Annotated in this window: 88 protein-coding genes and 1 pseudogene (2 of these 89 cut by a window edge); 44 read left to right on the top strand and 45 right to left on the bottom strand. The window is 67.8% G+C overall.

From position 1 onward, the window contains the following. On the bottom strand, window positions 1-558 hold the 5' portion of the coding sequence (locus tag MBR110_RS17860) for a Crp/Fnr family transcriptional regulator (protein WP_011882072.1). The gene continues 225 nt to the left of window position 1, outside the view; only the first 558 of its 783 coding nucleotides appear in the window; the start codon lies at window positions 556-558; the stop codon falls past the left edge of the window. A 957-nt stretch (window positions 559-1,515) separates the two neighbouring features. On the opposite strand from MBR110_RS17860, the gene MBR110_RS17855 reads away from it, so the two are divergent. The 6 genes from MBR110_RS17855 (at window position 1,516) to MBR110_RS17830 (ending at window position 8,369) form a co-directional block, all read left to right on the top strand. Next, window positions 1,516-2,256: a Crp/Fnr family transcriptional regulator gene (locus tag MBR110_RS17855; RefSeq protein WP_011882070.1), complete on the top strand. Its 741-nt coding sequence runs from the start codon at window positions 1,516-1,518 to the stop codon at window positions 2,254-2,256. 168 nt (window positions 2,257-2,424) lie between these two features. Continuing rightward, the gene (locus MBR110_RS17850) at window positions 2,425-2,676 is read left to right on the top strand and encodes an acyl carrier protein (protein WP_011882069.1); all 252 of its coding nucleotides are present in this window, start codon (window positions 2,425-2,427) and stop codon (window positions 2,674-2,676) included. After that, on the top strand, window positions 2,673-3,869 hold the full coding sequence (locus MBR110_RS17845) for an acyl-CoA dehydrogenase family protein (RefSeq protein WP_011882068.1): 1,197 nt from the start codon (window positions 2,673-2,675) through the stop codon (window positions 3,867-3,869). Before MBR110_RS17850 ends, MBR110_RS17845 begins: the two co-directional genes overlap by 4 nt. Next, on the top strand, window positions 3,866-4,846 hold the full coding sequence (locus tag MBR110_RS17840) for an amino acid--[acyl-carrier-protein] ligase (RefSeq protein ID WP_041494149.1): 981 nt from the start codon (window positions 3,866-3,868) through the stop codon (window positions 4,844-4,846). Before MBR110_RS17845 ends, MBR110_RS17840 begins: the two co-directional genes overlap by 4 nt. Then, window positions 4,843-5,898, top strand: coding sequence for a DUF1839 family protein (locus tag MBR110_RS17835; protein ID WP_181709453.1), 1,056 nt, complete (start codon window positions 4,843-4,845; stop codon window positions 5,896-5,898). The genes MBR110_RS17840 and MBR110_RS17835 overlap by 4 nt, the downstream gene beginning before the upstream one ends. Before the next feature lie 29 nt (window positions 5,899-5,927). Beyond that, a complete protein-coding gene (locus MBR110_RS17830; protein ID WP_226111571.1) occupies window positions 5,928-8,369 on the top strand; it encodes a glycosyl hydrolase 2 galactose-binding domain-containing protein in 2,442 nt (813 codons plus the stop codon). Window positions 8,370-8,414: 45 nt separating this feature from the next. Here the strand turns inward: MBR110_RS17830 and MBR110_RS17825 are convergent, their stop codons facing one another. Together MBR110_RS17825 and MBR110_RS17820 are read right to left on the bottom strand one after the other, a co-directional pair. Further along, the gene (locus tag MBR110_RS17825) at window positions 8,415-9,806 is read right to left on the bottom strand and encodes a sigma-54 dependent transcriptional regulator (protein ID WP_011882064.1); all 1,392 of its coding nucleotides are present in this window, start codon (window positions 9,804-9,806) and stop codon (window positions 8,415-8,417) included. A gap of 697 nt (window positions 9,807-10,503) precedes the next feature. Then, window positions 10,504-11,736, bottom strand: coding sequence for a glycosyltransferase family 4 protein (locus MBR110_RS17820; RefSeq protein WP_059668324.1), 1,233 nt, complete (start codon window positions 11,734-11,736; stop codon window positions 10,504-10,506). Window positions 11,737-12,014: 278 nt separating this feature from the next. Between MBR110_RS17820 and MBR110_RS17815 the strand changes: the two genes are divergently transcribed. Continuing rightward, window positions 12,015-12,599 carry a drug:proton antiporter gene (locus MBR110_RS17815; protein WP_224019719.1) on the top strand — a complete coding sequence of 195 codons (585 nt, stop codon included), beginning with the start codon at window positions 12,015-12,017 and terminating at the stop codon, window positions 12,597-12,599. Further along, entirely contained in the window at window positions 12,596-14,116 is a 1,521-nt protein-coding gene (locus tag MBR110_RS17810) for a mannose-1-phosphate guanylyltransferase/mannose-6-phosphate isomerase (RefSeq protein ID WP_011882060.1), read from the top strand. The genes MBR110_RS17815 and MBR110_RS17810 overlap by 4 nt, the downstream gene beginning before the upstream one ends. An 89-nt stretch (window positions 14,117-14,205) precedes the next feature. Here MBR110_RS17810 and MBR110_RS17805 read toward each other — a convergent pair whose 3' ends face one another. From MBR110_RS17805 to MBR110_RS17790, 4 genes are all read right to left on the bottom strand, one after another. Next, window positions 14,206-15,438: a right-handed parallel beta-helix repeat-containing protein gene (locus tag MBR110_RS17805; protein WP_181709451.1), complete on the bottom strand. Its 1,233-nt coding sequence runs from the start codon at window positions 15,436-15,438 to the stop codon at window positions 14,206-14,208. Window positions 15,439-15,534: 96 nt separating this feature from the next. After that, complete coding sequence (locus MBR110_RS17800) at window positions 15,535-16,680, bottom strand: acyltransferase family protein (protein ID WP_181709450.1); 1,146 nt, start codon at window positions 16,678-16,680, stop codon at window positions 15,535-15,537. A 220-nt stretch (window positions 16,681-16,900) separates the two neighbouring features. Continuing rightward, entirely contained in the window at window positions 16,901-18,325 is a 1,425-nt protein-coding gene (locus tag MBR110_RS17795) for a DUF6418 domain-containing protein (RefSeq protein ID WP_011882057.1), read from the bottom strand. A gap of 159 nt (window positions 18,326-18,484) precedes the next feature. Next, window positions 18,485-20,800: a GNVR domain-containing protein gene (locus MBR110_RS17790; protein ID WP_181709449.1), complete on the bottom strand. Its 2,316-nt coding sequence runs from the start codon at window positions 20,798-20,800 to the stop codon at window positions 18,485-18,487. Between the two features lie 590 nt (window positions 20,801-21,390). Between MBR110_RS17790 and MBR110_RS17785 the strand changes: the two genes are divergently transcribed. After that, complete coding sequence (locus MBR110_RS17785) at window positions 21,391-22,572, top strand: polysaccharide biosynthesis/export family protein (RefSeq protein WP_011882055.1); 1,182 nt, start codon at window positions 21,391-21,393, stop codon at window positions 22,570-22,572. A gap of 127 nt (window positions 22,573-22,699) precedes the next feature. Here MBR110_RS17785 and MBR110_RS17780 read toward each other — a convergent pair whose 3' ends face one another. The 3 genes from MBR110_RS17780 to MBR110_RS17770 all read right to left on the bottom strand — a co-directional run bounded on the left by MBR110_RS17780 (window position 22,700) and on the right by MBR110_RS17770 (window position 27,312). Beyond that, complete coding sequence (locus MBR110_RS17780; protein WP_059890591.1) at window positions 22,700-23,953, bottom strand: oligosaccharide flippase family protein; 1,254 nt, start codon at window positions 23,951-23,953, stop codon at window positions 22,700-22,702. 37 nt (window positions 23,954-23,990) lie between these two features. After that, window positions 23,991-25,181 (bottom strand): glycosyltransferase family 4 protein, encoded by a 1,191-nt coding sequence (locus MBR110_RS17775; RefSeq protein WP_181709505.1) that lies wholly within the window; start codon window positions 25,179-25,181, stop codon window positions 23,991-23,993. Between the two features lie 355 nt (window positions 25,182-25,536). Beyond that, complete coding sequence (locus MBR110_RS17770) at window positions 25,537-27,312, bottom strand: serine aminopeptidase domain-containing protein (protein WP_059463832.1); 1,776 nt, start codon at window positions 27,310-27,312, stop codon at window positions 25,537-25,539. A 1,016-nt stretch (window positions 27,313-28,328) separates the two neighbouring features. Here MBR110_RS17770 and MBR110_RS17765 point away from each other — a divergent pair. Continuing rightward, window positions 28,329-30,530, top strand: coding sequence for a glycoside hydrolase family 3 C-terminal domain-containing protein (locus MBR110_RS17765; RefSeq protein WP_045578439.1), 2,202 nt, complete (start codon window positions 28,329-28,331; stop codon window positions 30,528-30,530). Between the two features lie 195 nt (window positions 30,531-30,725). Here the strand turns inward: MBR110_RS17765 and MBR110_RS17760 are convergent, their stop codons facing one another. The 3 genes from MBR110_RS17760 to MBR110_RS17750 all read right to left on the bottom strand — a co-directional run bounded on the left by MBR110_RS17760 (window position 30,726) and on the right by MBR110_RS17750 (window position 34,640). After that, window positions 30,726-32,294 carry a methyl-accepting chemotaxis protein gene (locus MBR110_RS17760; RefSeq protein ID WP_014725018.1) on the bottom strand — a complete coding sequence of 523 codons (1,569 nt, stop codon included), beginning with the start codon at window positions 32,292-32,294 and terminating at the stop codon, window positions 30,726-30,728. A gap of 326 nt (window positions 32,295-32,620) precedes the next feature. Then, entirely contained in the window at window positions 32,621-33,898 is a 1,278-nt protein-coding gene (locus tag MBR110_RS17755) for an ATP-binding protein (RefSeq protein ID WP_059694356.1), read from the bottom strand. Next, the gene (locus tag MBR110_RS17750; protein WP_011882047.1) at window positions 33,882-34,640 is read right to left on the bottom strand and encodes a response regulator; all 759 of its coding nucleotides are present in this window, start codon (window positions 34,638-34,640) and stop codon (window positions 33,882-33,884) included. Before MBR110_RS17750 ends, MBR110_RS17755 begins: the two co-directional genes overlap by 17 nt. Before the next feature lie 327 nt (window positions 34,641-34,967). Here MBR110_RS17750 and MBR110_RS17745 point away from each other — a divergent pair, with 327 nt between their 5' ends. Genes MBR110_RS17745 through MBR110_RS17735 form a run of 3 tightly spaced genes read left to right on the top strand, consistent with a single transcriptional unit; the run spans window position 34,968 to window position 40,900 of the window. Further along, window positions 34,968-36,251: an efflux RND transporter periplasmic adaptor subunit gene (locus MBR110_RS17745; protein WP_059461097.1), complete on the top strand. Its 1,284-nt coding sequence runs from the start codon at window positions 34,968-34,970 to the stop codon at window positions 36,249-36,251. Window positions 36,252-36,263: 12 nt separating this feature from the next. Beyond that, entirely contained in the window at window positions 36,264-39,476 is a 3,213-nt protein-coding gene (locus tag MBR110_RS17740) for an efflux RND transporter permease subunit (RefSeq protein WP_059734625.1), read from the top strand. Further along, on the top strand, window positions 39,473-40,900 hold the full coding sequence (locus MBR110_RS17735; protein WP_181709448.1) for an efflux transporter outer membrane subunit: 1,428 nt from the start codon (window positions 39,473-39,475) through the stop codon (window positions 40,898-40,900). Before MBR110_RS17740 ends, MBR110_RS17735 begins: the two co-directional genes overlap by 4 nt. 70 nt (window positions 40,901-40,970) lie before the next feature. Here MBR110_RS17735 and MBR110_RS17730 read toward each other — a convergent pair whose 3' ends face one another. Next, window positions 40,971-41,876 (bottom strand): LysR family transcriptional regulator, encoded by a 906-nt coding sequence (locus MBR110_RS17730; protein WP_041494154.1) that lies wholly within the window; start codon window positions 41,874-41,876, stop codon window positions 40,971-40,973. 95 nt (window positions 41,877-41,971) lie between these two features. Here MBR110_RS17730 and MBR110_RS17725 point away from each other — a divergent pair, with 95 nt between their 5' ends. From MBR110_RS17725 to aroE, 5 genes are read left to right on the top strand one after another with little or no spacing between them, the layout of a single operon-like run. Next, a complete protein-coding gene (locus MBR110_RS17725; protein ID WP_014725025.1) occupies window positions 41,972-42,922 on the top strand; it encodes a ketopantoate reductase family protein in 951 nt (316 codons plus the stop codon). Next, window positions 42,919-43,311 carry a VOC family protein gene (locus MBR110_RS17720; RefSeq protein WP_011882041.1) on the top strand — a complete coding sequence of 131 codons (393 nt, stop codon included), beginning with the start codon at window positions 42,919-42,921 and terminating at the stop codon, window positions 43,309-43,311. Before MBR110_RS17725 ends, MBR110_RS17720 begins: the two co-directional genes overlap by 4 nt. 1 nt (window position 43,312) lies before the next feature. Beyond that, window positions 43,313-43,771: a MaoC family dehydratase gene (locus MBR110_RS17715; RefSeq protein ID WP_034193461.1), complete on the top strand. Its 459-nt coding sequence runs from the start codon at window positions 43,313-43,315 to the stop codon at window positions 43,769-43,771. Then, window positions 43,771-44,991: a CaiB/BaiF CoA transferase family protein gene (locus MBR110_RS17710; RefSeq protein ID WP_034193460.1), complete on the top strand. Its 1,221-nt coding sequence runs from the start codon at window positions 43,771-43,773 to the stop codon at window positions 44,989-44,991. The genes MBR110_RS17715 and MBR110_RS17710 overlap by 1 nt, the downstream gene beginning before the upstream one ends. Beyond that, a complete protein-coding gene (gene aroE / locus MBR110_RS17705) occupies window positions 44,991-45,824 on the top strand; it encodes a shikimate dehydrogenase (protein ID WP_034193459.1) in 834 nt (277 codons plus the stop codon). The genes MBR110_RS17710 and aroE overlap by 1 nt, the downstream gene beginning before the upstream one ends. A 189-nt stretch (window positions 45,825-46,013) precedes the next feature. On the opposite strand, the gene MBR110_RS17700 is transcribed toward aroE, so the two are convergent. Continuing rightward, a complete protein-coding gene (locus MBR110_RS17700; RefSeq protein ID WP_181709447.1) occupies window positions 46,014-47,654 on the bottom strand; it encodes a methyl-accepting chemotaxis protein in 1,641 nt (546 codons plus the stop codon). A 647-nt stretch (window positions 47,655-48,301) separates the two neighbouring features. Here MBR110_RS17700 and MBR110_RS17695 point away from each other — a divergent pair. After that, complete coding sequence (locus MBR110_RS17695) at window positions 48,302-48,889, top strand: IMPACT family protein (RefSeq protein WP_011882035.1); 588 nt, start codon at window positions 48,302-48,304, stop codon at window positions 48,887-48,889. Window positions 48,890-48,922: 33 nt separating this feature from the next. On the opposite strand, the gene ppk2 is transcribed toward MBR110_RS17695, so the two are convergent. Then, on the bottom strand, window positions 48,923-49,873 hold the full coding sequence (gene ppk2 / locus MBR110_RS17690) for a polyphosphate kinase 2 (protein ID WP_014725030.1): 951 nt from the start codon (window positions 49,871-49,873) through the stop codon (window positions 48,923-48,925). A gap of 107 nt (window positions 49,874-49,980) precedes the next feature. Next, window positions 49,981-51,702: a gamma-glutamyltransferase gene (gene ggt, locus MBR110_RS17685; protein ID WP_126220821.1), complete on the bottom strand. Its 1,722-nt coding sequence runs from the start codon at window positions 51,700-51,702 to the stop codon at window positions 49,981-49,983. Window positions 51,703-52,389: 687 nt separating this feature from the next. On the opposite strand from ggt, the gene MBR110_RS17680 reads away from it, so the two are divergent. After that, entirely contained in the window at window positions 52,390-52,914 is a 525-nt protein-coding gene (locus MBR110_RS17680; protein WP_011882032.1) for a metal-dependent hydrolase, read from the top strand. On the opposite strand, the gene MBR110_RS31985 is transcribed toward MBR110_RS17680, so the two are convergent. Beyond that, window positions 52,847-53,221 (bottom strand): hypothetical protein, encoded by a 375-nt coding sequence (locus MBR110_RS31985; RefSeq protein WP_220138107.1) that lies wholly within the window; start codon window positions 53,219-53,221, stop codon window positions 52,847-52,849. The two genes, MBR110_RS17680 and MBR110_RS31985, sit on opposite strands and share 68 nt — an antisense overlap. A 219-nt stretch (window positions 53,222-53,440) precedes the next feature. On the opposite strand from MBR110_RS31985, the gene MBR110_RS17670 reads away from it, so the two are divergent. Both MBR110_RS17670 and MBR110_RS17665 read left to right on the top strand, forming a co-directional pair. Continuing rightward, window positions 53,441-57,958, top strand: a complete 4,518-nt coding sequence (locus MBR110_RS17670) for a DEAD/DEAH box helicase (protein ID WP_181709446.1) — start codon at window positions 53,441-53,443, stop codon at window positions 57,956-57,958. 131 nt (window positions 57,959-58,089) lie between these two features. Beyond that, on the top strand, window positions 58,090-59,364 hold the full coding sequence (locus tag MBR110_RS17665; RefSeq protein ID WP_059604765.1) for an APC family permease: 1,275 nt from the start codon (window positions 58,090-58,092) through the stop codon (window positions 59,362-59,364). Between the two features lie 221 nt (window positions 59,365-59,585). Here the strand turns inward: MBR110_RS17665 and pcaQ are convergent, their stop codons facing one another. After that, the gene (pcaQ, locus tag MBR110_RS17660; RefSeq protein ID WP_011882029.1) at window positions 59,586-60,572 is read right to left on the bottom strand and encodes a pca operon transcription factor PcaQ; all 987 of its coding nucleotides are present in this window, start codon (window positions 60,570-60,572) and stop codon (window positions 59,586-59,588) included. A gap of 78 nt (window positions 60,573-60,650) precedes the next feature. Next, window positions 60,651-61,388 (bottom strand): helix-turn-helix domain-containing protein, encoded by a 738-nt coding sequence (locus MBR110_RS17655; RefSeq protein ID WP_011882028.1) that lies wholly within the window; start codon window positions 61,386-61,388, stop codon window positions 60,651-60,653. 120 nt (window positions 61,389-61,508) lie between these two features. On the opposite strand from MBR110_RS17655, the gene MBR110_RS17650 reads away from it, so the two are divergent. The 3 genes from MBR110_RS17650 to pcaG all read left to right on the top strand — a co-directional run bounded on the left by MBR110_RS17650 (window position 61,509) and on the right by pcaG (window position 63,664). Then, window positions 61,509-62,072, top strand: coding sequence for a YiiX/YebB-like N1pC/P60 family cysteine hydrolase (locus MBR110_RS17650; RefSeq protein ID WP_059735714.1), 564 nt, complete (start codon window positions 61,509-61,511; stop codon window positions 62,070-62,072). 287 nt (window positions 62,073-62,359) lie between these two features. Further along, the gene (gene pcaH / locus MBR110_RS17645; protein ID WP_014725036.1) at window positions 62,360-63,067 is read left to right on the top strand and encodes a protocatechuate 3,4-dioxygenase subunit beta; all 708 of its coding nucleotides are present in this window, start codon (window positions 62,360-62,362) and stop codon (window positions 63,065-63,067) included. 3 nt (window positions 63,068-63,070) lie between these two features. Beyond that, window positions 63,071-63,664, top strand: coding sequence for a protocatechuate 3,4-dioxygenase subunit alpha (gene pcaG, locus MBR110_RS17640; RefSeq protein WP_059735713.1), 594 nt, complete (start codon window positions 63,071-63,073; stop codon window positions 63,662-63,664). A 261-nt stretch (window positions 63,665-63,925) separates the two neighbouring features. Here the strand turns inward: pcaG and MBR110_RS17635 are convergent, their stop codons facing one another. After that, window positions 63,926-64,369 (bottom strand): hypothetical protein, encoded by a 444-nt coding sequence (locus tag MBR110_RS17635; RefSeq protein WP_162471375.1) that lies wholly within the window; start codon window positions 64,367-64,369, stop codon window positions 63,926-63,928. 4 nt (window positions 64,370-64,373) lie between these two features. Here MBR110_RS17635 and bla point away from each other — a divergent pair, with 4 nt between their 5' ends. From bla to MBR110_RS17615, 4 genes are all read left to right on the top strand, one after another. Further along, a complete protein-coding gene (gene bla, locus MBR110_RS17630) occupies window positions 64,374-65,186 on the top strand; it encodes a class A beta-lactamase (RefSeq protein ID WP_060121955.1) in 813 nt (270 codons plus the stop codon). Beyond that, the gene (locus MBR110_RS17625; RefSeq protein WP_043292448.1) at window positions 65,183-66,385 is read left to right on the top strand and encodes an acyltransferase family protein; all 1,203 of its coding nucleotides are present in this window, start codon (window positions 65,183-65,185) and stop codon (window positions 66,383-66,385) included. Before bla ends, MBR110_RS17625 begins: the two co-directional genes overlap by 4 nt. A gap of 427 nt (window positions 66,386-66,812) precedes the next feature. Next, complete coding sequence (locus tag MBR110_RS17620; RefSeq protein WP_059462557.1) at window positions 66,813-68,132, top strand: NAD(P)/FAD-dependent oxidoreductase; 1,320 nt, start codon at window positions 66,813-66,815, stop codon at window positions 68,130-68,132. 9 nt (window positions 68,133-68,141) lie between these two features. Next, the gene (locus MBR110_RS17615) at window positions 68,142-68,984 is read left to right on the top strand and encodes a VOC family protein (protein WP_014725041.1); all 843 of its coding nucleotides are present in this window, start codon (window positions 68,142-68,144) and stop codon (window positions 68,982-68,984) included. Between the two features lie 67 nt (window positions 68,985-69,051). Here the strand turns inward: MBR110_RS17615 and MBR110_RS17610 are convergent. Continuing rightward, window positions 69,052-70,012 (bottom strand): annotated as a pseudogene (locus MBR110_RS17610) (LysR substrate-binding domain-containing protein). Window positions 70,013-70,131: 119 nt separating this feature from the next. Here MBR110_RS17610 and MBR110_RS17605 point away from each other — a divergent pair. The 5 genes from MBR110_RS17605 to MBR110_RS17585 all read left to right on the top strand — a co-directional run bounded on the left by MBR110_RS17605 (window position 70,132) and on the right by MBR110_RS17585 (window position 75,433). Next, window positions 70,132-71,343 carry an MFS transporter gene (locus MBR110_RS17605; protein ID WP_034193881.1) on the top strand — a complete coding sequence of 404 codons (1,212 nt, stop codon included), beginning with the start codon at window positions 70,132-70,134 and terminating at the stop codon, window positions 71,341-71,343. Window positions 71,344-71,604: 261 nt separating this feature from the next. Next, complete coding sequence (locus MBR110_RS17600) at window positions 71,605-72,033, top strand: ester cyclase (protein WP_059735705.1); 429 nt, start codon at window positions 71,605-71,607, stop codon at window positions 72,031-72,033. Next, on the top strand, window positions 72,030-72,482 hold the full coding sequence (locus MBR110_RS17595; RefSeq protein ID WP_059474280.1) for a MarR family winged helix-turn-helix transcriptional regulator: 453 nt from the start codon (window positions 72,030-72,032) through the stop codon (window positions 72,480-72,482). The genes MBR110_RS17600 and MBR110_RS17595 overlap by 4 nt, the downstream gene beginning before the upstream one ends. Before the next feature lie 593 nt (window positions 72,483-73,075). After that, entirely contained in the window at window positions 73,076-74,230 is a 1,155-nt protein-coding gene (hpnI, locus tag MBR110_RS17590) for a bacteriohopanetetrol glucosamine biosynthesis glycosyltransferase HpnI (RefSeq protein WP_059462555.1), read from the top strand. A 228-nt stretch (window positions 74,231-74,458) separates the two neighbouring features. Next, window positions 74,459-75,433 (top strand): lysylphosphatidylglycerol synthase transmembrane domain-containing protein, encoded by a 975-nt coding sequence (locus MBR110_RS17585; protein ID WP_059559496.1) that lies wholly within the window; start codon window positions 74,459-74,461, stop codon window positions 75,431-75,433. Window positions 75,434-75,796: 363 nt separating this feature from the next. On the opposite strand, the gene MBR110_RS17580 is transcribed toward MBR110_RS17585, so the two are convergent. From MBR110_RS17580 to MBR110_RS17570, 3 genes are all read right to left on the bottom strand, one after another. Then, a complete protein-coding gene (locus MBR110_RS17580) occupies window positions 75,797-76,027 on the bottom strand; it encodes a hypothetical protein (protein WP_106919417.1) in 231 nt (76 codons plus the stop codon). 415 nt (window positions 76,028-76,442) lie between these two features. Further along, window positions 76,443-77,204: a hypothetical protein gene (locus MBR110_RS17575; RefSeq protein ID WP_059474279.1), complete on the bottom strand. Its 762-nt coding sequence runs from the start codon at window positions 77,202-77,204 to the stop codon at window positions 76,443-76,445. 153 nt (window positions 77,205-77,357) lie between these two features. Next, the gene (locus MBR110_RS17570; RefSeq protein WP_059461107.1) at window positions 77,358-78,137 is read right to left on the bottom strand and encodes an AraC family transcriptional regulator; all 780 of its coding nucleotides are present in this window, start codon (window positions 78,135-78,137) and stop codon (window positions 77,358-77,360) included. A gap of 142 nt (window positions 78,138-78,279) precedes the next feature. Here MBR110_RS17570 and MBR110_RS17565 point away from each other — a divergent pair, with 142 nt between their 5' ends. Then, window positions 78,280-79,050 carry an alpha/beta fold hydrolase gene (locus MBR110_RS17565; RefSeq protein WP_059567765.1) on the top strand — a complete coding sequence of 257 codons (771 nt, stop codon included), beginning with the start codon at window positions 78,280-78,282 and terminating at the stop codon, window positions 79,048-79,050. Window positions 79,051-79,085: 35 nt separating this feature from the next. Here MBR110_RS17565 and MBR110_RS17560 read toward each other — a convergent pair whose 3' ends face one another. The 9 genes from MBR110_RS17560 to MBR110_RS17520 form a co-directional block, all read right to left on the bottom strand. Then, entirely contained in the window at window positions 79,086-79,913 is an 828-nt protein-coding gene (locus tag MBR110_RS17560; RefSeq protein WP_059694390.1) for a M55 family metallopeptidase, read from the bottom strand. Next, window positions 79,910-81,010 (bottom strand): DmpA family aminopeptidase, encoded by a 1,101-nt coding sequence (locus MBR110_RS17555; protein ID WP_059888403.1) that lies wholly within the window; start codon window positions 81,008-81,010, stop codon window positions 79,910-79,912. The genes MBR110_RS17560 and MBR110_RS17555 overlap by 4 nt, the downstream gene beginning before the upstream one ends. Continuing rightward, window positions 81,010-81,903, bottom strand: coding sequence for a glutathione ABC transporter permease GsiD (gsiD, locus tag MBR110_RS17550; protein WP_011882008.1), 894 nt, complete (start codon window positions 81,901-81,903; stop codon window positions 81,010-81,012). Before gsiD ends, MBR110_RS17555 begins: the two co-directional genes overlap by 1 nt. Window positions 81,904-81,910: 7 nt before the next feature. Then, window positions 81,911-82,831 carry a glutathione ABC transporter permease GsiC gene (gsiC, locus tag MBR110_RS17545; RefSeq protein WP_011882007.1) on the bottom strand — a complete coding sequence of 307 codons (921 nt, stop codon included), beginning with the start codon at window positions 82,829-82,831 and terminating at the stop codon, window positions 81,911-81,913. A gap of 76 nt (window positions 82,832-82,907) precedes the next feature. After that, the gene (gene gsiB / locus MBR110_RS17540) at window positions 82,908-84,470 is read right to left on the bottom strand and encodes a glutathione ABC transporter substrate-binding protein GsiB (protein WP_011882006.1); all 1,563 of its coding nucleotides are present in this window, start codon (window positions 84,468-84,470) and stop codon (window positions 82,908-82,910) included. 165 nt (window positions 84,471-84,635) lie between these two features. Then, window positions 84,636-86,600, bottom strand: coding sequence for a dipeptide ABC transporter ATP-binding protein (locus MBR110_RS17535; RefSeq protein ID WP_059622786.1), 1,965 nt, complete (start codon window positions 86,598-86,600; stop codon window positions 84,636-84,638). Window positions 86,601-86,628: 28 nt separating this feature from the next. Further along, complete coding sequence (locus tag MBR110_RS17530; RefSeq protein WP_175994240.1) at window positions 86,629-87,615, bottom strand: isoaspartyl peptidase/L-asparaginase family protein; 987 nt, start codon at window positions 87,613-87,615, stop codon at window positions 86,629-86,631. Further along, window positions 87,612-88,556: a MurR/RpiR family transcriptional regulator gene (locus MBR110_RS17525; protein ID WP_011882003.1), complete on the bottom strand. Its 945-nt coding sequence runs from the start codon at window positions 88,554-88,556 to the stop codon at window positions 87,612-87,614. Before MBR110_RS17525 ends, MBR110_RS17530 begins: the two co-directional genes overlap by 4 nt. Window positions 88,557-89,012: 456 nt before the next feature. Continuing rightward, on the bottom strand, window positions 89,013-93,941 hold the full coding sequence (locus MBR110_RS17520) for an autotransporter-associated beta strand repeat-containing protein (RefSeq protein WP_181709445.1): 4,929 nt from the start codon (window positions 93,939-93,941) through the stop codon (window positions 89,013-89,015). A gap of 668 nt (window positions 93,942-94,609) precedes the next feature. Between MBR110_RS17520 and MBR110_RS17515 the strand changes: the two genes are divergently transcribed. Continuing rightward, window positions 94,610-94,921 carry a hypothetical protein gene (locus MBR110_RS17515; RefSeq protein ID WP_034193879.1) on the top strand — a complete coding sequence of 104 codons (312 nt, stop codon included), beginning with the start codon at window positions 94,610-94,612 and terminating at the stop codon, window positions 94,919-94,921. Window positions 94,922-95,005: 84 nt separating this feature from the next. Here MBR110_RS17515 and MBR110_RS17510 read toward each other — a convergent pair whose 3' ends face one another. Continuing rightward, window positions 95,006-95,854 (bottom strand): class I SAM-dependent methyltransferase, encoded by an 849-nt coding sequence (locus tag MBR110_RS17510; RefSeq protein ID WP_059559719.1) that lies wholly within the window; start codon window positions 95,852-95,854, stop codon window positions 95,006-95,008. A gap of 146 nt (window positions 95,855-96,000) precedes the next feature. Between MBR110_RS17510 and MBR110_RS17505 the strand changes: the two genes are divergently transcribed. From MBR110_RS17505 to MBR110_RS17495, 3 genes are all read left to right on the top strand, one after another. Beyond that, window positions 96,001-97,461, top strand: coding sequence for a metallophosphoesterase family protein (locus tag MBR110_RS17505; protein ID WP_045578092.1), 1,461 nt, complete (start codon window positions 96,001-96,003; stop codon window positions 97,459-97,461). A gap of 164 nt (window positions 97,462-97,625) precedes the next feature. Then, complete coding sequence (locus MBR110_RS17500) at window positions 97,626-98,963, top strand: cytochrome-c peroxidase (protein ID WP_046427253.1); 1,338 nt, start codon at window positions 97,626-97,628, stop codon at window positions 98,961-98,963. A gap of 469 nt (window positions 98,964-99,432) precedes the next feature. Next, the gene (locus MBR110_RS17495; protein ID WP_011881997.1) at window positions 99,433-99,732 is read left to right on the top strand and encodes a hypothetical protein; all 300 of its coding nucleotides are present in this window, start codon (window positions 99,433-99,435) and stop codon (window positions 99,730-99,732) included. Between the two features lie 141 nt (window positions 99,733-99,873). Here MBR110_RS17495 and MBR110_RS17490 read toward each other — a convergent pair whose 3' ends face one another. Continuing rightward, window positions 99,874-101,358: an aminotransferase-like domain-containing protein gene (locus MBR110_RS17490; RefSeq protein WP_175994246.1), complete on the bottom strand. Its 1,485-nt coding sequence runs from the start codon at window positions 101,356-101,358 to the stop codon at window positions 99,874-99,876. Between the two features lie 203 nt (window positions 101,359-101,561). On the opposite strand from MBR110_RS17490, the gene MBR110_RS17485 reads away from it, so the two are divergent. After that, on the top strand, window positions 101,562-101,912 hold the full coding sequence (locus MBR110_RS17485; RefSeq protein WP_045578096.1) for a hypothetical protein: 351 nt from the start codon (window positions 101,562-101,564) through the stop codon (window positions 101,910-101,912). 209 nt (window positions 101,913-102,121) lie between these two features. Here the strand turns inward: MBR110_RS17485 and MBR110_RS17480 are convergent, their stop codons facing one another. The 7 genes from MBR110_RS17480 to MBR110_RS17450 form a co-directional block, all read right to left on the bottom strand. Next, window positions 102,122-102,541, bottom strand: a complete 420-nt coding sequence (locus tag MBR110_RS17480; RefSeq protein WP_045578097.1) for a DUF6691 family protein — start codon at window positions 102,539-102,541, stop codon at window positions 102,122-102,124. A 1-nt stretch (window position 102,542) separates the two neighbouring features. Next, on the bottom strand, window positions 102,543-102,977 hold the full coding sequence (locus MBR110_RS17475) for a YeeE/YedE family protein (protein ID WP_014725065.1): 435 nt from the start codon (window positions 102,975-102,977) through the stop codon (window positions 102,543-102,545). Continuing rightward, window positions 102,967-103,317 (bottom strand): ArsR/SmtB family transcription factor, encoded by a 351-nt coding sequence (locus tag MBR110_RS17470; RefSeq protein ID WP_045578098.1) that lies wholly within the window; start codon window positions 103,315-103,317, stop codon window positions 102,967-102,969. Before MBR110_RS17470 ends, MBR110_RS17475 begins: the two co-directional genes overlap by 11 nt. Window positions 103,318-103,481: 164 nt before the next feature. After that, window positions 103,482-104,756: an NAD(P)/FAD-dependent oxidoreductase gene (locus MBR110_RS17465; protein WP_181709444.1), complete on the bottom strand. Its 1,275-nt coding sequence runs from the start codon at window positions 104,754-104,756 to the stop codon at window positions 103,482-103,484. Next, window positions 104,753-104,986, bottom strand: coding sequence for a 2Fe-2S iron-sulfur cluster-binding protein (locus MBR110_RS17460; protein WP_059734832.1), 234 nt, complete (start codon window positions 104,984-104,986; stop codon window positions 104,753-104,755). The genes MBR110_RS17465 and MBR110_RS17460 overlap by 4 nt, the downstream gene beginning before the upstream one ends. Further along, window positions 104,983-106,113 carry an NAD(P)/FAD-dependent oxidoreductase gene (locus MBR110_RS17455; RefSeq protein ID WP_014725067.1) on the bottom strand — a complete coding sequence of 377 codons (1,131 nt, stop codon included), beginning with the start codon at window positions 106,111-106,113 and terminating at the stop codon, window positions 104,983-104,985. The genes MBR110_RS17460 and MBR110_RS17455 overlap by 4 nt, the downstream gene beginning before the upstream one ends. Then, on the bottom strand, window positions 106,110-107,042 hold the full coding sequence (locus MBR110_RS17450; RefSeq protein ID WP_034193876.1) for a 4-hydroxyproline epimerase: 933 nt from the start codon (window positions 107,040-107,042) through the stop codon (window positions 106,110-106,112). Before MBR110_RS17450 ends, MBR110_RS17455 begins: the two co-directional genes overlap by 4 nt. A gap of 857 nt (window positions 107,043-107,899) precedes the next feature. On the opposite strand from MBR110_RS17450, the gene MBR110_RS17445 reads away from it, so the two are divergent. The 3 genes from MBR110_RS17445 to ilvD all read left to right on the top strand — a co-directional run bounded on the left by MBR110_RS17445 (window position 107,900) and on the right by ilvD (window position 112,616). Further along, on the top strand, window positions 107,900-109,492 hold the full coding sequence (locus MBR110_RS17445) for an aldehyde dehydrogenase (NADP(+)) (protein ID WP_181709443.1): 1,593 nt from the start codon (window positions 107,900-107,902) through the stop codon (window positions 109,490-109,492). Then, window positions 109,485-110,507 carry an Ldh family oxidoreductase gene (locus tag MBR110_RS17440; RefSeq protein WP_034193846.1) on the top strand — a complete coding sequence of 341 codons (1,023 nt, stop codon included), beginning with the start codon at window positions 109,485-109,487 and terminating at the stop codon, window positions 110,505-110,507. Before MBR110_RS17445 ends, MBR110_RS17440 begins: the two co-directional genes overlap by 8 nt. A gap of 249 nt (window positions 110,508-110,756) precedes the next feature. Next, complete coding sequence (gene ilvD, locus MBR110_RS17435) at window positions 110,757-112,616, top strand: dihydroxy-acid dehydratase (protein WP_181709442.1); 1,860 nt, start codon at window positions 110,757-110,759, stop codon at window positions 112,614-112,616. 153 nt (window positions 112,617-112,769) lie between these two features. Here the strand turns inward: ilvD and MBR110_RS17430 are convergent, their stop codons facing one another. After that, on the bottom strand, window positions 112,770-113,594 hold the full coding sequence (locus tag MBR110_RS17430; protein WP_181709441.1) for an SH3 domain-containing protein: 825 nt from the start codon (window positions 113,592-113,594) through the stop codon (window positions 112,770-112,772). A 33-nt stretch (window positions 113,595-113,627) separates the two neighbouring features. Beyond that, entirely contained in the window at window positions 113,628-114,083 is a 456-nt protein-coding gene (locus MBR110_RS17425) for a hypothetical protein (protein WP_011881984.1), read from the bottom strand. A gap of 311 nt (window positions 114,084-114,394) precedes the next feature. On the opposite strand from MBR110_RS17425, the gene MBR110_RS17420 reads away from it, so the two are divergent. Next, window positions 114,395-115,343, top strand: partial view of a sigma-70 family RNA polymerase sigma factor gene (locus tag MBR110_RS17420; RefSeq protein ID WP_181709440.1) — the 5' portion only. The gene runs 608 nt beyond the window's last position; 949 of the gene's 1,557 nt are visible here — the first part of the coding sequence; its start codon is at window positions 114,395-114,397; its stop codon lies beyond the right edge, outside the window.

Genomic DNA, 115,343 nt, shown 5'->3' with positions numbered 1-115,343 from the left:
CACGCCTTCGCGCCGCACGCCGAGCATGTTCGCGATCGTCTGCTGCGTGACGGCCAGCTCGTCGCCGTCGATGCGGTCGTGCGCGAGCAGCAGCCAGCGGCTCAATTGCTCGCTGACCGAGTGATGCCGGTTGCACAGCGCGCTGCGCGAGATCTGCGCCATCGTGGCCTGGCTGTAGTTCAGCATCAGGCGATAGGTCGCCGCGGAGCGCTCGAATTCCGCGCGCATCACGCAGGTCGGCACGCGATACGCCATGCCGGCGGCGCGCACTTCGACGCGGCTCGACACGGCCACGCCGCCGACGAGCGTCGCGAGACCGACCGCGCCTTCGCGGCCGACCACCGCCACCTCCACCATCGCACCGTCCTCCATCAGGTGCTGAACCGACATCATCGCCGTCGTCGGAAAGTGCAGATGACGCATCGGTTCGCCGACGCGATCGAGCATCCCGGCCTTGATCCTGACCAGTTCGAGGTGCGGTGCGATCGCATGAAGGGTGTCCTCCGGCAGCGCATCCAGAATGGCATTGGCGGAGTAACTCGAGTGAAGATGAAGCATGGCTGTATTCCTTTTATTGTCCGCGCCGCGCGCAGCCGCGGCAGCGAAGCTCGTTATCGCGATGCGCATCGACGGCGACGCAGGTTGAGGCCCACAACCCTCGCTCCGATCGACCCTCGGCTTTCCACCGCCTCCGGAAATCGGCAATCCCGTTTCGACACGCCCGCTCGAATAAGCGATTTACGTGCCAATACCCGTCCATCCTTAATATATGAATGACGACCGCATTAGAACGACGGATTAATCGCGCTGAAACTTCAAAAAATGTCTCATTTCCGGACACCCCCACGCGTCGCGGACGCGGCAGGTGATTCGACTGATCAATAAGCGCCGCGCGCGGCCGGGTGGCCGACGCGCTTCCGCGACGGCTTGCCGGTCAAATACTTACGACGCGTTTTCATTTGATTCCATGATGTCCGGGCGACCCGCAGGCGGCCATCACGCGACTCGAAAGGTCGTTTGAAACTGTCTCAAAATTGATTCGATCGCTTGATTTACGGGCTTGTAACCTAGCGCACATACATATCGCAAGACATTGATTCTATTGTTGAACTTCAAGTCAATATCTCAATTGTCAAACAATGTTCAACGCCTTTTATATTTTTTCCTGTAGCATGCGAAGCGACGCTCAATTGATTCACGATCGGTACTTCATTCCGGAGCGAGCATCCCAATTCGTGCGCGACGGGCAAATTATGGATAACCAAATCTTGGGCTCCATATGACAGTTCCTTACCGACGTCCGAAGCGTCAAACTTTGTGAAGTGACGTAATACGCAATTGAGGGAATTCAATTGCGTGCTAGCTTTTTTAGCCATAGACATTCCAATTCCGACGAACAGAAATCGAACGTTCGTGCCGAATCCGCGCGGATACACGGCACGAAGTCGATTGCCCACCCTATGAGGATGCGCCGTGACTCTTCAGGCCAATGACGCCGTCGCCGCCCCGAGCGGCATGATCGAGCTCTCCCACAGCTTCGACGCGAACCGGTTCATCGCGGCGCTCGACCGCGACGAACGCGCGGCGCTGGTCGCTCACCTGCAGCTGGTTCACCTGAGATCCGGTCAGGTGCTGTGCGAACCCGGCGAAATGCTGAGCGCCGTCTATCTACCCGTCACGACGGCCGTTTCGTTGCAGTACGTATCGTCGGGCGGCATGACGCTGGAAGTGGCCGAGATCGGCAGCGAGAGCATCGTGTGCGACGACGTGATCGGCGGCAGCGGCAGCATGCCGTGCCGCGCGGTCGCATGCCGCGACGGCTTCGTCTATCGGCTCGACCGGCGCGTGTTCGCGCGCGCGTTCGACGCGTCCCCGGTGATTCGCCATCTGGTGTTCGTGTGCGTGCGGCTGCTGATGGCGCAGGTGTCGCAGATCACGTTCTGCAGCCGCCACCATGTGCTCAAGCACCAGTTGTGCAGATGGTTCCTGCTCGCGTACGACCGCTCGCGCAGCATCGAGATCCAGGTGACCCACAGCATGCTCGCGCAGATGCTCGGCGTGCGGCGCGAGACGGTCACCGACGCGGCGGGCGAAGTCCAGAAGCTCGGCCTGATCCGCCAGTATCGAAGCTCGATCGTGCTCGCGAATCTCGGCGGCCTCGAGAAGATGTCGTGCGGCTGCCGCGCGATCGTGCGCGACGAGATCAACCGGATCCTGTCGGCCGACTCGGGCGTGACGACCGCCGCGCGCGCTTGACCGATTCGGCATTTCGGCGCGCCCGGTCGATCGCGTTCAGCCGACTGTAGGGTGGCGAACAGAACGTCGTGCATGCGGATGGTCTACTGATGCCGGACTGCCGGGGGGATGTCAGCGCGCTGCGCGCGTTCGCCCGAGCGGACGACACCACGCACGCCGGAGCAGCACGTGAAAAACGAAATCAGAACCATCCTGAAGCACGTCGCCAATCTCGAAGCCGCGATCGATTCGATCGGCGACGGGGACGACCTTTACGACGCGGGCCTCTCGTCGCTCGACACGATCCAGCTGATGCTCGCGATCGAGAAGCACTTCAACGTCGAGATCCCCGACGAGATGCTGAACCGCAACCTGTTCCGCAGCGTCGACGCGCTCGCGGACGCGGTCGCCAGCCTCCAACGCTCCGAGCATTCCGCATGAGCGCGCTCCTTCCCGAACTCGCGCCCCCCGACGAAGCGTATCGGCTCGACGAGGCCGCCCTCGCCGTCGCGCTGGTCGCCGCGCAACACGCGGATGCGGTCGATCGCGACGCCCGTTGTCCCGTCGAGGCCATCGAGGCGATGCGCGCCCGCCGCCTGCTCGGCGCGATGGTGCCGACCCATCTGGGCGGCGCCGGCGCATCGCTCGCCGACGTCGCATCGGCCTGCTCGATTCTCGGCCGCGCCTGTGCGTCGTCGGCGATGGTGTTCGCGATGCACCAGATCCAGGTTGCCTGCATCGTCGATCACGCGGCCGACCAGGGATGGCATCGGCTGTTCCTGCAGCAGCTCGTGCGCCATCAATGGCTGCTTGCATCGGCGACGTCCGAAGACGGCGTCGGCGGCAACCTGCGCACGAGCCAGTGCGCGCTCGAGACGAACGGCGGCGAGTTCAGGCTGCGCAAAGCGGCGCCGGCGATCTCGTACGGCGACTACGCGGACGGCATCCTCGCGACCGCACGCCGCGACGCCGACGCACCGGCGTCCGAACAGGTGCTCGTGACGCTGCTGCGCGACGGCTATACGCTCACGCGCCGCAACGAATGGGACACGCTCGGCTTGCGCGGCACCTGCAGCAACGGCTTCGTGCTGGAGGCGCAAGGCGCGACGGTCCAGTGCGCGCCGGTGCCGTTCGCGCAGATCGCCGAACAGACGATGGTGCCGGTGTCGCACATCCTGTGGGCCGCCGTGTGGATCGGCGTGGCCGGCGACGCGTTCCAGCGCGCGCATCAGTTCTTCCGCGCGCAGGCGCGTCAGTCCGACGGCGCGCCGTCGCCCGCGGCACGACGGATCGCCGAATCGCTGGACCTGATGCAGGCGATGCAGGCGCGCGTCGACAGCGTGCTGCGCCTCTACGGCTGCGCGTCGGCGCGTTCGTGGTCGGCCGGCATGGCGTGGGCCGCCGAGGTCAACACGCTGAAGACTTACGTATCGACGGCCGCGCTCGAAGTCGTGCAGCAGGCCATGATGATCTGCGGGATGGCCGGCTACAAGAACGGCACACCGTACAGCGTCGGCCGCCATCTGCGCGACCTGCAGGCCGCGCCGCTGATGATCAGCAACGACCGCATCGCCGCCAACACTTCGAACCTGCTGCTCGCCTTGCGTCCGTCGACGCTGGAGAAACTCTCGTGAACGATCGCCTCTCCGTGACTTCGGCCGGCTCCGCCGCCACGCCCGCCGACGCGCCGCTCGACCGCGCCGGCGTGAACCCGCTGCGCGACGAACTGGTGGACGCCGGCCTGCTGGTGTCGACCGGCATCCAGGGCCTGTTCGGCCGCAGCGAGCGGTTCGAGCGCGTCGTCGAAGCGCTCGACGCATTCGTCACGCGCCTCGGCGCCGACCAGCATGCGGAGGTCCTGCGCTTCCCGCCAGCGATGAGCCGCACCGAGTTCGAGCGCAGCGAATACATGAAGAGCTTCCCGCAACTCGCGGGCAGCGTTCACGCGTTCTGCGGCGACGAACAGCGGCACCAGCGCGTGCTGCAATGCCTCGATCGCGGCGAAGACTGGACCGAAAGCCAGAAGCCGACCTACGTCGTGATGACGCCGGCCGCCTGCTATCCCGTCTATCCGGTCGTCGCGCGCGCCGGGGCGCTGCCCGACGACGGACGCATCGTCGACGTGTTCTCGTACTGCTTCCGCCACGAACCGTCGCTCGACCCGACCCGCATGCAGTTGTTCCGGATGCGCGAGTACGTGCGAATCGGCACGCCCGAGCAGATCGTCGCGTTCCGCCGCACCTGGATGGAGCGCGGTACGCGGATGATCGACGCGCTGCGCCTGCCGAACGAAATCGATCTCGCGAACGACCCGTTCTTCGGACGCGGCGGCAAGATCGTCGCCGACAGCCAGCGCGAGCAGAACCTCAAGTTCGAGCTGCTGATCCCGATCGAGCACGACGGCCGTCAGACCGCCTGCCTGAGCTTCAATTACCACATGGACCACTTCGGGCTGCTGTGGGACATCCGCACCGCGAGCGGCGACGTCGCGCACACGGGCTGCGTCGGCTTCGGCCTCGAGCGCCTCACGCTCGCGCTGTTCCGCCATCACGGCTTCGACCTCGACGCGTGGCCGGCCGACGTGCGCGACGCGCTGTGGGGCACGCGATGAGCTTCGTGTCACGCGACGGCGAGGACGCGTCGTTCGACGACGTGCGTCATCGCGCGCGCCACTACCGGCCGCACCCGCTGCACAGTCAGGAGATGGTCTGGAAGCAGACCAACTGCTACGTCGACATGTGGCTCGAGGTGCTGCGCTGGTGGGGGCTCAATCCGTACGCGGCGCTGCCGTTTACGATCGCGATGGACTTCGAGGGCGACCAGTTCACGTTCTTCAAGTTTCCGCACGACGAGCTGGAACGACTGTACGGCATCGTCGTGCAGGAACACTCGATCTACGAGCCGCTCGCCCAGCACATCGAGACGCAGGTCGCGCGCGGCCATCTGATGATCGTCGAGGTCGACGCGTGGTTCCTGCCCGATACGCGCGGCAGCGCCTATCGCACGCAGCATACGAAGACGACGATCGGCATCGACGCGATCGACCGCGTGCGCCGCCAGCTCGGCTACTTCCACAACAGCGGCTATTACGTGGCCGAGGAGATCGACTACGACGGGCTCGTCGGCGGCAGCTCGCCGATGCCGTTGCCGCCGTACGTCGAGTGCGCGAAGCGGCGTTTCGCGCCGCTCGACGAGCGCGTGCTGTGCGACGTGTCGCTCGCCGCCTTGCAGCGGCATCTGCGGCGCCTGCCGCTGGTCAATCCGGTGGCGGCGTTCCGCCGCCAGTTGCAGGCCGATGCGAAGTCGCTCGCCGCGTCGCCGCTCGAGCGCTTCCACGGGTACTCGTTCAATTCGGTGCGGCAGCTCGGCGCGAACTTCGAGCTGTTCGGTCATTACGCGCGCTGGCTGCAGGCGAGCGGCTGCATCGGCCCGTTCGCCGACATACGCGCGGCGTGCGAGCGCATCGCGGCGGAGTCGATGGTGCTCGAATTCCGGCTTGCGCGTGCCTGCGCGCGCGGCAAGGAGGAGCGCGGCGATGCGCCGCTCGACGCGATCGAAGCGGCCTATACCGACCTGATCGCATGCGCGCAGCAGATCAGCCCGCCGCTGCGGCACCCGGCGCCCGTTCGCTGCGAAGCGGCCGCCGTGCCGGCGACGCGGTGACGCGCGCGTCGGCAATGCCGGCGTGGTCGATGCTCGCGACGCCGGCAGGCGCGGCGCCCGCGCCGTCCGATCTTCCGGCCGGCGCCGGGTGGATCGCGGCGCCGGTGCCGGGCACCGTCGCGCAGGCGCTCGCCGTCGCGGGCCGTCTCGACGAGGCCGCGTCGCTCGACGAGCGCGACCACTGGTATCGCGTCGAGCTGCGCGGGCACGGCGCGCGCCTGCTGCGCTTTCACGGTCTCGCGACGCTCGCGCAAGCGTGGCTCGACGACACGCCGATCCTGCACTCGGACAGCATGTTCGTCACGCACGACGTGCGCGTGACGCTCGCCGGCCAGCACACGTTGTTCGTCTGTTTTCGCGCGCTCGCGCCGCACCTGCGCACCGCACGCGCGGCGCGGCGCGCACGCTGGCGCACGCGGCTCGCGGAGCCGGCGACGCTGCGCACGGTACGCACGTCGCTGCTCGGACACATGCCCGGCTGGTTTCCGCATCACGTGCCGACCGGTCCGTGGCGGCCCGTCGACGTGCTCGACCCGGCCGAGGGCACCGTGCCCGCGCATTGCGACCTGCATGCGCGCGTCGACGGCGACACCGGCTGGCTCGACGCCGAGCTCACGTTCGCCGCACCGCTGCCCGACGCGTTCGCGGCCAGGCTGTCCTGCGGCGAGCACCACGCGACGCTCGAACGCGCCGGCGCCGACCGGCTGCTTGCGACCGTCGCCGTGCCGAACGTGCGGCTCTGGTGGCCGCACACGCACGGCGAACCGGTGCTGTACGACATCGCGCTGCATGTCGGCGCCGAGCGCATCGTGCTCGGTGCAACCGGGTTTCGCACGATCGAGCAGCACGCGGGCGACGACGGCAACGGCTTCGGGCTGCGCGTGAACGGCACGCCCGTGTTCGCGCGCGGCGCATGCTGGAGCAGCGCGGCGCCGCTCGCGCTGCATGCGGACGATGCGACCTACGCGCGCCTGCTCGGCCTCGCGCGCGACGCGGGCTTCAACATGATTCGGGTCGGCGGCACGATGACCTACGAAGCCGACGCCTTCCACGCCTGGTGCGACCGGCTCGGGCTGATGGTCTGGCAGGACTTCATGTTCGCGAACTTCGACTACGCGCTCGACGATCGCGCGTTCGCCGACGCCGTCGACGCGGAAGCCGACCAGTTCCTCGCGCGGCGCCGCGCATCGCCGTCGCTTGCGGTGCTGTGCGGCGGCAGCGAGATCGCGCAACAGGCGGCGATGTCGGGGCTCGGCCCGAAACAACGCGCCGTCGAATTGACGGCCGAGCGTCTCGCCGCCCGCGCCGCGGCATGGCGGCCCGACGTACCGTACGTCTCCGATTCGCCCGACGGCGGCGTGCTGCCGTTCGTGCCGCGCGAGCGCGTGTCGCACTACTACGGCGTCGGCGCATACCTGCGGCCGCTCGACGATGCGCGGCGCGCCGACGTGCGGTTCGCGAGCGAATGCCTCGCCTTCGCGAACGTGCCGTGCGATGCGACGCTGGAGCGCATCGGCCGGCCGCATCCGCACGAACCGCGATGGAAGGCGGCCGTCCCGCGCGATCCCGGCGCGTCGTGGGACTTCGACGACGTCCGCGACCACTATCTGCGCACGCTGTACGACGTGGCGCCCGAGCGCCTGCGGCGCGAAGACCCGGCGCGCTACTTCGAACTGTCGCGCGCGGTGATCGCCGACGTGATGCGCGAGACGTTCTCCGAGTGGCGCCGCACCGGCTCGCGCTGCGCGGGCGCGCTCGTGTGGCAGTTCCAGGACGTGATGCCGGGCGCCGGATGGGGCTTGCTCGATGCCGCGCATCTGCCGAAATCGGGATGGTATGCACTGCGCCAGGTGCTGCAGCCGGTGCAGATCGTCGTGGTCGACGAAGGACTGAACGGCCTCGACGTGCACGTGATCAACGAACGCCCGGCGCCGCTGACGGCGAGCGTCGAGCTGGTGGCGTTGCGCGACGGCCGCACGCCGGTCGCGCGCTGCGGCGGGCAGGTTCGACTCGCCGCGCACGATGCGGTGCGGCTCGGCTCGGCCGAATTGCTCGGGCGCTTCTTCGACTGGACCTACGCGTATCGCTTCGGACCGTGCGAGCACGACACCGTCGTCGCGTCGCTGCGCGGCGACGACGGCGCGCTGCTGTCGCAGGCGTTCCACTTTCCGTCGCGCACGCATCCGGCCGTGTTCGCGCGACGCGATCCGGGCATCGAAGCGCGCGTGTCGCGCGCCGGCGACGCGTGGCACGTCGACATCGACACGCGCCACGTCGCGCGTCACGTGCAGATCGATGCACCGGGCTTCATGCCGCTCGACGACTGGTTCCATCTCGCGCCCGGCGCGACCGCGCGCGTCGCGCTGATCCCGCAACCTATCGGCACGCCGCGCATCGACGACGCGCCGCCGAGCGTCGACATTCGCGCGGTCAACGCCGCGCGAACGGTACGCGCAGCGTTGGCCGTCTGACGCCGAGAGAAATGAACCGCCCGCTGCAGCGGCGGCCGTCGCGCGTCAGTCGGACGAGCCCGTGCCGCGCGGCCGCTCGATGCCGTACGCTTCCATCCAGCGATACAGCGTCGCGCGCGACACGCCGAGCTCGCGCGCGGACGCGGCGACGCGCCCGCGCGTGCGCAGCAGCGCGGTTTCGATCGCTTCGCGCTCGATCGACTTGCGGATGTCGGCCACGGACGGCGATGCCGCATCGAGGCAATATTCGAGCTCGAGATCGTGCGCGGTGATCAAACGTCCTTCCGTCATCACGACCGCGCGTCTCACGCGGTTGATCAGCTCGCGGACGTTGCCGGGCCAGTCATGCTTGTAGAGCGCGGTGATCGCATCGCTCGAGAAGCCGCGCACGCGATGGCGCGCGTCGCTGCGAAAGCGCTCGAGCATGTGATGCGCGAGCAGCTCGATGTCCTTGCCGCGCGCGCGCAGCGGCGGCTGGTCGATCCGCATCACGCAGAGGCGATGAAACAGATCCGCGCGGAACCGCCCTTCCTCCATCGCTTCGCGCAGGTCGACGTGCGTCGCGGACACGATGCGGACGTCGACCGGCACCGGATCGCTGCCGCCGAGCCGATGAATCGAGCGCTCCTGCAGGAATCGCAGCAGGCTGGCCTGGCTCTCGTGCGGCAGGTCGCCGATTTCGTCGAGCAGCAGCGTGCCGCCGTTCGCAGCTTCGACGTAGCCGACCTTGCGCGCGTTCGCGCCGGTAAACGCGCCGCGCTCGTAGCCGAACAGCTCCGACTGCAACAGGTGCGGCGGAATCGCGCCGCAATTGACCGCGACGAACGGGCCGTTGCGCCGTTCCGAATGACGATGGATCGCGACCGCCGTCAGCTCCTTGCCGGTGCCGGTCTCGCCGAACACGAACACCGGTGCGTCGGTGCGCGCGAAACGCCGCACCGTGTCGAACAGCCGCAGCATCGCGCTGCAGGTGCCGACGATCCCGTTTTCCTGCGATTCGAGCCGCTCGCGATCGCGCGCGAACAGACATTCCATGCCGTACGCATGGCCGACGGTATCCGCGATCCTTTGGTGCGACGCGGGCAACGTGATGTAGTCGAAGCAATAGTCGCGCAACAGCGCGCGCACGTTCGCCGACGCCGTCTGGCCGGTCTCGACGAGCGCGACCCACACGACGCCGCGCATCGACGCACAGGTGGACGCGATGCTGCCGATCGCGTCGGCATGGCCGCCGCTCAGGTCGAGGATGCCGCAGGTGATTTCGCCGGAGGTGTCGCGCAACTGGCTCGCGTTCGCGACTACCGTGACCTTCCAGTTGCGCCGCGTCAGTTCCTTGCGAAGCATGACGGACGGCGACTGGGTCCAGTAGATCAGCGGACGCTGCCCGTTGGCCCTCCCTTCGCCGGCACTTTTATCGCGCGTTATTGGGATATTCATAGCGCACCATCACTTTCTCCTCTCCGCGAATCGTTCGCGTGCGCTCCGGGCGGCGGCGCATAGCCACCGGTCCGCGCTGCGTTGCCGCAGCCTTGGCGAAGATCGAAACTGCACACGGCGAGAACCCCCGGAGGTCGAGCCGAATGTCATCCGGCCTCGTTTTCATCGAACTTGAAGAGGAACGTGCGGCCGCGAAGCCACGACGTCCCGGCTTACATGCGACGCGCCATTACGCCATTACCAATGGGCACGCCGGTAAACGGAATTTCCGCTTGCAGTCGCGTCGAGTCGTACACGACAGCCGTGCTCGATACCGAACCGCCGGCCGCCATATCGCTCCCGGAATAGCCGCCTCGTTGCATCCGCCCCGAATTTACACCCGGTCGCCGGACGGTCGTGTTACCAAAAGATAATGCTGAATCCGGCGGTAACCGCGCCGGCACGCCGCCTCCAGCCGACTTTCGATCACCAGTTTTGATTATCCATGAACAATCGAGAGGTTTAGTGGCGAATACCACATTTTCGCAACATACGCGCCGCGGATTATCCGCGATTTTTGTCGAAATACCCAAGAACGACCGCCACCATCGCCCTCACGTCACATAATTGCCGGCGTGGCCGGGCCGCCGCTTCGAGGCCAGGCGGCGCGCAGCGCGCACGACTGTTACACGTCGTATCGCCTCCGCCGCCCGGCCGCTCAGACCCTCCCCAGCGCCGCGGGCCGCCCGGCCTGCCCGTCGCGCGCGAGGCCGTCGACCGCCACGTCGTCGTGCTGGGCCAGATCGGCAAGGCCGGGAGCGCCGGCCATCTCGTCCAGCAACGCGGCATGGCCGTCCAGCACGAAGCGCGTCAGCTCGCGCCGGAAGCGCGCCGCGCCGAACAGCTCCGCATTCGCGCGACATGCGTGCGGGCTGATCGAGCCGCGCGGCAGCGCCTCGAAGCGCGCGAGCGCGTCGAGCAGCGCGTCGACCGACTGCGTGCGAAAGAACAGGCCGGTAGCGCCCGCGCCCGGCCACGCGCGCACCGACTCGCGCACGCCGCCCTTGCCGTATGCGATCACGGGCGTGCCGCAGGCCTGCGCCTCGACCGGCGAGATGCCGAAATCCTCTTCGGCCGCGAACACGAAGGCGCGCGCGCGCTGCAGGTGGTCGTGCAGCACGTCGAACGGCTGATAGCCGAGCAGCGTGACGTTCGGGCCGGCCAGTGCGCGGATCTTCGCCATCTCCGGCCCGTCGCCGATCACCACGAGACGCCGCTCCGGCGTCCGCGAAAACGCCTCGACGATCAGGTCGATCCGCTTGTACGGCACCAGCCGCGACGCGGTCAGGTAGAACGCCTCCTTGTCGGTGCACAACGCGAGATGCTCGACGTCGACCGGTGGATAGATCACCGTCGCGTCACGCCGATAGGTCTTGCGGATGCGCCGCGCGATGAAGCGCGAATTCGCGGCCACGCGATCGACGCCGTTCGCCGAGCGCGCATCCCAGTTGCGGATGTAGTGCAGCAACGCGCGCGCGAGCGCCGACTTCGCGCCGTGCGCGAGGCCGGCTTCGTTCAGATACTGATGCTGCAGATCCCACGCGTAGCGCACCGGCGAATGCACGTAGCTCGCATGGAACTGGTCGGGGCCGCTCAGCACGCCCTTCGCGACCGCATATGAACTCGACAGCACGACGTCGTAGTCAGACAGGTCGAACTGTTCGATCGCCAGCGGAAACAACGGCAGATAGCTGCGATAGCGCGTGCGCGCGAACGGCAGCTTCTGGATGAACGACGTGCATACCGCGCGGCCGCGCAGGCACTCGCGATCGTCGAGGAAGTCGACGAGGCTATAGAGGTCGGCCTGCGGAAAGCAGTCGATCATATGTGCCAGCACGCGCTCGGCGCCGCCGGGCGACACCAGCCAGTCGTGAACGATCGCTATCTTCAAGTGCGGCCCCTGGTTCTTCCTTCACGTTCGCAATGAGCCGGCCACACGGTTCGTGCGCCGGCCGTCTGCAGCAATTATCCGAAGGGAGCAGCGCGGCCGATGTGTGCTGCCGCACACTGCGCCGTTCGCGTTGTGCGCTCCAGCACGTATACGTAGCGTCAGTACGCTTTCGAACAGACCGGCATACGGCGCATCCGGATCATCGACGTTGCCGCACCGCACGCGCCGCACGGCCCGTGCGGCACTGCGTGTTGAATGCTTCACGCGAGGACCGCATCATGGAATGGCATTGTTGTGAATTCGAACATCTGAGCGCCGTCGATCTCTACGCAATCCTGCGCGCGCGCAACGCCGTGCTGGTGGTCGAGGATGCGCATACGCATCTGGACATCGACGGCAAGGACGCCAGCGCACTGCACGTCTACGCGACGCAGCGCCACGGCGACGCGGCCGAAGTCGCGGCCTACGCGCGCATCCTGCCCGGCGACGACATCGATCCCGACGTCGTGATCGACAAGGTGCTGACGAGCGAGGCGTGTCGCGACGACGATACGCTCGAGCATCTGCTCGAACGCGCGCTGACCGCCGCGCACGCCGCGTGGCCCGATGCCGCGCTGCGCACGCACGTGCCCGCCGCGCGGCAGGCGTTCTACAAGCAGTTCGGATTCCGCAAGGCTTACGGTCCGTTTCTCCATCAGGGCGCGCCGTTCGTCGGCATGATCCGCCCGGCGCAACGCGCTGCCGGCGCGCTGCGTCAGCTGCTGTCTCGCGCGGTGTCGGTGCAGCGCGACCGCAACGAAGAGGCGCGCGCCGACGGCCGCGCTCATGGCCGACTGGCCGCCGATTCCGGAGCCAACCGATGATCCGCACCCTTCGCCAAGTCCCCGATCCCGCGCTGCCGCGCATCCTTCCCGTGATCCTCGCCGGCGGCTCCGGCACGCGCCTCTGGCCGCTGTCGCGCGAGCAGTTTCCGAAGCAGCTGATCGAGCTGACGTCGAACGAATCGCCGCTGTCGGCGACCGCGCGTCGCCTGAACGGCATCGCGAACGCGTCGCTCGACGACACGCTGCTGCTCGTCTGTAGCGAACAGCATCGGACGCTCAGCGCTGCGCAGGTGACCGACCGTGCCGCGCCGGCGCGCATCCTGCTCGAGCCGGCGCCGCGCAACACGGCGCCCGCGCTCACGCTCGCCGCGCTCGACGCGAGCGCGTTCGCGGACGATCCGGTGCTCGCGGTGATGCCGGCCGATCACGTGATCGTCGACGTCGGCGCGTTCCAGGACGCGATCGCACGCGCGGCGCGTTACGCAGAGGAAGGCGCGATCGTCACGCTCGGCGTGTTGCCGCGCCGCGCGGAAACGGGCTACGGCTACATCCAGGTCGGCGCGCCGCGCAACGGCTGCCACGGTAGCCAGGGCGGCTATTCGATCGGGCGTTTCGTCGAGAAGCCCGACGAGGCGCTCGCCGAGCGCTATCTGCAATCGGGCGATTACTGGTGGAACAGCGGGATCTTCGTCACGCGCGCGTCGGTCTGGTTGAAGGCGATCCGCGCGCTCGCGCCCGCGATTCATGCGTCTTGCGAGGCGGCATGGCGCGCGGGTATCGCCGAAGATCCGTTCTTCCGGATCGATGCGGCCGCGTTCGACGCATGCCCGTCCGATTCGATCGACTATGCGGTCATGGAGCGCTTGCCCGAACACGGCGAGCTCGGCATCGAAGGGATCGTCGTGCCGCTCGCGGCCGGCTGGTCGGACGTCGGCACCTGGGACGCGATCTGGGAAATCATGCCGAAGGACGATCACGGCAACGTCGCGCGCGGCCCGATCGTGTTCGAGGACACGCAGGACAGTTTCGTGCGCTCCGAAGGGCGGCTCGTCGCGTGCGTCGGCATGAGGGACGTGGTCGTGATCGAAACGCCCGACGCCGTGCTGGTCGCGAACAAGCACGACGTGCAGCGCGTGAAGAACATCGTCGCGCGGCTGAAGAACGACCGGCGGCCGCAGGCGATCGAGCACCGCAAGGTGCAGCGGCCGTGGGGACACTACGATTCGATCGACCTCGGCGAGCGGTTCCAGGTGAAGCGGATCGTCGTCGAGCCGGGCAAGCGCCTGTCGCTGCAGATGCACTATCACCGCGCCGAACACTGGATCGTCGTGCGCGGCACCGCACGCGTCACGCGCGGCAGCGAGACGTTTCTGCTCAGCGAGAACGAATCGACGTACATCGCGGTCGGCGAAGTGCATCGCCTCGAGAATCCCGGCAGGATTCCGCTCGAGATCATCGAGGTGCAATCGGGCGACTATCTCGGCGAGGACGATATCGTGCGGTTCGACGATCAGTACGGCCGGCCGGTCGACGCGCTGCCTGCGGAGCAGGCATAGCGCGGCGGCGATACCGCGCGCCGTGAGCGGCGCGCGGTATCGCCGCTAACGCTGCTTACGCGCTGGCGCTCGACCCGTGCTTGCCGCCGTCATTCGCGCCTCGCGACTGCGCGCACATGCGGCAGCAGCGCGACGTTCGCGCCAACCACGTCAGGCGCGATCGCTCGTGATCGCAGTGCGCCCGCACACGGTGCGGCCGTCGCGTCGGCGGCCGTGCAATCGCGTCCCGGACCGACCCGCACCGGCATCCCGCCGATCTCCGACAAGCGGTTGTCGGCAAGCTGAACCCCCGACACGTTGCCCCACAACCGAATGCCGTCGAACCGCGCATGCGACACGCGGTTGCCGATCACGGCCACGCGCGTCACCGTGCCCGACCACGTGCTGACGTCGATCGCCGCCTGCTGCGTGAGCGGCCGCGGATCGCTGCGCCCGCTCGCGGTCTGGATGGATGCGATCACGTTGTGCTCGATGCGGACGTTGGACGCGCCATAGGTGTGGTAACTGTCCTCCTGCGCGACGAGGATGCCGGCGCTCACCTGCACGTCGTGCACGACGTTGTCCGAGATCGTCACGTCGGCGCCGCCGACCACCGTGATCCCGCGGCCCCATGCATTGCCTTCGAGCACGTTGCCGGTGATGAGCACGTTGCGGCTCAACGCGCCGTCGGCAACGTAGCTGACCACGGCGATCATGTCGTCGCCGGTGTCGCGCACGACGTTGTGCCGGACGAGCACGTTGCGCGCGCCGTGCGTGATGTGGATACCGTCCGCGAGCGTGGACAGCACGCGATTGTCGACGATCGCGACATCCGCGCCGCCGAACACGAAGATGCCGGCGCTGGCGCCGCCGTCGATCACGTTGTCGAGCACCTGCACGTCGCGCCCGGTGACCTCGACCTTGGTCGACGCCGGTGTATCGAGGCGCGTCGCGCCCGTTCCGCTCAGGCGGAAGCCGGCGAGCGTCGTGCCGTCGCCGCGCAGCTCGATCGTCTGATCGGCGGCATCGGTTGCGCTCAGCGTCGCGCCGTAACCCGATACCAGGACGTGCGGCTGCCGCACGACGAGCGAACGGCCGACGACATAACGCCCCGGCACGAACGTCAATCGCTGACCGGGCCGCAGCGCGTCCAGCGCGCGTTGCAGCTCGTCCGCCTGGTCGGTCGCATTCGGCGCGGGACGAACGTAAACGTTGGCGCTGTCGGCGGGACGCGCGCTGCGTGCCGGCGCGCGCGACACATCGTCCGCGTGCGCCGGTGCACCGAGCGCGCCGGCCAGCGTCATGCCGGCCAGCACGCGAGACAAGCATCCCGGTCTGCGCATATCGAAACGTTTCTCCATAGCGGCCGCGCGTGGCGGTCGGCGAGACGATCGAGCGCCGCTCAACCGACGCCTCGACGAATCCGCCATTCGATCCGCTCAGCCATTCGCTTCGCCGGTCGCGAGCACACCGCTCGCGCGCCGCGACGTGAGTGCATGCGCGAGCTTCACGAACGGCGCTTCGCACAGCAGGTAACCGGCCCACGACAACGGGATCAACGGCAGCATCGGCACGATCATGTAAACGCCGAGCGGCCATCCGACCAGATGAAAGCGCTGGCACAACCAGAACGCCCCAAACAGCGGAAGGCTGTGCAACAGATAGACCGAGTAACTGATCTTGCCGATCCACGCGAGCGGACGGTTGCGCAGTTTGAGCACAGTCGCCAGCATCGCGAACGCCGCGATGCCGATCATGTATGCGAGCGAGATCGGCAGATGAAACGCGTTGTGATGCCGCCAGTCGTCGATCGCGCCCGCGAGCGCGACGCCGACCACCGCTATCGTCACGTACGCGAGCGCCGCCCGGTACGTCATCGACAGCCGGGACAACGGCCCGCTTGCGGCCAGCCGCAGACGCAGCAGTTTCGACGGAGCGTCATAGGCCTGGCGGAAACAGGCGCCCCAGAACATGATGCCGAGGTGATACGGCATCGTCTTGTACTGACTGAGCATTTCCGCCGGGAACACGTGCAGCGCGACCGTCGACGCGAACAGCGCACACAGCGCGACCGTGACGACACACAAATGCAGCATCCGATGCAGCCAGCCGCACCAGAACAGAAGCAGGCACACGACATAGAAATACAGCTCGGTCTCGAGCGTCCAGCCATGCGGCAGGATCAGGCTCGCGCCGAACGCAGCCGGGATCATCGTCACGTTCGCCAGCATCCCGTGCGCGTCCATGGTCTTGTCGAACAGTACCCAATGAACGAAGTAGCCGGCCGGCAATGCGAGCCAATACGCGGGATACAGCCGGAAGAAGCGCCGAATGACGAACCGCTTCGTGCCCGGGCCGAGGTCGCCGTGCAGGCTGGTCGGAATCAGCATGCCGCTGATCGCGAAGAAGATCACGACACCGATCCGGCCGAAGTTCACCGACCGCTGCAGCGCGTCGAGCGCCTGCTGCGAGCCGGCCATTTCGACGAACCGCTCCGCGTAATGCGTCCATATGACGAGGATCACCGCAATCGCGCGCATCGCGTCGATATGCTGAAATCGCTCCGGATCTTTCGCTGTTGACATGACTGGAATGGTGACGGCTCAACACACGGGGCTGCCCGTACGGGAATCGGAACATCCGGCGCCGATCACCGACAACGCAGACGGAATCGCCCGCCCCGTTCGCAGGCGGATCACCTGCGTGCCACGGCCGAGCGTGCTTTGAAAACTTCGTCGCGCCACGCCGCGTGGCGACGACGACGACACGAGCGCGGCGGCGACGTCCGGCATCGCCCGCCGTGCTTCACCTGGCGTGCGCATGTCTCGCGTCGACGCAATACCACCAGATCAGCGCGAGCAACGCGTAAAACGCCGTGCGCGAGCCGAACATCATCCAGTACTCGCCCTGCTGAACCGCGAACGTCGCATAGGAGAACACCTTGGCGATGAGCCACAGCATCACGACGCCGCCGCGCATCGCGACGAGGATCTGCAGCGCGCCGAGCGCGCCATACACCAGCCCCGTCATCGCGACGAACAGCGCGCCGCCCGCATAGCCGAACCAGTACACGGGCACGGCCATGTTCCCCATCGTGAACGTGACGTCGTCGAACATGTACGCGCGCAGCACGCTCGGCTCGGTGTACGACATCATCAGATCGCGCAAGCCGCTCGGCTCGGATTCGTCGAAGAAGGTCGGCATGGTCCACGAGCGCAGCGAACTCACGAAACGCCAGAACGCATCGGTGCCGCCGAGCCGTGGCGCGGTGAACATATGGGCGTCGTTGTCGACCACGTACCACGGCTGCCCTTGCAGCAGGAAGCGCGACGACAGCATGTCAGCCACTTCCAGCCCTTGACCGCGATACGAGTAGATGATCGACACGGCGCCGAGCAACAGCGCGAGGCCCGCGCCGATGCCCAGATAACGCACGACCGGCTTGCCGTTCATCGCATGGATCGCGATGAACGGCGCGAGCGAGCACAGCCCGATGTGCAGCACGGCCATGAACTGCTCGCCGTGCATCACGTTGAGCGCGAGATCGACCGCCATCGTCAGGATCGCGGCCGCCCGGATGCGCTTGTCGGGGCTGGTCGCGATCGTGCCCAGCAGGAAGCCCATGAACGACTGGTTGTTCAGGAACAGGTTGAACATCGTCCCGTTCGACGAGTCGTTGCGCAGCGCATAGCGGTTGATGCCGGAAAACAGCGAGAACCCGGACGTCAGCCCGGCGAGCACGCCGATCGCGATGATCGTCGCCGCGAGCACGAATCCGATCGCGATGCTGTGCGGCTGCAACGTGATCCGCGCCTTGATCGGTACGCGCACCGGACGCTCGTCCAGGAACCGGTCGAACGCAACGAGCGCACAGACCACGAAAATCACATAGAACGACAGCAGCCGGCTGAACGCGCCGGTCGCGTCGCCGATCACGTCCGTTTCCGTCAGATAGCCGCCGTTCTCGAGCCCCACGCCGGCGAGGAACGCGGTCATGCCGATCGCGAGCACGTACAGCATCGACACCGCGAACACCGGCCGCGACCTGACCAGGCCGACCAGCGCCGCCGTCGCCAACAGCAGCGTGCACAGCGCGCTCGATTCTTTCAGGCCGAGCGCCGGCATCGCCGCATTGAACAGCAGCGCGAGCGCGAACAGCGTCAGCAACATCACGCCGCTCGCAGAAGCGACGCCGCGGCCGCCGCCCATCGTTCCCGTGGTTCTATTCATGCTGGCTCATGCATGGCTCATGCTGATTCATGCTGCTGCAACCCGAAGTTGCGTTCGACCGTCGGCGCCGCGCGTTGCGGCCGGTAAGGCGCGCCCGGCTGCCGCGCGCGGTCCATCCCGTTGCGATCGGTCATGTGTCGCGCTCCGTGGCGATCGCCGTCACGCAGCCTTGCCGAGCAGTTCCTTTCTTACGCGCGTCCATGCCCTGAACAGGAACGTCTCGGCCGCAACGTCGCGACGGTCCGGCTGCGCGCGCGGCCCCTTCGCATCGCGATACGCGTTCGCGTAATAACCGTAGCGAAGCGGCGAAGGATCGAAACCGTTGAATACGAGGCCGTCGACCTTCGCGCCGATCCGTTGCAGGTTCTCGACCGCTTCCGCAACGTCGGCGCTGCCGATCGAGCCCTGCCGCGCGACCATCAGCGTGATGTCGGCGAACCGCGCCAACATGGCGACGTTGGCGGCCGGACGGGTCAGCGGCGCGTCGACGACGATCATGTCGTATTGACTGCGCAGTCGTGCGAGCAGCGCGTCGAGCTTGTCGGCGCCGTACAAATTGCGCGCGGGCTGCGCGTGGGTCCCGGCCGGCAGCACGTCGAGGTTTTCGTCGACGCGGCGAATCACCCGCTCGGGATCCAGCGATTGTTTCAGTACGTCCGACAAGCCTCGGTCCGCCTTCACCCGCAGCGCGTGCTCGATGCCGGATTGCCGCGCGTCGGCGCGCAGCAGCAACGTCTTGAGGCCGTCTTCCGCGAACAGGCACGCCAGGTTCGCGGCGATCATCGACTTGCCCTGCCCCGGCTCCGGCGACGTGATCAGCACCGTCTTCGAGCGGCCGTGCTCGACGCCCGTCTTGCAACGCAGCAGCAACGCGAGATTGGCGAGCGCTTCGACGAGCGGCGTGTCGGGGTCGTCCCTGACGGCGACCGACGCCGAGCGACCGTGCGCATCGCCATCGACCGGCTGCGGCAACGACGGCAGTATGCCGAGCATCGGGACGCCGACCGCCGCCTCGAGATGCTTCGGATCGCGCACGCGCCGGAAGAACCACGCGTAGCCTTGCGCGGCCGCGGCGCCCAAGATCAGGCCCACCGCGGCGCCCAGTGCGAGCACGAGCATCCGCTTCGGGCGAATCGGCTTGTCGGTCGGAACCGCCTTGTCGACGATCGACGCATTGCCGACCGTGCCTGCTTTCGCGATCTGCAGCTGCTGGGTGTTGTTCAGCAAGCCGACGTACAGCTGGTTGTTGACCTCGACATCGCGGGCGAGCCGCAGATAGGTCTGCTGCTGAGAAGGCAGATGCGCGACCTTGTCTTTCAACTCGGCCGACTGCTGATCGAGCGTCTTCAGCTTGTTGACGACGGCGGTCAGCTGAGGCTGCCCGGCAACGTACTTCGACGACAAGTCCTGATACTCGAGCTTGGCCTCGAGCCGCGCCTTGTCGACGAGCGCCAGTTGATCGATCAGCAACCTCACGTCGCCCTGCGAATCGATCGAGCCCTGCGCGTTGCGAAACGAATTCAGCGCCTGCTCCGCCTGCTCCAGACGGGCCTTCACCACCGGCAGTTGCGTCTCGAGGAACGCGAGGCTGTGCTCGGCGTCCTCGGAACGCCGCCTTGCGTTCACGTCGAGATAAGCGGCGGCGATCGCATTGAGCAGCCGCGCGGCGGACACCGGGTCACGGCTTTCGAGGCTGAGCTGCATGATCCCCGACTGCCGCTTCGTTTCCGCGCCCGCCAGCTTCGTCAGGACCGAATCGAGGCGCTCGGCTGTCGTCACCCGCCGTACGCGGAATTCCGTACCGGCGTGCGCGACGATGCGCGCGATGTCGACGCGATAGCCGTTCGCTTCGCTCGGCTTGCCGATTACGCCCTTCAGCACTTCCTGTCCGTCGCTGTCCTTCAGCGAGAACCGGTTGCCGGCCAGATAATCGAGCTCCAGCTTCTTGTCGATCTGCGATTCCGGTACGTCGAACCTGTGGAATTCGATGCGCTCACCGCCCCAGGCGAAGAACGGCGTACTGAACGGCGCGATGACGAGCCCGTCCGCGTCCTTCGGCAACACCGATTCGACGAACCCGCCGACGAGCGGAATCCGGTTGCCGACGGTCGCCTCGGCCTGCGCGACGGTTTCTTCGATGGCTTGCGTGACGACCGTGCGCGAACGCGCGACGTCGATTTCGCCGATTACCGCAGAGTTCTGAATGTCGAGTGCGTTCGATATTTCGGAAAGCGCGCCCAACGCGCTATGTTTGTTTTCCTGAACCTGAATCAGCGTATCGACGGAGTAAACCGGCGCAGCCGAAACGGCATAAATCAATGCCAATAAAAAACAGCCCAGAAAGACCGAAATAAATGCATAACGATAATCGAGCACGTTCTCCAGCAATTCGGTCAGCGCAAACCGCGGTGCGTCGCGGGAAATACTGCCCGCTCCGTCCCGGTATTCATTAGATGCGGCTCTATCCAATGTCATGCATATGCTCCCAAATTGCTGCCCACACAGGCGGGTGGCGACGGTACGCGCATGGCCGTCCGTGCCGCGCGGCTCGTCCGGGCACGGCCCGCCGGCGCGCCTGCGCCGCACCGGATGGCGGGCCGGCGAAGCATGCACGCGCCGGCCGCCGCCCACGAAACGCCATTGATTCTGTTTACCCGAGCCACTATGCGTTAAACCCGCCGCCCACTAAGTGCGATGGCTTACATTAATGGCCACTCAGTGCGCCGACCACTGGGTCGCCGACCGGTCTCATGCTATGTTGGGTGGCCTGTTGTTAAACGTGCGCGCAAGCGATGACATCAAGAACCGGTGCCGTTTCACGAGCGCGCGATTCCATCTCGTTCGTCCGTCGCTTCACCTCGATTTAACGGTCTTTATCAAACGACGTGCAATCGCCCGCTTGATTCGAATCCGGGTCATGGCCGGCCGGCAACCCGAATGGCCGATCGCGCGCCGGGCAACATCGTGTCGCGTCGGCGTCCGTGCTGCGTCGCTTCGAACCGAAGCGACGCAGCACTTGAGAGACGTCGCGCAATGCTCTTCTGTCTACCATCGCGAATGACGACATGAACAACCACTCGCTATCCGATACGCTCGCGCCGACGCGCAACGATGCGCCGCTGCGACAGACGCGCGTCGCGCTCGCCGTGGCGCTTGCCGCGCTGCTGTCCGCCTGCGCAATGGCGCCGGGCCAGCACATGACCGCGCCGGCCGCGTTGCCGGTCACGACGGCCGACAACGGCGACGTGACGAGCGACATGAAGGTCGCGGTCAAACAGATTGATCTGACGCTGATCGGCCAGATCCATGCGGCCCAGAAAGGTCATACCGCCGCGCCGATCCCCGGCAATCTGCTCGGCAAGCCGAGCGGCTACAAGCTCGGCCCCGGCGACGTGCTGCAGATCACCGTCTGGGATCACCCCGAATTCGCGGCCGCGGTCGGCCAGCCGACGCCGAATACCAGGCCGTCCGACGCGGCGCCCGGTTTCGTCGTCGACAGCGACGGCAACGTGCAGTTTCCCTTCGTGCCGCAGCCGATTCACGCGGCCGGCAAGACGGCCGCGCAGGTGCAGCGCGAGCTCGACGCCGAACTCCGCAAGGTGTTCATCAAGCCGCAGGTGACCGTGCGCGTCGCGTCGTTCCGCGCGGAGCAGATCTATGTGGACGGCGAAGTGCGCGCGCCCGGCTCGCAGGCGATCAACGACATCCCGATGACGCTCGTCGAAGCCGTCAATCGCGCGGGCGGCTTTGCGCCGAGCGCCGACCAGAGCCGCGTGACGATCACGCGCAACGGCACGATCTATCCGGTCAACGTCGCGCAGATGACGAAGACCGGCCGCAGCCCCGCCGCGATCATGCTGCAGCCGGGCGACCTGCTGCACGTGGCCGCGCGCGACGACAATCCCGTGTACGTGATGGGCGAAGTGAACAAGCCGCTGGCCGTGCCGCCGCAGCGCGACGGCACGCTCACGTTGAGCGCGGCGCTGTCCGAGGCTGGCCAGTTGAATCAGCAGACGTCGAACGCCGGACAGGTATTCGTGCTGCGCAAGGATGCCGACAGCCCGCCGGTCATCTATCACCTCGACCTCGAGTCACCCGTTTCGATGCTGCTCGCGAACCAGTTTCCGCTCGCGTCGAAGGACATCGTCTATGTCGACAATACCGGGCTGGTCCGCGCGAGCCGCGTGCTGAACCTGCTGCTGCCGGCCATCAGCGCCGGGTTGACCGGCGCGCTCATCACGAAGTAAGCGGCGGATCGCGGGAAGGCGGCGGCAGTGCGCGCCGCCTTTCCGGCGCAGCACCGAGGCCGCGTGGAGATCCGGCGCGTCACGCCCTCACCGTCCTCCCTACCACCCCACCCCGCGCATGATCGCGTCATCCCGAACGCGCCGACAGGTTCAGCAGGCCCACGCGTTCGCGGCACAGCACGTATGCGAGCGCGACCGCCACGGCCGATTCGGCGATCAGCACCGCGATGGCCGCACCGCGTTCCGCGAACAGCATCGCGAGCGGCGGCAGCAGCGTCACGTTCAGCGCGCCGGACGAAATCAGGATGATGCTGAAAGTGCGCTTCATGCCCATCGGCAGCATCGTCTGAACGCCGAACAGGTCGGTCATGCAGGCCATGAACGGCACCAGCGCGAGGCAGCGCAGCACGCCGACCGTCGGCGCGAACGCGCCGCCGTACAGCATCCTGACGACGAACGGCGCGCATACGTAGATCGTCGCCGACATCACCAGCACCAGCGCGCCCTGCAGCACGATCAGCTTGCGCAGGAACGCGAACGCGTCGTCGCGCGCGTGGTGCATCAAGTACGTGACGTGCGGATAGGTGGCGGCCCTCAGCGGTTGCAGCAGCCCGACCGCGGCGCGGATCAGCTTGTCGCCGGCGGCAAAATAGCCGGCCGCGACACTGCCCGAGACGATGCTCAGCAACACGGTGTTGGTCGACGCGTAGAACGAGATCGACGTCGAGGCGAGAAACACCTGCGAGCCGCCTTTCAGCGCGGCGGCGATGTCGGCCACGCCGACGCGCACGCTGTCGACCTCGCGCCGCAGGAACAGGTACGCGAGCAACGTCACGCCGCACAGCACCGGCACCGCCGCGTTGATCGCGACCGCGTGCAGCAGATCGTCGGGCGTGCGCACCCAGGCGAAGAACGCGACGACGCTGCATGCGCGGTACACGACCACCGTGACGCTGTAGACGCTCAACTTCTGGATGCCCTGAAAGTACCAGCCGGGCGTCAGCGCCGCGCCGACCGCCATCCCGAACCCGATCAGCAGCGCCGTGCGTTCCGCCGCGAAATGCGGGACGAGCAGCGTCAACGCGAGCAGCACCGCAAACCCGGCGACCGTGATCGCCCATTGCGCGCTGACGGTCGCCCAGAAGATGCGCGAGCGCTCCAGCTTGCCGTTCGCGAGCGCGACGCGCGGCGTCGCCGTCAGGTCGAAGCTGTAATTGGCCAGATTGATGAAATACGTGGTGACCGCGAGGACGAACGACAGCCGCCCATACTGCTGCGGCCCGAGCACGCGCGTCAGCAGCGGCAGCGTCACGAGCGGCACGACATACGTCGAGATTTGCAGCGCGAACAACAACGCAAAGTTTTTTCGAACAGCGGTCATCGGGCTTTCTGGCGGTGAGAGAACGGTGTGCCGACCGTCAAGGCGCACGCGCGCGCGGTGCGTGCGCGTCGATGCCGAGCACCGCACACAGCGACGCGGCGTAGCACTCGACCGAGTAAGGCGACCAGTCGTAGCGACGATCGGCGATAGCGAGATGCGTGCGCAATTCGGCGAGCGCACGCGCGAAGCCGTCGGGCGTGTTGCGGTAGAGAATCTTGTGGCCGATCTCGTCGCCGAACGTCGACAGGCTGCCGATGTCGTGGACGAGCGCCGGCAAACCGAGCATCGCAGCCTCGACGATCACGAGCGGCGCGTTCTCGGCCCAGATCGACGGCAAGATCAGCGCGTCATGGAGCGGGAGCGCGGCAAACAGCGTGGCATGGTCGACGCGGCCGGCGAAACGCAACCGCCCCGACTCGACGAGCGCCGCGTATTGCCGCTCCAGCTCGCCGCGCTCCGATCCGTCGCCGTAGACGGTCAGCGACGCGATCGCATCGCCGGCCGGCCCGCTCATCAGCGCGAGGAACGGCGCGAGGCCCTTGTCCCAGTCCACGCGACCGACGAAGGCGAGATCGAGCCGCTCGCCGCGCGGCGGTTTCGGCGGACGCGGCACCAGCGTCGAATCGATCGGGTTGCGCACGAGCGTCGCGCGGGCGCGACCACGCTGCGCGATCAGATCGCGCATGAACGGACTCGGACACAGAATCTCGTCGAACAACCCCAGCGGATCGAACAGCGTATCGACCGCATGCCAGTGCAGCTTCTTCACGACGTCGTGGACGAAGCCGCGCGGGCTGGCCGTCATCGCGATGCGCCGGCGGCTGCGCAATCGTTCGATCGACAACGGCTGCGCGCGGCCGCGCGAATAGACGAGCAGGCTCGGGTTGTAGAACAGCAGGTGGTAGTCGTGCGCGGTCATGAACAGGCCGCAATCTGCGTGGCGCTTGTAGCGCGCGAGCACGGGCAGGATCGCGCTCGACAACAGGTTGTGGTAGTTGTGCACGAGGATGCGTTGCGGGCGAAACCGGTCGAGCAGCGCGTCGAGCGCGCGGGCGGCGGCAGGCGACCACGCATGCGCGCGCGCGCTGCCGGCAAGCTCGGGCACCGCCTGCTGATCGAACGTCTCGACTGCGACGCCGTCGCGTGCGCGCAGCACGTCGGCGGACAGCCGGTACACCTCCTCCGCGCCGCCCTTGCGCGCGAAGTCGTTGATCACCAGCACGCGCATCACGCTCGCCCCCGGCCGCCGCAATGCCGGGCGCGCGAGGCCGCGTCGTGCGCCGACGCGTCGAAGCGCGCGCGCATCGCGCGCTCGCCGTGACGGCCTTTCCACTTCCGATGTTTCCGGCACGCTTGCTTCATTGTCATTCCTGGGCGGGGTCGCGGCTGCGCCTGCGAACAGGCTCGCATGAAAATTCGACAGCGTCAGGATACGGCCGCCGACGCGCGCGATCTGTTCGTCCGGTTACGTTGGCGGCAGGCGCCGTGCTGCGGCGATGCGGCTCGCGAAGCGTACGGGCGGCTGCGACGATGCGATCGCCGCATGCCGCGCGAACGTGCCGCTCGAATGTTCCGTAAGCGCGCTACAGCGGTGCGTGCTCGGGCTGCGCGGGCATGGCGAGTTCGGCCGGCGCATCCCAGCCGGACAGCAGCGTCGCGCAGCGGGTGACGACGTACTGCGCGGCGGCATCGCCGTGCAACGAATGATCGAGCGCGTCCTGCATGTCGACGGACACGTTCGGCAGATGCGCGAACGCATGCGCCGCAGGACCGAAGTGGCGGACGAGCACGTCGACGCCCGGGTCGAAGGTGCCGTAGACCAGATGCGTGCGGATGCCGCGCGCCGACATGTCGCGCAGCAAGCCGCGCGGCGTGTCCTTGCCGGGGCGCCAGCCGAGATGTTCGCCGACACGCTTGAGCGGCCCCGTCGCGACACCCGCGGCGAACCGGAACATCGCACGCAGCACCGGCCGCAGGTCGCGTCCTTCGGTCAGCAGCCGGCGCAGCTTGCGACCGCAGCGTAGCGACGCCCAGTAGCCGCGCATCGAATTCGTCTGGTTGTTCAATGCATCGGCGAGCGTTTGCCCGCGCGGCCAGACGAACGCCGGCAGATTCACCGCGATCACGCCGGCCAGTTGCTCGCGCGCGGCCGCATGAAGCGACGCATACGCGCCGGAGCAGATGCCGAACGCGACGATCTCGCGATGCCCGTGCGCGTTCAGCCAGCGCGCCGCCGTGACGACATCCGCGATCGCCTGATCCGAGTACGGAATGTTCGACTGATCGTCCGTCGCGCGCGGGCCGCTGTCGCCGACGCCGGTCGAATCGATGCGCAGGCTGCTGATCCCCGCCGCCGCGAGCGAGCGCGCAAGCCGGACCGCGAAGCGACCGTCGGCGACACGCGGATTGGTCGCCGTATTGGCGATCAGCAGCGTCGGTGCGGCAGCGCGCCGGACCATGCCGGCCGGCTCGCACAGCACGCCGATCATTCGAGCCGGCTCGAGGGCGACGATACGTTCGACGCTGCTCTGCGCCGTCAACGTCACGCCCGGCCCGGCGCCGGGTAGCGGCCCGCGTACGCCACCGTCGGTGCCGTCGTCGATCCAGTTCACGACCGTGTCGAGCAAGCCGGCGGGCAGCCGCGACCACACCGGCTCGCGCATCATGCCGCCCCAGTCGGCGCAGGTGCGCATCTCCACCGACACGCCGCGCGCCTCAAACGCATCCGCGAGCGCGGAGCCGTCGCCGTAGGGCGCATCGACGAGTAACGCGCGCGCGGGCAACACGCGCGCGCGTGCGACGCACTCGCTCAGATTGATGCTGCGCAGGCGCGCGACGAGATCTTCGGGATACACATGGCCGAGCACGCGCAGCGGCCGTTCGTCGCGAACCGCGTCGCGCACCGCGGGCGATACGTTGTCGAGCCAGCTTTGTGCGACGAGCGACAGCTCGCGCAGATAGCCGCGTCCGCGCACCACCGGCGCCAGCGCGACGAAGCGGGTCAATTCGGGAATGCCGTCCGCGGCCAGCAACGCCAACGTGGCACCGGCGCGCATGCCGACGACGGACAGCGTATCGACGGCGACGCGCTCGCGCAGTGCGTCGACCGCATGCCGGACGCTCGCGAGCATGCGGTCGAAGCGTTCGGCATCGTGTTCGTCGCCGAGCGAGTCGCCGCTCGCCGGGTAATGGAATCGCAGCACCGGAAAGCCGCGCTCCGCGAGGCGCTCGGCGAGCGAGCGCACGAGCTTGTGAAGCCACAACGCCTCGTGGCCGAGCGGCTCGCAGATCACGATCCCATGCGACCGATCGCCCGCGTGAAGCCAGCCGACACAACCGTCGAACTGAATCGGCATCATGATGCGGTCCTCGCGCTGAACGCCCGATGCGCCGGCGCTCCGCCTCGGGGCGAGCGGCCGGGCCGGGAACAGCATTGCACGTACATCGGCGGGCGCAGCCGCAGCGTGTGCGCGAAGCACACTCGCATGCCCGGGCAGCCGCATTCGACGGATCGGGAACGACTGACGTTGCGACGCGTTGAGCCGTATCCCCGTAGCCGGCTCCGTCCTTGCGTATCGATTTGGGTTCCCACGAATACACCCGTATATGAAAACACCCGCATGCCCGAGCGGGCCGCGCGTGTCTGTCGAGCATCACCTGACGTGCAGGCGCCTCTGGGTTGAGCTTGGTCTTTGCAATTGTTTGATTCGTGCTGCGCCACATAGCCGTTACGCGCTCGCGAAATCGGCGTCGCAGGCCTGGCACTCGGCCTGCTCCCACGCGGCGATTAGGCCATTCGATCCCGCCACATTCGGTACGGCACATTACATTTTCAAACCACATCATCCGGCGCGAACACGGCGATGCGGCATCACGCGATTGAATACCGTCCCGCGCGATGCGTATGTGAGCCACCTCACTTACGTTCGTCGCAGTGCACCAACGGCGTTTCGGCGGCCGGTTCAGTGCGCGGCAATGTGCAGCGTTTTCGACGCAACCGCCGGAATGCAGGTAGTTGTTACGACGCTGCATCGCGGCACTCGGGAACGATGACCGCGTTTTCGCGACCCCGCACGACCGCGTCAAAAAAAGATCGTACGTATCGGTACAAACACCGATGCTGTAGCCAAACTACATTCGTAGGATTGGTCGCTGCAGAGAATCGCTACATACGATTCGGCAGCGTTCGACGGTCCGCGTCGCCGTCGTCGGTGCCGTTCGCGCCCAACCGGCCGTAACGATTCCCCGCCCGGCGTGGCGTGCCGACGCGCAATCACCGTGCATCGCCGGCCGAAGGCGTTCGATGCGAATCGATCGAACGTGTGCAGCTCCAGACATCATCCGAACAACCGGCAATACGATCATGGAGAGCAACATGCGGGACAAACTCTGGCCGGCCGCCGTGCTGGCAGCGACCCTCTGCACCAGCGTCTATGCGGCCAACGCCGATTTCGATTCACCGGGCAGTGCAGCCGACGCGTTCGCGTCGTCGGCCGCGCAGCAGCGCGCCGACCTGCTCGTGCGCAAGATGACGCTCGACGAAAAGCTGCAGTTCATCCATTCCCAGTACGAGATGTCGAAGGTGCCGGGCGGCGGCGCCGGTTATATCCAGGGCGTGCCGCGGCTCGGCATTCCCGACCTGAACATGGTCGACTCGGCAACGGGCTCCGGCAGCACGTCGCAGCCGAGCACGACGTTCCCCGCGACGATCGCGCTCGCCGCGAGCTGGGACCGCCGGCTGTCGTACGACTTCGGCAAGCAGGTCGCGATTCAGTTGCGCGCGCAAGGGTTCGGCATGGGCCTCGGCGGCGGTACGAATCTCGCGCGCGAGCCACGCGGCGGCCGGCTCTTCGAGTATCTCGGCGAGGATCCGCTGCTCGCCGGCGAGCTGCTCGCGGAACGCACGATCGCGACGCAGCAGCACAAGGTGATCGCGACGATCAAGCACTACGCAGGTAACGAACAGGAGCATGGCCGGATGGGCGGCAACACGCAGATGGACGAGCGCACGCTGCGCGAGCTCTATCTGCTGCCGTTCGAAATCGCCGCGAAACGCGGACAACCCGGCAGCGTGATGTGCAGCTACAACCGCCTGAACGGCACGTATGCGTGCGAGAACAACCATTTGCTCAACGACGTGCTGAAGAACGAATGGGGCTTCCAGGGGCAGGTGCAATCGGACTGGGGCGCGGCGCACAGCACCGCCGCCGCGATCAACGCCGGGCTCGACGAGGAAGAGGACGTCGGGCCGACCGTCTACCTGACGCCCGAGGCCGTCAAGCAGGCGATCGCGAACGGCTCGGTATCGACCGCGCGCCTCGACGACATGGTGCGCCGCAAGCTGGCCGTGATGATCCGCGTCGGCGTGATGGATGACCCAGCGAAGGCCGGCGGCACGATCGATTTCGCGGCCGCGAACCGCTTCGCGCAACGGGTCGCCGAGCAGTCGATCGTGCTGCTGAAGAACGACGGCAACCAGTTGCCGCTGGTGGCGTCCGCGCTGTCGCGCATCGCGGTGATCGGCGGGCACGCCGATGCGGCCGTGCTGTCCGGCGGCGGCTCGGGCAACACGCGCGACCCCGTCACCGGTTCGTTCGCCGGCTGCGGCGGGCTGGTGTTCGGATCCTCGACCGGTTGCAGCTGGTGGCGCAATCCGTGGCTGAAGGTCGACGTGCCGATCGTCGCGGCGATCCGCGCGCTCGCGCCGTCCGCACGCGTGACGTTCGCGGGCAACAGCGATCAGCAGTCGCCGTTCCGCGCCTACACGCAGCAGGAAATCGATCAGGCCGCGACGCTCGCGGGCCATTCCGACGTGGCGATCGTCGTGGTCGCGCAGCCGGCCGGCGAGGACTTCGGCGATCTGCAGAGTCTGCGCCTCGCGAATCCGTCGAATCAGGATGCGCTCGTCGAAGCGGTCGCGCGCGCGAATCCGCACACGATCGTCGTGGTCGAGAGCGGCAATCCGGTGTTGATGCCGTGGAAGGATCGCGTGTCGGCGATCGTCGAAGCGTGGTATCCGGGCGAAGGCGGCGGCAATGCGATCGCGAACGTGCTGTTCGGCGCGGTGAATCCGTCCGGCAAGCTGCCCGTGACGTTCCCCGCGCGCGATCAGGACTCGCCGGCGTGGGTGCAAAACGGCGGGTTCGACAACGATCCCTTGTACGCGGAACGGCTGAACATGGGCTATCGCTGGTACGACGCGCACAACATCGCGCCGTTGTTCGAGTTCGGCCACGGGCTGTCGTACACGCACTTTGCGTACTCGGGGCTGTCGGTGTCGCGGCAGCCGGACGGCTCGCTCAACGTCGCGTTCACCGTGCGCAACGACGGGCGCGTCGCCGGCACGGAAACGCCGCAGGTCTACCTCGGCGTGCCGTACAAGGATGAACCGCCGAAACGCCTGGTCGGCTGGGACAAGGTCCAGCTCAACCCCGGCGACGCGCGACGCGTCAGCATCACCGTGACGCCGCGCATGCAGAGCGTGTGGGACACGTCGCACAACGGCTGGCGTTACGTCGCGCGCGGCACGGTGTATGTCGGTGCGTCGTCGCGCGATATCCGTTTGCAGGGCAGTTGAGCAAGCGGCTGGCAGCGGCGGACGCCGGGGGGTGATCGGCGTCCGACTGCCCGCCCCGACGTGCGCGATTGCCGTGCGTCGTGCGCAGGGCCGGTCCGCGCGGACCGGCCGCTGCGGATCTACGAAAGCATCGCCACGCGAGCGGCTCGGCTCCCGCTCGCATCGACTTCCGGCGAAGCACCGAGGGCCAAGTCCTCAGCGCGCGGCGACGCGTCCGATCCTGAATACCCCGACCACGTCGCGCAGCGTGGTCGCTTGCTGCGCCATCGCCTGCGCGGCTGCCGACGCCTGCTCGACGAGTGCCGCGTTCTGCTGCGTAACCGAATCCATCTGGCCCACGGCGACATTGACCTGCTCGATACCCGTTCCCTGCTCGTCCGAGGCCGATGCGATTTCATTCATGATGTCGGTCACTCGCCGCACGGATTGCACGATATCCGACATGGTCGAGCCCGCGCGTTCGACCTGCTGGGACCCCAGCGCCACGCTCTCGACCGAACCCGTGATGAGGTCCTTGATCTCTTTCGCCGCATTCGCGCTGCGTTGCGCCAACGTGCGAACCTCGCCGGCCACCACCGCAAACCCGCGCCCCTGCTCGCCCGCACGCGCGGCCTCGACTGCCGCGTTCAGCGCGAGAATGTTCGTCTGGAACGCAATTCCTTCGATCACGGCAATGATTTCGGCAACTTTGCCGGAACTGCTCGAAATGGCGCGCATGGAGTCGACCACCTCGTTCACCACCTCGCCGCCGCGCATCGCGACCTCGCAGGCGCTACCCGCAAGCGCATTCGCCTGCTTCGCGTTTTCCGTATTCTGACGAACCGTCGCGGTCAACTGCTCCATGCTGGCCGCCGTTTCCTCGAGCGAAGCCGCCTGCTCTTCCGTTCGCTGCGAGAGATCGAGGTTCCCCTGCGCGATTTCGCCGGCCGAAGTCGTGATCGATTCCGCGGTCGACTGAATTTCCGACACGATGCCGCTCAGTTGCCGCCGCATCGATTCGAGCGACGCCATCAGGCTGCCGCGATCATTCGGCGCGACCGGCACCGGTGCTTCGAGATTGCCTTCGGCAATACGTCCGGCCACGACCGCGGCGTCGGCCGGCTCGCCACCCAGCGACCGCATGATTCCGCGCGTGATGACGGTTCCCAGCACGATCGACAGGATGACGGTGATGACGCCCGCTGCCGCGAGCGTCACCTTGGTCAACGCAGTCAAGCTGGCCACCTCTCCTGAACGTTGATCGAGCAGCGACTGCTCGGCCTCGTTCAACTCGGCGGCTACCGCTCGATAGCGATCCATGAACTGCTTGTCGTCGCCCTGCTTGAAGTAGTCGATCAGCACGTTGGCAGGCTGCGTACCGGCATTGACGTCACGCCGCATCGCGATCAGCTTGTCGTCGACCTCCGCCACCTTCCGATGCATGTCGCGCAGCGTCTCGAGACGGCGCTGTTGCGCGGCATTGTCCGATGTGAGGCTGCGCACGACGTCGAACGACTTGGCGAACTGCCTGAGGCCGGCCTTATAGGGCTCCAGAAACCGGTCGTCTCCCGCAGCCACGTAGCCGCGCACGCCCGTCTCCATGTTGACCATGCTGGTCAACATGTCGTCGTTCGCTCGCAGAACCTGATAACTATGAACGTTCCAGCCGTTCGCCTGGTTCAGCTTCAGAAAATTGACGATCGAGATGGCGCTGCCGATCAACGCAATTAGTACGACGATACCGAATGCTGCGGCCAGCTTCCTGCCGACTGTCATGGAGCCCATATGTTCTTCCTCCCCTTGTGTTGTTTCGTTATGTCGGCAAGCAGGAAGACTTACTGTAATTCGCGCTTTCCGTGCCTGAGGAAGTATTCCTCATGATGGCTGAATATATTGGTCAATTCGCCCTGACACGGGGTCGAATCCGGTGACTATCCGTCCTCGCAAACGATCCACGACGTATAGTCTTTTTATCGGTCGCCGCACCACCGAGGACCTCAACGAACGCGCCCGCACGCTTGCCGACGCGATGCGCGCATGGAAGCTCGACTAGCCGCCGCGGGCGGGCATGCAAACGGGAGAAGGCACCGCATGCGGCGCCCCATTACGCCTCACCGCGCGCCACTGTTGTTCGGAAACCTCATCGCGATGACGAGCCCGCCGTCGGCCGCGTTGGCAATCTGCAGCGTGCCGCCGTGATGGCGAACGAGGCGGCGCACGATGGCGAGGCCTAGGCCGCTGTGCGCGGTGCCGCCGCGCGCCGGATCGAGCCGGACGAACGGACGCAGCACGCGGTCGAGGTCCGGCTCGGACACGCCTGGCCCGTGATCACGCACCACGAGCTCGTAGTGCCCGTCATGCGCTCGCGTGGCGATTTCCACGGGCGGCTCGCCGTAGGTCAGCGCATTTTCGACGAGGTTCGAGAGAATGCGGTCGATATCCACGATGGGCAGCGTGAAGTCCGGCCCGGCGCGCAGATCGAGCGTCACGAGCGCGTCGGTGTCCGCTGCACCGCCGGGAGCCAGCGCGTCGGTGTAATCGCGCCGGCAGTGGGCGTCCACGCTCGTCTGCGACGAACTTTCAGGGCTTTCGCGGGCGAAGTCCAGAAACTGCGTGATGACGCGCGACATCGATTCGGTGTCGCGCAGAAAGCCGTCGCGATCGCCGGGATCGGTCAGCAGATCCGCACGCACCTGCATGCGCGTGAGCGGCGTACGCAGGTCGTGCGCGATGCTCGCGAGCATCACGGCGCGCTCGCGTTCGGCCTCGGCCAGTTCGCGCGTCATGTCGTTGAAGTCGTCGATCAGTTCGCGCACTTCACGCGGTCCGCGCTTGCGCACGAGGCTCGCATGAACGCCCGTACGATGCTCGCGCGCCGCGGCAGCGAGGTCGCGCACCGTCCCGTTGAACCGCCACGCGAGCATCACCGCGACCACGACGGCAAACGCCAGCGTCAACGCCAGCGCGCCGGTGAAGCGGTAGAGCGGCACATCGGCCTGCGGCAGCACGATGCCGCGCACGCTGCCCGCGGGGAGCACGCGCAGCGTGCCGTCGCCGTCCATTGCCACGTGGGTGCCCGACGGCAGCACGTGCCGCAATTGCCGTTCGATCGGCCCATTGGTGTCGCCGCGAAAGCGCTGCGCGTCGGCGGCCGGCAATTGCTTCAGGTCCGCGAACGAAATACCGAGGATGTCGGCCACCGACCGATCGCCGCCGCTCTCCCGCTCGCCCATGCTCGCGGCAGCCTCCACGACGCGCGAAATATGGAAAGCGGCAAGGCTCGCGCGGCTTTGCTCGATCAGCAGCAGCGACGTGAGGTGAACCAGCACGAGCAGGCCCACCGTGGTGACGACGAGCCGCCCGAACATCGAATCAAACGGATTCTTCATCGGCCGGGTTGTCGGGAATGAACATGTAGCCGATGCCGCGCATGGTCTGCAGCCGTCGGGGATTGGACGGGTCGTCCTCGATCAGGCGGCGCAGGCGCCATACCGGCACGTCGATGCCGCGCTCGGTCACGTCGGCGTCCGGACCGTGGAGCAGCTCGATGAGCCGCGTACGCGACAGCGTTTCCATCGGATGCGAGGCCAGCACTTCGAGCAGCGCGTACTCGCCGCCCGTGAGCTTGACGGGCGCGCCTTCGCACAGCAGCGTGCGCGTCGAGAAATCCAGCTCGAAACGGCCGAACCGGCACGGGGCGCGCTTCTCCTGGACCACCGCGGGCGGCGGCGGCCCCTGCCGGCGCAGCACTGCATGGATGCGCGCGAGCAGTTCCTGCGGCATGAACGGCTTGCCCAGATAGTCGTCCGCGCCCAGTTCGAGCCCCAGCACGCGGTCCACGCCCTCGGCGCGCGCGGTCAGCATGATGACCGGAATCGTGTCGCCGCGCGCGCGCAACTGCTTGAGCGCGGTGAGGCCATCGACGCCCGGCATCATGAGATCCAGCACGATGATGGACGGCCGTTCGCGCTCCAGCCGCCGCGCGAGATTCGTGGCGTCGTGCAGAACGGAGAACGCAATGCCGCGCTGCTGGAAGAACTTGCGCAGCAGGTCGCGCAGTTCGGCGTCGTCGTCGACGAGCAGGACTTGCAGCGCGGAGTCGGGGATGGAAGGTGCGTGCACTTCGGGCATTCAGGGCGGCGTGAGGACGAAATGATGGTAGCCCGGAGAGGGCCCGGCTGGCTTTCGGAATATTACCGAGAATTGCGCCCGCTGACGAAACCCGCACGAAGACCCGGCCGCGACGGTAGTTCGTACGCCGAAAGCCCGGTTCTCTTTCGGCCGTATTCGCGCGTCACGGGACAGTAAGTTTCCGTAAGCACGAAAAAATGCGCCGTCGGTAGCGTTACGCCTTGCCCAGTACCGGTTCCGTCGGGGCGCCACCAAGGTGCGCCGGAAGCGTCCGGTGCCGTCCCGTTCTCGCATCGCGCGACGTCGCGATGTCCAAACAGGTCCAAGATGAAGACGCCAATCCTCCCCAACCACGCGCACCGCCCCATGACGTGCAGGCCGCGCCAGCTGTTTGCCGCCCTCTCGATACTGGCGATCGTCGGCACCGCCGGCTGCAACAGGCAAGCAGGCGGGCCGCCCGGCGGCGCCGCCGCGCAGACCGCGCAGGTGAGCGTGCTCACGCTCGCGCCGCAGCGCATCGTCGAAACCACCGAACTCTCCGGCCGCCTTTCCTCGCAGAAGGTCTCCGACGTCCGACCGCAGGTGAGCGGCATCATCCTCAAGCGCCTGTTCGTGGAAGGCGGTGACGTGAAGGCCGGCCAGGTGCTCTACCAGATCGATCCGGCCACCTACCGGGCGGCCTACGACCAGGCGCGCGGCACGCTCGAAAACGCCCGCGCCACGTTGGCCGATGCGAAGACGAAAGCGGACCGCTACACGGAACTCGTGAAGATCAACGCCGTGAGCAAGCAGGACTACGACGACGCCGTCGCCGCCGTCCACCAGGACGCCGCCACCGTGACGGCCGACGCGGCCGCGCTCGAATCGGCGCGCGTGAACCTCGAATACACGCGCGTGCGGGCGCCCATTTCAGGACGCATCGGCGCCTCCACCGTGACCGAAGGCGCGCTCGTCACGTCCGCCCAGACCACTGCGCTCGCCACCATCCAGGCGTTCGATCAGATGTATCTCGACGTCACGCGTCCCAGCACGGAGTGGCTGAAGCTGCGCAAGGCCTTCGCTTCGGGGCGCCTCAAGAAGACGGGCAGCGACAGCGCCGCCGTCACGCTCGTGATGGAGGACGGCACCGAATACGCCCACGCCGGCACGCTGCAGTTCTCCGGCGTGACGGTCGATGCCACGACGGGCTCGGTCACGCTGCGCAGTACGTTCCCGAACCCCGAACGCGAATTGCTGCCCGGCATGTTCGTGCGCGCCCGCCTGGAAGAAGGCGAGAACGACGACGCGATACTCGTGCCGCAGATGGCCGTGACGCGCGCGTCGGACGGCAAGGCGAGCGTCTACGTGGTGGGTGCGGCCGGCAATGCGCAGCAGGTGCAGGTGACGGCCGACAACGCATTCCGCGACCAGTGGATCGTGACCTCGGGCCTGCACGCCGGCGACCGCGTGATCGTGAGCGGCCTGCAGAGCGTGCATGCGGGCGCGCCGGTCAAGGTGGCCGCCGATACGCCGCAGACGCAGGGGAACGCGGTATCTGCGGCATCTGCGGCGTCCGCTGCCACCGACACATCCGCAGCCGGCACGGCCTCGCCCGTGTCGGCGCAACACTAGGCGGAGAGCGGCATGGCAGAGTTCTTCATCAAGCGTCCCATCCTCGCGTGGGTCATGGCCATCGTCATCATGCTGGTGGGCGCGGCGGCGGTGACGACCCTTCCCGTTGCGCAGTACCCCACCATCGCGCCGCCCTCGGTGCAGGTGACGGCCACCTACCTCGGCGCCTCCGCCGACACGGTGGCCGCAACCGTGACCCAGGTGATCGAGCAGAAACTGAGCGGCATCGACAACGTGCTGTACATGTCATCCACGAGCAGTTCCGCGGGACAGGCCACCATCACGTTGACGTTCAACCCCGGCACCAACCCCGACATCGCGCAGGTGCAGGTGCAGAACAAGGTGTCGCAGGCCACGCCCACCCTGCCTCAAACGGTGCAGGAGCAAGGCGTGCAGGTGGCGAAGGCGTCGACGAGCTTCCTCATGATCGTCGCGCTGTCGTCGCCGGGCGGCACCTGGAATTCGGTGGACCTCGGCAACATCGTCGCCACCCGGATCGAAGACCCGCTCTCGCAGTTGAACGGCGTGGGCGACGTGACGCTGTTCGGCGCGCAGCACGCCATGCGCATCTGGCTCAATCCGGTGAAGCTGCACAGCTTCGGACTCGCGACCTCGGACGTCACCACGGCCATCACGAACCAGAACGTCGAGCTTTCCACCGGCCAGGTGGGCGGCGCGCCGGCCACGGATTCGCAGGCCATCAACGCGACGATCCGCTCGTCGAGCCTGCTCACGACCGCCGACCAGTTCGCCAACATCCTGCTGCGCGTGAACAGCGACGGCTCGCGCGTGCTGCTCAAGGACGTGGCGCGCGTCGAAGTGGGCGGCGACAGCTACGAAACGTCGTCGCGCCTGAACGGCAAGCCGGCATCCGCGCTCGCCATCAAGCTCGCGACCGGCGCCAACGCGCTCGAAGCAGCCAACGCCGTGCGCGCGAAGCTCGCGGAGCTGCAGCCGCAATTGCCGAAGGACGTGGCGATCAGCTATCCGTACGACACCACGCCGTTCGTGCGCATCTCGATCGAAGAGGTCGTGAAGACGCTGCTCGAAGCGGTCGTGCTGGTGTTCCTCGTGATGTACCTGTTCCTGCAGAATGTGCGCGCCACGCTGATTCCCACCATCGTCGTGCCGGTCGCGCTGCTCGGCACGTTCGGCGTGATGTCGATGATCGGCTTCTCGATCAACGTGCTGTCCATGTTCGCGATGGTGCTCGCCATCGGCCTGCTGGTGGACGATGCGATCGTGGTGGTGGAAAACGTCGAGCGCATCATGAGCGAGGAACGGCTCGAACCGAAGGAAGCCACCCGCAAGGCGATGGGCCAGATCACGGGCGCGCTGATCGGCGTGACGACGGTGCTCACCGCCGTGTTCATTCCGATGGCATTCTTCTCCGGCTCGACGGGCGCGATCTACCGGCAGTTCTCCATCACGATCGTCTCGGCGATGCTGCTGTCGGTCATGCTCGCGCTCACGCTCACGCCGGCCCTGTGCGCCACGCTGCTCAAGCGCGCGGACGTCGAGCACCACGAGAAGCGCGGCTTCTTCGGCTGGTTCAACCGCTGCTTCGCGAAAGGCAATGCGGGCTACAGCAGTTCGCTCGCCCGCGTGGTCGCGAAGCCCGCGCGCTACATGCTGGTCTACGGCGCGATCGCCGGCATCGTGGCGTTGCTCTACGTCACGCTGCCCTCCTCGTTCCTGCCCGACGAAGACCAGGGCTACTTCATCGTGTCGATCAGCGCGCCGGCGGGCACGCCGGCATCGCGCACGCTGAAGACGGTGGAGGCCGTGGAGCAGTACGTGCTGAAGGACGAACCGGGCGTCAAGCAGGTGATCGCCATCAACGGCTTCAGCTTCAACGGCCAAGGACAGAACAACGCCATCGCGTTCGTGACGCTCAAGGACTGGAGCCTGCGCGGTTCGCGCGACAGCGCGCAGGCCATCATCGCGCGCGCCAGCCAGCATTTCGCCGCGAATCGCGATGCGCGCATCTTCGTGCTGAACCCGCCCGCCATTCAGGAGCTCGGGACCCAAAGCGGCCTCGACTTCGAGATAGAGGACCGCGGCGGCGCGGGCCACGACAAGCTGCTCGCCGTGCGCAACCAGTTTCTCGGCATGGCGTCGAAGGAGCCGACGCTCGCGATGGTGCGCCCGTCCGGCCTCGAGGACACGCCGCAGCTCCAGGTGGACATCGACCGCGAAAAGGCCAACGCGCTGGGGCTTTCCGTCGCCGACCTCAACGACACGTTGCAGACCGCGTTCGGTTCGTCCTACGTGAACAACTACATCGACACGGGGCGCGTGCAGAAGGTGTATGTGCAGGCGGATGCGCCGTATCGCATGATGCCTTCCGACCTCGGCGACTGGTACGTGAAGGCGGGCAGCAGCTCATCGGGTTCGTCGTCTTCGTCTTCGGGCACCGCCACGGGCACGAGCACCGTGACGAACACCGCCGGCTACGACGCCACGATGGTGCCCTTCTCGTCGTTCGCAACGAGCCGCTGGACGTTCGGCCCACCGCAGATCGAGCGCTACAACCGGCAGCTCGCCATGGGCATTTCGGCCGCCACGCGGCCCGGCGTCAGCACCGGCGAAGCGATGAATGCCGTGGAGCAGCTCGCGCGCAAGCTGCCGCCCGGCTTCGCCCTGGAATGGACGGGACAGTCCTACCAGGAAAAGCAGACCGGCTCCCAGGCCACGACGCTCTATGCGATCTCGCTCGTCGTCGTGTTCCTGTGCCTGGCGGGTCTCTATGAAAGCTGGTCGATTCCGCTCGCGGTGGTGCTCGTGGTGCCGCTCGGCGTGCTCGGCGCGCTGCTCGCCGCGCACGGCCGCGGTCTGTCGAACGACATCTACTTCAAGGTCGGGCTGCTGGCCACCATCGGCCTCTCCACGAAGAACGCCATTCTGATCGTCGAGTTCGCAAAGGACCTGCAGGCCGAGGGGCACAACCTCGTGGACGCCGTGCTCGAAGCCGCCCACCTGCGGCTGCGCCCCATCCTCATGACCTCGCTCGCTTTCGTGTTCGGCGTGCTGCCGCTCGTCATCAGCACGGGCGCCGGCGCCGGGGCGCGGCATGCGATCGGCACGGGCGTCACGGGCGGCATGATCGCGGCCACGGTGCTCGCCATCTTCTTCGTCCCGGTCTTCTTCGTCGTGGTGCGCAGGCTGTTCAAGGAACACGGTCACGCCACCGACTCCGCTGAAATCAACGAGGGCAACGCATGAAACGCACACTGATCGCCCTTCTTTGCGCGGGCGCACTCGGCGCCTGCTCACTGGACCCGACGTACCAGCGGCCCGCGGCGCCGATCGACGACACGTGGTCCACCGTGGCCGCGCCGGCGCAGCCGCAGGCGACGCAGAGCACCGCTGCGGCACCGCTGGGTGCCGACCTCGGCTGGCGCGACTTCTTCAAGGACCCGCGCCTGCAAAAGCTGATCGAACTCGCGCTCGCGAACAACCGCGATATGCGCGTGGCCGCGCTCAACGTGGCGCAGTACGAAGCGCAGTACCGCATCGCGCGCGCCAACCTCGCGCCGGCCATCGACGCGTCGGGGTCGCTCACGCGCGAACACATGGCCGGCTCCACGAGCGCATACAGTTCGAGCAGCGCGAGCGTGGGCCTCACGTCGTGGGAAATCGACTTCTTCGGCCGCCTGCGCAGCCTGAAGCGCCAGGCGCTTGAACAGTACCTCGCCACGGATGCCGCGCGCACCAGCACGCAGATCAGCCTCATCGCGACCGTCGCCACCGACTATCTGCAACTGCTCTCCGACGAGGCTTCGTTGCAGATCGCGCAGAACACCGTGGCCGCCGACCAGCACACCTACGACCTCACGGTGAACATGATGAAGCTGGGCAGCGCGTCGCTGCAGGACGTGCGCCAGGCCGAAAACTCGCTGGCGAGCGCGCGCTCGAGCCTCGCCTCGTACACGCGTGCGGTGGCGCAGGACCGCAACGACCTGGTGGCCGAAATCGGCGCGCCGCTGCCCGACGATCTGCCCCAGGGCCCTTCGCTGATGGAAAGCGAGCACACCCTCGCGGACATCGGCGCAGGCGTGCCGTCGGATCTGCTCGCGCGCCGGCCCGACATCGTCGAAGCGGAGCACACGCTGAAGGCGGCCAACGCCAACATCGGCGCGGCGCGCGCCGCGTTCTTTCCGAAGATCGAGCTGACGGCTTCCGCGGGCACCACGAGCAGCGGCCTCTCGAACCTCTTCAAGGCGGGCACGGGCGCATGGGCGTTTGCGCCGTCCATCTCGGTGCCCATCTTCGACTTCGGCTACAACCGCGCGTCGCTGGACGTGGCGAAAGTCGAAAAAGACATCGACGTCGCCAACTACGAAAAGGCCATTCAGACGGCGTTCAAGGAAGTGTCGAATGCGCTGGCGGGACGCACGACCTACGTCACGCAGGTGGCCGCGGACCGCGACTACGTGAGCTCGGCGCAGCAGTACTACGACCTCGCGCAGGCACGCTACCGCAGCGGCACCGACAGCTTCCTGACCCTGCTCGACGCGCGGCGCACGCTTTACACGGCGCAACAGCAGCTCGTCACCGACATGCTCGACAAGCAGTCGAACCTGATCACGCTGTACAAGGTACTGGGCGGCGGCTGGTCGGAGACGAGCGCGGTGGCGCAGCGGTAGTCGGGCGAATCGGCTATGGGTCGCGTGCGTCGACGATCGGGCATTCCGTTCGGCCGCACGCCCCGTCGGATCACCCCCCACTGCAAAACAACTGCGCGACCAGACTCCGCAGCCACCGGTTTCCCGCTTCGTGGTGATATCTGGCATGCCAATGCTGTCGGACCGCAAATCCATCGACGGGCACCGGACAGGCATGCACGGTCAGATCGTTGATTTTCGCCAGCGTCTCGCCGATGTGGCGCGGCAGTGTCGCGATCAGATCGGTGCTTTCGATGATCGCACCGAGCCCAAGGAACCCCGGCAACTCCAGCACGACTTCGCGCTCGATCTGCTCGCGCAACAGCGCCTGTTCGAGTAGCTGCGCGCCCGTGCCGGCCGTGATCGCGACATGCCCCTCGGTGCGGTACTGCTTCAGCCCCAGTCGGGTCTTTAGCCGCGGATGATGGCGATTCGTCAGACAGACCCAGTCCTGCAGATACAACTGCTGCTGATAAATCCCGCCGCCAAGCCAAGGCACGTGACCGATGGCCAGGTCAGCTTCGCCGGACTCCAGCGCCCGTTCCGTGTTGCCGTCGATACGCGCCGCTTCCAGCCGGATACCGGGCGCCTGCTCGCGCACGTGCGCCAGCATTCGCGGCAGTAGCGTGATGTGACTGGCGTCGGTCATGCAGATCCGGAAGCGCCGTTTCGCGGTGACCGGATCGAACGCAATTTCCCAGGCCGCAAAGCGCCGCAGCGATTCCAGAATTTCCCGGCAAGGGCCGATCAGCGCATCGGCCTGCGGCGTCGGCGCCATGCCGGTCGGCGTTCGTATGAAGAGCGGATCCTGCAGATGATCCCGCAGACGCCCCAGCCAGATGCTGATCGTCGGCTGACTTTGTCCCAGCTGTTCGGCCACGCGCGTCACGCTGCGGACATCGTAGAGGAGATCGAACAGCTGCAGCAGCTTCAAATCCGGGAGGGGGGCCGAGCTCATAGCACTATTGCTCTATGTAATGACGTCATTGCGATCATAGCATTGCGAGAATGGGCGTCCGCTCGTATCTTGATCTGCACGTTAAGGAGACGGCAGTGAAGATTGCAATTCTGGGCGCCGGCGCATTGGGCTGTGCGATTGGGGCCGCGCTGACCGAAGGCGGCAATGAAGTCTGGTTGCTGAACCGCTCGGCGGCGCACGTCGAGGCAATGAGGCGCGACGGTCTACGGGTAGACGACAGGAACGGCTCGCGTCACGTGAAAGTTCGCGCCACGACGCGGGCCGCTGAGGCCGGCGTCGTCGATCTGGTCATTGTGCTGGTCAAGTCGTTCGATACCGACGCCGCGATGCGCGGCGCAGTCGAACTGATCGGGCCGGAAACGCTGGTGCTGTCGTTGCAGAACGGCCTTGGACACGAAGATGTGCTGGCCGACATCGTAGGGCTCGAACGCGTGCTGGCCGGCAAGACCTATGTCGGCGGCGTCATGCGCAATCCGGGGCACATCGAATCGGGCGTCGTCGGCAAAGCCACTCACATTGGCGAGCTGGACGGTCGTATCACCCCTCGCGCAAACGCGATCGCCGACACGTTCAACGCATCCGGACTGGACACGACGGTCAGCGCCAATATCGTCGGCACGATGTGGGACAAGCTGCTGGTCAACGTCGCGACCGGCGCACTGACCGGCGCGACCGGCCTCACCTACGGCCAGCTTTACGACGAACCGCTCTTGAAGGCGACTGCACTCTCAGCAGTCGCAGAAGCGATGGCGGTCGCCCGCGCCGCCGGCGTGCCCCTTTCCACGGACGATCCCGAACGCGCCTGGACGCTCGCCGGCGAAGGGCTTTCGCCGGGCTTCAAGACGTCGATGCTGCAGAGCCTCGAGAAAGGATCCATCACCGAGATCGACTTCATCAACGGCGCGGTCGTGCGCTGGGGACGACGGCATGGTGTGCCGACCCCGGTCAACGCGACGCTGGTCGCCTGCATCAAAGGCATCGAGCGCGGCATGGCCGACCGGAAAAAACAGGAGACAACCGCATGAACGGCAGCAAGGCTTATCTCGAACACGTGGCGATCTGGGTCAAGGATATCCACTGGCATATCCGCTTTTTCGAAGACGTGCTCGGCATGACGATGCGCGAGGTCGACGGCACCGTCGACGCACCGCGCCAGTACTGGACGCTCGGCGGCCTGCAATTCATCCACGCCCCCGACCACGATGCCCCGGAAGGCCGGCTCGGCCATCTCGGCGTGATGTGCGAAGACATGGAAGCCGCGCTCGCCGCGGCGCAAAGGTACGGCGTCACCGAGATGCCGCAGGGACGCAACTGGTTGCGACTGCCTGACGGTCTCGCCATCGAACTGATCCAGGCAAGGCCCGCCTCGTGCGTGGCGCGCGCATTGGCCATCGACCCGCGTGCGGAGGCTTGAGATGACGATCGTCGACAAATTCTGGGACGACGCCCGCGAAGGCGACGAGTGCGTCAGCCCGACCTACACCGTCACCAAAGCGCGCATCCTGGCTTACGCGGAATTGACCGGCGATCACACGCCGGTGCACGTCGATGAGGACTACGCGAACGCGAGCCACTTTGGCTCGATCGTTGCGCACGGCCTGTTCGGCTTGTCGATTGCGGACGGCCTCAAGACTCAGAGCGCGTACCGCTTTCTGCCGGGCATGTCGCTCGGCTGGACCTGGGACTTCGATCTGCCGATCAAAGTGAACGACGTGCTGCACGTGAAATTCCGCGTCGGCACGATGCGGGCCAGCAAGAGCCGTCCGGGCTGGGGCATCGTCGTGCTGCCGTCGCAGCTGATCAATCAGGACGGCCAGGTCGTCCAGCATGGCGAGCACCGCTTGATGGTGCCGCGCCGACCGGGAGCATTCTGATGCAGGTACGTCCGCTCGAAGGTATTCGCGTCGTCGACTACAGCCACTTTCTCGCCGGTCCGTATGTCGGGCGCTGTCTTGCGGCGCTCGGCGCCGAAGTCATCAAGGTTGAACGCCCCGTCACCGGCGACGCAGGGCGTCAGCATGCGACCGTGCTCGATGACGAGCAAAGCGCCTATTTTCTGCAGATGAACATGGGCAAGCGCGGCGTCAGCGTCAACATGCGCGACCCGCGCGGCAAGGAGTTCATGCAGCGCCTGTGCGATTCGGCCGATGTGTTCGTCGAGAACTACCGGCCCGGCGCGCTGACCCGGCTCGGACTCGGCTACGACGAACTGTCGGCGCGTAATCCAGGCCTCGTCTACTGCTCGATCTCCGCCTACGGCCACACCGGACCGGACGCGCACCGCGCCGGTTTCGGCCTGATTGCCGAGGCCAAGAGCGGGATCATGCAGATGATCGGGAATCCGGGCGAACCGCCGCCGCTGATGCGCATCTCGCTCGGCGACATGTACACCGGCATTCACGCGGTGGCGGCCATCAATGCCGCGCTGTTCGGTCGCGTGAAGAGCGGCCGGGGACAGCACATCGACATGGCGCTGTACGACACGCTCGTTTCGATGCACGAATACGCGGTGCAGTGCTACACGATGCAGGGCATCGTTCCCGAACAGACCGGTCAGGACATGCCTGCCTCGACGCTCTACGGCGTGTTTCGTGCGGCGGATGGCGACCTCGTGATCGCCGCCCAGGTCGACGACGCGTGGAAACGCTTCGCGGCCCTGGTGGAGGCGCATGGCGGGCCTGCCGGCTTCGGTACGGACCCGCGGTTCCACACACTGAACGGGCGCAATGCCAACCGGCTCGAGATTCTGTCGGTGGTGAAGCCGTGGATTGCCGGACGAGCGGTCGCGGCGGTGTTGGAACTGCTCGACGGCATCGACGTACCGTGCGCGAAGGTGCAGCGCATCGACGAGGTGCTCGCCGACCCGCAGATCATCGCGCGCGGCATGGTGCTCGAGCAGCAACACCCCCGCTTCGGCACCTTGCGCCTGCCCAATCTGCCGTTCCGCTTTTCCGACTGCGACACGACCATCCGCGAGGTCGGGCCGGACCTCGGTCAGCACAATGCGGAAGTGGCAACGTCGCTGGGCTTCACTGCGGCAGAGATTGACGCCATGCAGACCGATGGCGTGTTGTATTCGAAAGCGAGGCCGTGATGAGCGACCAGTACGCAGTGATCGGCAATCCGATCGGACACACGAAATCGCCGCTGATTCACGGGTTGTTTGCTGAAGAATCGCATCAGGACATTTCGTACACGGCGATCGAAGGACCGCTGGAGCCGGACGACGCTTTCGCGGCGACGGTGCGGTCGTTTTTCGCCGCCGGCGGCAAGGGCATGAACGTGACGGCCCCGTTCAAGCTGAAGGCGTTCGCGATGGCCGACGAACGCAGCGAGCGCGCCGCACTCGCCGGCGCGGCGAATACGCTGAGCTTCAGGGACGGCCGCATCATCGCGGAGAACTTCGATGGCGTCGGCCTGGTACGCGACATCGAAGTCAACCTGAACCTCCCGATGGCCGGCAAGCGCGTGCTGGTGCTCGGCGCGGGAGGCGCGGTGCGCGGCGCACTGCTGCCGTTCATCGCGGCGCGTCCTGCGGAACTCGTCGTCGCGAACCGGGATGTCGCGAAGGTCGAGGCGCTGATCGCACGAGTCGCGACCGGGAATTCTCTCGTCGCTTGCGGGTACGACGACCTCGCAGCCATGGGACGCTTCGACCTCGTCGTCAACGCGACGTCGGCGAGCCTCAGCGGCGAACTCCCGCCAGTGCCGCCGAGCGTATTCGATCCGCGCGGAGCAGCTTACGAGCTCGTCTACGGCAAGCGTCTCACCCCGTTCCTGAGGCACGCGCGCCACGCCGGCGTGCTGGGTATCGCGGATGGGGTCGGGATGCTCGTGGAGCAGGCGGCCGAAGCATTCGCATGGTGGCGCGGCGTGCGGCCTGAGACGCGCGCGGTGATCGACCGGCTGACCGTGCCGCTCGATTGAACGGGCGCGATCGACAGCAGTCGCTCCCGTTCGATATCCGTCGGATGCATTTCCCCCATGACCTGGGTCCGAACCCAGGTCGGGGCGAATTCAATGACGCAATCGACTCGTGGTGAACCGGCCTCGCCGTCGCGTGCCGCGCGCAACCGGGGTGTTCATGACTGCGGTCGGCGTGGACGTCGCCGCCCTCTACGCTGCAACCGCGGGCGGGCGAGCGGCGGTTGCCGAACGAGGCGCTGCCGTTTGGGGGGCAGCGACGCGCGGCGCGGATGCGCTCACGTCGTCGATCTTGAAGACGGACACCGCGTCACGCAGCGCCTGGGCCTGCTGGGCCATCGACTGCGTAGCAGCCGATGCCTCCTCGACCAGCGCGGCATTCTGCTGGGTCACCTGGTCCATCTGGCTGACCGCTTGACTGACCTGCTCGATACCCGTGCTCTGCTCCGCCGCGGCGGCAGCCATTTCGCTCATGATGTCCGTCACGCGCTTCACCGACTGGACGACCTCGCTGATCGTGCTGCCCGTTTCCTCGACGAGCTTCGAACCCGCGTCCACCCGGCTCGCCGAGTCGCCGATCAGATCCTTGATCTCCTTGGCCGCGCTGGCACTGCGCTGGGCAAGCGTGCGGACTTCGCCTGCCACGACGGCAAACCCCCGCCCTTGCTCACCGGCGCGAGCTGCCTCGACCGCCGCATTGAGCGCGAGGATGTTGGTCTGGAATGCGATTCCTTCGATGACGGTGATGATCTCCGCCATTTTGGCCGAGCTGTCGGAGATGCCGTGCATGGTCTCGACCATCCGCCCGACTACTTCGCCGCCGCGCTGCGCGATGTCTGACGCGGTATTTGCCAGCGAGGTCGCCTGCCTTGCGTTATCGGCGTTGTGACGAACCGTGCCGGCCAGTTCTTCCATGCTCGACGCCGTTTGCTCCAGTGACGCTGCCTGCTCTTCTGTGCGGGAGGACAAGTCGGTGTTGCCGCTCGCAATTTGCGCGCTGGCCGTCGCCACGCTTTCCGCATTGCTGCGGACACTGCGCACGACGTCGGCGAGCGAACGCTGCATGGCGCCAAGCGCAGCCAGCAATGGCGAGATTTCGTCGGCATGGGAATCGACGACTGCAACGGTAAAGTTGCCATCGCGAACGCGTTCAGCCACTTTCTGCGCTTCGCCAATACGGCTGCGAAGGCTGCTTCCGATATACCAGGAGAACGCAATGAGGCCGCTCGCGATTATCGCCACCAGGCTCACCAGCAGCACCCGGATCGACTGCAAGGCTCCCTCGATTGCCGCGACCTGACCGCCAAGTTGCTCGCCTTGTCTCGCCCGCTCCTCGCCCAGCCATTTCTGAATACGCGCGAAGGTGGGGGCCGTTTGCGCTGTCAACATCTGGAACGCTTCATCACGATGGCCCTCCTGAACCAGCCGAAGATTGGCATCCGCCACCGGCCATGCATCGGCTTGCATTTTGAGCCAGACATTCCGAAAGGCTTCCCTTCCTTCCTCGGTGGCAATGTTGCTCAAGAACGCATCATCGTTGCGACGAATCTGTTGGCGCGCCGCATCGATGCTCTGCGCGGCGGCCAGTACGTCGCCAGGTGACGACACCAGCATCGCGTGCCGCAAATTCAGCAATACCTGCGTCACGCTGAGTTCAGTGCTTGCAATGCGCTCCAGCTGTTGCATTCGCACATTGCCCGCAGCGGCTGCAATACGCTGCGCGTCGGTCAACTGGATCCACGAGATGGCGGCAACTGCCGTCAAGGCAACGATCAATGTGGCCGACACTGCGTACAGTCGATGAGTCAGGCTGAATCGCGCAAGGAGTTTCATGGGGAATGAATGGAGAGAGTGATCGATCAAGCGGCAAAATCCGCGCAGCGGGCATGGGCCAGCGCCCGCCGACGCGGCGCCCACTGACACAATTGATTTACGGCTTGAACGCCGGCCAGGATTAGCGCTCGATCCAGGAACAGTGCCTTCCGACAATTGCAATGTGTTGGCTTGACAGGTTGCGATAGAGCGACTGCGGAGAGATTTCCAACGCTTGCGACACCGTGACGCGTTGCTTTAAGCGACAACACTTGGCCATGTTGTTCGGCCCGATCATTGCGTGTGGCTTAAGGCCTGCCGCATCGTTGGGAGCATCGAATGAAGTTTCGCGAGTTGCCGCTGGCAGCGTCGAGCCTTGCCGCGATCCGAAGCCTCTCACCCATCGCGACAACTTGCTGCCGCTTCTTGCGCTCGTGCGCCTCGTGGGCCCCCGCCGCTTCGCCCTCGACACGCGCGCATCCCTACCCTCATCGACACGCATCCGGCCGCAACGAAAGGCACTGACGCGCGGCACGGTAAAATTCGTGCTCGCCGCATTGCGGCGCCGCACCGGGCATGACGTCCGGCGCCGCTTTCCGACGATCGACGACCCCGTGCATCGGCGCCGCCGTCTCGCCGCGTTTCACCCCTTCATCGTGTCCCGGACCATGACTTACTCGCTCGCCACCACCTACACCCGGGAACTCGAAATCCGCAAGAGCCGCTTCATCGCATTCGCGATTCCCGTCGAAGACCGCGACGCCGCGATGCAGGCGCTGCAACAGCTGCGCGACGCGCATCCGGCCGCGACGCACGTCTGCTGGGCGCTGCTCGCGGGCGGACAGTCGGGGATGTCGGACGACGGCGAGCCGTCGGGCACCGCAGGCCGGCCGATCCTCGAAGTGCTGCGCCATCACGATCTGGACGGCGTGCTCGGGGCGGTGGTGCGCTACTACGGCGGCGTGAAGCTCGGCGCGGGCGGCCTGGTGCGGGCATACACCGATGCGATCGCATCGACGCTGCTCGATGCCGAGCGCGTCGAACGGATTCACTACACGCGGCTCGCGATCGAAATCGGCTATCCGGACGAGGCGCGCGTGCGGCGCTGGATCGAACAGGCCGGTTACACGCTCGTCGACAGCGCGTACGGCATGACGGTGCGGCTCGTCATCAAGCTCCCCGAAACCGCCGCCGCCGCGGCCAAAACGGCGTTGTTCGACCTGACGCAGGGCCGCTCGGGCTTCCCGGCGCTGTGACGCAGGCGGCCGCGCGCGGCGGCCTGCGAATGCTCAATACACCTCGGGGACGATCATGCTGTCCGGCACCTGACGACGGATGTAATCCTCGTGATGCTCGCGCTGCGGCAGATCGATCGTCGGGCGCGGCACCTCGTGATACGGCACCTGGGTCAGCAGATGGTGGATGCAGTTCAGCCGCGCGCGCTTCTTGTCGACGGCCTGCACGACCCACCACGGCGCGTCCGGGATGTGCGAACGCTGCAGCATCTCCTCTTTCGCGGCCGTGTAGGCTTCCCAGCGGCGACGGCTCTCGAGATCCATCGGGCTCAGCTTCCACTGCTTCAGCGGATCCTCGATGCGGCTCTGGAAGCGCAGCTCCTGCTCGGGGTCGGTGATCGAGAACCAGTACTTGACGATCTGAATCCCGCTGCGCACGAGCATCTTCTCGAACTCGGGCACCGAGCGGAAGAACTCCTCGTATTCGTCGTCGGTACAGAAGTTCATCACACGCTCGACGCCCGCGCGGTTGTACCAGCTGCGATCGAACAGCACGATCTCGCCGCCGGCCGGCAGATGCGCGACGTAGCGCTGGAAATACCATTGCGTGCGCTCGCGGTTGTTCGGCGCCGGCAGCGCGGCGACGCGGCATACGCGCGGATTCAGCCGCTGCGTGATGCGCTTGATCACGCCGCCCTTGCCGGCCGCGTCGCGCCCCTCGAAGATCACGACGAGCCGGTGCCCGGTGCTGACGACCCAGTCCTGCAGCTTGACGAGCTCACCCTGCAGCCGGAACAGCTCGCGGAAATACTGCTTGCGTACTTCGCGCCGCTCCGGCGAAAACAGCAGATCGTCGGCATTGTCGAAGCGGCGATCGTCGAGCTCCATTTCGAGCTCTTCGTCGTACGCGTCGACGAGATCTTCCTCCAGACGGCGGCGGCGGTCCTCGCGCGCTTCCGGAGCGGTGAAGTCGTCGGTCTCGGTGCGGTTGTCGTTGTCGCCCATGGGGCCTCCTTCCATCAATTGACGCAAGCAAACGCTTCCATTATCCCAGCGTCGCGCGTCAAATTGATGAAAAAGGGGCCGGTCCGCCGGCGGACCGGCCCGCGCCGTCAGCGGATGATGCGCGTGACGCCGCGCCCGCGCGGGTCGGCCATCGCTTCGGGCGTCCTGCCGTCGATCTTGATCACCTGGATGTCGCCGCTGAAATCCTGCCCCTTCAGCGTATAGCCGCGCGCTTCGAGCTGTGCCGCCAGTTCGCCTTCGATCGGGCGATACGGCTCCCAGTAGATCGTATTCGGCGGCAGCAGCTGATGATGAAAGCGCATCGCGGCCACCGCGTCCTTCAGCGGCATCCTGAAGTCGTAGATGTTGTTGATCACCTGGAAGATCGACGTGAAGATCCGCGAGCCGCCCGGCGTGCCGATCACGAGCGACACCTTGCCGTTCTTCGTCATGATCGTCGGCGACATCGACGACAGCGGGCGCTTGTTCGGCTCGATCGCATTCGCGTCGCTGCCGACCACGCCGAACATGTTCGCGACGCCGGGCTTCGCGGAGAAGTCGTCCATCTCGTCGTTCAGCACGATGCCGGTGCCGTCGGCGATCACGCCCGAACCGAAATAGCCGTTGATCGTGTACGTGTTCGACACCGCGTTGCCCCACTTGTCGACGACCGAGAAGTGGGTCGTCTCGGCCTTCTCCGGCATCGACGTGCCGAGGCCCGGCTGGACGCTCTTCGTATCGCTGATCCGCGACGGGTTCACCTCGGCCGCGCGCTTCGCGAGATACGCGTCGTCGATCAACCGCGCGATGGGCACCTTGTAGAAGTCGGGATCGCCGAGATACTGCGCGCGATCGGCGAACACGCGCTTCTCGATTTCGGCGACGAGGTGAATGTACTGCGGCGAGTTGAGCTTCACGCCGGCGAAGTCCTGCTTCAGGTCGGCCTTCATCTTCAGCAGCTGCACGAGGCCGATGCCGCCCGAGCTCGGCGGCGGCGCGGTGATCACGTCGTAGCCGTTCCATTTCGCCTGCACCGGCTGGCGCCACACCGCGCGGTATTGCGCGAGATCCTCGGTGGTGATGAGCCCGTTGCCGTCGCCGGTCTTCATCGACGCGGCGATCAGCTCAGCCGTCTTGCCCTTGTAGAAGCCGTTCGCGCCGTCGTTCGCGATGCGTGCGAGCACGTCGGCGAGATCGGGCTGCTTGAAGTTCTCGCCGGCCTTCATCGTCGAGAAGTACTTGTCGAAGTTGGTCTTGCCGCCGAACTCCTTCGATGCGTCGACGCCGCGCTGCGCGAGCTGCTCGTCGACGACGAAGCCGTCGCGCGCATAGTGGATCGCCGGCGCGAGCACCTGCTTCCATTTGAGCTTGCCGAAGCGCTTCTGCGCTTCCCACATGCCGGCCACGGTGCCCGGCACGCCGGCCGCGCGCGGGCCGTAGAGGCTCATGCCCTCGACGACGTTGCCGTTCTTGTCGAGGTACATGTCCTTGGTCGCGGCGAGCGGCGCGCGCTCGCGGTAGTCGATGAAGTACGGCTTGCCGTCCTTGTAGATCGTCATGAAGCCGCCGCCGCCGATGTTGCCGGCCTCGGGATACGTGACGGCGAGCGTGAAGGCGATCGCCACGGCCGCGTCGATCGCATTGCCGCCTTCCTTGAAGATCTGCTCCGCAGCGTCCGCGCTGTACTTGTCGGCCACCGCCACCGCCGAGCTCGTCAGCAGCGCCGGCTGGGGCGCCTTCGCCCAGGCCGGCGCGGCCGGCACGAAGCCGAGGCCCGCTGCCGTTACCAGCACCGCGGCGGATGATTTGAACCGGTTCAGCGTAGTCATTGGATGTTCCCCATGTTGAGTTGCGGGGGGCCGGGATCAGGCCCTGATCCGCTTATAGCCGCAGCCGCGGCGGCGCCGATATGTCGATTTCGTAGTCGAGATGGGAATATGCAGGAAGAAGTCGTCGGTGGCTACGGATTGCGATGGGCTGTGTGGGGTTGGGTACATGTTGGCGGGCGGTGAGCGCGAAGTGTGGGCGCGGGTCGGGGCGCGGCTGGCGAGTGCCGTTTGCCGTTTGCCGTTTGCCGAGTGCCGTCTGCCGAGTGCCGTCTGCCGAGTGCCGTCTGCCGTCTGCCGAGTGCCGTCTGCCGAGTGCCGTCTGCCGAGTGCCGTCTGCCGTCTGCCGTCTGCCGAGTGCCGTCTGCCGAGTGCCGTCTGCCGAGTGCCGTCTGCCGAGTGCCGTCTGCCGAGTGCCGTCTGCCGAGTGCCGTCTGCCGAGTGCCGTCTGCCGAGTGCCGTCTGCCGAGTGCCGTCTGCCGAGTGCCGTCTGCCGAGTGCCGTCTGCCGAGTGCCGTCTGCCGAGTGCCGTCTGCCGAGTGCCGTCTGCCGAGTGCCGTCTGCCGAGTGCAAAAAATCCGCGCGCGAATCGCCCGCTACGCGGGCCGATCTGCGAAGATAGCGCCCCGCTTTCGCGTGCGATCCCGCCCGCCCGGATCGCACGCTTCACGTTTTTTCGTTTCGTCTCGTATGGCATCACACAATGCGCATCATGCGTCGGGATTCGCAGCCGGCGTCGCCGCCGCCGTTCTCGTCGTGCAAACCGGCGCCAGCGGCCCTTGGCATGCGGGCCTGTTCGCAGCATTCGCGGCTGGCGTCGTCGGCGGCACCGCGCCCGACTGGCTCGAAGTCGCGTGGTGGACGCGCAAGCGCCGCCTGTGGATCACGCACCGCACCATCACGCACTGGGGCATCGCCTGGGTTGCGCTGCTCGCGCTCGGCTGGCACGGCCTCACCCATCGTCCGCATCCGCTGTGGGCCGCGCCGCTGTTCGGCTTCGCGTGCGGCGGCGTGATGCATCTGCTCGCCGACTGGCCCAATCCGCTCGGCGTGCCGTGGATCTGGCGGCGTCACTCGCTGAATCTCTGGAAGAGCGGCCACTGCGATCTGCTCGTCGTCGCAGCCGCATGGGGCGGCACGCTTTGGCTCACGCAGTCGCTGTGGACGCGCACGCCGTTGCTCGAGCACTGGCTCGGCTGGTTGCAGCGCGTGTAGGCGCGTTCGGCGCGTCGGTCTCGTCGGTCTCGTCGGTCTCGTCGGTCTCGTCGGTCTCCTCGGTCTCCTCGGTCTCCTCGGTCGCGTCGGTCGCATCGGTCGCATCGGTCGCATCGGTCGCATCGGTCGCATCGGTCGCATCGGTCGCATCGGTCGCATCGGTCGCATCGGTCGAATCGGTCGAATCGGTCGAATCGGTCGAATCGGTCGAATCGGTCTCGTCGGTCTCGTCGGTCTCATTGGCCGCACGAGCCGCACGTGCACCCGCAAGCAGCTCGCCCGGCCGGCCGCTCCCAGCGCCATTCACACAACAACACAGCCTCCCCCAACCACCCGCCCCCCGTAACCCACCGGCGCCATCCCCACGCGCGCCTATTGAAACCCCGCCGGCGCACCTCATCTGCATTCCTGAAGCGCGCGTCTGCCGCGCCGCCCACGCCCGACACGCGCACGCGACGTCTGGCACACTGACGATGCGCGTCGCCGTTCGCGCGCCCGCTCGCTCGCACCCCATTTCAACGCACCGATGGACGTCACCGCCACCCGCCCCGCCCAAGCGCTCGACGCGTTCCACCCGGCCGTCGCCGCGTGGTTCCGCCGCACGTTCGCCGCGCCGACCGGCGCGCAGGCGCTCGCGTGGCCGCACATCAAGGCGGGCCGCTCGACGCTGGTCGCCGCGCCGACCGGCTCGGGCAAGACGCTCACCGCGTTCCTGTGCGCACTCGACGATCTCGTGCGCGACGCGCTCGCCCACGATGGCGCGCTGCCCGACGCGACGCTCGTCGTCTACGTGTCGCCGCTGAAGGCGCTGTCGAACGACATCCACGTGAACCTCGACGCGCCGCTCGCCGGCATCGCCGAGTCACTCGCCCGCCTCGGCCTGCCGGTGCCGGCGATCCGCACTGCGGTGCGCACCGGCGACACCACGCAGTCCGAGCGCGCCGCGCTGCGCAAACGCGCGCCGCACATCCTCGTGACGACGCCGGAGTCGCTGTACGTGCTGCTGTCGTCGACGTCCGGGCGGCAGATGCTGTCGAGCGTGCGTTCGGTGATCGTCGACGAGATCCACGCGCTCGCGTCGTCCAAACGCGGCAGCCATCTCGCGCTGTCGCTGGAGCGCCTCGACGCGCTGACGGGCCGCGCGCTGCCGCGCATCGGGCTGTCGGCCACGCAAAAGCCGATCGAGGCGGTCGCGCGCTTCCTGGTCGGCGGCCCGGCCGACGCGCCGCGCGACTGCACGATCGTCGATACTGGCCACACGCGCGAACGCGACCTCGCGCTCGAACTGCCGAACGTGCCGCTCGAACCGGTGATGGCGACCGACGTGTGGGACCAGGTGTACGACCGCATCGCCGCGCTCGCGGCCGCGCATCGCACGACGCTCGTATTCGTGAACACGCGGCGCACCGCCGAACGCATGGCGCGCCATCTCGCGGAGCGTCTCGGCAAGGACGCGATCGCCGCGCATCACGGCAGTCTCGCGAAGGAACACCGCTTCGAGGCCGAACAGCGGCTGAAGCGCGGCGAGCTGAAGCTGCTCGTCGCGACCGCGTCGCTCGAACTGGGCATCGACATCGGCGACGTCGATCTCGTCTGCCAGGTCGGCTCGCCGCGCGGCATCGCGCCGTTCCTGCAACGCGTCGGCCGCTCGGGCCACCACGTCGGCGGCGTGCCGAAGGGCCGCCTGTTTCCGCTGTCGCGCGACGAGCTGGTCGAATGCGCGGCGCTGCTCGACTGCGTGCGGCGCGGCGAGCTCGACACGCTGCGCATTCCCGAAGCGCCGCTCGACGTGCTCGCCCAGCAGATCGTCGCCGAGGTCGCCTGCACGCCGTGGCAGGAAGATGCGTTGTACGCGGCCTTCACGCGCGCGGCGCCCTATGCGCGCCTGTCGCGCGAGCGCTTCGACGACGTGCTCAAGATGCTCGCCGAAGGCTTCACGAGCCGGCGCGGCGTGCGCGGCGCGTATCTGCATCGCGACGTGGTCGGCGGCACGGTGCGCGGCCGCCGCAACGCGATGATGACCGCGACGACGTCGGGCGGCACGATCCCCGACATGGCCGACTACGCGGTACTGCTGGAACCGCAGGGTATTCAGGTCGGCACCGTCAACGAGGATTTCGCGGTCGAGAGCCTGGCCGGCGACGTGTTCCAGCTCGGCAATCAGTCGTACCGGATCATTCGCGTCGAGACGGGCCGCGTGCGCGTCGAGGATGCGCGCGGCCAGCCGCCGAGCATTCCGTTCTGGCTCGGCGAAGCGCCGGGACGCAGCGACGAGCTGTCGGCAGCGGTCGGCCGGCTGCGCGCGCGGCTCGACGGGTTGCTCGCCGAAGGCGACCGGCTCGTGCAGGCCGGCGAACGCGAGCCCGCGCGGATCGATCGGCCGCGCGGCGCGAGTGCGAGCGCGGACGCGAACGGCGCAGCGGCCAAGTCGAAATCGAAGTCGAAGCCGATCGAAGCGTCGCGCAGCAATGCGACAGACACCGCCCTCGCCGCCGCGGAAAGCCGTCTCGCGCCGGCGCTGCGCTGGCTCGTCGACGAGCTTCGGCTATCGCCCGAAGCGGCGCGCCAGATCGTCGATTACCTCGCACGCACGCGCGCGGCGCTGGGCGCGCTGCCGACCCAGCACACGCTCGTGATGGAGCGTTTCTTCGACGAGTCGGGCGGCACGCAGCTGGTGATCCATTCGCCGTTCGGCAGCCGCATCAACCGCGCGTGGGGGCTCGCGCTGCGCAAGCGCTTCTGCCGCAGCTTCAACTTCGAACTGCAGGCGGCCGCGACCGACGACGCGATCGTCCTGTCGCTGTCGCTCGCGCACAGCTTCGCGCTCGACGAAGTGTGGCGCTACCTGCGCTCCGCCAGCGCCGAGCATGTGCTGGTGCAGGCCCTCCTCGACGCGCCGCTGTTCGGCGTGCGCTGGCGCTGGAATGCGACGACCTCGCTCGCGCTGCCGCGCTTCACCGGCGGCCGGCGCACCGCGCCGCAACTGCAGCGGATGAAGAGCGACGATCTGCTCGCGACCGTGTTCCCCGATCAGGCCGCCTGCCTCGAGAATGTCGTCGGCGAACGCGAGATCCCGCATCATCCGCTCGTCGACCAGACGCTCGACGATTGCCTGCACGACGCGATGGACACCGACGGCTGGCTCGCGCTGCTGCGCCGGATCGAAAGCGGCGAAATCGAGCTGATCGCGCGCGACCTGCCCGCGCCGTCGCCGCTCGCGGCCGAGATCCTGAACGCGAAGCCGTATGCGTTCCTCGACGATGCGCCGCTCGAGGAGCGCCGCACGCAGGCCGTGCAGTCGCGCCGCTGGAGCGACCCCGAATCCGCCGACGATCTCGGCGCGCTCGACGCCGATGCGATCGCCGCGGTGCGCGACGAAGCGTGGCCGCTCGCGCGCGATGCGCACGAAATGCACGACGCGCTGCTCACGCTCGCGTGCGTCGCCGACAGCGAGGCGAACGTGCACGACGGCTGGCCCGCATGGCTCGCGGCGCTCGCCGAACACCGTCGCGCGACGCGCTGCGTCACGCCCGACGGCCATGTGCTGTGGGTGCCGGTCGAACGTCTGGTGTGCATGCGCGCGCTGCATCCCGACGCACGTTTCAGCCCCGCGCTGAAGGTGCCCGCGGCGTGCGCGCAGCCGTGGGAAGCGGACGCGGCGCTCGTCGACGTGATCCGTGCGCGGCTCACCGGCTTCGGGCCGCTGACGGTCGGCGCGATCGCCGAGCCGCTCGGCCTGCCGCCCGCGTCGGTCGAGACGGCGCTCGCCGCGCTGGAGCGCGAGGGCTACGTGATGCGCGGCCGCTTCACGCCCGGCGCGACGAACGACGAATGGTGCGAACGCCACCTGCTCGCCCGGATTCATCGCTATACGGTCAAGCGCTTGCGCCGCGAGATCGAGCCGGTCGAGCGCGCGGATTTCATGCGGTTCCTGTTGCACTGGCAGCACCTGACGCCCGACACGCGCGGCACGGGCCGCGATGCGCTCGCGGCGGTCGTCGAGCAGCTCGAAGGCTACGAGGCGGCGGCCGGCGCCTGGGAAGACGCGCTGCTGCCTGCGCGCCTGACCGACTACACGGCCGGCGGCCTCGACGAGCTGTGCCGCTCGGGCAAGCTCGTGTGGACGCGCATCGGCGCACCGGCACGCGCGGCCGGCACGCCGGTGAAGACCACGCCGGTCGTGCTGCTGCCGCGCCGCCACCTGCGCGCATGGCAGGCGCTGCGCGACCCCGACGCGCAACCGGCGTTGTCCGCGCGCGCGACGCAGGTACGCGACGCGCTCGTCGCCCATGGCGCGATGTTCTTCGACGCGCTGCTCGACGAGTTGCACATGCTCCCCGTCGAGCTCGAGCAGGCGCTCGGCGAGCTGGTGTCTGCCGGCCTCGTGAATGCGGACAGCTTCGCCGGGCTGCGCGCGCTGCTGAAGCCGGCGGTCAAGCGCAGCGCGACGTATGCGCCGCGCACGCGGCGCGGCGGCGCATTGATCGGCGGGATGGACGATGCGGGCCGCTGGGCGCTCGTGCAGCGCGGCGCGGTGCCGGACGATGCCCCGGCGCCCGCGCCGAAGCGCGGCGCAACGGCGACCGATCCCGATGCGCTCGAGCACATCGTGTGGACGCTGCTGCGCCGCTATGGCGTGGTGTTCTGGCGGCTGCTCGAGCGCGAGGCCGACTGGCTGCCGAGCTGGCGCGAGCTCGTGCGCGTGCTGCAACGGCTCGAGGCGCGCGGCGAGATTCGCGGCGGCCGCTTCGTCGCCGGCATCGCGGGCGAGCAGTTCGCGCTGCCGGAAGCGATCCCGGTCCTGCGTGAAGTGCGCCGGCAGCCGGGCGACGGGCAGTACGTGTGCGTGACCGGCGTCGACCCGCTGAACCTTGCCGGCACGCTGCTGCCCGGCGACAAGGTGCCGGCGCTCGCCGGCAATCGCGTGCTGTTCCGCGACGGCGTGCCGATCGCCTCGCTCGTCTCGGGCACGTTCCACTACGCGGCCGACCTGATGCCCGCCGCGCGCGAGGATGCGCGGCTGCGGCTCGCGCGCCGCCACTGACACAGGCTGACACGCCGCAGACCGCGGACTACTGAACGCCGCGCCGTTTCGCCATGCCGGTTCGGGTAGCATCGAACGACTCGACGCGCGCCCGACCGCGCGCCTCCCACGCGTTCCGGAGACTGCCTTTCATGCCCTCGCATGCCGATTCGCCTGCCGTCCATCACGCAGGCTCGTTGACGATTTTCCAGGGCGCCGCGCTGTATATCGGCGCGGTGCTCGGCACCGGCGTCATTGCGTTGCCGGCGCTCGCCGCCGAGGTCGCCGGGCCGGCCTCGCTGCTCGCGTGGGCGGGGCTCGTCGTGCTGTCCGGACCGCTCGCGGCGACCTTCGCCGCACTCGGCGCGCGCTATCCCGACGCGGGCGGCGTGTCCACCTACGCGCGCCGCGCGTTCGGGCCGAAGGCCGCGGCGATCGTCGGCTGGTGTTTCTATTTCGCGGTGCCGGCCGGCGCACCGGCCGCCGCGATGTTCGGCGGCGCATACGTGGCGGCCGTGATCGGCGGCGGGCATACGACCGTCGTGGTCACGGCCGCCGCGCTGATCGCCGCCGTATCGGCCGCGAATGCGTTCGGCGTCACGGTGTCGGGCCGCATGCAGCTCGTGTTGTCGGCGTTGCTCGTCACGCTGTTGCTCGCCGCCGTGCTCGCGTCCGCGCCGCATGCGCGCCCGGAGAATCTGCAGCCGTTCGCGCCGCACGGCTGGCTCGCGGTCGGCCAGGCCGCGGCGCTGCTGGTGTGGAGCTTCGCGGGCTGGGAGGCGATCACGCACCTCGCCGCCGAATTCCGCCGGCCGGCGCACGACATGCCGCGCTCGGCCGGCATCGCCGTCGTGGTGGTCGGGTTCCTGTATCTGTCGGTCGCCGCGGCCAGCGTGACGGTGCTCGGCCCGTCGGCCGGCGCGTCGGGCGCGCCGCTCGCGGAACTGATCGCGGGCGGCATCGGCGGCCATGCGCAGGTGCTGGCCGCGGCCGCGGCGCTGCTGCTCACGCTCGGGACGATGAACGCGTATTTCGCCGGCGCGGCGAAGCTCGGGGCCGCGCTCGGGCGCGACGGCGCACTGCCCGCGTGGCTCGCGCAAGGCAGTCAGGTGGGCGGCGTGCCGCGCCGCAGCCTCGGCGTGATCGCGGCGCTGGCCGCCGCCGCGCTGGCCGCGACCGCGTTCTCCGACGTCGGGCCGAAACCGCTCGTGCTCGTCACGTCGGGCTGCTTCGTGATGGTGTACGGGCTCGGCGCCGCCGCCGCGCTGAAGCTGCTGCCACGTGCGAGCGCCGCGTATCGCTGCGCGTGGGTTTCGCTGATCGCCGTGGCCGGGCTGTTTCTGACGACCGGTTGGTATTTGTTCTTCCCGTTGCTGCTGGCGGGCGCGGCGCTGCTTTATCTGCGGCTCGCGCGACGGCGCGCGTGACCGGCGCACTAACGTGCACTAACGCGCATTCGTGCGCGAGGCGCGGCAGCGTGCCGCGTTGCGTCGCCGCACGGCGCGTCGCCGATCGAATCTGTCGGCGCAACGAATCACCCCGATGACGTGAGGCCGGCGCTGAAGCCGCTGCCGGCGCCAGCCGCATCGCCGACCGGACGCTTCGCCGCGAACGACGACACCCGGCACCGCGCACCGGCCAGCCCAACTCAGCGCTCGCGGCGCCCCGGCTTGCGTGCAGCGCGCGGCGCGCGGCTCGCCTGCACGTCGCGCAACCGTGTGCGAGCGATCTCGCGCAGCGCGTCGATCAGCGTCCGGGCCACGGGCGACGGCTGAGCATCGGTGCGCAGCACGAGCCCGACCGGTTCGTCGGCACCGGCCGACGGCAACGGCAAGCGCGCGAGCGTACCGGCCGCGAGATCATATTCGGCCGCGTAGAGCGGCACGAACCACACCGCGTCGTTCTCGAGCGCAAGCGCGCGCGCGACCGACACCGACAACACCTCGATGAACGAATCGAGCGGCGGCGCGCCGCATGCGCCGAGCACCTGCTCGGCCGACTGGCGGATCAGCGTGCCGAACGGCGGCAGCACGACCGGATAGCGCGCCAGTTCGGCGGCCGGCGCGGCGCTGGCGAGCAGCGGATGGCCGGCGCGCACGACCGCGACCAGCGGCTCGTTGTACAACTGCTCGAAGGCGAGCCCGATCATCCGCTCGGGCTCCGACAGACGCCCGATCGCGCATTCGATCGCCCCCGCCTTCAACCGCTCCAGCAGCTCGGCATTCGCGGCCGTCGCGATCCGCACGACGACGCGCGGCCAGCGCGCGGCCAACGCCTTCATCAACGCGGGCGCGAGCGATGCGGCGACCGTCGGCAGCATGCCGATTTCGAGCGTCGCCGCAGCAGCCCCGCCCTCGCGCGCGAGCAGTCCGACGCCCTGCCGCAGCGCGAGCACGCACGCGTTCGCATGCGGGATGAACAGTTGCGCTTCGCGGGTCGGTTGCGCGCCGTGCCGCCCGCGCTCGAACAGCTTCACGCCGAGGATCGCCTCCAGTTCGGCGATCGTCTTCGACACGGCCGGCTGCGTGATCGACAGACTTTCGGCCGCCTTCTGCACGCCGCCCAGTTGCGCGACCGCGAGAAAACACTGCAGGTGCCGGAACTTGACGCGGCCGTCCGCGATACGGTTATTCATAACGGGCAGTTATACGAATGACGATGTAGCGCCATTTTGCATAACTTTCCGGAAAGACCCAAGCGCGTGGAGGCAGCGTTACCCATGACGCCGCAGCGCGTGGAAACCGGTCGGCTCCCAGATGCGCTTCGCGATCAGCAGGCCAGTTCCGCGCTTCTGCCCGAGCGGCGCCGACGACGACTCCGCATGCAGCGCCGCCGCCTTGCTGCCGAGCCGCCGCAGTTCCTGCTCGAGTTCCGCCGCGGCCGCGTCGGTCAGCATCCCTTGCGAGAACATCATCGTCTCGCCCGGCCCGTCGAAGCGGCTGCCGAGAAAATCGTCGAGCACGTGCGCGTGGAAATACCGGCGAATCGGCCCGCCCGGCAGCCAGTCGAAATCGCGGGCGACGCGCACGCGGATGCGGTCGCCCGGCAGCAGCGCGATCACGTTCATCCGGTCGAGCATCAGCAGGTACTTCACGCATTCGGCGTGCGTCAGGCAGTAGGCCGACACGATGTCCTGCACGGTCCAGTAATTGACCGCGCAGACGGCGACCAGCAGCAGCTTCTCGTCCGAGACCAGCAGCGCCTCCTGCTGCTCGGTCAGCACCCGCAGGCGCGGCGCGGACGCCGAGGCCTCCTGCACCAGCTCGGCCAGCGTATAGCCGAGCAGTTGCGCGATCTCGACGACGCGCTCCAGCGTGAAGCGACCGCTCGCGAACAGGCGCTTCACGCTCGTCTCGGACACGTCGAGCGCACGCGCGACGTCGCGATAGGTCATTCCATGCGCCTTCAACAGGCGCTTCAACGTGTGGATGAGTTGGGCGGTTTCGGTCATTCCAGTATCGAAAAATGATGCTCCAGGTCGGATATTAGGCTACCGGCGCATCCGCGTGAGCACTTTGGGTTACTCGTCTGCATAATCCGCTCCGTGCTGTCACCCACCGACGGAGCCGCGATGAACACCCGAACCGACGCCCCTGCCTTCGAGCCGCATCACCCCGCGCCGCGCGCCGCGCGCGACACCGAGCGCATGCTGCCGCTCGCCACGCTGCGCACGCTGGCGGCCGGCGCGCACGTCGGCGATCTGCTGTTCATCCGCGCGCCGTCCCGCAAGCCGGGCGCCGCGGCCGACCACGGCGGCTCGTGGGCCGACCGGTTCGGCATCGTCGTCGATACGTCCGGCGACGAGCCGCTGATCGCCGAACCCGCCTGGGCGCGTACGAAGCTCACGCCGCTGTCGCGTTTCGTCGCCCGGGCCGACGGCGGCCGCATCGCACTGGCGCGCCGCGTCGCGGCCGCGACTGCCGACGCGCAGCGCAGCGTGCACGCGCTGGCCGAACAGCGGATCGATGTGCTGCTCGGCGGCCGCTTCGGCTTGCTGGCGGGGCGCGGGTTCTGCGCCAACTACGTCGCCGACGTGATCGGCGCCGACCGCGCGGCGACGGCCGCCGCGCTACTGCGCAGCGGCCGGCTGTCGGTCGAGTTCGACGGGATCGTGTTCGATCCCGCCCGCCCGTAACGGCGAACCGCGCGGCGCGCGGGGAGACCTTCGAACAACAACAAGAAGAACCGACAAAAAGCAGCGACGGGCGGGCTGGAGGGCCGTGCACGGAGTCGTCACCGACGATGCGACGCCCGATCGCTTTCTCCGCCGGACGGATCTTCTGTCCGGCGGATCTTTCATTGGGCGGCCGACCATAACTCCCGGTTATGCAATTCGCGAAAAAAGGTCATTTTTCATAACTTTCCGGATTAGCTAAAGTCCTGCCATCCACTCACGCGAAATAACCCAACAGGAGACGCCCGATGGATTCCCCCACGATTCTCACGCCGCGCGACTGGCCGTCGCATCCCGCGTATGTCCATCCCGACTACCGTTCGTCGGTCAAGCGCGGCCCGACGCGCCCGATGATCCCGCTGAAGGAGCGGCTGCGCGACCAGTACGCGCCCGTCTACGGCGCGGAAGATCTCGGCCCGCTCGACCACGACCTGACGAAGAACGCGGTGAAGAACGGCGAACCGCTCGGCGAGCGCATCGTCGTCACGGGCCGCGTGCTCGACGAGGGCGGCAAACCGGTGCGCAACACGCTCGTCGAAGTGTGGCAGGCGAACGCGGCCGGCCGCTACGTGCACAAGGTCGACCAGCACGACGCGCCGCTCGATCCGAACTTCCTCGGCGCGGGCCGCTGCATGACCGACGCCGAAGGCCGCTACCGCTTCCTGACGATCAAGCCCGGCGCCTATCCGTGGGGCAACCATCCGAACGCGTGGCGTCCGAATCACATCCACTTCTCGCTGTTCGGCGACTACTTCGGCTCGCGCCTCGTCACGCAGATGTACTTCCCCGGCGACCCGCTGCTCGCGTACGACCCGATCTTCCAGGGCACGCCGGAGGCCGCGCGCGATCGCCTGATCTCGCGCTTCTCGCTCGACACCACCGAAGAAGGCCATGCGCTCGGCTACGAATTCGACATCGTGCTGCGCGGCCGTGACGCTACCCCGATGGAGCGCTGAACCATGACGACGCTGAAGCAAACCCCTTCGCAAACCGTCGGCCCGTACTTCGCGTACGGCCTGTGCCCGCAGCAATACGGTTACGACCTGAAGAGCCTGTTCACGCCGACGATCGCCGCACCGCATGCCGACGGCGAGCACGTGCTGCTGGTCGGGCAGGTGTTCGACGGCGACGGCAACGTCGTCAGCGACGCGATGCTCGAATTCACGCAGGTGGACGGCGCCGGCCGCTTTCCGGCATCGCGCGACGACGTCGCGAAGTCCGGCTTCACGGGCTTCGCGCGGGTCGGCACGGGCACCGATGCGCAGCACCGCTTCGTCGTCGAGACGGTGAAGCCCGGCCGCATCGCCGCCGACGAAGCGCCGCACATCAACGTGACGGTGATGATGCGCGGGATCCTCACGCATGCGTTCACGCGCGTGTATTTCGACGACGAAGCCGCGGCGAACGCGACCGATCCGGTGTTGAACCTGGTGCCCGCCGAGCGTCGCGCGACGCTGGTGGCGAAGCGCGACGCGCAGCCGGGGCGCCCGGTCGTGTATCGGTTCGACGTCCGCATGCAGGGGCCGGACGAAACCGTGTTCTTCGACGTGTAATTGCGCCGGCCGGTATCGGCCGGTCGATCACACCGGACCGCCGGGTCGACGCGCCGCCAGCAGGCGCGTCGTCCGGCGGTTTCGTTTTTCTCGCGAGGTTCGATGCCGTGTTGCAACATCCACGACCGGCGTGGGCGGATGCGCGCCCGTTCGGCGAATTCTGAACATGTATCAAACATGCGCTTGAAACGCATGCTGCACGAGCACATCGATTTCCTCAGACACGCGATATCGTTTGCGTGTTGTGCGGCGTATGCTTTCTTATCGCAAGCGAAGTGCCGCGATTGAATCGGGCCGCGCAGCAATTGCCCGAGCGATGCGTGATTCAAGCGGCGGCTCATTCGCGCGGTTTTTCTGACCGAGTGCCTTTAAACGCGCCTGTCCCATACCCGGCAGGCGCTTTTTTTGTTCTTCGAGGCCGTAATCGATGCCCGTGTGTCGCAGCGCAGCGAGAGACCCAAGCGGCTCGAACGTGCCGTGCAAACAGCGCCTCTGCTCTGCGAAAATCCCCCGACGTACGGCGACGATGTACTCGAAGCGCGCGCGGTCATCGGCCGTCGCGACGTGATACTCGATTCGCGTGACACGCTTCGACGTGTCGAGCGTGTCTCCTCCTGTTCCTTGCCCTAACCCACCGGACCCGACCGTGCCCCACTCGCTCCTGCGCAGAAAACTACTGATCGGATTACCGCTGCTCGCCGGCACGTGCATGGCTCCCGCGCTGCGCGCAGCCGAAGAATCGCCGCTTGCCGAAATCGAGCGCAGAAGCGGCGGCCGCCTCGGCGTGTTCGCGATCGATACCGGCTCGGGACGCACGCTCGGCCATCGCGCCGACGAACGTTTCCTGATGTGCAGCACGTTCAAGGGACTGCTCGCCGCGCAGATCCTGGCACGCGTCGACAGCGGCTCGGAGCGGCTAGATCGCCTCGTCCACTACACGGAAAAGGACCTGATTTTCACGTCGCCGGTGACGAAGGCCAACGTCGCTCAGGGTGCGATGTCGATCGAGGCGCTCTGCCGCGCGGTTTTGGTGGAGAGCGACAACACGGCCGCGATCCTGCTGATGCGCAGCGCCGGCGGCCCTGCGGCGCTGGCGCGCTTCGTTCGCGGCCTCGGCGATACCGTGACGCGCTCCGACCGCTACGAGCCCGACTCGAACCGCTATCACGGCGTGCTCGACACCACCACGCCGAAGGCCATCGCCGCCACGGCGCAGCGCCTGCTGCTCGGCGACGTGCTCAGCGCCGGCTCGCGCGCGCGACTGGAGCGCGGCATGACCGACTGCAAGCCGGGGCTCAACCGGATTCGCGCCGCGTTGCCCGCCGGTTGGCTAGCCGCCGACCGGCCCGGCACCAGCGTCGACCGCGAGACGAACGACTACGCGCTAGTCCGTCCGCCCGGGCGCGCGCCGTTGCTCGTCGCCGTCTACTACGATGCGCCGGGCGTCAGCATGGACGCGCGCGAGGCCGCGTTGCGCGAGGCCGGCTCGGCATTCGTGCAGTGGGCGACGAACGCGGGATGAACGGCGCCGACATGCGAAACCGGAAGATCGATTTCCTGCGGGGCTTTTCGATCCTGCTCGTGCTGTTTCACCATTTCAATATCGCTTACCGGCTCGACGACACTGCGCTGTCGCACGTATTCGGCTGGAATGCGGTGCGTGCCGTTGCGCGAAACGGCAACTACGGCGTCACGATGTTCTTCGTGATCTCCGGCTATCTGATCACGACGAACGCGATGCGGCGCTGGTCCGAACTCGGCCACGTCGATCTCGGAACGTTCTATGCGCTGCGCATCGCCCGCATCGTCCCCTGCCTGTTGCTGTTGTTGGCCATCGTCAACGCGCTGGCGCTGGCCGGCATCGCGATCTTTCAGAATCATTCGCCGGCCGGCACGCCGGTTTCGTTCTGGCTGGTGAATCTCGCGTCGTTGACGTTCTGGATGAACGTGCTGGTCGGCTCTCACGGCTGGACCAACTATGCGCTCGGCGTGTTGTGGTCGCTTTCCGTCGAGGAAGTGTTTTATCTGTCGTTTCCGCTGCTGTGCGTCGCGCTTCGCCGGGAGGCGCGGCTCGTGGCGTTCTGGCTGGCGTGCATCGTCGCCGGCCCCGCCTATCGTTTCTTCCACCAAGGCGACGAGGGCGGCTATCTCTATGCGTATCTCGCCTGCTTCGATGCCATCGCCATCGGTTGCTGCGCGGCCCTGCTCGCACGCAAAGTCAAATGGCACGGCCGCGCGCAGACCATGTTCACGGGGTTGACGGCCGCGGGCATGGCGCTCGTCTACCTGTCCTGGCCGATCGGGCAAAGCAACGTGCTCGGCGTGACCGCCATTGCCTTCGGCACGGCGGTTCTGTTGCTGTCCGCGAATTGCGCAGCCGGCACGTCGCTGCGGCCCGCGCGCGTGTCCGCGCTCATCGAAGCGCTCGGCAAGCTCAGCTACGAGCTCTATCTGTTCCACCTTATCGTGCTCGGCTTGCTGAGAACCATTTATCCGCCGTCGCACGTCACGGGCGACGAGAAATTGGCGCTTCTCGTCGGCTATCTGCTCCTTTCCGTCGGCCTGGGCGCCGCCATCGCGCGCAGTTACGCCGAGCCGTCGAACCGCGTCGTCCGGAAGTGGCTGACGCCGAGACGTGCCAATCGGCAAGCGAACGCTCCGCGCCGAATCGGCGCGACGTCGAACCTCCCCGATCTGGATTCGCGCGAGCGGCTCGAATGAGCCGCCGCGGCGTCCGCAAGTTCGCCGGGCTTCCGCGCGCCGCTCGGCATCGTGTACCGCGCCTGCGTTAGATAGAAAAAATATCTCCAAATCATCGGAATCAAAAAAGATAGGGAAATTGGCTTCTCCTTGCCGGACGATATGATTCCCCAATCGCACGCACTACCCGATATGTGGGAAGCAGTCGCGCGCAGCAAGCGAGCCGTCGTCGACCGGCTCGCGCGGTGCCCGCTCTGAACGGAAAGGACACGCATGGCCCTCGACGCAAGACAACCTTCGATGCAAGCCCGTCTCAGTCATGGCGGACGGTATCCCGGCCGTTTGCCAGGCACGCTCGGCCTACCCTCGGCGAACCTCACCCGCCCGTTTTCTTCAACGACGCCTATTCATGCAAACGCACCGGACCATTCCGGACGGGGAATCTGCCATGCCTGACGCGAGCCTCGACCCAAGCCGCCTGCCTCCATCGCTGTGGGCGGCCACCGCCGCGCCCGCCGCTGCAACTGCGCCGCTGCCGAGCGGCACGTACTTCGCGGACCTGCTCGTCATAGGCGCCGGCTTCACGGGCCTGAGCGCCGCACTGCATGCGGCCGAGCGCGGCGCCCGGGTGGTCGTGCTGGAGGCAGCGGAGATCGGCTGGGGCGCGTCGGGCCGCAACAACGGACAGGTGATCCCGGCCATGACGCGCGCGGATCCTGACGCGATCGTTGCCGAGTACGGTGCGGACAAGGGCGAAACGCTCGTCTCGCTGATCGGCGAATCTGCGAACACCGTGTTCGAGCTCGCACGCCGGCACCGGATCGACTGCGCGGCCGTGCAGGCTGGATGGATGCAGCCCGCACATCGCGCGAGCCGCCTGGCGCTTGCGCGCTCGCGCGTCGAGCAATGGCGGCGGCGCGGCGTCGAAGTGGAGTTGCTGGATCGCGATCGCACCGCCGAATTGACCGGCTCGTCGTTCTGGCACGGCGGCTGGCAGAACCCCACCGGCGGGCACGTGAATCCGCTTGCGTTCGTCCGCGGACTCGCGCGCGCCGCGCAGGACGCGGGCGCATGCATCCATACGCACACGCCCGTGTCGTCGCTGACGCGACAGGGCACGCACTGGGTGGCCGCGCACGGCGACGCGGCGGTGCACGCCAGCCGGGTCGTGATTGCCACGCACAGTTACAGCGGCCACTCCACGCGCGCGCCGTGGCCCGGCATTGCGAAGGCGCTGCTGCCGATGCGCTCGTATCAGATGGCCACCCAGCCGCTACCGGCCGATCTGCGCGCCTCGATCCTGCCGCTCGATCACGCCATGTCCGATACGCAGTCGGATCTCCACTTCGCCCGCTTCGATCGCGACGGGCGACTCGTGACCGGCGGCGCGCTCGTCGTGCCGATGGGTTATGAGCGCCGGCTGCCGCAGCGCATCGGTGCGCGCGTGCAGCGGATGTTTCCGCAGCTGAACGACGTGCCGCTTCGTTTCGAATATCTGTGGCATGGCGACTTCGCCGTCACGCCGGACCGGATGCCTCGCTTCGTGAAACTGGATGACGGTCTGTACACGTGGTTCGGCTGCAATGGTCGCGGCGTCGCATTGTCGACCGCGGTCGGCCCCGAGCTTGCGGAAGTGGCGCTGACGGGCGACGAGCGCGCGTCGCGGCTGCCGTTTTCCACGTTGCGGACGATCGCCGCCCATGCGCTCGTCAGGCGTGTGGCGATCGGCGCGATGCTCTATTACCGCTGGAAAGATCACCGAGATTAGGAACCTGCCATGACACAGCATCTTTCGGGAATCGACCATTTCGTCATCGCGGTGCGCGACCTCGATGCCGCGCGCGACGACTTTGCGCGGATGGGATTCGCACTCACGCCGCGCGGTTATCACACCATGGGCTCCGAGAATCATTGCGCGATGTTCGACGGCTGCTACCTCGAACTGCTGACGGTTCGCCGGCCGCATCCCGTCACGGCATTCTTCTCCGACTTTCTCGAACACGGTGACGGAGCGGCTGCGATGGTGGTCGCGACCGACAGCGCGGACGCGCTGTATCGCGACTGGCACGCGGCGGGCGTACCGGCCGAGCCGCCGGTGGCGTTTTCGCGGCCCGTCGCGACGCGCAACGGCACCGGCGATGCGAGCTTCCGCATCACGCAGGTCGACGTCGCCTATACGCCGGGCGGCCGCGTGTTCGCTTGCGAACATCTGACGCCGGAACTCGTCTACCCGCCCGGTGGCGCGCTGCATCCGAACGGCGTAACGAGCCTTGCGGGGATAACGATTGCCGTCGACGCTGCCGCGCTCGAGATGACCGTCGATCGCTACGAACGCGTGCTCGCAGCGAGCGCGACGCGCCTGGACGATGCAAGCTATCTGATCCGCTGCGGGAAGGTCGAGGTTCGTATCGACGGCGCAGCGCGCGCAGAGGCGCTGCGCACCGGACCGCACTTCACGGAGCTCGCGTTCACGGTGCAGTCGCTCGATCGGCTTGCCGATGTGCTGGGCGGTGCCGGCGTCGAGATGCGGCGAAGCGAACGCGGTGTGGTGGTCGAGGGAGCGGTTTCGCACGGGGCGATGCTGCGCTTCGTCGAATGCGCGAGCGTGGGGCGGTTTTGAATGAGGCGGAGCGCGGGTGGGCCCGCGCCGGGCGTACAACCGGCGCGCAGCACTCGCGCGACGGCAATCAGTCCGCGTTTTCCGACACGGATGGCGACGGGAGCCCGGCCAGGATGCCGTCAGATATCGCACGTTGGAAGCGCTCGACCAGGAAGTCCAGTAGCACTCTCACCCGCGGCGTCATATAGCGATTCCGGTTCAACACGGCATAAATGCCGGGTTCGCTTTCGATCCAGTCCGGCAGAACGACCTGGAGTTTGCCGGCGCGAATATCCGCTGCGGCGTCCCAGATCGTTTTTCGAGCGATGCCATATCCGGCCAGTGTCCACGCGCGAGCCAACGCGCCGTCATTGGTTTCCCACGCATTTTCCATTGCCACGGTGTGATTGCAACGCTTGCCTTCCGACACCAGGCGAAACTCGTTCAGTGGCCCTGCAGCCGTAACCAGAACGACGAACTCATGCGCAACCAGATCGGCCGGAACGAGCGGCGTGCCGCATTTGGCCAGATAGTCGGGGGGACGCACATAGCACTCGCCAGTTCGGTGCAAGCCGGCGTGCAATCAGTGAGGGGGTGTTCGGCCGGCCAAATCGGATCGCGAGATCGACCTCGTCTTGCAGCAAATCCGATACCGAGTCGGTAAGGTCGAGTGCGGTTTTGAGCTCGGGCTGCGTGCGGACGAAGGCTTCCAGCCAGGAGTTCAGCAGATGGCGACCGAAATCGGCCGATGCCGATATCCGGACTTTGCCCCGCGCTATGCCCCGGCTCGCAGTGAGAGCAGCCTCGCCATCCTCGATGGCCCTCAATGCAATGCTGCAGTGATGGTGATATAGCCGCCCCTCTTCGGTCAGGCGTAGTTGCCTCGTATTGCGGTCGAATAGCCGCGTCGATAGTGCCGCTTCCAATTTGGCGAGCCGTGCGCTCGCTGCTGCCGGGGAAAATCCCAGCTTCCGGCCGGCGGCCGACAAATTGCCCAGTGCCGCCGCCTCCACGAACAAACGCATATCACCCAGTCGATCAGTTGCCATTCTTCATCCAGATTTGAGATGTATTCAAACGGGCGGCCAATTATCAAATCCGTATTTACCAAGCAGACTGCCACTCCGCAAGCCCGGATGCAGGCAAGCGAGGAAACATGGAGAGAAAGATGGATGAAGATTGCGGTGTAGCGGCCATTGGTATTGGATGCGCGGCGACGGTAAATCGTCTCCCGATGGCAGCGTTGCTCGCGTTGACGATGGCCAGCTTCATCGCCACGGCAAACGAAGCCGTGCCGGCCGGCTTGCTTCCGGAGATTGCACGAGGGTTTCATGTGAGCGAAGCGTGGGCCGGGCAATTGGTGACGTGCTGCGCGCTCGGCTCCGGTGTAGCGGCCATCCCGCTGACCGCAGCCGTGCGCAGGTGGCAGCGCCGGCATGTCCTGCTACTGGTGCTCGGCGTCTTTGCGGCTTGCAATGCGATCACCGCAGTGTCGTCGAACTACATGCTGACGCTGGCGACGCGCTTTGCCGTGGGACTCGCCACCGGGCTCGCGTGGAGCCTTTTGGCGTCTTACGCGCGGCGCATGGTTCCCCCGGCGATGCAGGGACGCGCGCTCGCGGTGGCGATGATCGGCATCCCTTTGGCGTTGTCGGTCGGTGTGCCGTTAAGCGTGTGGCTCGGCAGTATGGTCGGCTGGCGCAGCATCTTCGGCATCATGTCCGGAATGTCGCTCGCGCTGATGGCCCTGGTGTGCTGGAAGGTTCCCGACTATCCCGGCGAGATGGCGGGCCAGCGTCTGCCGATGCGGCGAGTTCTCGCTATCCCGGGCGTGCGGTCCGTGCTGTTCGTGGTCAGCGCGTGGATTCTTCCGCACTACATTCTCTACACCTACATTGCGCCGTTCCTCGCATCCGTCGGACTCACCCGCGACATGGATTCGGTGCTGTTGCTGTTTGGTATCTCCGCCATGCTCGGGATTTGGGTAATCGGTGCTCTCGTTGACGGATCGCTGCGTCTGCTGGTGCTGGCTGGACTGGCGGCCTTCGCGATGGTTTCGCTGATATTCGGGCTGGGCGTCACGTCACCCGCGGTTATCTGGGTCGGCGTGGTGATATGGGGCTTCAGTTTCGGCGGTGCGCCGACACTTCTTCAAACTGCCCTGGCCGATGCAGCCAGCGATGGCGCCGACGTTGCGCAATCCGCGCTGGTGACGGTGTTCAATCTCTCGTTTGCTGGCAGTGGGATCATCGGTGGCGTATTACTTGAAACGACCGGTGTCGTTGCATTTCCGTGGGTGGTCTCGTCGCTGCTTGCGATTGGGCTGTTCACGGCATGGCGAGCGAAGACCCACGGCTTTCCGTCCGGGAAGCGCCGGTGAACGGACCGGGCGCCTCGTCAATGGCAACAGATTGAATGCGTTGATGTGCGCGACCGCTTGATTACGGCGGGCATCCCGATATGCGCGCTTTCGGCACCAGGCGGCGTAGCAAGTCCTCGTTCACATCGAATAGTCGAACGCCCGGGTCGGGCACCTACCGAGCCGGGCACTCATTCGGTTGAAATATACAGCCTTGCTGTATATTATTCGTTCCCCCCCTTCGGCCGGGGCGAACGAATTTCCGAACAATTGAGGACAAGCATGAACAGCAACGATCCCAAAGCTGTCGTCGAGCGGTTCAACTACGAAGTGATCCGCGATGGCAATCGAGCCTGCTTCGAAGCGCTAATGGCGCCCGACTTCGTCAACTGGTCCGCGCCGAATGAGGCGAGCCGAGGTGCCGAAGCGATGTGGGCAACGTTTGCGTCCGTGCTTCGGCCGGCCATTGCCGACATGGAGATCCACATTCACGAACAACTATGCGACGGTGACAAAGTCACGACGCGGAAGTCGATCACCGGCAAACATGTCGGGCCACTGCTGGGCGTCGACGCGACTGGCGACGACATTTCGATCGACGTCATCGATATCGTCCGCATTCGGGACGGGCAATATGTCGAGCATTGGGGCGTCAATACGCTTGCCGCCGTCGTTGCGCGACTTCGCGAACGCGCGGTGCGGCCAAAATGAGTCGGATCTCCAGAAACGCCCCTAGCGACCGCGCCGCCGAAGCTGCGGTGTTGGGCGAAGCGATTCGCGATGTCGTCAGCCGTCTGGTCAAGGTCGTTCGCGAGCAAAGCGGTACGCAATCGAACGCGCAGAACGAGACGCTTGCGCTACTCGAACGCTGCGGCCCGGTGAGTATCGCGACACTCGCCGTGCGCAGAGCCGTGACCCATCAGACCATGCGGCTGATCGTGCAGAAACTGGTCGAACAAGGGCTGGTGACCTTGACGGTAGACAATGAAGATCGCCGCGCCTGGGTCGTGGATCTGACCGATACGGGGCGTGCACAGACTGCGCAGGCGCGAGATGCACGTTCGCAATGGCTTACCGAGCAACTGCTGACGAAGACGAGCCGCGAAGAACGCGCGGTGTTGGAGGCCGCGGTTCGAACGCTCAACAAGCTGATCGACTGAATCGGGCTCGCTCCATCCCTGTTGCGGATGATGACCACGGGGCTGGGTGAAGTGCAAAGGGAGACGGCAGCAGTTTGCTGATCCAGACCCCGCATAGCAACTCTGCGGTGGACGATACTTGCACCGCCGTCCGAAATCCGCCGAGGCACGGGCCGGTGCAGACCCCGTGGCGCTTGGCGGACGAAAATCTTCGAAGATGGCATCCCGGATTCCCGCACCACGCAAACCGAGCGTTCTGATGCTCGGCGTCCGTACACGTAAACGTATGCCGCAGCAATACAGCAGCCTGTAAAGGAGCTGCACGACCTGACGGTAGGAACAATCCAGCGGCGAGCATCAAGATGTAAGAATTTAGGCGTAGTCTTGCCAACCTGGATCGTTTTCAGGATAGCTAGTTCCATGCCGGACAGAGCACATGACCGTTTTCACGACAACCGGAACGATCTTTTGACCGACGCTAGTCCCATCAGGAGCGTGTTCGACACCTCCACACGTCAAAATTTTTCGGCTGCTCTGATCGACCACTGCCTGAGTCGATCATTCTCCCACCCGGTCTGCTGCTCATGACCGGACTGGCCGCATTCGAAGGTACGATGCGGGCAGCCCATCTGCTGCTCGTTGCGCTGCTGGGTATCTCAGCTTCGGCGGCCGTAGGCGGCATCATTTATACGTTGCTGGCAAGCGTATTGATGTCGCGCTTTTTTGCGCGCCCGACTTCAGTTCCCTCCAGCTATCCGCCTGTCACGGTCGTCAAGCCGCTACACGGTAACGAGTGGAACCTGCTCGATAACCTGTCGAGCTTCTTTCAGCAGGATTATCCGGGCGACGTGCAATATCTGTTCGGCGTGCACGATGCGGCTGACCCTGCGTTGGAGGCGGTCGAGATGCTGCGCACGCTCTACCCCGAGGCGTACATCACGGTGGTAGCGGATGCCCGCCTGTACGGGCCGAACAGGAAGATCGCCAACATCGTGAACATGCTGACGCAGGCGGCCCATGATGTGATGATCTTTGCGGACAGCGACGTCAGTGTGAGCCCAGAGTATTTGCGCAGCGTCGTAGGCGAATTGCAAAAGCCGGGCGTGGGCCTCGTGAGCTGTATCTATCGTGGAAAGTCCGCGCCGGGGTTCTGGCCACGCCTGGCTGTCAATGCGATCAACTATCAGTTCGTTCCGGGCGTGGTGACCGGCCTGACACTGGGGCTGGCCAAACCCTGCATGGGACCGACCATCGCAATGCGCCGCGCGACGGTGGACAAGATCGGCGGTTTCGAACAGTTTGCGCATCACCTCGCCGAGGACCACGCGATCGGTCAGGCCGTGCGCAAGGCCGGCGAGCGCGTCGTGATTCCACCGTTCTTCATTTCCCACGCCTGTGCTGAAACGAGCGCCGCAAGCCTGATCTCGCACGAATTACGCTGGAGCCGCACGATCCGCTCCATCGATCCGGCGGGCCACCTGGGCTCGGCGCTGATGCATCCGTTTGCGTTCGCCACGCTGACCATCGTACTGTCGGGCGCCGCAAGCTGGTCGTGGTCGCTCGCCGCGATCGCCCTGCTGGCCCGCCTTTGGCTGAAGCTCCGCGCGGACCGGGCCTTGTGCCATCCCCATCGAGAGCTGTGGCTGCTGCCGATATGGGATATTGCGTTGTTCCTGATCTTCCTCGCGAGCTACAGTTCGACCCTGGTCACCTGGCGCGGCTTCACTTTTCACGTGGACCGGAACGGCATGCTACATTCAAAACGCTGAAAGCTGGTACGAGCGCGGCCGCCGGCCGTGCCATGCAGCGTCGTGTCGTCGCACATCGCACTCAGGGTGACGCCGCTGCTGCCGGAACGATCCTTACATCCGCATGCTTATTCATATTCTTCCGCTTACGTCGGCGCAGCGCACCTCGCGAACGCCAAGCCACGTTGCCCCGCGGCGAGTTCCGGGGCGGCTCCTTTGAGCAGGCCTTTCAACCGTAATACGGCGACGATGCTCGCTGTGCTTGGCGTTGGACTCGCCGTGGGGGCACCTTTCGTAGTGGGCTCCCACCAGTCGCTTGCCTGGCTGCGGACCGTCTCGATGCAGATGTTCCTGGTGTTGGCGGCGAGCGCCGCTGCGAGCGCGCTGGGCAAGGCTGGCAAACAGTACCTGATACAAACGGCACTGGGCTTGCGTCTTCCTTTCGGACGCACATATGGCATCGCCCTCGTGACCGACTCTGCCTTTCTCGTCTCGCCCCTGGGTGCAGCAGGATATGGCGTCAATATCGGGCTGCTGCAGCGCGCTGGAGCCTCGTGGGCGACGGCCACGACGATCGTCGGCGCCGACCAGGCGCTCGACCTGGCTTTCCTGGCGGTGGCGGTTCCGATCGCGATTGCGTTCGCTGTCGGTCCGCTGGCTCAGGTCGTGCCGAGGCCAAACGTGTCTATGGTCGTCGGAATGCTGGCAGGTGTCGCGATTCTTGTAGCGACGCTATGGGCGTGCCGCGGGAAAGTCGCGAGCGCGGTGAATGCTGCATGTGGCCGCATTCAGTGGCTCGGGAGCCAGCGAGCCCGGTGGGACGCGTTCCGCCAGAGTGTGCGCCGGCAAGCGGGGCTGCTCATGATGGGGCCTCGCCACCGGTTTGCCGGCTTGCTCGTCTTCACTACGCTGCAATGGCTGCCTCGCTATGGCGTCCTTTGGTTCGTGCTGCTCGAACTCGGCTACCGGTTGCCGTTCGGATTCGTCGTGGCGGTGCAGGCCGTGGTTCTGCATGCGGCGCTTTGGACCGGGATACCGGCCGGCGGTGCCGCCGGCGACTTGGCGCTTGCGGCAGCATTTGCAAACTGGATTCCGCAAGATGCCATGGCGCCGGCCCTGGTCCTTTGGCGCTTCGCGACGCTTTATTTTCCGCTGATCCTCGGTGCTGCGGCCTTCTTTGCTTTTGCCTGGCGGCGGGGTTCGGTAAGGCCGACGACGGAGTAAGGACTTCGGAAATCATTGAGGCATGCTGCCGCGCGTCTTTCCGATCCGGACCGAAAACGCTGCGCGATCAGCATGATCGGGCGATTGCGAATGTTGAAGCGCGCGGCAGCTTGCCGATTAGATGCGCCTTCGTGCTTCATCTGCTCCCGTACCGACTGCTTGGACGGTGCGCTGTAGTGCTCATGCGTACGCTTGCTGCTCCATGTACTTCGCCATGGAAAACACCCCAAAGGTCGGATCGGAGCCAACTTCTGGGGTGCAGTGTGCGGGCTTAGCGCACGTCAGCGAAGACGTGCGAAGGACGCGTCCAGGCCGCGAGAAACCTCATGCCGAGGAACGCGGTTGCTGAAACGAATCGCGCGCTCAGGCCTTGACGTTGATGATCGTCCCGACTTGCTGGCCGCTGCTGTTCACGCTCGGCGCCGGCTGCGCAGCTGCTGCCTGGACCGCCTTTGCGCCCGCATCGTCGCCGTCACCGTCGACATCGGGACCGACTTCGCGGGCTTCCGACGACGTCATGCCGCGTTGTGCCGTTTGCGCAGTCTGAATCGGGAGTTGGAGTTGTTGGTTACCGCCAACAGAAGAAACGCTCATGTACATCTCCTAGAGGTTGCGAGCATACGTATGCTGCTCACCTCGGTTAACGGTCGTCGAGCGCGAAGGGAATAGGCGGATATATGGAACGCAGTATTGTGCTGGGCAGATAGCGCGCGAAATATTGATGCAATAAAGCCCGCACTCTGCGGGCGACGAGAACTGGCCGATTGCGGTCGCGGTCTCGAAACGTAATCTTGCGCCAACCGTTGGCCGAGGCTCCGGCATGGCCCGCATGACCTTCGGTTCCGGGAATGCGAATTCATCCCGTCGATGCAGCGAATGGATAAGACCGCTGCGCCGGCGTATCGAAGGCGCCACCATCCTCTGCGGGCATTGGCCACCACACCGCGCGTTCCATGAGCCGCGCCTATTTACACCCTCGTCGCACGCGGCCCCCTCCGGACCCTATCCGCTAACGCGGAATCGAATCGAGCAACTTGCTGAACGGATCGACCTGCGCCATCAGACCTTCGTCGAGCCCATCGATCGCACGTCGGAGATCGCTGTCCAGCGCATCGATCGACGAATAGCTGTACGGGTCGCCAGACTGTTTCCAGTTGACGTGTTGTCGGAGAATCGCATCGTATGTGTCGCTCTGGAACATGACGATGTCGCCGATCACCCGGCGTGTGAAACCGTGAAAACCGCCGGGCGTGACATAACCGGTGCCGACGCGCAGGAACAAGACCGCATCGCTACCCTGATAGGGCGAGCCGCTTGCCTGCCACATGCGGTGTGCGTCCGGTTTGAGCGTCGGCAAGCCCGGCGCCGATGCATCGACCTCCTGCACCGTGAAGCCATGATTTCGCAGGACCGTTTCGATACTGTCGGTGAAGCGCCGGTTAAGCCCCGTATCGCCGAATCTGGCGGTGACGAGATCATTGAGGGATGTCGGCGAATCGTTGTCGTGCTTGCCGAGCCCGACGCCGACGGCCCCCGCGACAGCCCCCGTGGCGAGCGCGCCCACTACGCCGACACCTGGAATCGGAACCGGAATGTGAATCGGGCCGGACGGCCCCACCGTGATGTACACGGCCTTGCCTGGATAGACGACCGTCACAGTCTTGACCGCACTCACTTTTTCAGCATTGACTTCGGAGGTCGTATCGCGCGCATGGCCCGCGATCGAAATCAACAGCATCAAAGCGGCGAAACCGGTTTTTTTCAGCAACATGTCCGTCTAATCTCCACGCGTATTCATCGGCCAAACATCTACTGGACCCACGCGTTAACGGATTCGCGACACAAAGCTTGAGCAACAGACGGACAAGCGCAAGTGCGCTACGGCAATTACCGGCCCCCACATTTCTGCAATTGCTGCCACTCCCTACCGCCGCACCTCCACATACCGACTCGGCGTCTCGCCCAGAATCCGCTTAAACGCGGACGTAAACGCGCTCGCGCTCGCATATCCGAGGTCTAACGCGACACGCGTGACCGGCTGTCCGTCGCTCAGCCGCGCGATCGCCGCGAGCATGCACACCTGCTGACGCCACGCCGCGAAGCTCACGCCGGTCTGCGCGCGGAACAGTCGCGTGAAGGTGCGCCGGCTCACGCCCGCATCGGTCGCCACCTGGTCGAGATCGGCAGAGATCGACGGCGACTCCAACAAATGCCGGCAGATCTTCGCGAGCCGCGCGTCGGCCGGCAGCGGCGCGTGCAGCGACAGCTGCGGCATCGTCGCGATTTCCGCGACGAGCAGCGCCATCAGCTTGCCCGGCCGGCCCTCGACGTCGTACATCGGCGGCAGATCGATCGCGTCGTCGAGCAGTTGCCGCAACAGCGACGACACGCCGTACACGCCGCACCGGTCCGGCAAGCCGACGGACTGCGCCGCATCGGGCGACACGAACGCGTTCAGCATCGTGACCGGCCCGGTCATCGTCATCTCGTGCCGCACGCCGGCCGGTACCCAGCACCCGCGCTGCGGCGGCACCAGCCAGCGCCCGTGCGGCGTGGACACGCTGATCGTGCCGCGCGACGCGAACGCGAACTGCCCGCGCGCATGCGCGTGCTCGCGGAAAGTCGTGCCCGCCGCGTAGTCGTTGGCAGTGACCACCACGCTCCGCGGGATATGTTCGTAAGGGTCCAGCAGCGTATTTCTCACGGCCCGAATTCCATCGTCAATGACCCGATATCGAAGGCGGGTCACCTTCGATCGATCTACGATCCGCTCCACGCCTGCGCGACCGCACGGCCGCGCAACCCGACGGCCGAACCGGCCGGATAGCGACTTCATCGGAGCGAACATGCCCAATACGTTTCATCGCGTGGGGGACGGCCCCCACCCTGTTCTCGTGCTGCACGGCTGGTTCGGCGACGCACATGCGTTCGAGCCCGTCGAACCGTGGCTGTCGCGCGAGCGCTTCACCTATGTCTTCATGGACTACCGCGGCTACGGCCGCATGCGCGACGCACACGGCGCGTATTCGATCGCCGAAATCGCCGCCGACACGCTCGCGCTCGCCGACACACTCGGCTGGCGCACCTTCAGCCTCGTCGGCCACTCGATGGGCGGCATGGCGATCGAGAAGGTTGCCGCCATCGCGCCCGAACGCGTACGCGCGCTGGTGCCGATCGCGCCGGTCCCGTGCGGCGGCCTGCCGTTCGACGCGGCGCGTCACGCGCTATTCGAACGCGCGGCCGACAGCATCGCCGCGCGCCGGACCATCATCGAGCGCAGCACCGGTAGCCGCCTGCCCGCCGCCTGGGTCGAGTGGAAAGCCGCGTATTCTGCATCCTGCTCGTCGCCGACGGCGTTCGGCGCGTACTTCCGCGCCTGGGCCGACACGGATTTCAGCGACGAAATTGCAGGCCGTCATCCGGTCAAGGTGCTGATCGGCGAACACGACCCGGCGTTCGACGCCGCGCTGATGGCGCGCACCTATCTGCGCCGCTACCCGCGCGCAAGCGTCGACGTGCTGCGCAATGCCGGCCATTACCCGATGAACGAAACGCCGCTCGCGCTCGTCGCCGCGATGGAACGCTTTCTCGACGATGCAGCGACCGCGCCCGCCTGATGCGCCGCCGCTGCGCGGCATCGGCTCGGCACGCATCACCGCAGCATGAACGACATGGCCGACAGGCTGTTCAGCGTGCGCACGACGTGCTCGACCGACGGCGCGTCGAAGCGCAGCGTCACCGCATCGACCCGCTCGAGCGACGGCAGCACGCAGAACAGATCGGCGAGCGCGGCGCTCTGCACGCGCACCGTACACGCGGCCGGGGCAGTCCGATGCGCATCCGCGTGCCAGCCGGACGCAAGCGCATGCTCGACGGTTTCGCGTGCCGCGACCGCAATGCGCCCGCACGCTGCGGCGGGCGTCAGCGTGTCGCCGCTCGATGCGCCGCCGGCCGTCTTGAGCACCTCGAAACGCGCGTCCGGAAACAGCGGCCGCGTTTCGTCGACGAACACGTCGTCGCCGGACGCCAGCGCGACGTGCGCGCCGTATTCGTGCGCGAGCGCGCCATACAGCCCCGCTTCGCCGAGCTCGACGCCGTTCACCCAGACCTGCGCGAACGCGAAGCTGTTGATCGTGTGCGCCAGCACGCCGCGCGTCTGCGATTTCGAGTGAAAGCCGATCATGAACACGAGATCGGGCCGCTGCTCGAGGCCCGCCATCATCCCCAGCGTGCGCGGCTTGCCGAGCACGACGCGCGCGCGTGCATCGAGCCCGTCCGGCAGCAGGTTGCGGTATCCGCCATGCGAATCGTTGACCCACACGGCCTGCGCGCCGCCGGCAAATGCGCCTTCGATCGCCGCATTCGCCTCGCCGGTCATCCAGCGGCGCGCGCGTTCGTATTCCGGATTGCCGGCGCGGGTCTGCTCGACGGCGAATACGCCGGCCACACCTTCGATATCGGTTGAAATCAGAATCTTCATGAGCGGGTAGGAAGTCCGTCGTCTTGGCCGCCGAACAGGCGGTCGAGGTCGTTCACCGCATCGCGCAGCGACTGCCGCACGTGGCCGTCGCGGCCGGTCACCGTCACGGCCTGCAGCACCGCGTCGACGATCGCGTGCTCGACGCTTTCGGCCGCGGCCATGAACAGCGGATCGAGTGCCGCGTCGGCGACGAGCGCCGGCAGCGACACGGTCGACGCATCGTGCGCGATCGTGTACGCAGTGGAAAACGCCAGCGCGAGGTCGCCGCTGCCGTGCCCGTAGACCGAGCCGGTCCGCGCGAGGCCTGCGCCCGCGCGACGGGCGAGCCGTGACAGCTGGCGCGCGTCGAGCGGCGCATCGGTCGCGAGCAGCACGATGATCGAGCCCTGCTCGGGCGCCGTCGCGTCGGTTGCCTGCGCGCGCGATACGCACGATACGGCGCGCCGCTGCGCGACGATGCGCCCGACCGGCACGCCGGCGAGCGTCAGCATCGGCAGCCGACCGAAGTTCGCGAGCACGAGCGCGCCGACCGTATAGGGCCTGCCGGCCGCGACCGTCACGCGCGACGCGGAGCCGATGCCGCCCTTCAGGTCGAAGCACGACATGCCGCGCCCCGCCCCCACCGCGCCGCGCGCGAAGTCGCGCGACGCGCTGAGGCACGCTGCGTCGTAATGCGCGGCCGTCACCGCGAACGCCTGGATGTCGTTCAGATAGCCGTCGTTGCATTCGAACACGAGCGGGTTGACGGTCGGCCAGTCGCGGCCGATCTGCGGGTTCTGCGCGATCGCCGCGCGAATCTGCGCGTTGGCGAGCGCGCCGACGCCGAACGTGTTGGTCAGCGCGATCGGCGTCTCGAGCGTGCCGAGCTCGTCGACCTGCACGAGCCCGACGCTCTTGCCGAAGCCGTTGATCACCGCAGCGCCCGCCGGCACCTTGCTGCGATACAGGTCGCCCGCATGCGGCTTCACGATGGTGACGCCCGTCTGCACGTCGCCGGCCGCGAGCGTCGCGTGGCCAACGGTCACGCCCGGCACGTCGGCAAGCGTGCCGCGCGGGCCGGCCGGCAGCGTCGCCGACCACATCGGTACGCCAGCCATCAGCGGCGCTCCAGCTTCGGGTCGAGTGCGTCGCGCAGCCCGTCGCCGAGCAGGTTGAACGCGAGCACGGTCAGGAAGATCGCGAGGCTCGGGAAGATCGCGACGTGCGGCGCGCTCACCATGTCGGCGCGCGCCTCGTTGAGCATCGCGCCCCACTCGGGCGTCGGCGGCTGCGCGCCGAGGCCCAGGAACGACAGGCTCGCGGCCGTGATGATCGACGTGCCGATCCGCATCGTGAAGTAGACGACCACCGACGACACGGTGCCCGGCAGGATGTGCCGCATGATGATGGTCCAGTCGGACGCACCGATGCTGCGCGCCGCTTCGACGTAGGTCATGTGCTTGAGCATCAGCGTGTTGCCGCGCACGAGCCGCGCGAACGCCGGGATGCTGAAGATCGCGACCGCGCAGATCACGTTGACCATCCCGTTGCCGAGGATCGCGACCACGCCGATCGCGAGCAGGATGCCCGGAAACGCGAACAGCACGTCGGCCACGCGCATCGTGATGCGGTCCCACCAGCCTTCGTAGTAGCCGGCGAGCAGCCCGAACAACGTGCCGACGAGCGCGCCGAGCGCGACCGAGAAGAACCCGGCCGCGAGCGAGATGCGCGTGCCGGCGACGATCCGGCTGAAGATGTCGCGGCCGAGCGAATCGACGCCGAACCAGTGCACGGCCGACGGCCCGGCGTTCAGCGCGTCGTAGTCGAAATAGTTCTCCGGATCGAACGGCACGATATGCGGGCCGACGAATGCGAGCACGACGAGCGCGAGCACGAAGCCGCCGGCCACCAGCGCGACGGTCTGCTTGCGGAACTTGCGCCAGAATTCGCGCCACGGCGTGCGGATCGCGGTCGATGCGGCCGTCGCCGCCGGCTGGACAGTCGCGTTCATGCGCGCCTCACTTGAACCGGATGGTCGGATTGATGACCGCGTACAGCACGTCGACGGTCAGATTGATCAGGATGAACTCGAGCGAGAACAGCAGCACGATGGCCTGGATCACCGGGTAGTCGCGCATCGTCACCGCATCGACCAGCAGGCGCCCGAGCCCCGGCCAGTTGAACACGGCCTCGACGACGATCGAGCCGCCGAGCAGGAAGCCGAACTGCAGCCCCATCATCGTGACGACCGGGATCATCGCGTTGCGCAGGCAGTGCTTGAGCACCACCATCGGCTCGTGCACGCCCTTCGCGCGCGCGGTGCGCACGAAGTCCTCGTTGAGCACCTCGACGAACGACGCGCGCGTGAAGCGCGCCATCACGGCCGCGACCGCCGCGCCGAGCGTCAGCGACGGCAGCACGTAGCTCTTCCACGTGCCGTCCGGCACGACCGGCAGCCAGCCGAGCTTCACCGAGAAGATCTCCATCAGCAGCATCCCGAGCGCGAACGCCGGAAACGAGATGCCCGACACCGCGATCGTCATCCCGAGACGATCGGGCCAGCGGTTGCGCCACACGGCGGACGCGATCCCGATCGCCATGCCGAACGCGGTCGCCCACACCATGCTGACGAGCGTCAGCAGCAGCGTCGGCATGAAGCGCTCGCCGATCTCGGTCGACACCGGCCGCTTGCTGCGCGTCGACGTGCCGAAATCGCCGTGCGCGATCTTCACGAAGAAGTTCGCGAACTGCGCGGGCAGCGGCCGGTCGAGCCCGAGATCGGCGCGCACCAGCGCGACCGTCGCGTCGTCGGCTTCGGGGCCGGCCGCGAGCCGCGCGGGGTCGCCCGGCAGCAGGTGCACGAACAGAAACACCAGCACCGCGACGAGCGCGAGCGTGGGCAGCAGGCCGAACAGGCGTTTGACGAGAAAATTCAGCATGGGGCACCGATCGAATCAGCGCGCGGGCAGCGCGGGCAACGTGCGCCACCCGCGCCGCGCGGCAGGCGAAGCGCCGTCATTTCACCGAGATTTCGTCGAAGTTGAACGAGCCGTCCGGCATCACGTAGATGCCGTGCAGCCGCTTGCTGCGCGCGTACACGATCTTCTCCTGCACGAGGAAGATCCACGGCGCATCGGCCCACACCTGCTTCTGCGCGTCGGCGTACAGCGTGGCTTTCTTCGCGTTGTCGGTCGTCTCGAGCGCCTTCGAGAGATCGTCGTCGACCGCCGCGTTCTTGTAGTACGCGGTGTTGTAGAGCTTCGGCGGCGCGGAGGTGGACGCGAGCAGCGGCGACAGCGCCCAGTTCGCCTCGCCGGTCGACGCCGACCAGCCGCTGTAGTACATCCGCACCGGCGCCGTCGCCGGGTCCTGCGCGCTCTCGACCTTCGCGACCCGCTCGCCGGCCTCGAGCGCCTGCACCTGCACCTTCACGCCGACCTGCGCCAACTGCTGCTGGACGAACTGGATCAGCTTCTGCGCGGTCGAGTGGTTGTACGCGGACCACAGCGTCGACTCGAAGCCGTTCGGATAGCCGGCCTCCTTCAGCAGCGCGCGCGCCTTGGCCGGATCGTACGGCCACGGCCCGAGCTTGGTCGCGTATTCGACGCCGACCGGCGCGACGCCCGTCTGCGGCGTCGCATAGCCGGCGAACACGACCTTCGCGAGCGCTTCCTTGTTGACCGCGTAGTTCAGCGCTTCGCGCACCTTCGGATTGTCGAACGGCTTCTTCTGCGTGTTCAGCGAGATGTAGCGCTGGATGATGGACGGACGCTCGATCAGGTCGACCTTCGGGTTGTTCTTCAGGTCGGCGGCCTGCTCGAACGGGATCGTGAACGCGAAGTCGGCCTCGCCGGTCTTGAGCAGCGCCGCGCGCGTGTTGTTGTCGACCACCGGCTTCCAGTCGATCGAGTCGATCTTCGGATAGCCCTTCTTCCAGTAGCCGGCGAACTTCTTCACCTTCATGTCGTCGGTCTGCTTCCACTCGACGAACTCGAACGGCCCGGTGCCGACCGGATGCAGCGACACGTCGCGCCCCCACTTCTTCAGCGCGGCCGGCGAGATCATCACCGCCGACGGGTGCGCGAGCGTGTTGATGAACGCGGAGAACGGCTCGCGCAGCGTGAAGCGCACGGTCAGCGGATCGACCACCTCGGTCTTCTCGATCACGCGGAACAGCCCGTAGCGCTTCAGCTTGTTGGCCGGGTCGGTCACGCGGTCGAAGTTCGCCTTGACCGCGGCCGCGTTGAAGTCGGTGCCGTCGTGGAACTTCACGCCCGAGCGCAGCTTGACGGTGTAGGTCTTCGCATCGGGGCTCGCCTCATAGCCGGTCGCGAGCACGTTGACGAGCTTCATGTCCTTGTCGAAACCGAACAGCCCTTCGTAGAACGACTTGACGACCGCTTGCGACACGGTGTCGTTCGCGTCGTAGGGGTCCATCGTCGTGAACGTCGAGTACACCGCGACCACCACGTTCTGCTGCGCGAAGGCCGGCACGGCGGCCGTCAGCGCGAACGCGCCGGCGAGCGCGACGAAGGATGCGCGCGGACGAAACATCGGAAACGGATGCGGCTGGTTCATGTTGCTGGGCTCCTTTACGTTCCTCTACGTGGATCGACGACGCCCAACGGGCGTTTCGGTTTCGACTTCCTGCTGCGTGACGCGCATCGGATGCGCTGCCGGGGCGACCCCGAACCGTGGGCCCGCGGGCACTCGATTCAAATCCGGTTCGACGGGACATCCCGGCTAATACGCGCCGCCGACGCGATGCGCCGCGACGTAATGATCGGGGCCGACCGCGACGAGCGGCGCGACGACGGGCTCGTCGCCGATCGCGCGGATCGGGCTCGGCATCTCGTCGGCGGCCAGCTGGCGCGGCGCATGCCGGCGCGCGGGATCGGCCACCGGCACCGCGTTCATCAGCTTCCTGGTGTACGGATGTTGCGGCGCCTCGAACACCGCGCGGCGCGGGCCGATCTCGACGATCTGGCCGAGGTACATCACCGCGACGCGATGGCTGATGCGCTCGACGACGGCCATGTCGTGCGAGATGAACAGGTAGGCGACGCCGAGTTCGCGTTGCAGGTCGAGCATCAGGTTCACGATCTGCGCCTGCACCGACACGTCGAGCGCGGACACCGATTCGTCGGCGATCACGACCTTCGGGTTCAGCGCGAGCGCGCGTGCGATCGCGATCCGCTGACGCTGGCCGCCCGAGAATTCGTGCGGATAGCGACGGGCGGCGTCGGGCGGCAGGCCGACCTTGTCGAGCAGCCAGTCGACGCGCGCCTGCGCGTCGCGGCCGCTCGACACGCGGTGCACCAGCAGCGGCTCCATGATCGAGAAGCCGACCGTGAGCCGCGGATTGAGCGAGGCGAACGGGTCCTGGAAGATGAACTGGATGTTCCGGCGCAGCGCCTGCAGGTCATGGCCCCTCAGCGCGCTGATGTCGCGGCCGTCGAATTCGATCGAGCCGCTCTGCGATTCGACGAGGCGCAACAGCGAACGGCCGGTGGTCGACTTGCCGCAGCCCGATTCGCCGACGAGCGCGAGCGTCTCGCCCGCGTGCAGATCGAAGCTCACGCGCTCGACCGCATGCACGTACTGCGATACGCGGCCGAACACGCCGCTCTTCACCGGAAACCGCGTGACGAGATCGCGCACGCGCAGGATCGGCGACGCGGCGCGATCGATCGAGGCGTGTGCGCTAAGGTCGGTGGCGGGTTGGGGGGCGTCGACGGGGTTTAGTGCGTTGGGCGTAGTGGCTACATTGGCCGTTGCGGCCGCATCCTCCGCCGACACGGTCGCGCGCGTCCCATCCACGCTCAACAACGGGAATTTCTCCGGCGTATCGGTGCCCTGCATCGAGCCGAGCCGCGGCACGGCCGCGAGCAGCGCACGCGTGTAGCGATGCGCGGGCGTCGCGAAAATGCGCTCCGACGCGCCCTCCTCGACCTTCTCGCCGCGATACATCACGAGCACGCGATCGGCCACTTCGGCGACCACGCCCATGTCGTGCGTGATGAAGATCACGCCCATCTTCATTTCGTCCTGCAGCCCGCGGATCAATTGCAGGATCTGCGCCTGAATCGTCACGTCGAGCGCGGTGGTCGGCTCGTCGGCGATCAGCAGCGCGGGCCGGCACGACAGCGCCATCGCGATCATCACGCGCTGGCGCATCCCGCCGGACAACTGGTGCGGATAGCGCGCGAACACGCGGCGCGCCTCGGGAATCCGCACGAGATCGAGCAGGCGCAGCGTCTCCGCGCGCGCTTCCGACGCGCCCTTCGACTGGTGCAGCGCAATCGCCTCGCTGATCTGGTCGCCGACGGTAAACACCGGGTTCAGCGAGGTCATCGGCTCCTGGAAGATCATCGCGATGTCCGCGCCGCGGATGCCGCGCATGGCCGCCGCGCTCGCCGCAGCCAGATCGACGAGCGCGCCGCCGCGACGCCGCAACACCATCCGGCCGCTCGTGATCTCGCCGCCGCCGTGCTCGACGAGCCGCATCAGCGCGAGCGACGTGACCGATTTGCCGGAGCCCGATTCACCGACGATCGCGAGCGTCTCGCCGCGATCGACGTGAAACGACACGTCGCGCACGGCGTCGAATGTCGCGTTCTCCCGGCGGAACGTCACCGACAGGCCGTCGACGGCGACCACGCGCTGCTCCGGCAGCACCAGCGCGGACGGGGTTCGGCTCGAAGTCATCGCGAAGGTCTCCTGGTTCGATCGGCAATCACGCCGCGTCGTCGCGGTAGATGCCGACCACGGGCGCCGCGCAGACACGCGCGTAGCCGCGATACATGCCTTCCGTGTTGAACGGCATCGCGACGTTGCCGTGCGCATCGACGGCGATGATCCCGCCGCGGCCGGCCAGGCGCGGCAGCTTGTTCATCACGACGTCGTGCGCGGCGTCGGCGAGCGATGCGCCGCGATACGCGATCTGCGCGGCCACGTCGTGCGCGGTCGCGAGCCGGATGAACATCTCGCCGGTGCCGGTCGCGGACACCGCGCAGGTCGCATCGTCCGCGTAGCAGCCGGCGCCGATGATCGGCGAGTCGCCGACGCGGCCGGGCTGCTTGTTCGTGATGCCGCCCGTCGACGTCGCCGCCGCGACATGGCCGTGCACGTCGCACGCGACCGCACCGACCGTGCCGTGCTTGCGGTCGGGGTCGAGCGGTTCAGGCGGCTGGCCGGCGCCGAATGAGAAAGTCGCCGCGTCGTGGTCGAGCATCGCGCCGGCCGCCGCGCGCGCCCGCAGCCATTGCGCATGACGCGCTTCGGTGTCGAAGTAGCCGGGTTCGACGAGTTCGAGCCCCTGCGCGGCCGCGAATGCATCGGCGCCCGCGCCGGCGAACAGCACGTGCTCGCTCGCTTCCATCACGCGCCGCGCGGCCAGCACCGGATTGCGCACGCGGGTCGCGCAGCAGATCGCGCCGGCCGCGAGCGTCGCGCCGTCCATCACGGCGGCGTCGAGTTCGTGCTTGCCTTCGGCCGTATAGACGGCGCCGCGCCCCGCGTTGAACAACGGGCAGTCTTCGAGCATCCGCACCGCGACGGTCACCGCGTCGAGCGCGCTGCCGCCGCTGGCGAGCACGCGTTGCGCGGCTTGCAGGATCGCGTCGAGCTCGGCGCGGTAACGGCGTTCGGTATCGCTGTCCATCGCGTCGCGCAGGATGGTGCCTGCGCCGCCGTGAATCGCGACGATCGCGCGTGAAGTCATGTCTTGTTCCGATCGGTGGAAGATGGGCTCGGCGCGGACGGCGCGGCTTGCGGCTGGAGCAGCCACGGCAACAGGAATTCGGTCATCTCGGCCGCGGACTTCGCCGAGCGATGCGTGCGCAGCGCGACCGCGTCGATCAGCGCTTCGATCATCGTCAACACGGCCGCTTCCGAGGTGGCCGCGAAGCGCCGCTCGGCCTTCACGTAGAGATTCAGCGAGGCGACCGGGGCCAACGGCGAGCCAGGGCCGTCGGAAATGCCGAGCACGCGTGCGCCGCGCGCGGCCGCGCGGCGTGCGAGCTCGACCGTGTCCTTCACGTAGCGCGGCAACGCGAGCGCGATCACCAGATCGCGCGAATCGGCCGTGTACAGACGCCGCGCCGCATGCGTAGGGCCGCCGAGCAGCGCGAGCGACTGCACGTTGTCATGACACACCGACAGGCCGTGCTCCATCAGTCCGGCCAGGAATGCGCTGGAGCCGGCGCCCAGAATCAGCACGCGCCGCGCGCCGACGATCGCCTCGACCGCCGCCTCGACGTCGGCCGCATCCAGTTGCGTGCGCGTGTTCTCGATGTTGGCGACGGCCTGATCGAACACCGCGTCGATCCACGCCGCGCCGCGCACGCCCTGCTCCTGTTCCTGCGCGGAGCGCAGCCGCTCGACCGGGCCGAGCGTCGCCTCGAAGCCGCGCACGAGCGCCGCGCGCATCGCCGGATAGCCGTCGAAGCCGAGCGCCCTCGCGAAGCGGTTCGCGGTCGCGATGGACGCGTTCACCGCTTGCGCGAGTTCGTCGATGCGCATCGTCGCTGCGCGAAACGGATTCGCGAGCACGTATTCGCCCATCCGGCGGTGGATCGGCGTCATCCTCGGCATGGCCGACGCGATGCGCTCCGCGATCGCGGACTCGTCGTGATTTGCTTCGGGCGGAACGAGTGGCGTCATGAATGCTGACTGGAAGGTGGATGAAAATCAATTTACACAATCCACCGGGAGGAAAAAAATAAATTTTCAGCGGCGGTGTCACGTGCTCGTCGCGTTTAGTACGACGGACTGGTTTTGCGGCGGAGGGTGGGCGGCGGCGCGCCAGCGTGCGCGCGGGCGGAGAGCGTTCGGCCGGTGCAGAGAGGGAGTGGGATCGAACCGCTCGCCCTCGGGAAAACCCCGAGCAAGTCGGTTCGCGTGCGGATGTGGGAGGAGCGGAGTTGGCTGTGGTGTTGGCTTCGATATCGGTGCGGTTGGCGGCTTTGGCTTTGGCTTTGGCTTCGGCTTCGGGGGGGCATCGGCAGCGTCAACTTGAAACCACCGCCGCTCGACAACGTCCGCCCGTCGCGTGACAGCAGTTCGTCGATTGCCGTCACGCGAGCAGCCGGCCCCGTCCGCTCCCCCTGGACAACGACATCAGAACCGGTGATTCACCCGCACATACGCGGACTGCGCCGACACATGACTCGTGTCGATCGTCGCATCGAACCCGAGCGATACGGTGGTCGTCTTCGCGGCCTGCAGCGTGACGCTGGCGCCCGTGGTCAGGAACGAACGCGGCAGGTCGGTGCCCGGCACGGCGAACACGGTGCCGTCCTGGCTCTGCACCTGCACGACGCGGCTGCCGCGCAGCACCTCGTGCGCATAGCCGACGCGAAGCTGCACGTCGAGCGACCGCATGGCATCGCCGAACGCCTTGTCGAGCGACACGCCCACATAAGGCTGAAGGCTGCGCGCGTTGTCGGGGCCGACGTTCAGGTTCTGGCCGTTCGCGCCGCTCTCGCCGAAGCCGCTGCCGCGCACGTACGCATACCGCAGCCCGACGTGCGGCGTGAAGCGGAAACCGCCCGCCTCCATCGGCAGGCTCGCCTGCGTCGCCGCGGTGAACTCGTGGCCGAGATGGTCGCCTTCGGCCGTACCCGCGCTGCCGAACGGCCGCTTCTGCGACAGGAAATCGAGCCCGTAGCCGAGCGTGGCCGACAGGTTGACGGCACCGACCGGCTGCGCGCCGTACAGCGCGACGCGCAGCGTGTCGATGGTGCCCGATGCACCGGTCGTGTCTTCGCCGAGCGTGGTGTGCGTGTAGCCGCCGGCCCCACCGACCGTGGCGCCGCCGAGCCGTCCCTGCGCGCCAGCCAGGAATCCGTACGCGTGCGTCAGGAAGCCCGGCGCGCCGCCCGTGCCGCCCACCTTGGTGCTCGAACCGCTGGCGACGGCCCATACGTTGCGGGAGCCCGCCGGGTCGTCCTGTGGGCCGGCGAGACGGCCGAGCAGCGTCGAGCTGGCGTCCTGCGCCTGCAGCAATGCGGTCGTGCCGAGCGCCGTGTAGATCGACGTCTTGGTCGGCGCGATGACCGTCGGGCCGGTCGGCGTGCCAGGGCCGCCCGGCTCCGCGAGCAGCAGGTCGACCGCGTTCGCGCCGTAGTCCACCGACGGCTGCAACGCGCCGAGATTCGCGCCGGCCGTGGTCGCGCCGATGTTCGCGAAACGGCCGGTCACGCCGTTGGCCGCGCTGAGCACCGTGTAGCGGCGCGCGGTATAGGTGCCGGGATCGAACAGGACGGCCAACGAACCGCCGAGCGTCGCCGCGCCGCCTACGCGCAGCTGCGACGCTTCGGTGGGGCTGACCTCGATCGACAGCGTGCCGCTCGCCGCCTGCGCATAGTTGCCGCCGACGGACAGCGTTCCGATCGAGCCGCCCGGCGCCACGACGCCACTGCTGCTGACGTCGCCCGCTACCGTGCCGTGGCCGCGCAACGTGCCGAGTGCATTCACCACGACATTGCCGCCCAGCACCGCACCGGCATTCGCCGCGTCGCCGACGGCCACCGTGCCGCCCGCCACCGTCGTCGTCCCGGAGAACGCGGTGCTGACGCCGTTCAGCGTCAGCGTGCCCGCGCCTTGTTTGACGAGGCCGCCGGTGCCGACGAGGCTGCCGCCGAAGGTCTGCGACGAGTCGTCGGACAGCGTGAGCGCGCTGCCGCCGAGCACCACGCGACTGCCCGTCACGCCGGACAGATGCGCGACCGTCTGGCTGCCGGCCGCGGACAGGTCGAGCGCGGCCGTCGAGCCGGCGAGCGTGACCGACGTGGACGACGCGAGCTGGCCGGCGCCGGACAACGCGAGCGTGCCCGCGTCGACCATCGTCGCCCCGGTGTAGGTGTTCACGCCGGACAGCGTTTGCGTACCGCCCGCGACCGTCAGCCCGCCCGTGCCGTTGACGGTCCCGCCGAACGTGCCGGCCGCATTGGCGAGCGTCAGCGTGCGAGCGCCGAGCGAAACGGTACCCGTGCCGGTGAGCGCATTGATCGTGGCGCCGAAGGTCGTCGCCGAAATATCGAACGTACCGTTGTTGACGACGCCGCTGGACGCCACAAGGCTACCCGACCCGGTCAACGCCAGCGTGCCGACATTGATCGACGTCGCACCGGTGTAGCCGTTGGCACCCGATAGCGTCTGCGTGCCGCCCGCGATCGTCAGTCCGCCGCTGCCGTTGATGGTTCCACCGAACGTGCCGGCCGCGTTCGCGAGCGTCAGCGTGCGGCTGCCGAGCGCAACGGCGCCCGTACCGGTAAGCGCATTGATCGCGGCCCCGGAGGTGGTGCCGGAGATGTCGAACGTACCGTCGTTGACGATCCCGCTCGATGCCGCGAGGCTGCCCGAACCGGTCAACGCCAGCGTGCCGGCATTGATCGAGGTTGCACCGGTGTAGCCATTGGCACCCGACAAGGTCTGCGTGCCGCCCGTGACCGTCAACCCGCCCGTGCCGTTGATGGCGCCGCCGAACGTGCCGGCCGCATTGGCGAGCGTCAGCGTCCGGCCGCCGAGCGCGACCGTACCCGTGCCGGTGAGCGCATTGATCGCGGCCCCGGAGGTCGTCGTCGAAATATCGAACGTACCGTTGTTGACGATGCCGCTGGACGCGGCAAGGCTGCCCGAGCCGGTCAACGCCAGCGTGCCGGCATTGATCGACGTTGCACCGGTGTAGCCGTTGGCGCCCGACAGCGTCTGCGTACCGCCCGCGACCGTCAGCCCGCCGCTGCCGTTGATGGCGCCGCCGAACGCGCCGACCGCATTCGTGAGCGTCAGCGTGCGAGCGCCGAGCGCAACGGCGCCCGTGCCGGTGAGTGCATTGATCGCGGCGCCGGAGGTCGTCGCCGAAATATCGAACGTGCCGTTGTTGACGACGCCGCCGGACACAGCGACGCTGCCCGATCCGCTCAACGCCAGCGTGCCGGCATTGATCGAGGTTGCACCGGTGTAGACGTTGGTACCCGACAGCGTCTGCGTCCCGCCCGCAATCGTCAGCCCGCCGCTGCCGCCGATGGTGCCGCCGAACGTGCCGGCCGCATTGGCCAGCGTCAGTGTCTGGCCACCGAGCGCGACCGTGCCTGAGCCGGTGAGCGCATTGATCGTGGCGCCGGAAGTCGTCGCCGAGATGTCGAAGGTGCCGTCGTTGACGATCCCGCTCGATGCCGCAACGCTGCCCGCCCCGCTCAACGCCAGCGTGCCGGCGTTGATCGACGTTGCACCGGCGTAGCCATTGGCGCCTGACAGCGTCTGCGTGCCGCCCGCAACCGTCAGCCCGCCCGTGCCGCCGATGGTTCCGCCGAACGTCCCGGCCGCGTTGGCCAGCGTCAGCGTCTGGCCGCCGAGCGCGACCGTGCCCGAGCCGGTGAGCGCATTGATCGCGGCGCCGGCGGTCGTCGCCGAAATATCGAACGTGCCGTTGTTGACGACGCCGCTGGACCCCGCAATGCTGCCCGCGCCGATCAGCGCGAGCGTGCCGGCGTTGATGTTGGTGCTGCCCGCATAGCCTGCGGCGCCGGAGATCGCGAGCGTGCCGCTGCCCGCCTGTACGATGCTGCCCGTGCCGCTGATGGTGCCGCCATACGCGACCGTGTCGCTGCGGTTGAACGCCAACGTGCCGTTGTTGACGATGTCGCCGGCGACGGAGCCGGTGGTCCCTCCATTGCCGATCTGCAACGTGCCGGCGTTGATCGTGGTGCCGCCGGTATAGGTGTTCTCGCCCGTGAGCGTGATCGTTCGGCTCCCGCTCACGGCCATGCCGCCGGCCCCGGATACCACGCCCGACACCACGAGGTTGGTCGTGGTCGAATCGAAGGTCACGCGGGATGCCGCATCGCCGAGCGTGATCTGGTTGGACAGCGTGAGCCCCGCGGAGCCCGCGGTGATCTTGGTCGCCGCCCCCGCCGACACCTCGATGTCACCGACGATGTTGGACCCGGTGACCAACTGCAGCGTGTTGTTCGTGCCGTTGAACTGGATCGCTGCGGCCCGCGTCACGCCGTCGGCGTACAAGCCGCCCGCGATCGTGCCGCCGTTGACGATGACACTGGTGCCGTTCACGATGATGCCGGCTCCCGCGGCCCCGCCATTGCCGGCGCCGCCGGTGATCGTGCCGACGTTGGTCAGCACGGTGAACCCGCTCGCCAGGTTGACGCCCGCGCCGCTGGCGCCGGCCGTGCTCGCGCCCCCGCCGCCGGCCCCGCCCACGCCGCCGACGATGGTGCCGATGTTGGTCACCTGCGAGCCGCTGCCGAGCGTGAGCAACCCGTCGCCACCGCCGCCGCCGCCGCCGGCGAAGCCACCGCCGCCGCCGTTGCCGCCGTTCCCGCCGATCAGCGTGCCCTGGTTCGACACGTCGGCCGCGGGCGTCACCATGACCAACGCCGCGCCGCCGCCGCCACCACCGCCGCCGTTCGACACCGGTCCCGACGTGCCGGCCCCGCCATTGCCGCCGGTGCCGCCCTGCACCGTCACGCCGCTGTTGACCGTCACGCTGGTGCCGGTCGAATACACACCCGCGCCGCCACCACCGCCACCGCCGGCGAAGTTGAAGCCGTCGAACGCCTGACCTGCGCCGCCCTGCACGTTCGCGTTGATTACCACATCGCCGGCGAGCGCCGCGGCAGGGGCTCCGCCCGGGCCGCCCTGGCCGCTGTCGTTCATCGCGCCGGTGCCGCCTGTCCCGCCCGACGTGGCGCCGCCCGGAATCTGGACCGTGTTGGGGCCGCTCAGCGTAGATGCACCGCCGCCGCCGCCGTTACCGCTGCCCCCGTTGCCGCTGCGGTCAGGGGTGCCGCTGCCGCCCGCGGCGCTGCAATTAGCGATGGTGCTGGGCGCACATGTGACGGCCCAGGCCGGGACGGCCGCGCCGGCCAGACCCAGCGACACGCCAATGGAAACGATGGAAGCGCAGCGGCGCGCGGGTGTGGCGCCATGGCTGGCGTCGACCCCGCCGTGGGATGCTTTGGTGTGCTCGGATACCACTTGCGGAGCGCGCAAGCTGCGGCTCCAGACCAGCCGATAAACGCGGTTCATGTCGGTCCCCTCGGTGCGTAGACGCATGGGCCGGGCGTTGGTCCAGGAGACGCTGGACCGACGGCGCGACGGACCCGTTCTAGTTGAATTTCTTCTGTTGCGCGCCGGTCCGCGGATACTGATTTTTCTGGCCCATCGGTCGGGCGCACGCGCGCGCAATATAACATCTGCGCGCCGATTATTGCCTGGTGGTTACGAAAAACGCGCCGCTTCGCGGAGGCACGTCGTTTGCTCCCGTGCGGCGGCGAGCGAGCCGCTTTCGCGCGTTGTCGGGCGTGCAAATCGATGGTCGCGGCAACGATGCACGGCGGGCGCTGCGCAGCGCCTGCGGCGCGCCCGTCACACGGCCCTTCCCGCCCGCGGCGATCACTTACAATTCGTCCGGTTCGATCGTCGCTGCAGGTTCCGTTCTTGCAGCCCTCACACCGCGACACACGCGCCGTGTCTCGTTGCGCCTACAACTGAATACCAGCCATGCCGGATTTCCGTCTTTTGCCTCGCACGACATTCGCGGCCGTCGCGTCATCGCAGGCGTCGCGTGCCGCCGACGGCCCGCCGGCGCGCGTCTCTGCCGCGCCGTGCGCCCGAACACGCGATGGAAGCCGCACGAACGCGCATGCCGTCGCGATCGCGCCGCGCCGGCGCGCGCCGGCCGACGGAGCAACGCGATGAGCGGGCTCCTGAACGACAGCACCGGCGACATCGTCGCGCTCGCGACGCTCGCGGTGCTTTACCTCGGCGGCGTCGGGCTCGCGCTGTGGCGAATTCGCGCGGCCGCGCCGCGCGGCAAGCTCTACTGGATCGTCTGTATCGCGCTGCTGGCCGGCGGCGCCGTGGCGATCACGCAAAACCTGTCGCCGGAGCACGACCACGGGGAAATGCCGCCCGGTTTCGCGCTCGGCGTCGAAGCGGTGCTGCTCGGGCTCGCACTCGTTGCCGCCGGTTGCGCTTGGGTGATGTTGCGGGGGCGTCGCGGTTGATATCTGCGGTGTCAGCCGCGCGTCCGTCACACGTGAACGACGATGCATATGCCGGGCAGCATTAGCCGTTGCGCCGCGGCCGCCTCACGCAGACGGCGCCCGTGCCGTGACCAGCCAGCACGCTGCATCAAAGCGCAGATCCGTGCCCTGCACGTAGCGATCGAACGCGCCGCGCACTTCGTCGAGCACACGCTGCCGCGTCGCAACATCCACCTGCCGCAGCGCCAACCCGACCGGGCCCAGCCGCGCGACGTAGTCGCCCAGCGCGGCCGTCGGCAACGCACACGCGACATCGACCGGCTCGACCGCGAGGTCGGCCCAGCCGCTGTCCGACAGCACCGACACGACGCGCTGCCGGTCGCCGAACGCGAACTGCCCGGGCGCGCCCGGCTGGCGCGCAGGCAGATCGGCCAGCAACGGCGCGGCGGCGCGTTCGGCCGTCGTCATGAACGGATTGTCGGCCGCGGCGCGCCAGGCGACGAACCGCAGTTGCGCGTTCGCGCGCGCCGCACGCCGCAGGTTGGTGAACGCGCGAACCGGATCGTCGAAGAACATGACGCCGAAACGCGACACGATCAGATCGAAGCGCTCGCGTGCAAACGGATGCGTCTGCGCGTCGGCATGCACGAATTCGACATCGACGCCGTCGCGCTCGGCCCGCCCGCGCGCCGCGGCGATCATCCGCGCCGAAATGTCGACACCCGTGCACTGCGCCTCCTTCGCGAGCCGTCGCGCGATCGCGAGCGTGACCGCGCCGGTCCCGCATCCGACGTCGAGCACGCCATGCGCGGACGTGGCTGCCGCCGCGTCCGCGAGCAGCGTCTCGAACGGCTCGAACATCCGGTCGAGTGTGCGCTGCGCCTCGACCCATGCGAGCCCGGACGGGCCGTTCCATAGCGCGCTCTGTGCTTCGTTGGGGCGGCTGTCTGTCATCATCGTCATCCTTTGCGCTGCAGCGTTGATCGGAATCGCGACTATGCTGCTTCAAGCCGGCTTGAAGTCAAGGCTGCGCTCGCCGACCGTTCATATTTCTTACATTCGCGCTGCGTATCGTTGACGGCTTTCCTACGGTGCCTTCCATGCCACGACTGCTCTCATCCGCGCTGTTCGCGCGCTGCGCCGCGCTCGCCGCGGTCGCCCTGTCCGCGTGCTCGAACCACATCGACTCGCCCGCCGACCCCGCGAGCGCCGCGATCAACGTCCAGGCCGCATGGGTCGAGATCGGCGACGCGAACCAGGCGATCGCACGCGTGATCACCAACTACAGCCCGGCTTCCGCGAGCGATCCGGTGTGTCCGCAACTATCGGTCGACGGCAAGCAGTCGCGCATGACGCTGCGCGCCGGCGCCGCGACCGTCGCGCAACGGCCGACGGCCAGCGACCCGGCCGACTCGAAGCCGTCGAGCTTCCCCGTGTCGGTTTGCGAGGCGACGTTGCCGGCCGATGCGCAGGCGGCGAGCGTCGCGGGCCGCACGCTGCCGCTGCCGAAGGCGCAACCCCAGCGCGTCGCGATCATCGCCGATACCGGCTGCCGGATGAAGAAGGCCGACAACGCATGGCAGGCGTGCAACGACGCGACCGTCTGGCCGTTCGACACGATCGCGGCGAGCGTCGCGAAGCTGTCGCCGGACCTGGTGCTGCACGTGGGCGACTACCACTATCGCGAGAACGCTTGCCCGCCGGACATCGCCGGCTGCAAGGACAGCCCGTGGGGTTACGGCTGGGATGCGTGGCAGGCCGACCTGTTCCGCCCGGCCGCCCCGCTGTTCGCCAAGGCGCCGTGGGTGGTCGTGCGCGGCAACCACGAGGAATGCGCGCGCGCGGGACAGGGCTGGTATCGCTTCCTCGATCCGCGCCCGTATGCCGCGACGCGCACGTGCGACGATCCGGCCAACGACGCCGACGCGAACTACTCCGAGCCGTACGCGGTATCGCTCGGCGGCGGCACGCAGGTGATCGTGTTCGACAGCGCGAAGGTCGGGCGCAATCCGCTGAAGACGACCGACGCGCAATTTCGCATCTACCAGAAGCAGTTTCAGTCGGTGGCGTCGCTCGCGTCGAAGGCGGGGATGTCGACGACGATCTTCACGAACCATCATCCGATCCTCGCGTTCGCGCCGATCGCGGGCAGCACGCCGGCGCCGGGCAACCTCGCGCTGCAGTCGGTGATGGCGAGCCTGAACGCGCAGGCGTACTACCCGCCCGGCATCCATGTCGCGCTGCACGGCCACGTGCACGACTTCCAGGCCATCAACTTCTCGTCGGGACATCCGGCGACGATCGTGTCGGGCAACGGCGGCGACAACCTCGACGTCGCGCTGCCCGATCCGTTCCCGGCCGGCCTCACGCCTGCACCGGGCGCCGTGATCGAACGGCTGTCGCACAACAACAGCTTTGGCTTCCTGATCATGGAGCGGCGCCCGGCGCCCGCGACGGGCTGGCTGTTCCATGCCTATTCGGCGGCCGGCAAGCTGCTCGCGTCGTGCAGCCAGTCGGGCACGACGCTCGCCTGCGACAAGACCGGATTCATCACGCCGTGATCGACGCGATTCGAGCGACGGGTCGTTCGCTGAGGGATTGCGGCGAGGTGCTCGTGCGGCGCGCGGCGGTGGTCGGATCGGCGGGTGCATATGGGTTGGCGAACGGCGCAGTCGCCGGTCCGGCGACTGCCTCGACTTCCAGCGTCGGCAGCCGGACGATACGCATGGCCGCTGCAGCGGCACTCGTTGGGATCGCCCTATCGGCGGCGCCGTCGACGCGGGCCGCACCGCCGGAAACGACGCTGCTGGCGGGCGCGCCGCCGTCGCGCGTGGTCGGCACGATCGGCAACGGCACACCGCAGGTGGCGGGCAAGATCGATGCGGCTACCGCCCGTTTCGCGCCCGACCCGACGCTCGTCGCGCTCGGCCGTCGGATCTTCTTCGATTCGCGGCTGTCCGAGCCGCGCGGCATGTCGTGCGCGGGCTGCCACGATCCGGCGCGCGCATTCGCGCCGACGCTGTCGGCCGCCGCACTCGCGGGGCCCGGCGTGCCGGAAGGCAGCCGCCCGGGCCGCTTCAGCCGGCGCAACGCGCCGTCGCTGCTGTATGTGCGCTACGTGCCGCGCCGCCACTTCTACCAGGACGACGACGCGCCGGCGCCGGCGCCGTTCGGTGGGCTGTTCGACGACGGCCGCGCGGATACGCTCGCCGAACAGATCCGCGGGCCGCTGTTCGATCCGAACGAGATGAACAACCGGTCGCCGGCCGCGCTGCTGCGCAAGGTTGACGGCACCGAACTGGCCGGCGATCTCGCCGCGAGGTTCGGCGCGTCGGTGCGGCGCGATCCCGAACGGCTGGTGCAGGCGCTCGGGTCGGCGATGGAGGCTTATCTGCAGAGCGATGAAATGGCGCCGTTCACGTCGCGCTTCGACGCGTTTCTGCGCACGCGTGCGCCGCTTGCTCCGGCCGAGATGCGCGGCCTGGCGCTGTTTCGCAATCCCGACAAGGGCAACTGCATGAGTTGCCATACGCTGTCGGAGACGTCCAGCCGGCCGGAGCGCTCGCTGTTCACCGATTTCGGCTACGACGCGATTGCGGTGCCGCGCAACCGGGCGCTCGCCGCGAACCGCGATCCGCGGCATTTCGACAACGGACTGTGCGACACCGCCGCGCGCCTGCGCTGGCCGGAGCCGACGCAATGGTGCGGCTACCTGCGCACGCCGGGGCTGCGCAACGTCGCGGTCAAGCAGACGTTCATGCACAACGGCGTGTTCCGCACGCTGCGCGACGCCGTCGCGTTCTACAACACGCGCTCGACCGACCCTGCGTTCTGGTATCACGGCGCGCGGACATTCGACGACGTGCCGGTGGCCTATCGCGGCAACATCAACGTCAATTCGACGCCGCTGAATCGTCGGCCGGGCACGCCGCCGGCGCTGACCGACGCCGAGATCGACGACATCGTCGCCTTCCTCGGCACGCTCACCGATGCGCGCTATGCGGAACTCGTGCCGCGGGGCGGTTCCGATGGAGTGGCCCGGGGCGCGGCGCGGACGCGCTGAGTGGGGGGGATGGGCGCGTATGGGCGCGCGGGCTCGCCGGAGCCCGCGTACCGTTGCCTTGTCGCGCGAGGTTGTCGAAGCGAACCTGGCGGGAAGGCGCGGGGCGAACGGGGTGTCTGCACGTTGGGCGGTTGCTTCGCGTTGTAGGGCGACGCAAGACCGTGGCACGTCTCGGTATCACGGCCTGAAACGCGGGCGATAACGACCGGCGCGGAAGCCCTTCCGCGGTGCTTGGACGCAAGCGCCCTCTGTCCCGCCTCATCCCTTTCACCGATAGCCCGACATTCCGCTTGACAACCCACTTCGCCCCAAATACTGTATGGATAACCAGCTGTATAACCAACCAGTATTGGCGGCACCGGCACGAAGCACGCGCCACCGTCGGCAGGACTGGTTGTCGGCTCCGGGTCCGGCGTAGCGTTGCATCGCGGCCGGCCCGGTCGATCGACGAGACCCCCCGGAGAGCCTTATGCAACAAGGGTCCCTGTTTAAAGCGGAACATCTGGTCCGTATCGTCAACGACACCGATCGGCAAGTGCTCGCCTGGCTGCGTGCACAGGTCGGCGACGCCCGCGTCGAGCGCGCGGCGCGCCAGCTCGGCCATACGCGCAAGCCGTTTCCGTCCGCGCTTTGCCGCTATCTGGGCGTGAGCGCGCCGGCAACGCTGCGCCAGCCCGAGCGGTCGCGTGTCGCGCGCGACTTCTCCGTCGGCGATCGCTATCTGTCGCTGATCCGTCAGCACCTCGCCACGCATACGGTCGGTCGATGAACGCGCCGAAGTCATACCGGTGGCGCAGCGTCGCACGGCGCGCGACCGGCGCAAGCACGACCCGCCATATCGGCCGCCCCGTCCCGCCGTCGCGGCAAACGGGCGCGGAAGGCTACGCCCGTGCCGAGCCGGCGCCCGCGCTTACGCAGCGGCCGCCGCATCGCGTATCAATCGGCCAAGCGTTTGGATCGCCTCTTCGTGCGCCGCATCGAATACCCGCGTGCAGGCAAGCCGAATGTACGCGTCGAAGCGGTCGGAATTCGAGAAGATCGAACCCGGCGCAATCCGTATCCCTTGGGCCAGCGCCACGTCGAACAAGGCTTCGGAATGCACGCCGTCCGGCAGCGCGATCCACAGAAGCATGCCGCCCGGCGGGCGGTTCATTCTCGTGCCTGAAGGAAAATGCCGCGCGATCGCATCGATCGTCACGTCGCGCTGCACGCGAAGCTGTTCGCGGAACCGGTGCAGATGGCGATCGAACGCGCCGGAGCCGACGAACTCGGCCGCGACGGCCTGCAGCAACGCCGCGTTGTGCCGGCTGTGCGCGAACTTGAGCATCTTCACGCGCGCGTGCCAGCGGCCCGCACTGATCCAGCCGAGCCGCATGCCGGGCGCAAGCACCTTGTTGAACGACGGACAGTAGATCACCGTGCCGTCGCGGTCCCAGGCCTTGACGGGCTTCACCGCGTGCGGCGCCTCGACGAGCTCGCGGTACGGTTCGTCTTCGATCACGGCAACGCCGTGTCGCGAACACAGCGCGACCAGCGCGGCCTTGCGCTCGTCCGGCATCACGCTGCCGAGCGGGTTCTGCAGATTCGGCACGACCACCACGGCGCGGATGTCCGGATACGCGGTCAGCGCCACGTCGAGCGCTTCGATCGACAGCCCGGTCGTCGGGCTCGCCGGAATCTCGAGCGCGTGCAGCCCGAGGCTCTCGAGCATCTGGATCAGGCCGAAGAAGGCCGGCGATTCGATCGCGATCGTGTCGCCGGGCTGCGCGACCGCACGCAGCGCGAGATTCACCGCGTCGACACCGCCGCTCGTCGACATCACGTCGTCCGGCGCGACGGTCACGCCGTAAGACAGCGCGCGTCGGGCCATCGTCTGCCGGAATTCGGGCGACCCGCCCACCGGCCCCGCATCGGTCAGCAGCGTCGGCTTGCGCCGCAGCAGCCGGATCGCGAGCGCCTGCAGCGGCTCGGCCGGATAGAGCGTCGCCGACGCGGAGGCACCACCGAGGTTCAGCGCATCGGACGCCGCATTGCCGCGATCGATTACGCGCGACACGCGCTCGTGCAGCCCCGCGAACGGCGGCGCGACACTCAGCGGCGGCGCTTCGGTTTCCGGCAACGTGCCGAGCGCCGCCGCGGCGCGGCGTCGCACGAAATAGCCCGAGCGCGGCTTCGCCTCGCACCAGCCCGTATCCTCGAGCCGCCGGAACGTCTGGATCGCGGTCGACAAACTCACCGCATGTTGCGCCATGAACGCGCGGACCGACGGCATCCGGTCGCCGGGCGACAGTGTGCCGGCCGCAATGATGCGGCGGTAATGCTCGGCGAGCCGCTCATAGAGCGGTGCGCCGGTCATCGGCAAGGGCGTGCGGGACGGGGCGTCGATGGGCGTCATGCGAGCGATCGTGCCCGCGCGCCTTCCCGGGCGCCAGATACAGATGTCAGGAAAACCCACCGATACAGCGCGACCAAATCGCCGTCTGCACCGCAACAGATCGCGGCTCGCTGAATCTGTCCCGCTCGCACGCGTTTTCTTAATCTTGTCTCACGCTATCGTCCCGCCGTCGCGGGGCCGCGGAACCTGGAAAACGACTCGCCATGCGCACGGAACATATCCGGCTCGACGCCGGGCAAAGCCACTTTGCGTGGTTCGACAAAGGCAGCCGGATCGTCGTGCTCGACGGCGCGCTCGCGGTCACTTGGCGCCACGGCGGTCTCGACTGGCTGCCCGAGACGCCGCCGTACATGCGCCGCGTGCTCGACGAAGGCGAATGCATGGCGATCGACACGGCCGGCCACCTGATGTTGTCCGCTGACGGCTCGCGGCCGAGCGGCGCGAGCATCGCGCCACCTGCGCCGCGGCCCGGTATGTTCGCGATGTTGCAAGCATGGCTGCGGCGGTGCGTGGCGCAGGCGCTCGGCGCGCGTCATGCGCGTGAACGGCCGTAACGCGGCGGCTATAGACGGGCCGCGTCGTCACGACCCCGTACGCCGTGTTGCCGCGTGCCCTCGGCGTTTCGCGCCGTCTGCCGTCTGCCGTCTGCCGTGTTACCGTGCGTCCGTGCACCTGCAGAAGCAATTCAAACGAGCGACCCCACCGCTGTCACCGCCCAGCGATGAACACCGCCCGACCACGCCCGCTCCCCGCCTCCCTGCCACTAAGCGTTCCGCCGCCGCTCGATCCATTCGAACAACACCATCCCGACCAGCATCGCGGCAACGAACGCGCTGCCCTTGAGCGAGCCGAACCCGACCGATACGATCGCCGGCCCCGGGCAGAATCCGGCCAGCCCCCAGCCGATGCCGAACACGGCGCTGCCCGCGACGAGCCGCACCGTAATCGCCCGCGCAGCCGGCAACTGGATCGGCAAGCCGAGCAGCGATAGCGTGCGGCGCTTCGCCCATGCGAACGCGAACACGGCAACGCCGATCGCGCCGGCCATCACGAACGCGAGCGACGGATCCCAGCGACCGGCCAGATCGAGAAAACCGAGCACTTTTTCCGGATTCGCCATCCCGGACACGATGAGCCCCGCGCCGAACAGCAGTCCCGCCAGAAACGCAAATCCTGCCTGCATGTCAGCCTCCGAGCACGTGCCTGCGCACGAATACGGTCGCGAAACCCGCCACCATGAACACCGCCGTCGCGACGATCGATCTGACCGCGCCGCGCGACAACCCGCACACCCCGTGACCGCTCGTACATCCACCCGCATAGCGCGTGCCGATGCCGACCAGCAACCCGGCCGCCAGCAGTTCGCCCCAGCCGGCATTGACCTGCGGCATCGCGCCGCTGCCGGCGACGCGCATCATCAGCGGCGCGGCGATCAACCCGGCGACGAATGCGGCGCGCCACGCGCGCTCGCCGCCGCGGGCCGTGAGCAGCCCCCCGACGATGCCGCTGATCCCCGCGATACGCCCGTTGAACGCGACGAGCCACGCGGCGGCAAGTCCGATCAGCACACCACCGGCAAGCGATAGCGCCGGCGTGAAATGAAACGTATCAATCTGCATGACGCCTCCTCGTCGCGGCCGGGCCGCAGAATTGTTCGTAGAGCACACCCATCACCGCGATCGCGGCCGGGCTGTCGAGCGAGTAGTGAATGTTCTTGCCTTCGCGACGCGTTCGGACGAGCGCGTTGTCGCGCAACACGCCGAGTTGCTGCGACAGCGTCGGCTGCCGAATGTCGAGCCGCGCTTCGAGATCGCTCACGCAGCGCTCGCCCTGCGACAGTTCGCACAGCAGCAGCAGCCGGTCGGGATTGGACAGCACCCTGAGCAACGCGCACGCCGACTCGGCGGCGGCGCGCATTTCGTCGGGCTCGGGCAGTCCAGAGACGGAATCTGCGTTCATCGGTACCCTCGCTACGATTTCAGTTGGAATATTATATCGTTGTATATATTGTTTGTCGGCAGTGCGCTCGCGCGGCACTCGGTCGCAGCGAGACGGAAAAGGCAAACGGAGGGATGCGCGACGCGACAACTGCGCCGCGCCGCGTGCTGCTTCGCTGCGACGGCTCAGACGCCGTCGCAGGACGCCGTATCGGTATCGTCGAGCATCAGCGTGCCGACCCGCGCGGGCACGAGCGGCGTGCGCGGCGCGGGCGGCGTCCAGCCGAACAGCGCGTGCGCGGCCGCGCCGCACACGCGGCCTTGGCACGCGCCCATCCCGCAGCGCGTCTGCAGCTTCGCGGCCGTCCAGCCGTGGGCCGGCGCGACGGCGTCGTAGCGCACGTCCTCGCAACGGCACAGCAGCGTATCGGGCCGTGCGAGCCGGCGGATCGGCTCGCGGATCGCAAAGCGCTCGCGCACCGCATCGCCGAATGCCTGCCAACGCGCGCGCTGCTCGACCAGCGCGGCGAGCCGCGCGGTCTGCCCGATCGCCGCATGACCGGCGATTTCGCCTTCGACCATCGCCAGCTCGCTGCCGCCGACGCCCGTACATTCGCCCGCCGCGAAACAGCCGTCGCGGCTCGTGCGCTGGTGCGCGTCCACCACGACCGCGCCGTGCTCGATCCGGCAGCCGAGATGGCTCGGCAACACGGTGTTCGGCACGAGCCCGAAGCCGCACGCGAGCCGATCGCAGTCGACCTCGTACTCGCGCTCGCCCTGCCGGATCCGCACGCGCTCGAGCCGTTGGTCGCCGAACGCTTCGACGACGTACGCATCCGGCCGATAGACGGCCGTGGCGAGCTTCGCGGCCTGCGCGAGCTTCGACGGCCAGCGCCACAGCCCTGCGCCGAAGCCGGCGACATCGCGCCACGCGGCCTGTTCGAGCACGTGCGACACCCGCGCGCCGGCGTGCCGGGCCGTCGCCGCGCTCGCGAGCAGCAGCGGGCCACTGCCGGCGATCACGATGCGCTGTCCGCGCACGTCGAGGCCGTATTTGATCAGCGCCTGCAGGCCGCCCGCGCCGGTTACGCCGGGCAGCGTCCAGCCGGGGAACGGCAGCAGCAGCTCGCGCGCGCCGCTACAGACGATCAGCGTGCGGAATTCCAGCAGCAAGCCGCGCTCGTCGTCCTCGAGCAGCAGCGTGCCCGGCTGCGTTTCGGCGACGATCCGCGTAGCTGCGAGATGCGTGACGTTCGGCCGGCGCAGCACCCCGAGACGTTCGGCGGCGGCCGGCGCCGGCGTCGCGTCGACTGCCTGGCGCCAGATCTGCCCGCCGGCGCGCGGGTTGTCGTCGACGATCGCGACCGTCGCGCCGCTGCGCGCGGCGGCGCCCGCGGCCGACAACCCGGCCGGCCCCGCGCCGACGATCGCGACGTCGACGCTCAGTCGTTCCTGTTTCATCGCGTGCGCTCCACCCGCATCCCGTCGCGGCACAGCGTCTGGCAAGCCAGCCGGCGCCGGCCGTCGATCGTCATCCTGCACTCCTGGCAGATTCCCATGCCGCAAAACGGCGCACGCGCGGCGCCCGTGCACGACACGCGCGTCGTATCGTCGCCGCTCGCCGCGACGGCGGCCGCGACGGTCGCGCCGTCGGCCACGATCAGCGCGCGGCCGTCCAGATGAATGATCATGAAGAATGCGCTCCGGCTACGGGGGACGTCGCGAGAAAACGTCCCGGCAAATACGGTTCGATGTCGATGGGCGGCCGCTCGCCGGTCATCGCCGCGGCGACGAGCCGGGCGCTGCCCGGCGCGGTCGTCACGCCGAGCCCTTCGTGCCCGACCGCGAGCCACACGCCCGGCCGCGCCGGATGCTCGCCGAGCAGCGGCAGGCCATCGGGGCTCGCCGAACGGAAGCCCGTCCATGCGCGAATGCCGTTCAAGTCGGCCAGCTCCGGCAGATAGCCGGCCGCGCGGCGCAGCATCCGCGCGAGCACCGGCGGCTCGACGCGCGCGTCGTCGGTGTCGAACTGGCGCGACGAGCCGATCAGCAACTGGCCGGTCGGCCGAGGCTGCACGTTGAACGCGACCGACGTGCCGTCGCTCGCGTGCGCGCTCGCCGCATAGCCGAGCTCGACGAGCTGGTGCGACACGCGGCCGGGATAGCGGTCGGTGATCAACAGGTGGCCCTTCTTCGGGCGCAACGGCAGTTCGGGCAACAGCGCGCGTGCAGCGACGCCGTTGGCGACCACCACGCGCTGCGCGCGCAGCGTGTCGCCGCTCGCGAGCGTCACGCTCGCGCCGTCGACCGCCACCGCGCGATCGCGGCGCAACGCGACGCCCGGCGCGCGCTGCAGCAGCCAGCTGGCTGCGACGGGCGCATAGAGAATCGCATCGCCGGGGATCTTCAGCGCGCCGCCGAGGCCCGCGCGCAGCATCGGCTCGAGCCGCGCGAGCGTCGCCGCGTCGATCAGCTCGCCGGCCACGCCGTGCGCGGCGAGCGTCGCCTGCTTCGCGCGCGCGAGATCCATCTCGTTCGCGTCGGCCGCGAGCCACAGCGTGCCGCAGTTGCGGTACGCGCAGCCCTGCGGCATCTGGTCGGCGAGCGCGCGCCACAGCCCGATCGAATAATGGCTCAGCGCGAGCTCGGCCGCGTTGTCGTCCATCGCGACGAGATGGCCCATGCCGGCGCCGGTCGCGCCGCCGCTGGCGTCGTCGACCACCAGCACGCGCAGCCCGCGCTGCGCCAGCTCGTGCGCACATGCCGCGCCGACGATGCCGGCGCCGATCACCACGACGTCGGTCGTCGTCCCGCTCACGACACGATGCCCCAGCCGAACGGATCGTCTTCGTCGATCAATAGCGTCGCTTCCGCGCTCAGGTGAGCGCTGCCGCGAATCGTCGGCACGATGCCGCCGTCGGCGAGCGCATAGCTCGCATGGAACACGCTGCCGATCACGCTCGCCTGCCGCCACACGACGCCCGGTTCGAGCTTGCCGTCGGCCGCGAGGCACGCGAGCTTCGCGCTCGTGCCGGTGCCGCACGGCGAGCGATCGTACGCATGGCCGGGACACAGCACGAAGCTGCGGCTGTCGTGCTCGGGGTCGTCGGCGAACAGTTCGATATGGTCGATCTCGCCGCCGTTCGCGCCGGTGATGCCGGCGCGCTCGAGCCCCGCGCGCACCGCCGACGAATACGCGGTCAGCGCCGCGACGTTGTCGCCGGCGACGCGCTGGCCGTGCTCGCTGATCAGGAAGAACCAGTTGCCGCCCCAGGCGATGTCGCCCTTCACCGGGCCGTAACCCGGCACGTCGACCTCGACCGCCTTCGCATGGCGATACGCGAGCACGTTGCGCACGCTGACCGACAGGTCGTCGTGCAGCGTCGCCTCGACGGTGCCCACCGGCGTCTCGATCAGATGCACGCCCGGCCCGATGCGGCCCATGTGATGCAGCGTGCGCACGACGCCGATCGTGCCGTGCCCGCACATCCCGAGGTAGCCGCTGTTGTTGAAGAAGATCACGCCGGCCGCCGCGTCGGGCGACACGGGCTCGCACAGCAGCGCGCCGACCAGCACGTCGCTGCCGCGCGGCTCGAGGATGCAGGCGGTGCGGTAGCGATCGTGCTCGCGCGCGAGCACGTCGCGACGCTCGGCCATCGTGCCGTTGCCGAGCGAAGGAAAGCCGGACACGACGAGCCGCGTGGGTTCGCCGCCCGTGTGCGAATCGATGATCTGAATGCGCTTCATCATGAGCCGTCCGAGATGGGAAAGGAGCATAGCTTCCTCCGTCGCGCGTCGGCCCGCTTGTGGGTTTTCGATGAGGCCGACGACGAAATCGGCACAGCGTCGGGCGCCGCCCGGACGCGCGCCGCGCATTGTGCCGATTTCGTCATTCCGCTCCGCGATACGGCTCAAGCGTGATGGGCACCGGCACGGCGATACTGGTTGCAGGTCGCCGCGCCGGTCGTCGATCGAGATGCGGCAGGCGTACGCGGTGCGCCGGGACGTCGGCCACAAGCGGCGGACTTCGCGCCGCGCCCGGCAGCCGGCCGGTGCGCGGGCGGTGTTAAGCCGCTTTCGTCACGGCGCACCGCGCCGGCCGTGCGTCATTGGTCAGCGGTCAGCGGGCGAACCGCCGAACGTGCGGGGCAGGCGCTTGCCGGCAGCGCGGCGGCGGCACACCGCCGCTTCGCCATTTGCGTGCCCGGCATCGCCGGCGCCGAGCCCGTTCGCCGCAGCGCGCCGCGCGCGGCGCATGAATGGCCGGCGCCCGCGCCGCTCGTCCGGACCGGCCGCCACCCGCACCGGCCCCGGCCCCGATACATCCCAGGAGACGCACCCATGCCAGCCCAAGGCAACGCCCATCCGCCCGTCCCGTTGCCCCGCTCCGCGGCGGCTTCGGCGGCATCGGCCGGCTCGCGCATCCGTACGACACGGCGGTCGTCGCGGCAGTCGCGCTCGTCCTCCATTACTGGGGCGCCCGCACCGGCATCCGTGCCGACGAGCTGCAGCTCGACGACGACGAAGGCGGACGCCCCGCTTTCCGCTCCCTTCCACTCCGGCCGCACGCAGTGCGCGCGGCGCCGCATTTTCCAAGGAACCCCATGCAACTCACAGGCCAGCTCCTGATCGGCCAGACGGCCGTCGCCGGACAGAACGGCACCTTTCATGCGATCGCCGCCGCGACCGGCGAGCCGCTCGCGCCCGCATTCGGCGGCGCGAACCCGCACGACCTCGACACGGCATGCGCGCTCGCCGACGCCGCCTTCGACACCTATCGCGACACGCATCCCGAGCAACGCGCCGCGTTTCTCGAGGCGATCGGCCGCAACATCGTCGCGCTCGGCGACGAGCTGATCGAACGCTGCGTCGTCGAAACCGGGCTGCCGCGCGCGCGCATCGAAGGCGAGCGCGGCCGCACGGTCGGCCAGCTCGCGCTGTTCGCGGCGCTGCTGCGTGACGGCGCTTACATCGATGCGCGCATCGACCCCGCGCGCCCCGAGCGCAAGCCGCTGCCGCGCGTGGACCTACGGCTGCGCAACGTCGCGATCGGCCCGGTGGCCGTGTTCGGCGCGTCGAACTTCCCGCTCGCGTTCTCGGTGGCGGGCGGCGACACCGCGTCGGCGCTGGCCGCCGGCTGCCCGGTGATCGTCAAGGCGCACTCGGCGCATCCGGGCACGTCCGAGCTCGTCGGCCGCGCGATCCAGCAGGCCGTGCGCGACTGCACGCTGCCGGCCGGCGTGTTCTCGCTGCTGTTCGACGCGTCGCGCGAGATCGGTCAGGCGCTCGTCGCCGACGCGCGCATCAAGGCGGTCGGCTTTACCGGCTCGCGCGGCGGCGGCGTCGCGCTGATGCACATCGCGGCCGTGCGCCACGAGCCGATTCCCGTCTATGCGGAAATGAGCTCGATCAACCCGGTGCTGCTGTGCCCGGCCGCGCTCGCCACGCGCCACGATGCGATCGCGACGCAGTTCGTCGCGTCGCTCACGCTCGGCGCCGGCCAGTTCTGCACGAACCCCGGCCTGGTGCTCGCGATCGACGGCCCGGCCCTGCGTGCGTTCGAGGGCGCGGCGGTCACCGCCATCCAGGCGAGCGCGGCGCAGACGATGCTGACGCCGCACATGCATGCGAGCTACACGCGCGGCGTGATCGCACAGCGCGCGCACGGCGCGGTCGAGCTGCTTGCGGAAGGCGCCGAAGGCGGCCGCTATCAGGCGCGCGCCGCGCTGTTCGCGACGTCGGCCGACGCGTTCGTCGCGCACCCCGAATTGCGCAACGAAGTGTTCGGCCCCGCGTCGCTGATCGTGCGCTGCCCGGACGCCGATACGCTGCATCGCGTGCTGAAGTCGCTCGAAGGCCAGTTGACGATCGCCGCGCACATCGCCCACGACGACGCGCCGCTGTTCGCCGCGCTGCGCCCGACGCTCGAGCGCAAGGCCGGCCGCATTCTGGTCAACGGCTTCGGCACGGGCGTCGAGGTCGGCCACGCGATGGTGCACGGCGGCCCGTTCCCGGCGACGTCCGACACGCGCACCACGTCGGTCGGCGCGCGCGCGATCGAGCGGTTCCTGCGGCCGGTGTCGTACCAGGACGTGCCCGACGCACTGCTGCCCGACGCGCTCCGCGACGGCAACCCGCTGAACGTGCCGCAACGCATCGACGGCGTGCCGGCGCCGCGGGCAGCGCGCGATGTCTGAGCCGCGCGCCGACGTCGTGCTGGCGCTCGACGACGTCCATGCACTCGCGCTGCGGGTGCTGATACACCACGGGATGTCGCTTGCGCACGCGCATGCGATCGCCGACGTCATCACGCAGGGCCAGCGCGACGAGTGCCACTCGCACGGCGTGTATCGGCTGCTCGTATGCGTGCGCACGCTGAAGAAAGGCAAGGTCGATCCACGCGCCGTGCCGACGCTGCGACGCCTGTCGTCGTCGATCGTCGCGCTCGACGCGCATCGCGGCTTCTCGCTGCTGAGCTTCAAGACGGGGCTGCCGGTGCTCGTCGGGATGGCGAAGCAACACGGCATCGCGGCGATGGCGATCAACAACTGCTACCACTTCTCGGCGCTGTGGCCCGAAGTCGAAGCGATCGCCGCCGAGGGGCTGGCCGGCATCGCGATGAACCCGAGCCACAGCTGGGTCGCGCCGGAAGGCGGCCGCGAACCGGTGTTCGGCACGAATCCGATCGCGTTCGCTTGGCCGCGCCCGGGCGGACTGCCGTTCGTGTTCGACTTCGCGACCAGCGCGATCGCGCGCGGCGACATCGAGCTGCACGCGAAACGGGGCGACGCGATCCCGCCGCACTGGGCGATCGACGCCGACGGCCGGCCGACCACCGATCCGCACGCCGCCCTGCGGGGCGCGATGCGCACGTTCGGCGGGCACAAGGGCTCGGCGCTCGCGGCGATGGTCGAGCTGCTCGGCGGCGCGCTGATCGGCGACCTGACGAGTCAGGAGTCGCTGGCGTTCGACGGCGGCGTCGGCGCCACGCCGTGCCACGGCGAGCTCGTGGTCGCGTTCGACCCGAAGGTGTTCCTCGGCGACGACCTCGACGCGGGTCTCGCGCGCGGCGAACGGCTGTTCGACGCGATCACCGCGCAAGGGGCGCGACTGCCGTCGCAGCGGCGCTTCGACGCCCGTGCGCGCAGCATCGCGCACGGCGTGCGGATTCCGCGGGCGCTGTACGACGAGATTCTCGCGCTGGTCGAGTGAGGCGTGGCGGTGCGGGCCGGCCTACACGGCCTGCCCAGCGCGCCGCGGCCCGCGGCCGCTCATCGCCGATGGAATGGCCAAACCCGGTGCCCCACCACCCGCTCCCACGGCCGGCGCACGCCCGGCGGCTGTGGGATAATTGCCCCGTTTGCCCAGGGCGCAGCTCAAGAGGTTGTTCGCACGGGCGCGAGAGAGGCCTTTATTCCCCGTGCCTCCACCCTTTTCCGCGATATTTCTTCAGCCATCACAATGCCCACATACCGCTCCAAAACCTCCACCGCCGGCCGCAACATGGCGGGCGCGCGCTCGCTGTGGCGCGCCACCGGCATGAAAGACGACGATTTCTCGAAGCCGATCATCGCGGTCGTCAATTCGTTCACGCAATTCGTGCCCGGGCACGTCCACCTGAAGGATCTCGGCCAGCTGGTCGCGCGCGAGATCGAGGCTGCCGGCGGCGTCGCGAAGGAATTCAACACGATCGCCGTCGACGACGGCATCGCGATGGGCCACGACGGGATGCTGTACTCGCTGCCGAGCCGCGACATCATCGCCGACTCGGTCGAGTACATGGTGAACGCGCACTGCGCGGACGCAATGGTCTGCATCTCGAACTGCGACAAGATCACGCCGGGGATGCTGATGGCCGCGATGCGCCTGAACATCCCGGTGATCTTCGTGTCGGGCGGGCCGATGGAAGCCGGCAAGACGCGCCTCGCGAACCCGGTCACCAAGACCATCGAGCTGAAGAAGCTCGACCTCGTCGACGCGATGGTGATCGCAGCCGACCAGTCGTACTCCGACGCCGACGTCGCCGAAGTCGAACGCTCCGCCTGCCCGACCTGCGGTTCGTGCTCGGGCATGTTCACCGCGAACTCGATGAACTGCCTGACCGAAGCGCTCGGCCTGTCGCTGCCCGGCAACGGCACGGTGGTCGCGACGCACGCCGATCGCGAGCAGCTGTTCAAGCGCGCCGGCCGCCGGATCGTCGAGCTGACCCGCCAGTACTACGAACAGGACGACGTGCGCGTGCTGCCGCGCTCGGTCGGCTTCAACGCGTTCGAGAACGCGATGACGCTCGACATCGCGATGGGCGGCTCGACCAACACGATCCTGCACCTGCTCGCGATCGCGCGCGAAGCCGGCATCGACTTCACGATGAAGGACATCGACCGCCTGTCGCGCGTCGTGCCGCAGCTGTGCAAGGTCGCGCCGAACACGAACAAGTACCACATCGAAGACGTCCATCGCGCGGGCGGCATCATGGCGATCCTCGGCGAGCTAGACCGTGCGGGCAAGCTGCACACCGACGTGCCGACGGTCCACGCGCCGACGCTGAAAGATGCGCTCGACCAGTGGGACATCGTCCGTACGCAGGACGAAGCGGTGCGCAAGTTCTACCTGGCCGGTCCGGCCGGGATCCCGACGCAGGTCGCGTTCAGCCAGGACACGCGCTGGCCCAGCCTCGACCTCGACCGCGCCGAGGGCTGCATCCGCTCGTACGAGCACGCGTTCTCGAAGGAAGGCGGCCTCGCCGTGCTGACCGGCAACATCGCGCTCGACGGCTGCGTGGTGAAGACGGCCGGCGTCGACGAGAGCATTCTCGTGTTCGAGGGCTCCGCGCACGTGACCGAGTCGCAGGACGAAGCGGTCGAGAACATCCTGAACGACAAGGTCAAGGCCGGCGACGTGGTGATCGTGCGCTACGAAGGCCCGAAGGGCGGCCCCGGCATGCAGGAAATGCTGTATCCGACGAGCTACATCAAGTCGAAGGGCCTCGGCAAGGCATGCGCGCTGCTGACCGATGGCCGCTTCTCGGGCGGCACGTCCGGGCTGTCGATCGGCCATTGCTCGCCGGAGGCGGCCGCGGGCGGCGCGATCGGCCTCGTGCGCGACGGCGACCGCATTCGCATCGACATCCCGAACCGCACGATCGACGTGCTGGTGTCGGATGAAGAACTCGCGCGCCGCCGCGAAGAGCAGAACGCGAAGGGCTGGAAGCCGGCGCAGCCGCGTCCGCGCAAGGTGTCGGCGGCGCTGAAGGCCTATGCGAAGCTCGTGATGTCGGCGGACAAGGGCGCGGTTCGCGACCTGTCGCTGCTCGACGACTGACCGTCGCCTTAGAGGCCGGGAACGGGCCGAGACGGGCTCGTTCCCGGCCTCTACCCGAGCCCCACCCGCAGCCCGCCGGCCGGATCGGCAAGCTGCCCAAGCCGCTCTTCGGAGCGGCTTTTTTTCGTCCCGCGGCAACGCGGGCGCCGCGTGTCAGCGGCGAAACTCGTCGTTGCCGACACCGCCGCCGTGGCCGCCGCCGGCATTTCCGCCACCTTGCGACCGGCCGCCGTAACCGCCGCCGCCTGGGTTTCCCTGCGGCGGCGGCATGCGCGGCCCGCCGCCCGGCCCGGGCGCCGGGCGCACGATGGCTGGACCGGGCCCGGGTGGCGGCGCCGGGTGCGGTGCGGCTGCCGGGCCCGGTTGCGGCGCCGCGTGCGGTACCGGCGCCGGCTGGGGCATCGCCTGCGGGGCCGGCATGCGGTTCGGTCCACCCCAGCCGCCGCGCGTTGCCGACGGCCGCGTATCGTGCTGCGGCGGCGGAGCGCCGCCGGGCGCGCGCTGGATCGGGCCGCCCGGCTGCGGGTGTCCCTGTCCCGGCGGGAGCCCTCCCGGACCGATGCGCGGCTCGGCGCGATGCTCCCAGCGATCGCGATCGTGGAACCACGGGCGATTGCGGTAATAGCGGTCCCAGTACGCGCCGATCGCGAACCCGGTGACCGGTACGCCGACGATCGCGCCGTATTCGATCAGCGGCACGTAGTAGCCCTGGTAGGGATAGTCGAGCTGCTCCGCGTCGATCCAGCCGCGCACGCCAGGCAGCGCGACGTCGCACCACGAGTAGTCGCTCAGACAGCCGAACACGTCCACCGCGGTGCCGGGCGGAAGTTGCGCGACCACCGGATAGTCGGGTGCCGGCCCGGCATAGAGCGCCGCGACCGAGTTCGTGTAGGCGCTGCTTTGCGCGGCGGCGATGCCCGGCGCCGCGGCGATGCCGAACAGGACGACGCACAGACTTCGAATCATCGTTTTGCTCATGGTGCTCTCCCGCGCGGTGCAGCCGCGCGTTCTTCAGTGTCGATGGCCGCCGTGGTGCCCGCCGCCCCAGTGCCCGCCGCCCCAGTATCCGCGGAAGCCGAAGCCGATCGAGATGGGCGGCCCGTACCAGCCGGGGTAGTACGCCGGATAGTACGCGGGGTAATAGACCGGATACGGCACGTAGGCCGGCGCGACATAAACGGGGGGCGGCGCGTAGGTGTAATCAGGCGGCGGCTCGGCTGGAGCTAGAGCTGGAGCCGGAACCTGGGCTTGGGCCCGAGCAGGCGCCCGAGCGGGGGCCGGCGTCGGCGCCGGTGCAGCCGCGGACGCCCCGCTCGCCGGCGCGACGGGAAGCTCGCGCTGCGACAGCAGTGCGGGCGCCGGTGCGTAATACGGTGCATAACCGTACGGCCCCGTGTAATAGCAACCACTCAGCGCAAGCATGACCAACGCCATCGCAGGTCGCTTCGCAGCGGAAAGGGAAATCATCGAATGCTCCGTACGAAATCGGCGCGCCGCCGCGCGGCGCGCGCCTGTGTCTAGCTTACGTCCCCTACATATTTCTGCGGGTTTGATCGGTGACTTTTTGTTTCGCCGCATGAATCGGGCCGATGCGGCCCCACAGGCACGCCGCCTGCTTGCGCGTCTGCCGCGCCGACATTGAAGTTGGCGCGATCGCCCTCACGTTGGATATCGAGTCAGGCTGGCCGGCGCGGACGGGCGTTCGCGGCCCCCGGCGACCTGAAACCCGCGGACCTTCGGCCCGCCCATACAGGAGCGCGGCTCACGCCGCTATCGACATGACCCTGCCACGCCCCACGCTTCGGGCGGACACGCCCCTCGATCCGATCATCCAGCTGCTCGCGCGCGCCGGCGAGCAGGGATATCTGACGCACGCCGACCTCGTCGACGCGCTGCCGCCCGACACCGACAGCGCCGATGCGCTGGAAGTCGTGCGCGCCGCGCTCGCGGACATCGGCATCGACGTGCTCGACGAGCCGGCCGCGCCCGCGCCGTTCGTCGGCACGACGCCGGTCGACGTCGATCGAGACACGCTCGACGAGAGCCGCGCGCTGCTCGGCGACCTCGCCCGCGGCGCGAGTGCGTCCACCGATCCGATGGCGCTCTACATGCGTCGTATCCATGCGGTGCCGCTGCTCAAGCGCGAGGATGAAATCGTGCTCGCGCGCGAAATTGAAACGGGCCGCCATCAGATCCTGCACGCGCTCGCCGGCTACCCGCCGGCGGTCGATGCGCTGCTGGCGCGCCACGGCGCGGCGAGCGCGACGGACGCGGCCGGCGACGAAGACGACGACACGCCGAACGACGAATCGCGCGCGCGGGCATCCGCACGCCGGGACGCGTTGCGCGACGCGCTCGCGACGCTGCGCGGCGCGCTGCACGCGCAGGGCTGCCGTTCGGCCGAATACCGCGACGCGCGCAACCGCGTGGCCGCGCTGCTCGGCGAGCTTGGCTGGGCCGTCCCGGCCGTCGACGACGCGAGCCGCGTCGTCGATGCACTGGCGCGCGCGCCCGCCAACGCGGCCGGCGATGCCGGCACCGACGCGGCGTGCTTCGATGCGCCCGCGCGGCGCGCGCTCGGCGCCGCGCTGCGCGACGGCCAGCAGAAACTGGGCGACGGCACGCGCGCGATGCTGGAAGCGAACCTGCGGCTCGTGCTGTCGATCGCGCGCAAGTACGTGAATCGCGGCGTCGATCTGCCCGACCTCGTGCAGGACGGCTGCCTCG

It is taken from the genome of Burkholderia sp. MBR-1 (assembly GCF_013822785.1).
In the GTDB taxonomy this organism is placed as follows: Bacteria; Pseudomonadota; Gammaproteobacteria; order Burkholderiales; family Burkholderiaceae; genus Burkholderia; species Burkholderia vietnamiensis.
This window is presented reverse-complemented; position numbering and strand designations above follow the sequence as displayed.

Bases quoted from the DNA above. Each gene is read 5' to 3' on its own strand.
- MBR110_RS17710 (WP_034193460.1), top strand. From the start codon at position 43,771: ATGCAGGTACGTCCGCTCGAAGGTATTCGCGTCGTCGACTACAGCCAC.
- MBR110_RS17655 (WP_011882028.1), bottom strand. From the start codon at position 61,388: ATGACCGAAACCGCCCAACTCATCCACACGTTGAAGCGCCTGTTGAAG.
- MBR110_RS17745 (WP_059461097.1), top strand. From the start codon at position 34,968: ATGAAGACGCCAATCCTCCCCAACCACGCGCACCGCCCCATGACGTGC.
- gsiC (WP_011882007.1), bottom strand. From the start codon at position 82,831: ATGCTGAATTTTCTCGTCAAACGCCTGTTCGGCCTGCTGCCCACGCTC.
- MBR110_RS17790 (WP_181709449.1), bottom strand. From the start codon at position 20,800: ATGACATTGGATAGAGCCGCATCTAATGAATACCGGGACGGAGCGGGC.
- MBR110_RS17600 (WP_059735705.1), top strand. From the start codon at position 71,605: ATGAACAGCAACGATCCCAAAGCTGTCGTCGAGCGGTTCAACTACGAA.
- MBR110_RS17695 (WP_011882035.1), top strand. From the start codon at position 48,302: ATGACTTACTCGCTCGCCACCACCTACACCCGGGAACTCGAAATCCGC.
- bla (WP_060121955.1), top strand. From the start codon at position 64,374: ATGGCTCCCGCGCTGCGCGCAGCCGAAGAATCGCCGCTTGCCGAAATC.
- MBR110_RS17460 (WP_059734832.1), bottom strand. From the start codon at position 104,986: ATGATCATTCATCTGGACGGCCGCGCGCTGATCGTGGCCGACGGCGCG.
- MBR110_RS17765 (WP_045578439.1), top strand. From the start codon at position 28,329: ATGCGGGACAAACTCTGGCCGGCCGCCGTGCTGGCAGCGACCCTCTGC.
- MBR110_RS17475 (WP_014725065.1), bottom strand. From the start codon at position 102,977: ATGCAGATTGATACGTTTCATTTCACGCCGGCGCTATCGCTTGCCGGT.
- MBR110_RS17785 (WP_011882055.1), top strand. From the start codon at position 21,391: ATGAACAACCACTCGCTATCCGATACGCTCGCGCCGACGCGCAACGAT.
- MBR110_RS17755 (WP_059694356.1), bottom strand. From the start codon at position 33,898: ATGAAGAATCCGTTTGATTCGATGTTCGGGCGGCTCGTCGTCACCACG.
- MBR110_RS17835 (WP_181709453.1), top strand. From the start codon at position 4,843: ATGAGCTTCGTGTCACGCGACGGCGAGGACGCGTCGTTCGACGACGTG.
- MBR110_RS17845 (WP_011882068.1), top strand. From the start codon at position 2,673: ATGAGCGCGCTCCTTCCCGAACTCGCGCCCCCCGACGAAGCGTATCGG.
- MBR110_RS17485 (WP_045578096.1), top strand. From the start codon at position 101,562: ATGCGCACGGAACATATCCGGCTCGACGCCGGGCAAAGCCACTTTGCG.
- MBR110_RS17735 (WP_181709448.1), top strand. From the start codon at position 39,473: ATGAAACGCACACTGATCGCCCTTCTTTGCGCGGGCGCACTCGGCGCC.
- MBR110_RS17740 (WP_059734625.1), top strand. From the start codon at position 36,264: ATGGCAGAGTTCTTCATCAAGCGTCCCATCCTCGCGTGGGTCATGGCC.
- MBR110_RS17495 (WP_011881997.1), top strand. From the start codon at position 99,433: ATGCAACAAGGGTCCCTGTTTAAAGCGGAACATCTGGTCCGTATCGTC.
- MBR110_RS17855 (WP_011882070.1), top strand. From the start codon at position 1,516: ATGATCGAGCTCTCCCACAGCTTCGACGCGAACCGGTTCATCGCGGCG.
- MBR110_RS17470 (WP_045578098.1), bottom strand. From the start codon at position 103,317: ATGAACGCAGATTCCGTCTCTGGACTGCCCGAGCCCGACGAAATGCGC.
- MBR110_RS17595 (WP_059474280.1), top strand. From the start codon at position 72,030: ATGAGTCGGATCTCCAGAAACGCCCCTAGCGACCGCGCCGCCGAAGCT.
- pcaQ (WP_011882029.1), bottom strand. From the start codon at position 60,572: ATGAATAACCGTATCGCGGACGGCCGCGTCAAGTTCCGGCACCTGCAG.
- MBR110_RS17585 (WP_059559496.1), top strand. From the start codon at position 74,459: ATGCTCGCTGTGCTTGGCGTTGGACTCGCCGTGGGGGCACCTTTCGTA.
- MBR110_RS17555 (WP_059888403.1), bottom strand. From the start codon at position 81,010: ATGGCTGGCGTACCGATGTGGTCGGCGACGCTGCCGGCCGGCCCGCGC.
- MBR110_RS17720 (WP_011882041.1), top strand. From the start codon at position 42,919: ATGAACGGCAGCAAGGCTTATCTCGAACACGTGGCGATCTGGGTCAAG.
- MBR110_RS17520 (WP_181709445.1), bottom strand. From the start codon at position 93,941: ATGAACCGCGTTTATCGGCTGGTCTGGAGCCGCAGCTTGCGCGCTCCG.
- gsiB (WP_011882006.1), bottom strand. From the start codon at position 84,470: ATGAACCAGCCGCATCCGTTTCCGATGTTTCGTCCGCGCGCATCCTTC.
- ggt (WP_126220821.1), bottom strand. From the start codon at position 51,702: ATGACTACGCTGAACCGGTTCAAATCATCCGCCGCGGTGCTGGTAACG.
- MBR110_RS17750 (WP_011882047.1), bottom strand. From the start codon at position 34,640: ATGCCCGAAGTGCACGCACCTTCCATCCCCGACTCCGCGCTGCAAGTC.
- MBR110_RS17800 (WP_181709450.1), bottom strand. From the start codon at position 16,680: ATGTCAACAGCGAAAGATCCGGAGCGATTTCAGCATATCGACGCGATG.
- MBR110_RS17465 (WP_181709444.1), bottom strand. From the start codon at position 104,756: ATGAAACAGGAACGACTGAGCGTCGACGTCGCGATCGTCGGCGCGGGG.
- MBR110_RS17425 (WP_011881984.1), bottom strand. From the start codon at position 114,083: ATGATTTCCCTTTCCGCTGCGAAGCGACCTGCGATGGCGTTGGTCATG.
- ppk2 (WP_014725030.1), bottom strand. From the start codon at position 49,873: ATGGGCGACAACGACAACCGCACCGAGACCGACGACTTCACCGCTCCG.
- MBR110_RS17700 (WP_181709447.1), bottom strand. From the start codon at position 47,654: ATGAAACTCCTTGCGCGATTCAGCCTGACTCATCGACTGTACGCAGTG.
- MBR110_RS17810 (WP_011882060.1), top strand. From the start codon at position 12,596: ATGATCCGCACCCTTCGCCAAGTCCCCGATCCCGCGCTGCCGCGCATC.
- MBR110_RS17775 (WP_181709505.1), bottom strand. From the start codon at position 25,181: ATGCGCGTGCTGGTGATCAACGACTTCGCGCGCAAGGGCGGCGCGGAG.
- MBR110_RS17670 (WP_181709446.1), top strand. From the start codon at position 53,441: ATGGACGTCACCGCCACCCGCCCCGCCCAAGCGCTCGACGCGTTCCAC.
- hpnI (WP_059462555.1), top strand. From the start codon at position 73,076: ATGCGGGCAGCCCATCTGCTGCTCGTTGCGCTGCTGGGTATCTCAGCT.
- MBR110_RS17795 (WP_011882057.1), bottom strand. From the start codon at position 18,325: ATGAATAGAACCACGGGAACGATGGGCGGCGGCCGCGGCGTCGCTTCT.
- gsiD (WP_011882008.1), bottom strand. From the start codon at position 81,903: ATGAACGCGACTGTCCAGCCGGCGGCGACGGCCGCATCGACCGCGATC.
- MBR110_RS17730 (WP_041494154.1), bottom strand. From the start codon at position 41,876: ATGAGCTCGGCCCCCCTCCCGGATTTGAAGCTGCTGCAGCTGTTCGAT.
- aroE (WP_034193459.1), top strand. From the start codon at position 44,991: ATGAGCGACCAGTACGCAGTGATCGGCAATCCGATCGGACACACGAAA.
- ilvD (WP_181709442.1), top strand. From the start codon at position 110,757: ATGCCCACATACCGCTCCAAAACCTCCACCGCCGGCCGCAACATGGCG.
- MBR110_RS17560 (WP_059694390.1), bottom strand. From the start codon at position 79,913: ATGAAGATTCTGATTTCAACCGATATCGAAGGTGTGGCCGGCGTATTC.
- MBR110_RS17825 (WP_011882064.1), bottom strand. From the start codon at position 9,806: ATGAATATCCCAATAACGCGCGATAAAAGTGCCGGCGAAGGGAGGGCC.
- MBR110_RS17830 (WP_226111571.1), top strand. From the start codon at position 5,928: ATGCTCGCGACGCCGGCAGGCGCGGCGCCCGCGCCGTCCGATCTTCCG.
- MBR110_RS17815 (WP_224019719.1), top strand. From the start codon at position 12,015: ATGGAATGGCATTGTTGTGAATTCGAACATCTGAGCGCCGTCGATCTC.
- MBR110_RS17445 (WP_181709443.1), top strand. From the start codon at position 107,900: ATGCAACTCACAGGCCAGCTCCTGATCGGCCAGACGGCCGTCGCCGGA.
- MBR110_RS17515 (WP_034193879.1), top strand. From the start codon at position 94,610: ATGAGCGGGCTCCTGAACGACAGCACCGGCGACATCGTCGCGCTCGCG.
- MBR110_RS17620 (WP_059462557.1), top strand. From the start codon at position 66,813: ATGCCTGACGCGAGCCTCGACCCAAGCCGCCTGCCTCCATCGCTGTGG.
- MBR110_RS17625 (WP_043292448.1), top strand. From the start codon at position 65,183: ATGAACGGCGCCGACATGCGAAACCGGAAGATCGATTTCCTGCGGGGC.
- MBR110_RS17565 (WP_059567765.1), top strand. From the start codon at position 78,280: ATGCCCAATACGTTTCATCGCGTGGGGGACGGCCCCCACCCTGTTCTC.
- MBR110_RS17805 (WP_181709451.1), bottom strand. From the start codon at position 15,438: ATGCGCAGACCGGGATGCTTGTCTCGCGTGCTGGCCGGCATGACGCTG.
- MBR110_RS17780 (WP_059890591.1), bottom strand. From the start codon at position 23,953: ATGACCGCTGTTCGAAAAAACTTTGCGTTGTTGTTCGCGCTGCAAATC.
- MBR110_RS17440 (WP_034193846.1), top strand. From the start codon at position 109,485: ATGTCTGAGCCGCGCGCCGACGTCGTGCTGGCGCTCGACGACGTCCAT.
- MBR110_RS17770 (WP_059463832.1), bottom strand. From the start codon at position 27,312: ATGATGCCGATTCAGTTCGACGGTTGTGTCGGCTGGCTTCACGCGGGC.
- MBR110_RS17500 (WP_046427253.1), top strand. From the start codon at position 97,626: ATGGCCGCTGCAGCGGCACTCGTTGGGATCGCCCTATCGGCGGCGCCG.
- pcaH (WP_014725036.1), top strand. From the start codon at position 62,360: ATGGATTCCCCCACGATTCTCACGCCGCGCGACTGGCCGTCGCATCCC.
- MBR110_RS17530 (WP_175994240.1), bottom strand. From the start codon at position 87,615: ATGACTTCACGCGCGATCGTCGCGATTCACGGCGGCGCAGGCACCATC.
- MBR110_RS17760 (WP_014725018.1), bottom strand. From the start codon at position 32,294: ATGGGCTCCATGACAGTCGGCAGGAAGCTGGCCGCAGCATTCGGTATC.
- MBR110_RS17430 (WP_181709441.1), bottom strand. From the start codon at position 113,594: ATGAGCAAAACGATGATTCGAAGTCTGTGCGTCGTCCTGTTCGGCATC.
- MBR110_RS17615 (WP_014725041.1), top strand. From the start codon at position 68,142: ATGACACAGCATCTTTCGGGAATCGACCATTTCGTCATCGCGGTGCGC.
- MBR110_RS17605 (WP_034193881.1), top strand. From the start codon at position 70,132: ATGGATGAAGATTGCGGTGTAGCGGCCATTGGTATTGGATGCGCGGCG.
- MBR110_RS17665 (WP_059604765.1), top strand. From the start codon at position 58,090: ATGCCCTCGCATGCCGATTCGCCTGCCGTCCATCACGCAGGCTCGTTG.
- MBR110_RS17450 (WP_034193876.1), bottom strand. From the start codon at position 107,042: ATGAAGCGCATTCAGATCATCGATTCGCACACGGGCGGCGAACCCACG.
- MBR110_RS17505 (WP_045578092.1), top strand. From the start codon at position 96,001: ATGCCACGACTGCTCTCATCCGCGCTGTTCGCGCGCTGCGCCGCGCTC.
- MBR110_RS17580 (WP_106919417.1), bottom strand. From the start codon at position 76,027: ATGAGCGTTTCTTCTGTTGGCGGTAACCAACAACTCCAACTCCCGATT.
- MBR110_RS17650 (WP_059735714.1), top strand. From the start codon at position 61,509: ATGAACACCCGAACCGACGCCCCTGCCTTCGAGCCGCATCACCCCGCG.
- MBR110_RS17680 (WP_011882032.1), top strand. From the start codon at position 52,390: ATGGCATCACACAATGCGCATCATGCGTCGGGATTCGCAGCCGGCGTC.
- MBR110_RS17525 (WP_011882003.1), bottom strand. From the start codon at position 88,556: ATGACGCCACTCGTTCCGCCCGAAGCAAATCACGACGAGTCCGCGATC.
- MBR110_RS17490 (WP_175994246.1), bottom strand. From the start codon at position 101,358: ATGACGCCCATCGACGCCCCGTCCCGCACGCCCTTGCCGATGACCGGC.
- MBR110_RS17575 (WP_059474279.1), bottom strand. From the start codon at position 77,204: ATGTTGCTGAAAAAAACCGGTTTCGCCGCTTTGATGCTGTTGATTTCG.
- MBR110_RS17715 (WP_034193461.1), top strand. From the start codon at position 43,313: ATGACGATCGTCGACAAATTCTGGGACGACGCCCGCGAAGGCGACGAG.
- MBR110_RS17535 (WP_059622786.1), bottom strand. From the start codon at position 86,600: ATGACTTCGAGCCGAACCCCGTCCGCGCTGGTGCTGCCGGAGCAGCGC.
- MBR110_RS17510 (WP_059559719.1), bottom strand. From the start codon at position 95,854: ATGACAGACAGCCGCCCCAACGAAGCACAGAGCGCGCTATGGAACGGC.
- MBR110_RS17480 (WP_045578097.1), bottom strand. From the start codon at position 102,541: ATGCAGGCAGGATTTGCGTTTCTGGCGGGACTGCTGTTCGGCGCGGGG.
- pcaG (WP_059735713.1), top strand. From the start codon at position 63,071: ATGACGACGCTGAAGCAAACCCCTTCGCAAACCGTCGGCCCGTACTTC.